We start from the raw sequence: 112,925 nt of genomic DNA, 5'->3' as shown, positions 1-112,925 counted from the left end.
ACCTGATCGAGGCCTGCCGCCGGCACCGGATGCCGCTGCTGGCCGTCCCCGACGACATCGCCTTCTCCACCCTGACCGAGTTCATCGGCCGCCAGGTCTCCGCCGACCGCGCCGCCGACCTGGCCGCCCTGGTGGACCGGCACCGGATGCTCGTCTCGGCGGCCGGCGGCGGCGGGCTGGACGCGGTGCTCGACCTGCTCGGCGGGGACCTGGACCTGGACTGCTGGGTGCTCACCCCCACCGGGCGGGTGATCGCCGGCCCGGTCGAGCACCTGAGCGCCGAGGACCGCGACCAGCTGGTCCGCGCCCACCTGGCCGCCCAGCGCCAGCGCCGCCGCCCCCCGCACCGGGCCCGGCTGGCCTCCGGCGCCTACTCGCTGCTGCCCGCCACCTCCCGCCCCGAGGAGGGCACGGCCCTGTCGGACTGGGTGCTCGCGATCGCCGGCGACGTCACCGAGTGGACCACCAAGCGCCAGCAGCTGGCCGAGAACCTGGCCCGCCTGGTCGCCGCCGAGCGCGACCGCCGCGACGAGGGCCGCCGGCTGCGCCGCCGGATCGCCGACGAGGTGCTGACGCTGCTGCAGCGCGACGCCGATCCGGGCGAGATCAGCCGCGCCCTGTACGCCTCCTCGGCGATGGCCGCCCGCTACGAGGGCGCCGAGCCGGAGCCGGTGGCGCCGGAGGGCTCCTGGCTGGTGCTCAGCGCCGAGGGGACCGGCCTGCCCGAGGGGGCGGTGCGCTCGATCCTGGAGGAGGCGCTGACCGGCACCTCGGACCGCGCGCTGGTGGCCGGCGCCGGCACCGGCGCGGTGGTGGTGCTGCCCGCGCCGGCGGCCGCGGTGCCCGCCGACGCGCTGCGCGAGCTGCTCGGCCCGCTGGAGGCCGGACTCGGCTCGGCCGGCCGGATCACCCTCGGCGTCTCGGCCCCCGCGCTGGAGGCCGGCGGCCTGCGCGGCGCGCTGGAGGAGGCCCGGCACGCGCGCCGGATCGCCGCCGCCCGGGTCGGCCGGGTCTGCGTGGCCGGCCCCGAGGAGCTCGCCTCGCACGTGCTGCTGCTGGCCGCGGTGCCCGACGAGGTGCGCCGCGCCTTCCGCAGCCGGCTGCTGGACAAGGTGATCGCCTACGACATCGAGCACCAGGCCGACCTGGTGCGCACCCTGGAGGCCTTCCTGCGCTCGGACGGCTCCTGGACCCGCTGCGCCGCCCAGCTGCACGTGCACGTGAACACACTGCGCTACCGGATCGGGCGGATCGAGGAGCTGACGGGGCGTGACCTGTCCCGGCTGGAGGACCGGGTGGACTTCTACCTGGCCCTGGAGCTGGCCTGACCGGCTGTCGGCTGCACAGTCGCCTCAGGCCCCGGACCATTCGGTCCGGGGCCTGAGCGTTCGGTGCCGTCAGCTCGTCAGCTCGTCAGGAGGCGGGCTTGGGCGCCGGGATGATCGTGGTCAGCCACTTGAAGACGTCCGGCACCATCGGGCGCCACAGCGAGGGCGTGTGCGGACCGGTGGTCAGCAGCACCTTCACCGTCGTCGGCGGCTTGGCGGCGGCGGCCAGCGCCTGCCCGTCCTCGTAGCCGTCGCCCTTGTCGCCGCTCTGGTAGAGCGCGACGTTCGGCGGGGTCGCGGCGTGCTTGAGGATGTAGAGCGGGTTGGAGATCTCGTTCAGGTGCGGGTCCTTCGCGGTGAGCGAGGAGGACAGGCTGCTCGGCTCGTTGTAGCCCGAGAGGCTGACCGCGGCGCGGTAGCGGTCGGGGTGCAGCAGCGCCATCCGGTCGGCGCAGGCCGCCCCGGCGGAGAAGCCGCCCACCGCCCAGCCGTTCGGCGAGGGGTCGGCCCGGAAGTTGTCCAGGATCATCTGCGGCACGTCGGTGGAGAGCCAGGTGTCGGCGTTGACCTTGCCCGGGACGTTGGCGCAGCCGGTGTCGACCGTGGTGCTGATCAGCTGGGTGCGCGGCGAGATCAGGATGAACGGGGTGACCTGGCCGGACTTCATCAGCGGCGCCAGCTGCTCGGAGACCTTCAGCGAGCCGAACCAGGTCTTCGAGGACCCGGGGAAGCCCGGGAACAGCTCGACCACCGGGAAGTTGGTGTTCTTGTACGCCGGGTCGTTGTACTGCGGCGGCAGCCAGACGTTGACCTCGCCGTCGACCCCGGAGACCGTGCCCTTCAGGTCGGTGGTCTGCACGTCCTTGGGCACCAGCGGGTCGTCCACCGGCTTGAACTGCTGGATCACCTTGGCGCGGGCGGGCTTGGCGGCGTCGTTGCCGGGCTGGCCGGGCTGCCCGTTCGCGCCCGCGCCGTTCGCCCCGGCCACCGCGGCCGTCGGCACGTTGGGCACCGAACTGATGTGGCCGCCGTCACCCAGCAGGTCGTCCCAGCTGCCGTAGATCATGTTGGCGTTGTTGACCATCACGAAGATCATGGCCACCGCCGTCACCTGGCAGAACAGCAGCATCACCAAGCGGGCCAGGAACTGGACCGGCTTGGGACCCCCGACCCGCCCCCAGAGCACCAGGGTCACCAGGAGTGACACCGGTACCAGGATGATCGTGAGGATCAGGAAGGGCTGGCCTGTCAGTTGCATCAATGACTCTCGTATCCGAATTACTGCGGCCACCCGGACCTGGGGATGCCCGGTGCCTAACGACGTGCGGGGGTGGACGTATACAAGAACGACGGCGTGAACGTGTGCCCGGTTTCGTGCGTAGCTGACCGGAACCTGAGAGGAAGATCACGTGCAGCTGGGCGTTCGCCGTGTTCCGGCCTCCTAGTCTGACATCTGCCTGAGCGTGGCCCGGACCCGCGTCTCACCCCGCGCCCGGATGATCGGCGCGGCGTATCGTTCCAACGTGACCCAGCCCAACGGCCGCACCGGCCAACCCGTCCTCCCCGCGCTGCTCGGCCTCGGCCAGCGGGGCCTCGGTCAGCGCCGGTTCGACCGGTACGGCGCCGACCGCCGCCGCACCCTTCCGGCCGGCGTGCTGCGGCTGCCGACCATCGGCATCGACATCGGCGGCACCAAGGTGGTGGCCGGGGTGGTGAACGGCGAGGGGAAGATCGTCGAGCAGCTGCGCACCGAGACCCCGCACAAGAGCAAGAGCCCCAAGGTGGTCGAGGACGTCATCGTCGAGCTGGTGCTGGAGCTGGCCGACCGGCACGACGTGCACGCGGTGGGCATCGGCGCGGCCGGCTGGGTGGACCACGACCGCTCCCGGGTGCTCTTCGCCCCGCACCTGAACTGGCGCGACGAGCCGCTGCGCGAGGCGCTCAGCGACCGGCTGAAGTTCCCCGTGGTGGTCGAGAACGACGCGAACGCCGCCGCCTGGGCCGAGTGGCGCTTCGGCGCGGGCCGGGGCGAGGACCTGCTGGTGATGATCACCCTGGGCACCGGGATCGGCGGCGCGGTGGTGCGCCACGGCTACGTGGACCGGGGCCGCTACGGGCTGGCCGGCGAGTTCGGCCACATGCAGGTGGTCCCCGGCGGGCACCGCTGCCCGTGCGGCAACCGGGGCTGCTGGGAGCAGTACTCCTCGGGCAACGCGCTGGTGCGCGAGGCCCGCGAACTGGCGGTGGCCGAGTCGCCGGTGGCCCAGCCGCTGCTGGCCCGGGCCGGCGGCGAGGTGACGGCGATCACCGGGCCGCTGGTCACCGAGGCCGCCCAGGCCGGCGACCCGATGGCGGTGGAGCTGCTGCACGACATCGGCACCTGGCTGGGTGTGGGCCTGGCCAACCTGGCCGCCGCGCTGGACCCGGGCCGGTTCGTGATCGGCGGCGGTGTCTCGGCCGCCGGCGACCTGCTGCTCGCCCCCGCCCAGGACGCCTTCCGCCGCACCCTGACCGGCCGCGGCTTCCGCCCCGAGGCCGAGCTCACCCGTGCCGCCCTCGGCAACGAGGCCGGCCTGATCGGCGCCGCCGACCTGGCCCGCGCCGTCGCCCGCCGCTTCCGCACCGTCAAGCGCAGCCGCGCCGAGCGCTGAGCGGGTCCGCCGGCAGGGGCGGGCTCACTCCCGCTCGCTCTCCGGTGCCCCCGGCAGCTCGATCCGGTCGCGGTAGTACCAGCGGCTGAGCGCCGCGCGCAGCCGCGGCCCCGGCCCGCGGCCGGTGGCGCGCACGGGCGCCGGGCGGTCGTACAAGGTCAGCGCATGGCGCTGCACCGGGGTCAGCGCCCGCTGCTCGCCCTCGTAGCCGCCCTCGACCAACTGGCGGACGAACCCGGTGGGCGCCGAGCCGCCGGTGAAGCGGTCGCGGTCACCCGCCTGCAGCGCCAGGCAGAGACGGCGGGTGAGCCAGAAGGCGAACACCGGGGCGACGAAGAGCGCCACCCGCAGCACCCAGTCCACCGAGTCCACCGAGAGGTGGAGGACCAGCGCCAGCACGTCCTGCCCGCCGGCCAGCAGCAGCACCGCGTACGCCGTCATCGCGGCCACCCCCACCGCGGTGCGGGCCGGGCGGTCGCGGGGGCGATCGCACAGGTGCCGCTCGCCGTGGTCGCCGGTGATCCACTGCTCCAGGAAGGGGTAGGCGTAGAGCGCCCCGAAGAGCACCAGCGGGAGGACCACCGCGGGCAGCAGCGGGTTCCACGCGATGGTGTGGCCCCACAACCGGGTCTCGGTGCCCGGCATCAGCCGCAGCGCACCCTCCAGGAAGCCCATGTACCAGTCCGGCTGGGCGTCGGTGGAGGCCTGGTCGGCCCGGTAGGGGCCGTACTTCCAGATCGGGTTGATCTGCGCCAGCGCCCCGAGCGCCGCGATCACCCCGCAGACCATCGCCAGCAGCCCGGCGGTCTGGGTGGCGAACTGCGGGAACATCGGCTTGCCGACCACGTTGCGTTCGGTGCGCCCAGGGCCCGCCCACTGGGTGTGCTTGAGGTGGTAGACCAGGATCAGATGGGCCGTCACCAGGGCGACCAGCAGGCCGGGCAGCAGCAGGATGTGCGTGGTGTACAGCCGCGAGACGATGTCGGTGCCGGGCCACTCGCCGCCGAAGGCGAAGAACGCGAGGTAGCTGCCCACCAGCGGGACGGCCAGCATGAAGCCCTGCGCGGTGCGCAGCCCGGTGCCGGAGAGCAGGTCGTCGGGCAGCGAGTAGCCGGCGAAGCCCTCCACCAGGGCGAGCTGGAAGAGCGTCAGGCCGATCAGCCAGTTGACCTCGCGCGGCCGGCGGAAGGCGCCGGTGAAGAAGATCCGCAGCAGGTGCGCGCCGATCGCGGCCACGAAGACCAGCGCGGCCCAGTGGTGGATCTGCCGCACCAGCAGCCCGCCGCGCACCTCGAAGCTGATGTCCAGGGTGCTGGCGTAGGCCTCGGTCATCCGGATCCCGCGCAGCGGCGCGTAGCTGCCGGCATAGACCACCTCGCCCATCGCGGGCTTGAAGAAGAAGGTCAGGTAGACGCCGGTGAGCAGCAGCAGGACGAAGCTGTACAGGGCCAGTTCGCCGAGCAGGAAGGACCAGTGGTCGGGGAAGACCTTGCGCAGCTGCCCCTTGGCGGCGTCCAGGAACGGCAGCCGTCCGTCCAGGGCGACGGCGCTCCGCTCGGCGGCCCGGCCCAGGTCGGGCCCGCCCTGCTCCCCCGGTCGCCGCAGCCGCATGCGATCCGCACCTCGTCTCCGCTCCGGCGGCCGTCCGGGTGGACCGGCCCTCGCACCAGCTTGTCGCGGGTGCGGCGGACCGGCCCTGCCCCGCCCGCGCGCGGCGCCGGGGTTCACCCCGTCGCGCTATCCGCGGGCGCTCGGCCCGGCGGGTGCGGGCCGGATCTCGACGGTGGGCGGTGCTGTCGGTGCCGGACGGTATCTTCGGGGGCGGGTGCCAGGCCCGGCATCCGCCGCCCGTACCTGCTGGAAGGCCTGGTCGTGACCGTCCGCATCGCCACCTGGAACATCAACTCCGTCACCGCGCGGCTGCCCAAGCTCCTGGAGTGGCTGGAGAGCGCGAAGCCCGACGTGCTCTGCCTGCAGGAGCTCAAGTGCGCCGCGGACGCGTTCCCCTACGAGGAGGTGCGCGCCCTCGGCTACGAGACCGAGGCCCACGGCACCGGGCGGTGGAACGGGGTGGCCATCGTCTCCCGGATCGGCTTCGAGGACGTGGTGCGCGACCTGCCCGAGCAGCCGGGCTACCTGGCCGACGACGCGATGCTCCCGGTGATCGAGCCGCGCGCCATCGCCGCCACCTGCGGCCCGGTGCGGGTCTGGTCGGTCTACGTGCCCAACGGCCGCGAGGTCGGCCACGCCCACTTCCGCTACAAGCTCGACTGGCTCACCACGCTGCGCGACTCGGTGCGGGCGGACGCGGCCGGCGGGCGCCCGTTCGCCGTGCTCGGCGACTTCAACGTGGCGCCGAGCGACGAGGACGTCTACGACCTCGCCGACTTCGAGGGCGCCACCCACGTCACGCCCTTGGAGCGCGCCGCGCTGGCCGAGCTGCGCGAGGCGGGCCTGGCGGACGTCATGCCCCGTCCGCTCAAGTACGACCGGCCCTACACCTACTGGGACTACCGCCAGCTGGCCTTCCCGAAGAACCGCGGCATGCGGATCGACCTGGTCTACGGCAACCCGGCCTTCGAGGCGGCGGTGACCGACGCCTACGTCGACCGCGAGGCGCGCAAGGGCAAGGGCACCTCCGACCACACGCCCGTGGTGGTGGACCTCGACCTGTAGGACGGGGCCTCAGCCCTGGGCGGACTTCAGGGCGGCGGTGGCGAGCAGGTACTGGGCCAGCAGATAGGTCGACATGATCCAGAACTCGTGTCCGGGCAGCTCGCGCCAGCCGGCCAGGCGGGTGGCGATCAGCGTGTCGGAGAGCAGGAAGAGCGCGCCGCCGAGCCCGCCGCGCCGGCCCAGGCCCGCCGAGGCCACGGCGGTGGCGGCGAGCAGCAGGCTGTAGCCCGCCACCGGCGCCTTCAGTTCCCCGAGCCCGGGCCAGAGCTGGCTGATCATCACCGCCCAGGCCAGCGCGTACCCGGCCGCCACCAGCGCGGTGCGCCGACGGTCCGTCAGCGCACCCTGCTTGGCGAACATCGTCACGTAGCAGATGTGCGCCGCGGCGAAGGCGCCCATGCCGGCCAGGAACGCCGGCTCGCTGTCCACCTGGAGCAGTGCGTCCCCGGCGGCGCTGGCCAGCAGCGCGGGGGTGAGCAGCCGGGGCGCGCGGTCCGGCGCCGCCGAGCTGACGGCGTGGGTGGCGAGCAGGGGCATCAGGGCGGGCTTGGTGACCTGCTCGACCACCTTGGCCTCCGTCAGCAGCGAGCCCAGATGCGTGGCGGCGGTCGCGGCGAAGGCGGTCAGCAGACCGCGGGTCCGGCGCGGGGCCCGGAGCGCAGGGGCCCGGCGGGCGGTTGCGGTCGTCGTCAGGTTCAGCATGTCCGGCACGATAGGCGACCGGGGCGGACACCGGAAGACCGGGTTACCCGCGCGTAACCGCGGTCATCCTAGCGGTCCCGCCTGTTCGGTATCGTGCCCGGGCTTGCCCTGCCCCGACTGCCCGCCGACTCTCCGAGGCTGCGCCGCCACCTCACTCCGGTGTCTTAGGCTGTCTCCCGACACGATCGAGCGGGACGGACGAGCCGCGCGGCACACGGCCGCGGGACAGCACGGCGGAGGGGCGCGTGGGCGGGGGCGGAGGGCTGGAGGGGACCGATCCACCCACCGGCGCTGGTGACCTGCTGACCCTCCCTTCCGACGGCACCAGGCCGCCCACCGCTGCCACGCCCCCGCCGTCCTCCGGCGGTGGCACCGAAGCGGGCCCCGGCCCGCAGCCGGCCTACGGGGGCGAGGTGACACTGACCCTGACGGACTGGCAGCCGATCGAGCCCGAGCGGCGGCGCCCGGCGGCCGGGGGCGGAGCCGACCTCACCGAGGGGCTGCGCGAGCTCGCCCGGTGCTTCGCCGCCGCCACCCCCGACCAGGCGCATGACCTGTTCGCCAACGCCTTCGGCCTCTACGGTGCCCGGCACGTCGGCACCGCCCCCGCCCCGGCCTGCGCGGACCTCGCCGAGGCCAGCTGGTGGCACGGCCCGACGGTCCGTCAGCATGCCGGAGCGACGCCGTCGGGCGGCTCGCCGGCCCGTGCCCGGCGCGGGCGCCGCCTCGCGATCGCCCCCGCACCGGCCCCCTCCGCCGCCGCCGGCCGGCACCGCAAGCCCGAGCCGCCGGCCGGCGCGGCACTCCCGCAGGGCGCCGACCGCCGCCGCGCCGACGCGCTCTCGGCCGAACGCCGGGCCGCCGCACGGATGCTGCTCGCGCACCCGCTGGTCACCGCCACCGGCCCGCACGCCCAGGCCTTCGGACTGATCCGCCGTCACGCGGCCTGGCTCACCGAGCGCTTCGCCGAGCAGCTCGGCTATCCGCTCACCGTCACCGACTCCTTCGCCCGGTTGCGCAAGGCCGAGCTCGGCACCGGCACGCTGCGCCGCCTCACCGTGCACGGCCGCCCCTGCACCCCCGAGCAGTACGCCGCGCTGGCGCTGACCCTCGCCGTGCTGCTGGACGGCCCGGCGCGCTGGCCCGCCGCGCAGCTGGCGGCCCAGGTCGCGCACCCCGGCGCCGCCGCGGTGGGGGAGAGCGGTGCCGAAGCCGTCGCCGAGCCGGGGGTGCAGCCCCTCGCCGTGGATCCGGAGGCGGTCGGCGTGGCGATCGCGCTGCTCACCGAGTGGCAGGTCCTCGCCCTCTCCATACCCTCGGCAGCCGCGGCGCCCGCCGCCGCCTGGCTGACCGTCAACCGTGAACTCGCCGCTGCCGTGGTGGCCGGCTGCCGCCCGCCGGGCCCGCAGGACCCGCCGGCGCCGCGCACCACCGTGCCGGTCGCGGTCCGCCGCCGGCTGGTCGAGACACCGGCGCTGCTGCTGGCCGACCTGACCCCGCTGGAGCGGGAGTGGCTGTGGGAGTCGCGCACCGCCGAGGCGGCGATGCTCGCGGACTTCCTCGGGCTGACCGCCGAGATCCGCTGCGAGGGGATCGCGCTGCTCGACCCGGCGGGCGAGCTGACCGACCTGCGGTTCCCCGGTCCGGGGCCGCTGGCGCACGTGGCACTGCTGCTGGTCGAACGGCTGGTGGAGGAGCTCCGTCCGCTGCCCGCCGAGGACGAGCCAGCCGCCCGTCCGCCCGCGCCCGCGACCGCGGGCGTGCCGATCGCCGAGGCGCTGATAGACGGGATCCTCGGGGACCTGGCCGACGAGTACGACTCCGAGGACCACGGGCACGACCCGCGCGCCGCCCACTGGCGCCGGGCGCACCTGGCCGACCGGGCCGCCTTCCGCCGCGACCTGCTCGACCTGCTGCACGCGATGGGACTGATCGCCCCGAGCGCGCCGAGCGTTCCGTCCGGCGGCGAGCCGTGCGCCGCCCGCGGCGGCTGGACGCTGCTCGCCCCCGCGGCCCGCTACGCCGCGCGGCTCGAACTGGGCACCGAGCCGAGCACCGGGCGCCACTCCCGTCGCTGACCCCCTGCGTCGATCCCTCCCTATCACTCCCTATGCTGCCGTGAGGTTGGACAGCATAGGGATGTTTAGGGAAGGATGGTCCCAGGAGATGGCGCCGCAGATGTACTCGGTCGACCAGGTCGCCGTCCTGCTCGGCCTGCACGTACGCACGGTCCGCGCATACATCAGGGACGGGCGGCTCAAGGCCGTCCGGATCGGCAAGCAGTACCGGATCGCGGCGCAGGACCTGGCGGAGTTCACCGGCGGGTCCACGGCGGTGGCCGAGACCGAGGGCGCGTCCGGCGGTGCGGCCGAGGTCGCGACCGGGGGGTCGGGCGTCGCCGCGGCGGCGGAGGTCGAGGTGTCGAGCATCGTCCGGATCGACGGCATCGACGCCGTCGCGATGGACCGGCTCGCCACCCTGCTGCACGCCTCCGTCGCCCACCGCCCGGACCGGGTGCCGTTGCGGGTGGAGACGGTGCGCGACGAGGCGCGCCGCACCATGAAGATCATCGTGCTGGGCGGCGCGGAGGACAGTGCCGAGATCCTGCGCCTGGTCGGCGCGGTGGCGGCGGACATCTCAAGCCCCTGACAGAGAGGTTGAGTGGGAATGACGGTCCATCGGATGAGCGGTGCTGCCGTGCTGGTCTGCGAGCCGAAGGGGGATCCCGTGTCCGGCGTCCCGGACGCGCTGCAGCTGATCGGCGACGCGGCCGGCGGCGAAGCGCAGTGGGTGGCGGTGCCGGTGGCGCGCTGGCACCAGGACTTCTTCCGGCTGCGCACCGGCGTGGCCGGCGAGCTGCTGCAGAAGTTCGCGCAGTACCGGGTCAACGTCGCCGTGGTCGGCGACATCTCCCGGTGGACCGAGGAGAGTTCGGCGCTGCGCGACTTCGTGCGCGAGTGCGACCGGGGGAGCCAGATCTGGTTCGTCACCGACCTCGCGGAGCTGGACGAGCGGCTGGCCGCCCGGGGCTGACCGCCTCCCGGCCGGCCCGTCAGCGGCTCTGGGCCGCCGCGGTCACCGCGGTGTGGTGCTGGACGGTCTCCACGGTCGCGCCCACGCCGAGCGTGCCGAGCGCGACCGAGGCGGCCACCGCGGCGCAGGCCAGGTAGCGGCGGTGGCGCTTGGGCAGCGGAAAGCGTGCGGCGTCCGGTGCGTCCGGGGAGTCCGCGGGGAGGGGCTCCACCGGGAGGCGGAGCGGCGGCAACGAGTCGTCCATGGTCCGAGCATTCCAGTCGGGTGTTAAACGATGACGACACACGGGTGAACGCCGCACCGGCGGGATGCGGCGGTTTGGCACGAAACGGCCCGCCCCCACCTGGGCAGATGCCCCGGGAGCGGGCTCCCGGCCGACCGCAGGCCGGTCGGGTCCCGCTCGGCGGGCGGTGGAGAACGGCCGCGACGGCGGCGCTACTTCACCCGGACGGGGGAGCCTGGCCGGCCGGCACCTTGTCCGGCGGGTCGCCGACCGCCACCCGCACCGCGTCGCGCAGCCCGTGCCCGGGGTGGAACCGCGGCGGCCCGGCCGACGGGTCCTGGCGCAGCTCCTTGACCAGCGCCAGGCAGAGCCCGAGCATCACCACCACGAACGGCAGCGCGACCAGGATGGTGGCGTTCTGCAGCGCCGTCAGCCCGCCGGCCAGCAGCAGCGCGGCGGCCACCCCGCCCATCAGCACGCCCCAGACCACCACCAGCCAGGTGCGCGGGTGCAGCGAGCCGCCGCTGGAGAGCGAGCCGAGCACCAGCGAGGCGGAGTCCGCGCTGGTGATGAAGTAGGTCATGACCAGGAGCACGCACACCACGCTGCTCACCGACCCCCAGGGCAGCGACTTCATCATCGCGAAGAGCGAGGCCTCCGGACCCTGCGGGATGGTGGCCACCAGGTCCGCGCGCCCGGTGGCGTCCAGCCGGATCGCGGTGCCGCCCATCACGCAGAACCAGACCACGGTGGCCCCGCTGGGCACCAGCAGCACCCCGACCAGGAACTCGCGCACCGTGCGGCCGCGCGAGATGCGCGCGATGAAGGTACCGACGAAGGGCGCCCAGGAGAGCCACCAGGCCCAGTAGAAGATGGTCCAGGACCCGAGCCACTTCTCGTCCGTGAAGGCGCCGGTCTGACTGGCCATCGTGACCAGGTCGGCGAGGTAGCCGCCGACGGTGGCCGGGATGGCGTCCAGCACGTAGACGGTCGGCCCGACCACGAAGACGAAGAGCATGATCACCGAGGCCAGCACCACGTTGGCGGTGCTCAGCCACTTGACCCCCTTGTGCACCCCGGAGAAGGCGGAGAGCACGAAGGCGGCGGTCAGCGAGCCGATGATGATCAGCTGCAGGTGCCGGGAGTTCTGCGCCGAGGAGATGTAGCCCAGGCCGTCGGCCACCTGCAGCGCGCCCAGGCCGAGGCTGGTCGCGGAGCCGAAGACGGTGGCGAAGACCGCCAGCAGGTCGATCCCCTTGCCCGCCCAGCCGTTCGCCCGGCGCTCGCCGAGCAGCGGCACGAAGGCCGCGCTGATCCGGTTGCCCCGCCCCTTGCGGAAGGTCGTGTACGCCATCGCCAGGCCGCCGACCGCGTAGATCGCCCACGGGTGCAGGGTCCAGTGGAAGAGCGAGAACTCCAGCGCGGACCGGGCGGCCGCCGGGGTCAGCGGGGTCAGCCCGGAGCCGGGCTGCGGCTGGGCGTAGAGCTGGAGCGGCTCGCCGACGCCGTAGAACATCAGGCCGATGCCCATGCCGGCGCTGAACATCATGGCGATCCAGGCCAGCGTGGAGAACTCGGGGCGCTCCTCGTCGCGGCCCAGCCTGATCCGGCCGAACCGGCTGAGCGCCAGCAGCACGGTCAGCACCAGGAAGACGTCCGCGGCGACCACGAAGAGCCAGCCGAAGTTGTGCAGCACCCAGCCGAGCGCGGTGCTGGACGCGTGGCCCAGCGACTTCTGGGCGAAGACGCCCCAGCCGACCACGCCGAGCACCACCACGGCGCTGACCCCGAAGACCACCCGGTCGGTCGGCAGCGTCTCCCGCGGGGGCGGGGCCGGCGCCGGCAGCGGCGTCAGGAGGTCCGGGCTGTCGGGGGGCTGACGGGTCATCGGTGGCCTCTCGCCGCGACGGTGCGGCGGAAAGCGCCGCATATCGCACTATCTCCGGCGAAATCTCGGCACCGGCCCCCGACGCGCCGTGTTCCCCGACGCGCCGTGCCCCCGCCCCGCGGGCGTCAGCCGCGCGGCAGCGGGCGCCGCTCGCGCACCAGGGTCTCCTGGACGGCGGAGGCCACCAGCTGCCCGTCCCGGCTGTAGAACTCACCGAGCGCCAGCCCCCGGCCGTCCGAGACGGAGGGGCTGCGCTGGGCGAAGAGCAGCCAGTCGTCCGCCCGGAACGGCCGGTGGAACCACATCGCGTGGTCCAGCGAGGCCAGCGTGACCGGTGGCGGCTCACTGCGCTGGAAGCGGTGCGGCTGGCGGTGCAGCGCGGTGGTGGCGGCCAGCGTCAGGTCCGAGAGGTAGGTCAGCGCGCACACGTGCAGCAGCCCGTCCTCGGCCGGCAGCGGCGAACCGCTGCGCAGCCAGACGAACTGCTGCGGCACGCCCTCGGCCTCCGGCGGCATGCCCGGCGCGTCCGGCGGAATGAAGCGGATGTCCAACGAGTGGAACCCGGCCGCCTGGTCGAAGTCGGCCGGGTCGGCGCGCGCCCACTCCGGGAACGGGTCGGGCAGCTCCTCGGGCCCCGGCACCGGCGGCATGACGCGCTGGCGCTCGGGGGCCTGCTCGGGCTGCTTGAAGGAGGCGGAGAGCGTGAAGATCGCCTCGCCGCGCTGGACGGCCGTCACCCGGCGGGTGGCGTAGGAGTGGCCGTCGCGGATCCGCTCCACCTGGTAGATGATCGGGCGGCCGGGGTCGCCGGGTCTCAGGAAGTAGCCGTGCAGCGAGTGCACCCCGCGCCCGGCGGGCATGGTGCGGCCACCGGCGGTGAGCGCCTGGGCGGCCACCTGGCCGCCGAAGGCGCGCAGCGGGGCACCGGCGTGGCAGTGGCCCCGGAACAGGTTCTCGTCCAGCTCCTCGATCCGCAGCAGGTCCCGGAACGAGGCCACCTGGACCCCGCTCGCGGGGGTGGGAGCCGAGTGGTCGGCCTGACCCTGACCCTCGCCGGGCCCCTGGGCCGTCCGGTGGTCGCGTGCCGGTGCGTCTGCCATCCGGTCATAGTGGCAGAACGCACCGGGCGGCACTGTGAGGTGGGTTACCCGTCGGCAACCTCCGGAGTCCCTCGTGCTGCACCTGCGCCTGATCGTCCCCGGCCCGCTGCTCCCCGCCGTGCTCGACCTGCTGGACTCCACCCTCGGCGCCACCCACGTCGTCACGCTGCCGGCCGCGGCCCGGCGCCCGCCCGGGGACGTGGTGCTGTGCGACGTGGCGCGCGAGTCGGCGGACGAGCTGCTGGCGGGACTGCGTGCACTCGGGGTGCCCGAGCAGGGGGCGATCGACGTCTCCGCGCTGGAGCTGTCCATCTCGCGGGCCGCCCGGGAGGCCGAGAGCCGGGCCCCGGGCCTGGGCTCGGACGCCCTGGTCTGGGAGTCGGTCACCGAGGTCACCCACGAGGAGTCCGCCTTCTCCTACACCTACCTGGCGTTCATCGTCACGGCCACCATGCTGGCGGCCTGCGGCGTGGTACTGGACAGCGCCGTGCTGATCGTCGGCGCGATGGTGGTGGGGCCCGAGTTCGGGCCGCTGGCCGGGCTCTGCGTCGCCCTGGTGCAGCGGCGCGCCCACCCCGCGCTGCGCTCGCTCACCGCGCTGCTGGGCGGGTTCGCGGTGGCGATCGTGCTGACCATCCTGTTCAGCTGGATGATGAACGCCTTCGGCCTCTTCACCGAGGCGGACTTCCACGGCTCGCGGCCGAACACCTCGTTCGTCTTCCAGCCGGACGCGCTCTCCCTGGTGGTGGCGTTCCTCGGCGGCGTCGCCGGGCTGCTCTCGCTGACCTCCGCGAAGTCCGGCGCGCTGGTGGGGGTGGCGATCTCGGTCACCACCGTGCCGGCGGCGGCCAACGCGGCGGTGGCGCTGGCCTACGGGGAGTTCGGGCAGGCCCGGGGGTCGACCGTGCAGCTGCTGCTGAACATGTCGGGGATCGTGATCGCCGGCGTGCTGACCCTGCTGGTGCAGCAGTCGGCCTGGCGGCAGCTGAGGAGCCGCCGCCAGGCCGCCCGGTGACGGTGCGGCGGCCGAGCGGGCGTCAGGCCGGGACCTCGTCCTCGTGCGAGTGGGCGGGCGTGGCCGCAGCGGCGGGGGCGACGGGCGTGGCGGGCGCCGCGGGCACCAGCGGCGTGCTCTCCGGCAGGCCGGCGACCGTGCGCCACCAGGCGCGCTGCACGGGCGGCTCGGCCGGCTCGAACGGCGCGCCCGGCAGCGGCACCGCCACCGCGGCGCCGAGCGTGGCCGCCGCCGCCATGGTGCGTTCGGCGGGCTCCTCCCACGGGTGCGGCGCGAGGTTGAAGGTCGCCCAGTGGATCGGCAGCAGCAGCCCGCCGCGCACGTCCTGGTGCGCCCGCACCCCTTCCTCCGGCGTCATGTGCACCTCGGGCCAGAACTGGCTGTAGGCGCCGACCTGGGTCATCGTCGCGTCGAACGGGCCCAGCAGCTCGCCGATCCGGGTGAAGCCGGGGAAGTAGCCGGTATCCCCGCTGTGGAAGACCCGGTGCTCGGGGCCGGCCACCGCCCAGGAGGCCCAGAGCATCAGCGGGTCGGTGCGCGGGCCGCGGCTGCAGTAGTGCCGGGCGGGGGTCGCGGTCAGCGTCAGACCCGCCAGCTCGGCCGACTCCCACCAGTCCAGCTCGGTGATCCGCTCGGCGGGCACCCCCCAGTGCTCCAGGTGCGCGCCGACCCCCAGCGGGGCGGCGAACCGGGCACCGCTGCCGATCAGCGCCCGGATCGTCGTCATGTCCAGGTGGTCGTAGTGGTCGTGGGAGATCACCACGACGTCCACCGGGCCGAGGTCGGCCAGCCGGATCGGCATCGGGTGCAGCCGCTTGGGCCCGATCCCGGGGAACGGCGAGCAGCGCACGCCCCAGACCGGGTCGAAGAGCACCCGGCGGCCGTCCAGCTCGGCCAGCACGGTGGCGTGGCCCAGCCAGGTCAGCCGCAGCCCCGAGGCCGGTGCCACCGCCAGCTCGGCGGAGCGCAGCCGGTGCACCGGGATCGGCCGGGCCGGCACCCGCCGGCCCCGGTTCGACGCGAGCTGGGCCCGGCTGATCTCCAGCGGCGAGCGCTCGTAGACCAGCCGGCGGGTGGGCACCGGGTTCTGGAAGGCGCCGTCCGCGAAGTTCGGGCTGCCCTGGATCCGCTCCAGGCGCGCGCCGGTGGGTACGGCGCCGAAGGCGTCCGTCCGCATCCGTCGCCAGCCGGCGGCCGACAGGCCGCGAAGATCGGTGAAGCGGGACGAGCTGGGGACCGAGCCGGGCACGGCACCTCCTAGGAAGGGACGTCAGGGGCACCACGTCGAGCGGACACCGGTGTGGTGCGGCGCCCGCTCGATACGATCAACACCTCATCGGGAGACTACCCAAAGCGACGCTGCCGGGCGCGGTGGATCGGGCGATCCACCCGCCGTTCGAGGCGTGGCGCTGCCGGTCGACGGGGCCGCTCCGGCAGGCCCGGCGGGACCGGTCCGACGGGGCGTCAGGATGCGTTCGCCGCCGGGCGGGGAGCGGGATCAGACGTAGAACCGGGTGATCGTCTCGGCGACGCAGTGCGGCTTCGGGCTGGCCTCGCTGCTGATGGTGAACCGGACCACCGCCTGCCGGCCGTCGGCCACCTCGGTCATCGAGAGCAGTTCGGCCGTCGCCCGCACCGGGGTGCCGACCGGCAGCGGAGCCGGGAAACGCACCTTCTCCGAGCCGTAGTTGACCGCCATCCGGATGCCCCCGACGCCATAGCACTCCTTGGCCAGCAGCGGGATCAGCGAGAGGGTGAGGTAGCCGTGCGCGATCGGGCCGCCGAACGGGCCGGCCTTGGCGCGCTCGGGGTCGACGTGGATCCACTGGTGGTCGCCGGTCGCCTCGGCGAACAGGTCGACCTGCTCCTGCGTCACCGTGTGCCAGGCGCTGGTGCCCAGCACGGTGCCGACCGCCTCGGTCAGCTCGTCAAGGGTGGCGAAGGTCGTCATGCTGCGCTCCTGAGGCCGGTCGGGGGCTCGGACGGGCGGACGGCCTTCCGCCCGTCCCGGGAGCGTAGCCCTACCGACCGGTCAGTTGGCGGCTGGGGCCGGACAGGGCCTGGGGGAGTGCAGCAGGCGGTGGCCGGTGACCAGCTCGGCGGTGAGGGTGACGAAGAGCGGCTCGCGTCCGGCCACCCAGGGCAGCGGGCCGCCGTGCAGCAGGGCGGCGTGCCGGGCCGGTTCGCGGACCACCTCGGCCTGGCCGTGCACCACCACGCTCCAGCCGGTCCGGGTCGCCTCGTGGAGCCGGTCGGCCTGGAAGGCGGCCACGGTGCCGTCGAGGGCCCGGGCGAGCTGGCCGTCCTGCGGCAGTCCGAGCAGCAGCCGGCCGTCCGTGTCGAGCTGGAAGGCGACCGGGAGCACCCGCAGCAGCGCGTGTTCGGTGTACACCACGCGCCCGATGGGCACGGTGCTGAGCAGCCGCAGGCACTCGGCCTCGCTCAGGTCCTCGATACGGTCGACACGGTCCATGATCCGATGGTGCGCCTGCCGGGGGCGAGGCCAGTAGGGCCCATGGTCCCGGGTCCGGCGCGGGCCCGGGGCGGGGCGCGGGAGGGGCATCGGGACGGGCGCCGAGCCGTGAGCCGTGCCGAGCGCTGGGCCGGGCCTCGCTCCGAGGTGCAGGATGGGCCTCGTCCGACACGACAGGGGCGGGCCACGGTGGGGACGGGTACGGCGAAGAGGGGTGCGGCAGTGACGGGTCTGGGTGTGGGAGCCGGCGCGGGGGCGGGCGGTCTGGGGACGGGCGCGGCCGGCGGCGTCGAGCTGGTGGTGATCGGTGCCAACGGCGGGCCGGAGCGCAGCTACGGCGGCTCGGCGCAGGCCGCGCACGGAGCCGAGGTACTGGCCAAGGCGCTGCCGCCGGTCTGCTTCGACACCGGCAACCGGGGCTGCCGGGTGACCGTCGTGCCGCCCGACGCGGATGCCAACACGATGCTGACCGCGCTGAGCGCAGCCGCCCGGCAGGAGGGGCGCTGGCTGGTGGTCTGCCTGCTCGGTCAGCTGATCGCCGACCCGCGCGGTCGGCGCCTGGCGCTGGTCACCGCGGGCAGCACGCCCGACAACGCCTACATGCGCGGGCTGGCCTGGGACTGGGTGGTGAGCACCATGGTGCACGGTGCCCAGGAGGAGGCGCTGCTGCTGGTGGACGCCGTCGCCGCCCCCGAGACCTGGGCGGCCCTCGGCGGGGTGGCCGGCGAGCAGGGGGTGGCCGAGCTGCTGGTCCACTCCCGGGTGCCGCTCTGGGGGCGGATCGGCCCCTACCCCGGGGGGCGCCGCGGGCGCTCGGCGGTGCTCCCGGGCGCGGAGGGGTCGTTCAGCTGGGCGCTCGGCCGGGTCCTGGAGCGCGGAGTTCCGGGCGCGCCCCCCGCCCTCGCGCCGGCCGAGTTCCAGCCGACGGTGGCCGCCGAGCTCGCCTGGGGTGAACTGGCGTCAGGCATCGAGGCACGGCTGCTCGTCCCCCCTTCGGGTGGCCGGTTGTTGCTGCGGAATCGGGCCGCTGTGCGAGGTGCACTGGCCGGATTGTCGGTTTCTGAAGAACTGTTGGCTGTTCTGTGGCGCGAAAGTGCTCCAACGGATCCGCCTTCCGCGTAAGGTCAGGGGCCCAAGGTGTTGCCGTACGCGGTGGGGTTGGCGAAGAATCGTGCTCCACACCGCACTTCGGCACCAGGCAGGTGTTTTCTGCCAACTTCGGCCGACGGTCGGTTAGTCGCGACTAGGTGGGGCTATGCACCGGTGCAGGGCTTTGTTACGCCTGAGGGCGGTCGGGGTCGGCGCGACGATTCTGCTCACGCTCCTCGCGGCGGGCTGCGCCGGGCGGTCGCCGGGGCAGCCGGAGCGGCTGTCAACTGCCGTGCCAGGTGCGGTGGGTGTGGCCGGTGGGGGATCGACCGGCGGGCCGGGCGCCGAACCCTCGGCCGGATCGTCGAATGCGCCGGGCGCCTCGGACGGTTCCGCGAACGGATCGGACGGATCTCCGGACGGGGGGGCTGCGACCGGCAGCCCGGCGCCGACCAGTGGGGCGCAAGGGGCGGTCGGCCGCGTCGTACTGAAGACCTATCAGGACTGGTGGGCCGCCCAGGTCTCGGCCTACTCCGGTGCTGATCCGAACGGGGCCCAAGTAAGGATCTATTCCAGCGGAACCGCGCTCGGGAACATCCTGACGAGTCTGCAATCCCTGCACGACGCCAAAATGGTGATGAACGGCAAGCCGGTGCTTTCCCCGGTGGTGCAGAGCGTCGATCTCGCCAGCAATCCGCAGCGCGCGGTGATCGAGGACTGCGTGGACGTCAGCGGCTGGCACCAGGTGGACGCCGCCGACGGCAGCAACAAGGACGCGCCGCAGCGGCTGACCCGCTATCCGGCGCAGGCGGTACTGCTGGTGAAGGGCAGTATCTGGACGGTGTTCGAGTTCAATCGCGAGACGGGCCGGACATGTTGAGGACCATGCGTCGAATCCCTGCTCTCCTCGGTCAACTCCTGCTGCTGACCGGCCTGCTGGCCGGCTCGGCGATCCCCGCGCGGGCGGCGGGGCCGTCCGGCGGCGTCAACCCCTGCGTGGTGCTCGCGGTCTGCGTGGTGCTCCAGGACCCGGGCAGCGGCGGCTCCCCCGGCGGTGCCGGCGGGACGGGCGGCGGCTCGGGGGGCGGCAGCGGCGGTGGCGGCTCGGGCGGCGCCGAGCCGACCTGCGCGTGGCACGGGGTGCAGCACCCGTGCTGGGACCCGGACCTGGGGTACTTCGACACCGCGAGCGGGTGCTACTTCACCCAGGCCGATCCGCAGCCGGCGGCCGACGACCCGTCCTGGGGCGGCAACACCTCAGCGGACGGCGCCGTCTACCTGAAGACCTGCTACGACGCGAACAACAATGCCGAAGGCGCCGCCCTGGTGTTCCTGAACAAGCCGCCGAACATCGCCGCGCCCCCGCCGACCCCCGCCACGGTGGCCCAGATGGCCGTCAAGAAGCTGCAGTTCGCCCGGCCGGTCCCGCACACCGCGCCGCCCGGTCAGGCCGTGGTGGGGTCGCCGGTCTGGTTCTGGTACGAGACCTCGGACGCCACCCACGACGAAACGGTCGGGCCGCAGAGCCAGACCGTCTCGCTCAACGGCGTCTCGGTGAGCGCCACCGCCACGCTGGTCGACGTGGTCTGGGACCTCGGCCACGTCGACCCCGCCACCGGGCAGGAAGCGACGCTGGACTGCAAGGGCAAGGGCGCCGGACACCCGTACGCGGACGGGCTGGCGCAGAACCCGCCGGCCGACGCGTGCATCGGGCAGTTCGGCCGCACCTCGCCCGCGGGGGCGGCCAAGGCGGCGACGACCAGCGGCTACGACCTGACGGTCACCCAGTACTGGACGATCACCACCACGAACCTCGCCGACGGCTCGCACCCGTGGGGGCCGGTCGACATCCAGGTCTCCAGCGATCCGCTCGCCCTCCAGGTCAACGAGCTCCAGGTGCTCAACTGACCTGCCGCCACCGCATGTCATCGCCCGTCATCGCGTCCCGTCGCATCCACCGCACGTCAGCGCTCGTCAGGAAGGCCGAAGTCCGATGGAGAACCGCACCTTCTCGTCGCCGACCCTCGGCGCACAGGGAGCCGTCGGCTACGGCCAGGACCAGGTGACCGCCGCGCCCGCGACCTCGCGCGCCGAGGCCCGCTCCGGCCCCCTCGCGCCGTCCCGCTCGCTGCGGGCGCGGCGGCGCCGGCCCGCCGTGATCGCCATGGCGGCGGCGCTGATCGCGGCCGGCGGCCTGGGCGGCGCGGTGCTCTACAACAGCTCCGGTCAGCGGATCGCGGTGCTGGCGCTGGCCCGTGACGTCCCGTACGGGCAGCCGCTGACGGCCGACGACCTGGTGGTGGCCCGGATCGCCAGCGACCCCGCGCTCGCCCCGGTGAGTGCCGCGGACCGGAATTTGGCGATCGGCCAGCGGGCCACCGGCGACCTGCACCGCGGCGCGCTGCTGCTGGCGGCTGACCTGACCCGGGCGCTGGTCGTGCAGCCCGGGATGCAGGAGGTCGGGCTGCCGGTGCACACCAGCCAACTGCCCGCCGACGGGCTCCAGGTGGGCCAGCAGATCGTGATCGTGCAGCTCGCCGACTCGAACGCCGGCTCGACGGGCGGCGGCGGGCACGGTCCGGTCACCATGAACGCGGTGGTGGCCGAGCTGGGCAAGGCGGGCAGCGACGGCAGCCAGGTGATCGACGTCGCCGTGCCGCCGAGCGACGCGACCACGCTGGCGGTCTGGGCGGCCGGTGGCAGGTTCCAGGTGATCCTGGCGCCGAAGGCGGGGGCAGGGGCGCCGTCCGCGGGGGCCTCGCCCTCGGCCGGATCCGGTGCGGCGTCCCCGGGTTCGGCGTCCGGGGCCCCGGGCTCGCCGTCGGCGCCGGCCTCCGGCGGGAGCGCGGCCTGATGGCCGTGATCGCGGTCACCGGCGGGCCGGGGGCGCCCGGGGCCACCACCACCGCGCTCGCGCTGCTGCTCTGCTGGCCGCTGGCACCGGGGCGCAAGGTCATGCTCGTCGAGTGCGACCCGGACGGCGGCGCCGCGCTGGCGGGCGCGCTGGAGGGCCGGGTCGAGGCGGTCTACGGGCTGCGCAACCTCGCCGTCGCCGACCGGCGCGGGCTGCTCGCGCAGGCCATCTGGGAGCAGCTGATCGACATCTCCCCGCAGGGCGCGGGCGAGCGGCTGCTGCTGCCCGGCCTGACCGATCCGGCGCAGGCCGCCGGGCTCGCCTACACCTGGGAGCCGCTGGTCGAGGCGCTGCGCGCGCTCGAACCGGAGGGCTACGACGTGCTGCTCGACCTCGGCCGCTCCGGCGCGCTCGGGCCCGGCGCGGTGCTGGCCCGGCGGGCGGACGCGGTGGTCGCCACCGTCCGCACCACGTTGCGCGGCCTGAGCGCCGCCCGCCCGCGGCTGGCCGCGCTGCGCGCGGACCTGGAGACGGCCGGCACCGGCACCGACGCGCTCGGCCTGCTGCTGATCACCGAGGGGCCCTACCCGGTGGCGGACATCACCCGCGAACTCGGCCTGCCGGTGCTGGGGACGCTCCCGTACGCGGTCCGGACCGCCCGGGTGCTCTCGGACGGCGGGGACAGCACCGACCGGCGGTTCGTCCGGTCGGAGCTGATGCGCACCGCCCGGACCACGGCGGACCGGATCCAGGCGCTGGTGGCGGAGCGGCGGGCCAGACTGACGGCCCCGGCCGGTGCCGCCCCGGCCGGGGCGGGTGGCGCGGCAGCCGAGGGCGGCCTCGCCTGGGGGGCCGCGCCGCAGCCGCCGTCCGCGGCGGTGGGGGAGCGGGTCCCCGAGGCCTCGCAGTACCAGGGGTTCCAGGGCTACGAGCCGGAGCAGGCCGGGCCGTCGGAGCGGCAGTACCAGCAGGCGTACGCGCCGCCGTCCGGCCAGCTCTTCGAGCCGCCGGCGGCCGAACCGGCGTACCAGCAGGCGTACCAGCCGACCCCTCAGCCGGCGTACCAGTCGACGTACCGGCCCGGTGTCGCCGAGCCGGCGTTCGGGCCGGGGCAGCCGCAGCCCGCGGAGCAGCCGGTGACGTACCAGCCGCCACCGCCCGCGCAGCCCGCACCCGCGCAGCCCGCGGCGCCAGCGGCGCCAGCGGTGCAGCCGTACCAGCAGCCGCAGCCGCAGCCGTCGGGGGTTCCGGCGGTGCGGGAGTACCCGGCACCGATGGCGGGCGGGCAGGCGTTCACCTCGTCCGCCGGGCAGGTGTACGTGCCGTCGGCCGGGCCGGTGCAGGTGCGGCCCGCCGCGCCGGGCCAGCAGCCCGCCGCGCCGCCGCCGCTGGCGGGAATAGCGCCGCACCCGGCGGCCCCCGAGCCGTTCCGGGCGCCGACCGAGGAGACCGAGACCCAGGGAGAGGTGCTCCGTGCGCGGTAGCCCCATGCGTGACCGCGCCACGGCCGTGGACGCGGATGCCCCGGCCGATCACGCGGCGCAGCCCGACGCGACCGGATGGGGAGGCCGGGTGGTGCCGACCGGGTCGCCGGCCGCCGGCCGGCCGTGGGCCGCACAGCCCGGCCCGCAGCCGCCGGCCCGGTCCTGGCCGGGCGACTGGTCGGCCACCGCCACCCACCCCCAGCCGCCCGCGCCCGCCCCCGCTGGTATGCCCGCCCCGATGCCCGCCGGCGTGCCCAGTGCCGTGCCCACCCCTGCCGCGACCGCCTCGCCCGCGGGGCTGCCCGTGCTGCCCGCCCCCGAGAAGTGGAGCGCGGGCACCGCACCCGTGGTGGACCCGAAGCTGGCCCGCGAGCTCAAGCGCCAGGTGGCCGCCGAACTGCACCAGCAGCTCTCCCGGCTGGCGCCGGGCCAGGGGCAGGAGGTGGACCGCGCCACCCGCCGCCAGCGCGGCCGCGCGCTGATCGAGGAGGCGGTGGCCCGCTGGTCCGACGGCTACGCCCAGAACCACGGCGTGCCCCCGACCCGGGAGCAGGACCGGGTGCTCGCCGAGGCCGTCTACGACCTGCTCTTCCGGGCCGGCCGGCTGCAGCCCTACCTGGACGACCCGGAGATCGAGAACATCCTGATCAACGGGTGCGACGACGTCTGGGTCTCGCGCGTCCACCAGCCGCTGCGCAAGGTGCCGCCGGTGGCCGACAGCGACGCCGAACTGATCGAGCTGCTCCAGGACCTGGCCCGCCAGCACGGCGGCGGCGAGCGCAGCCTGAGCACCGCCAACCCGACGCTGGCGCTGCGCCTGGAGGGCGGCATGCGCCTGCAGGCGATGACGGAGGTGACGCCGCGGCCCTACGTCGCGATCCGCCGCCACCGGGTCGCCTCCGCCACGCTCGCCGACATGGTGACGCTGGGCACCGTGGACTCGACGATCGCGGCCTTCCTGGCCTCGGCGATCAGGGCCCGGAAGAACGTGATGATCACCGGCACCCAGGGCGTCGGCAAGACCAGCCTGCTGCGCGCGATGGCCGCCGAGATACCGCCGGACGAGCGGATCGGCACCCTGGAGTCGGAGTTCGAGCTGTGGCTGCACACGCTCGGCCACCTGCGCCAGGTGGTGCCGATGGAGGCCCGCGAGGGCAACGGCGAGCGGATCGACGGCAAACCGGCCGGCGAGCTGACGATCGGTGAACTCATCCCGGCAGCACTGCGGATGACGCTGTCGCGGATCATCGTCGGCGAGGTCCGCTCGGGCGAGGTGGTCCCGATGCTGCGGGTGATGACCAACGGCGAGGGCGGGTCGATGTGCACGCTGCACGCGCGCGGTCCGCACATGGTGGTGGACCGGATCGCCGAACTCTGCCTGGAGTACGGCTCGCACATGACCGACGCGCTCGCCTACCGGCTGACCGCCAACGCGATCGACCTGATCGTGCACGTCTCGATGGTCGACGAGACGCCGGTGGGCGGCCGGCGCCACCGGTTCGTCTCGCACGTGCTGGAGGTCACCGGGCTCGGCGAGCACGGCCGCCCGGCGCTGAACACCGTCTTCGGCCCGCGCCCCGAGCTCGGAGAGCCGCGGGCCGTGCCGCACACGCCGCCGAACTGCCTGGACGACCTGCGCCGCGCGGGTTTCGACGCCGGGCTGCTGCAGTCCGCCTACGGCAGCTGGAGCGCGCCGCTCTCGCTGCGGATCGGGGGCCTGCGATGAGAGCGGCGCGACCGGGCCGTCCCGCCCGCCCCACCCGAGAGGGTTTCTGATGCTGCTCTTCGTCCTCTGCGGGGTCCTGCTCGTCGGCGGGCTGGTGGTGCTGGCCGCCGGGTTCGCCGGGATCGGGATCGGCGGCGCGGAGCGGGCCGCGCCCGGACCGCTCGCCACCCGCGCGCACGTCTTCTGGTACGGCGCACCCGGCGTACCGGATCCGCGCACCCTGCGCACCCGCCGGATCCAGCTCGCGATCTCGCTGGTCGCCACGCCGGTGGTCTGGCTCTTCAGCGGCATCGTGCTCAGCGTCCTGCTGGTCCCGCTGGTGGTCTTCGGCTTCCCCTGGCTCTACGCGGCCACCCGTTCGGACACCCGCCACATCGTGCGGCTGGAGGCGCTCGCCGACTGGACCCAGCGGCTCTCCGACGTGCTGCTGCTCGGCACCGGCCTCAACCAGGCGCTGCTCACCAGCGTGCGCACCGCGCCCGCCGCGCTGCGCACCGAGATCGAGGAGCTGGCCACCCGGCTGCAGGCCCGGTGGAGCGCCGAGGACGCGTTGCGGGCGTTCGCCGACGGCCTGGCCGACGCCACTGCGGACAAGGTGCTCGCCGCCCTGCTGCTGCGGGCCGGCGACAGCGGTCCCGGGCTCAGCCGGGCGCTGTCCGACCTGGCGGAGTCGGTGCGCGAGGAGGTCCGCCAGCGCCGCGCGATCGAGGCCGACCGGTCCAAGCACCGCACCACCATCCGGTGGCTGGTCACGATCATCTTCGGGGTGATCGTGGTGGGCTCCTTCAACGACCGCTACACCGCCCCCTACGGCACGGTGCAGGGGCAGTTGGTGCTGGCCGCGCTGGCCGGGCTGTTCGTCGCGGTGATCGCCTGGATGCGCTCGCTGGCCGCCCACAAGCCGCTGCCCCGGCTGCTGGAGCCCGATCGCCGCAGCCGGGTCGGGGCGCTGCCGGCGCCGGAGGACGAATCGCGGGCCGCCGGGGCGCCGTCCGCCGCAGCCCCGCGGCGCGCGGCGTCCGACGGTGCCGAGCCGCCGCTGCTCAAGGAGTCGCGATGATCTCCCCGTGGGCCGTGCTCGCCGGCTGCGTGGCGGCGGCCGGCCTCGCCCTGCTGATCGCCGAACTCCGCCCGGCCCCACCGGACCTGGGCCAGGCGCTGGAGCGCCTGCACCGCGCCCCGGCCCAGCACCGGGAGAGTGCGGCACAGGCCGGGGCCGCCTGGTACGACCGGCTCGGCGACCGCTCGCTGGCGCTGGCCGGCTCCCGGGTGCCGCTGCAGTCCCTGGCGCTGATCGGACGCACCCCGGCCCGGTTCATGGCGCACAAGCTGCTCTTCGCGCTGATCGGCCTGGTGCTGCCGGGCTACCTCTCGGCGATGGCGGTGTTCACCGGCTTCGCGCCGCCCGTCGCGCTGCCCGCGCTGGTCAGCCTGGCGCTGGCGGCGGGCGGCTGGCTGGTGCCGGACGCGATCGTGCAGGGCGAGGCCAAGGAGGCCCGGACCGAGTACCTGCACGGCATCGCCGCCTACCTCGAACTCGTCGCGCTGGAACGGGCGTCCGACCACGGGCCGGCCGAGGCGATGCGCCGCGCGGCGGCGGTGGGGCGGGGCACCGTCTTCCGCCGGATCCAGGACGCCCTGGAACGGGCCGCCACCGACCGCCTGCCCCCGTGGGACGGTCTGGACGCGCTCGCCGCCGAACTCGGCCTGACCCCGCTGCAGGACGTCGCCGACATCATGCGGATCTCCGGCACCGACGGCGCCGCGGTCTACGACACCCTGCGGGCCCGGGCCAAGGGCCTGCGCAACGAACTGCTGGCGGCGGAGCTGGCCGAGGCCGGCGCCGCCAGCGAGCAGATGGTCGCGCCGGGCGCGGCCCTCACCCTGCTGATGACCGTCCTGATCGTCTACCCCGCGCTCTACCAGATGCTCCATGCGTTCTGACATCCCGTCCGGCCCACCGGACTCCCGTCCCCCGAGGAGAGCGAACCATGAAGACCCTGCGCATCCTGGCGCAGCAGTTCCTGCTGCCCCTGCTGCTGCCCGTGACCTTCGGCGCGGCGCTGCTGCGGATCCACGGCGGGCGGGCCAAGGCCGCCCGGGCCGAGGGCGACCGCGGTGCGCTCAGCATCGAGATGGCGCTGATCGTGATCGTCGTGGTGGCGATCGCGGGCGCCGTGCTGGCGGCCGTGAGCAGCTTCGGCAACACCGTGAAGAAGACCGTGCCCACCACGCTCCCCACCGGGATCCCGACGCAGTGACGGCGGATCGTCGGGAACGCGACCGGGGCGCGCTCACCCTCAGCTTCGCGCTCGTCTTCCCGATGATCCTGCTCCTGGTGATGCTCGTGGTGCAGACCGCGCTGCTCTGGTACTCGCAGAGCGTGGCGCTGGCCGCGGCGCGCGAGGGGACGGATGCGGGACGGGTGCTGGGCGGCACCGACCAGGCGGCCACCGACCGTGCCACGGCCTTCCTGGACGGATTCCGCGGCCTGCTCGGCACCCCCACCGTGGACCGTCCGGTCCGCACCGCGGACACCATCACCGTCACCGTGCACATCCACCCGCTCTTCCTGCTGCCCGGGTTCGACGGTCTGACGGTCTCCCAGCGCGCGCAGGCGCCGATCGAACGGTATGTCGGGCCATGACGGCGCGACGGGAGGGGAGGGGGTGCGCGGTGGCGGGTGCGACGAGTGGCGCGGACGGCGTGCGCGGCGCGGACGGGGGCGCGCGGCCCGCCGGGGCGGCCGACCGGGGCAGCCTCGCGATCGAGGCCGCGATCCTGGTCCCCGCCATCGCGCTGCTCTTCAGTCTGGCGATCATCATCGGCCGGCTGGAGACGGTGTCGGGCACCGTCGACGAGGCCGCCCGGGTCGGTGCGCGGACGGCCTCGCTGGACCGGTCGGGGCAGTCCCCGCAGACGGTGGCCGAAGCGGCGGTCAGGCAGGCGCTCGCCGACAACGGCGTCAGCTGCCGCCCCAGGGTGACGGTGAACGCCTCGGTGGTGCCGCTCGACGCCGGGCCGGTGCCGCTGAACGGCGTGCGGGTCGACGTCAGTTGTCCGGTCCAGGTGAATGATCTGTTCGTGGTGTGGGTACCGGGCGAGGTGACGTTGACCGGCTCCTTCACATCGGTCATCGACCGCTTCCGTTCGCAGTGACAGCGGGACGGGCAGTGAGGTCGGGACAGCACGACGGCGCCGTGGCAGCACGGCCGGACGAAAGCCCTGGGGAGGGGACGTGAGGGTCCGTCGGGGTGGCCGCGACCGCGGCACCATCTCGATCTTCGTGGCGCTCAGTGCCACCACACTGATGCTGTTCCTGGGCATCGTGCTGGACTGCGGCGGCCGCCTGCGCGCCATCGAGCGGACCGACGCGCTGGCGGCGGAGGCGGCCCGGGTCGGCGGTCAGCAGATCGACCAGGCCGCGCTGCTGGGCGGCGAGGGACCGAGGATCGACACGGCCGCCGCCTACGCCGCCGCCAACGCCTACCTGAAGCCGTACGGCCTGTCGGCCGAGCCGCCGGATCCGGCGAACCCGCCGCCGGCCACGGCCACCAGCATCACCGTCGTGATCAACACGACGTACCGGACCGCCCTGCTGGGGCTGTTCGACACACCGACCCTGACTGTCCATGGATCCGGCTCCGCCACGGTGGTGGACGGCCGCGAGAACACGGGAGGCGCCTGATGGCCGCACCACGAGCCAAGGTCCGTGCCCGAACGGGGAGTTCCCCGGACGCGGGCCACCCTGCCGACGGCCGGACCACGGCCGGCCCTACGGCCCGCGGTCGGACCGCTGCCGGCCGGGGGAGCGCCGGCCGTGGCGGGGCGCGTCGTCCGCAGCCGCGCCGTCGCAGCGCCCTGCGCGCCGTGCCGGCCGCGCTCGGGGCGCTGCTGGTGCTCGCGCTGCTGCTGGTCGGGGTGCCCGCGCTGCTGCTGTACGGCACCCAGGCGGTGGCCGCGATGGGCGGGGAGGGCCACACCGGCCTGCGCGAGGTGCTGACCACGCCGGACGACGGGCGGCTCTTCCTCTGGGCGCTGGTCGGCATCGGCTGGCTCGGCTGGGCCTGCTTCGCCTGCTCCGTCCTGCTGGAGATCCCGGCTCAGCTGCGCGGCCGGGTGGCCCGCCGGATCCCCTCCTTCGGCTGGAGCCAGCGGATGGCGGCCGGCCTGGTCGGCGCGGTGATCGCGCTGCTGCCGGTGGCCGGTGCCTCCTTCGCGGCCGGTGTACCCGGGCAGTTGGCCGCCGCGGCGGCACCCGCCCAGCTGGTGGCCGCGCCGCAGTACGCCGCCCTGGCGGCGGCACCGGCCACCGCGGACCACCTCGCGCTGCCGGCCGCCGACCCGCAGCCCCAGCAGCCGACCTACACCGTGCGGGACAGCCGCCCGGCCGACAGCCTGTGGTCGATCGCCGAGCACCAACTGGGTTCGGGCGACCGGTGGCAGGAGATCGCCACGCTCAACGCCGGCCGGGTGATGGACGGTTCCGGCGAGCGCTTCGACGCCGACCGGCCGATCCAGCCGGGCTGGCAGCTGCTGATGCCCGCCGACGCCAAGCCGGCCGGTGCCGCGGGCGGCGGCCCGAGCGGGCCGGCCGCGCCGGAGTCGACCGGCCAGCAGGGCGGCCAGGCCCAGCCGGGCGGCCAGTCGGGGGAGCGGCACGCCACCGCGACCGTCCAGCAGGGTGACACGCTCTCCGCCATCGCCCAGCGCGAGCTCGGCAGTTCGGACGCCTGGCCGCAGCTGTTCGACGCCAACAAGGGGGTGCGGGCGCCGGACGGCGAGACACTGGACGATCCGAACATGGTGGTCCCGGGCATGGTCCTGAACATCCCGGGCGCGCCCGCCGCCCCCGCGCCACCGGCGGCCCCGGCGCAGTCGGCGCCTGCGCCGCAGTCCGCACCGGCGCCCGCCGCCCCGGCACCCGCCGCGCCGCGCTCCACCGCGCCGTCCGCCAAGCCGTCGGCCGAACCGTCCGTCAAGCCGTCCGTCAAGCCGTCCGTCAAGCCGTCCGTCAAGCCGTCCGTGAAGGAGACCGCGCACCAGGGCTCCGGGGGCGACGATTCGCTCAGCGACTACACCGCCGCGCTGACCGCCTCCGGCATCGGCGTGCTGCTGGCCGCCGTCCTGGTCGGCGCCGTGGCGCACCGGCGCGGCGCGCAGCAGCGGGCCCGCCGCCCCCGGCACCGGATCCCGATGCCCACCCCGCCCGCCGCCGCCTTCGAGGCCGAGCTGCGGACCCGCCAGAACAGCACCGGCCTCGACCTGCTCAACCGCTCGCTGCGCACCATGGCCCGCAACGTCAGCCGCACCGGCAAGCGGCTGCCCGCGCTGGCCGCCGTCCGGGTCACCACCGGCGGCACCGTCGAGCTGCACCTGGCGGCCCCGGCCGTCCCGGTCGCGCCGTTCCGGGCCGCGCACGCCGCCAACGTCTGGTGGTGCTCGGCCGACTCCACCGACCTGCTCTCCACCGTGCAGGCCGCCAAGGTGCCCGCGCCCTACCCGGCCCTGGTCGCGCTCGGCACGGCCCCCGACGGTGCGACGGTCCTCGCCGACCTGGAGACGGTGCGGCTGATGCACCTGGCCGGCCACCCGGACGACGCACGCGGCGTGCTGCGCGCCCTCGCGCTGGAACTCGCCCACAGCCGGCTCGCCGACAAGCTGAGCCTGCACCTGGTCGGCTTCGCCGAGGACCTGCCGGTCTCCGACACCGTCGCCGACCGGGTGCACCGCTACCCGACCCTGGAAGCCGCCCTCGTCGCGCTGGAGACCCGCACCGCCCGGGCCCGCTCCTCGCTGGTCGCGGTCGGCGCCGCGCATCCGCGTGACGCGCGCAGCCGGGGCCACGCCGACGACGCCTGGGTGCCGGAGATCGTGCTCTCCGCCCAGGCGCCGATGGGTGACGTTCCGTCGGAGCTCGGCCGGCTGCTGGACGGCCGGCCGCGTACCTGCCTGGCGGTGATCGCCCGGGCGCCCGAGCGCGGCGCCGGTCCGGTGGCCCGCTGGACCCTGCCGAGCAGCGGCCAGGCCGTCCTGCCCGGTCTGCACCTCGGCGTGCAGCTCCAGCGGTTGACCGACGAGCAGTACGGGCACTGGACCGAGGTGCTGGAGACCGCCGCCTCCACCGCCCAGCACCCGGCCCCCGCCTGGACGGTCGACGGCGCGGAGCTGGAGCCCGCCGATCTCCCCAGGCCCGTGCCGGTGCTGGCGGGCGTGGGGGCGGGCGCCGCCCCGTTCATCGGCGGCTCGCTGCCGGACGGGCCGCCGGAGTCCGGGCCGCGGCTGATCGCCCGGGTGATCGGCACCGGCGCCAGCCCGTTCGCCACCGTCGACCCGGCGGCCTCGCCCGGGGGTGGCACGCCGCCGGTCTCGGTGGTGCGTCCGGTGCCGCTCCCGGCGCCGACCGCGAGCGCGCTGCCCGCCGTCGGCGCCGGGAGCGGCGGGATGGCAGGTCCGGTCGGTCCGGTCGGTCCGGTCGGGCCCCGGCACGGTGTCAACGGGCGGGGCCTGCGGGTGAGCAGCGGCCAGTCGGTGCCGCCCGCTCCGGTCGCGCTGCCCGGTCTGTCGCCGTTCGCCGGTCGACTGCCCTCCGGTGAAGCCGGGTCGCCCGTCGACGCCACCGTCGAGCCAGTGGTCGAGGCCGAGGTGGTGGCCGAGGCGGAGTCGATCCCCGAGTCGATCCCCGAGTCGATGCCCGAGTCCGCGTCCGAGGCCGAGAGCACCGCCGAGCTCCCCGTTGTCGAACCGTCCACCGGGGCCCCGGACCTCGCCCCGGACCTCGCTCCCGACGCCGACCCCGAGCCCGCGCCCGACGCCGAGCCCGCCCCCACGCACGAGCCCGCCCCCGCGCCGAGCGGCGTCGACCCGCGGGTCCCGTTCCGGCCCGAGCCGGTCCCCGCCACCCCGGCGGGCGGAACTCCCGTGCCCGGCACGGTGATCGCCCGCACCGACGCCGACGACCTGCTCGCCATCCTCCGCTCCCCGGAGGCGCACGCGATCCGCACCACCCCCCGGGTGCGCCTGCTCGGCCCGGTCGACGTGCTCGGCCCCACGGGCGCGGCCGAACCCACGGCCGTCCCCGCGCTCACCGAACTCGCCGCCTACCTCGCCCTGCACCCGGGCACCGACCCCGCGGCCGTCGACCGCGCCCTGCACCCGGGCGACCACGCCCGCCCGGACCAGGCCCCGCCGGCCACCCTCGCCGCCCTGGCCGACTGGATCGGCAGCGACCCGGACGGCCGCGCCTTCCTGCGCCAGGACTCCCAGGACGCCAGCACCTGCTACGCCTTCGCCCCCACCGTGACCTGCGACTGGGACGAGTTCCGCAGCCTCTACCGCCGCGGCATGCGCAGCACCAGCACCACCGCCGACGCCGCGCTCGCCCACGCGCTCGCCCTGGTCCGGGGTGCCCCGTTCGCCGAGACCCCGACCGTCGGCTACGGCTGGGCCGAGACGGCGCGCCAGGACATGCTCGCCGCCGTGGTCGACACCGCCCACGAACTCGCCGCCCGCCGCCTGCAGTACGGCGACCACCGCAGCGCCGAGGCCGCGGTCTTCCGCGGCCTGGCCGTCGCCCCGGACGTCGAACTGCTGCACCGCGACCTGTTCTACGCCTACGCCTCCGCCGGCGCCCGCGATCAGCTCCTCAAAGCCGTCAACCGATTGGACGCCCTCAGCCGCCGCACCGGCCGCAGCCTCGACCCCGACACCGTCGCCCTCCTGCGCGACCTCCTCTCCAGCCCGTGACCTCAAGTCCCTGAACGACGACGACGGGCGGCACCAGGCCGGCTACGAGAGCCGCCTGGTGCCGCCCGCCGCCCGCCGCCCGCCGCCCGCCGCCCGCCGCCCGCCGCCGTCGATCCGTCGGTGGCGGCGCGGTGGTTCGGACGGTGCGGTTCGGACTACTTCGGGCAGGTTACGGCGCCCATGACGATGCCGCTGAAGGCGCCGGTCATCATGCCGATGGCCACTCCGGGGGGACCGCCCAGGAGGCCCATGACACCTGAGCTGACGATGCTGGTGCCGATCTTCGCGGCCATGCACTTGTCGTGGGCGTCGCTGCTCTGGGAGGCGGGAGCGGCCTTGTAGGACGCCACTGCCACCATACGGACGCTCTTCTCGGTGGCGGCGGAAGCGATGGGGTTGCCGTCGCCCAGGGAGAAGGTCGGGGGCGCGATGGTGCCGGTGACGGTGTCGCCGGTGACGCCCTCGATGGTCTGGGTGACGGTAGCGCCGTTGACCGTGAGATCTGCCTTGTGGGTGACACCGCTGGCGTCAGTGACGGTGCCGGGCATGACCGTCGCAATCGTGGCGCCGTCGGCGTCGCTGACCTTGACGCCGCCCTTGACGGCGGTCAGCTTGCCGCCCTTGGGCACGTCCATGACGGCCGATGCGGTCGTCGCGATGGCGGTGGGCTTGACGTCAGCGCCGGTGGTGCCGCTATCGGGAGGGGTCTCACCGGTGTGGGCGACATACATCGTCGAGCCGGCCGTCGAGTTGATGACCGGGACCGTGACGGTCGCGTCGGTCGTCCACGGCTGGTTGTCGGTGTCGAACGTCCAGGTGCCGGTGACCTTCTTGCCTACGGCCGCGAAGTCGACCCAGGCATAGTTCTTGGAAGGGACGTCCACGGCGATGCCGTTGATCGTCGACTCGTCCGAGGTGTACGTCTGCGTCGCGGTCAGCTGGCTGCTGATCATCGCCTGGACCGGGGTGGAGACGCCGACGGAGGTGGACACGCCCGCGGAGTACGACTGTGCCCAGCCGGAGTGGTAGATCGTGGTGAAGATCTGCTTCATCGTGGCGCTGGTGTCGTTGTACCAGACCGAGGAGGCGGGCTGGCGGGGCAGGGCCTCGGGCTGCCCTTCGGACTTCTCCGTCCACGAGCAGGTGGAGGTCTTCTTGGAGCACAGGTCGCTGTAGTAGTCGAGCGCCAGGCTCCTGGCCTCGGCCGCGTTCGCGGCGGGTATCGTCCACTCCTGGCTGGTGCTGCCGTTGCAGGCGTTGGGCTGGGCGAGGATGCCCCACAGGTGGAGGCCGCCCCGGTTGTCCATGCAGTACTCGGTGCCGGTGGTGTCGTCGCGGCGGATGATGCCGAAGGTGTTGGGCTTGCCGTCGACGGGGCGGAAGTGCCACTCCTCGCCGGTCTTCCCGCAGGACTGCTGGATGGCGGGCTGTGAGGCGTAGAGGCACTTGCCGGAGGAGGTGTTGGCGATGTCGAACGTGCCGGGGTCGCCGAGCTTGATCAGTCGCCAGTTCGTGTAGTTGGTGCCGTCGGGGGTGACGGAGATCTGGTTTCCGTCGTTGTTGCCGGTCGCGTTGAGGGTGCCGTACGGGCTGGTGAAGGTGTAGGCGTCGGTCGTCGCGGCGCTGGCCGGGGTGGCGCTGGCCGGGGCGGCGGCGAGAACGGGCGCCAGGAGGGTCAGGGCAACGGTCGGCGCGGTGAGGAGTTGCGCGGCCTTCTTCAGGGTCCTATTCATGATCACTTCCTGTGGTGGCGTGCGCGGTTCCTGGGGGCAGGGCGCACTGATGGCACCGATTGTGGTGTCGCCGCAGCCCGGCCGACAGGACAGCGCACCGGCCATATATGACCGGCCGTCAAGGCCCACTGACCTCGGCATTTCCCCAGGAACCACTGCTCACGAAGTCGCTCCCCCTGTACGGGTCAGGGGATCACCACCCGGCGCCCGCGCGTGTGGCCGGCCCGGCTGTCGACGTGCGCCGCCGCGGCCTCGGCGAGCGGGTACGACCGCTCGACCGGGATGTGGAGCCTTCCCCGCGCGATGAGGCCGACGGCCTCGGCGAGCGCCGCCGGCACGCTCCCGGCCGTGCCGGAGAAGCGGACGCCGAGCTCCGGGGCGGCGAGATCGGCGATGGAGACGACCGTCCGCGGATCCCCGGTCAGCTCGACGAGTTCGCGGATCACCCCCGAGCCGGCCAGGTCGAGGGCGGCGTCGACCCGGCCCGTCGCCCGACGCGCCAGCTGCCGCACCCGCTCGACCCAGCCCTCGCCGTACGTCGTGGCGAGGGCGCCCAGGCCGCGCAGGTAGTCCTGGTTCGCGGCCCCGGCCGTGCCGATCACCGTGATGCCGCGCTCGCGGGCGATCTGCAGCACCGCCGATCCGACACCCCCGGACGCGCCGCTGACCAGCAGCGTCTGCCCGGACCGCACGCCGACCTGGCCGATGATGCGCAGCGCCGTCTCCACCACGGAGGGGTACCCGGCCGCCTCCTCGAACGTCAGGCCCTCGGGCATCCGGGCCCAGGCCGACAGCACGGCGAACTCGGCGTAGGTGTCCGCGCCTTCGCCGAACACGTGGTCGCCGACCGCGACCCCGTCGACGCCCTCGCCCACCTCGTCCACCACCCCGGCGGCGTCCAGCCCGACCCCGGCCGGCAACGTGATCGGGTGGGCACCGAGGATCTGGCCTTCGCGGATCCTCCAGTCGACGGGGTTCACGCCTGCTGCCCGCACCGCGATGCGTATCCGCCCCGGGCCCGCGTGGGGCTCCTCGGCATCCACGAGCTGGAGAACGTCCGGACCGCCGAACTCGGCGAAGCTCACTTTCTTCATGCCGTGGACCGTAGCACTAACGGTTAGTGTTTTGGAACGGTTATTGATTCGTATCTGCTAGTGTCCTGGCATGACCGAGCCGCCCGGACGCCGCGAGCGCAAGAAGGCGGCGACCCGCCAGAAGATCGCGGACACCGCCCTGCGGCTCTTCCTGGACCGCGGGTACGACGCGGTGGGCATCCGTGACGTGGCCGCCGAGGCCGACGTCGCCGTCACCACGCTCTTCGCGCACTTCCCCTCGAAAGAGGCCCTGGTCTTCGAGCGCGACGACGACTTCGAGCAGCGCCTCACCCGAGCGGTCACCGACCGCCCGCCGCACGAGCCGCTCATCCCCGCGCTGCGCTGCGAGATCCACGCCCTGGTCCGCCACTGCACGGCGGACAGCGCCGCCCCGGTCTGGCGCATGATCGACGAATCACCCGCCCTGCGCGCGTACGAGGAGTCGATGCGACTGCGCCACGCCGACTCCCTGGCCACCACTCTGGCCGCCGCCCCCGACCTCCCCCTCACCACGACCGCCGCCCGCACCCTCGCGAGGTTCGTGATCGACGCCTACTCCCTGGCCCGCGAGGCCGCCGAGCCGGCGGCCGCGGTGGACGAGATCTTCGAGATGATCGACGCGGCCTGGAAGGTCGCCGCGCCGCCCGCCACCGCACCGCCCGCCGCGGTCTGAGCCCGCCCCCGCCTCGCCCGGCGCCGCTACCCGAGCCCCGGCGCCGTCAGCTCCGCCACCGTGGCGGCGACCGTCCCGAACAGGTCACCGATCGTGGTCAGCGCTGCTGCCTGCAGCGTTGCCGCGGGCAGTACGGTGCCGTCGGGGCCGGCCAGCGGGCGGGTGGCGGTGGCCTCGGCGACGACGGTGGGGCGGTAGCCGAGGGTGAACGCCCCCTGGGCGGTGAAGGCGACGCACATGTGCGTCATGAAGCCGGCCAGCACCAGCTCCGTCCCGGCTCCCAGCTCGCGCAGCACCTTCTCCAGGTCGGTGGCGTGGAAGGCGTTGGGGAACTGCTTGACCACGACGCGCTCCCCGTCGACGGGCGCGACCTCGGCGCAGATCGCGCCGATCTCCGCCCGGATGTCGTACGGGGTGCCCTCGCCGCCGTCGTTCACGACGTGGACCACGGGGATGCCCGCGGCGCGGGCCGCCGCCAGCAGCCGGGCACCGGCCGCCAAGGCCTCCCGGGCACCCTCCAGCGCCATCACCCCGGTGGTGTAGGTGTTCTGGAAGTCGATCAGGACGAGTGTCGTGTCGGCGAGCCGCGGCAGCCGGCCGTCCAGGCCGATCACCTCGCGCAGCGTCGCGGAAGGGGTCACAGGGGTCAGGGGAGCAGTCATCGCAGGATTCCTTTCGGAGAGGGCAGGCATGACGACAGAGGGGCACGGCGTGCGCGTGTGCCCGGAGACGAACGGAGGAGGGCTCAACCAGTGGTGCGGAAGCGGCGGCGGTAGGCCGCGGGTGTGGTGTCGATCTGCTTGCGCAGCGCCCGGTGCAGGGTCTCCACGGAGCCGAACCCGCTGGCGGCGGCGACCTGGTCCAGCGGCTGGTCGGTGCTCTCCAGCAGGCGGCGGGCCGCCTCCACCCGGACGGCCTCGACGTAGCCGGCCGGACTGCTGCCGGTCTCCTGGCGGAAGACCCGCGCGAAGTGCCGTTCGCTCAGCGACATCCGCCGGGCCAGCGCCGCCGCGGACAGGTCGTCGTCCAGGTGCTCGGCGATGTGGGTGCGCAGCTCCTCGATGTCCCGCCGGGAGGCGGCGGGCCGGCTCAGCGGCACCGAGAACTGGCTCTGCCCGCTCTGCCGCTTGAGGTACATCACCAGCTGCCGGGCCACCGCGAGCGCGACCTGCTCGCCCAGGTCCTCGGCCACCAGGGCCAGCGTCAGGTCCATGCACGCGCTGATCCCCGCGCCGGTCCACACCCGCCCGGACCGGACGAAGATCGGGTCCGCGTCCACCGTCACCGCCGGGTGCTCGGCCGCCAGTTGGGCGGCGGTCGACCAGTGGGTGGTGGCCCGCTTCCCGTCCAGCAGCCCGGCCGCGGCCAGCAGGTGCGCGCCCACGCAGACCGACGCCACCCGCCGTGCTCCCGGCGCGACCGCCTTCAGCCAGGCCACGACGGAGTCGTCGATCCGGGCCACCGGCCCCTGGGGGCGCAGCTCCACCGCGCCGGGCACCAACAGGGTGTCGAGCGCCCCGCCGGCCTCGGCGACCTCCGTGACCTCGGCGAACGACAGGTCGGCCAGCAGCCGCACCCCGGCCGCCGTGACGACCTCGCCGCGCGAGGGCCCCGCCAGCTGCACCCGATAGCCCGCGCGGCCACCGGTCTCCCGGTTGGCCAGCGCGAACACCTCGGCCGGTCCGGTCACGTCGAGCAGGTCGACGTCCGGGAAGACCGCGATGACGATACGGCGGGGTGGTGGGCATGCCCCCATCGTTGCCGCCGTCCGGCGCCTGCGCAATGACGCCCTTCTGTCACATCCGGACACCGGGCGCCCGCAGCCAGGCGTCGAGGGTGGCGAAGTCGGTGTCGTCAGGCCCCAGCTCGGGTCGACCCAGGCAAAGGCGCGCCCGGCGGCCCAGTCGACCAGGGCGCGGGTCTTCCAGTGCAGGCCGCTCCACAGGTCCTCGGCGGTGGGCTCCGGCCAGACCGCCACGAAATACGATGTCAGCAGGGGCCGCTACCGGGTCATCCGGGCCCTGGGCGGCAGCCGCCACCGGCCGCTCGGGTTACTCGCCCCCAGGCCGCCGACCCAGCCGGCCATCCTGAACCCGGTGCGGGCGTCCGTCCGCTCGCTGGACCCAACGTTTCTGAAGACAACGCCCGACCTCGCGGCGGCGCTTGCCGTGGCGGATGACGACGGGCGAGACGTGTTCGAGCGCATCCCTTGTGAGTGGAAGGCAGTACGAGAATGGGCGAGTTCACTCCCGATGCCGCTGAGGCCCTGAAGGCCGCGGAGGCCGTCTGTGGGCCGGTCGAGCTGGAGGAGATCAGCGACCGGCGCGGCTCGGCTGTTTGGAAGGCGACCGGTCCGCTCGCCACGGTCAGTATCAAGATCGGCACCGGGGAGGCCAGCGAGACCACGGCCCGCGAAGCCGCCGTACTCGACCGGCTCACCGGCTACACCGTGGCCGCCGGCCGGTTCGGCGAGGGCGTCTGGTACGTCACCCCGTGGTTGTCCGGACCGAGCACCTGGCGAGTCTTCCGACCGCTCCGGAAGGACCGCGAAGCCGACCGTACAGAAGCCAAGGTCGGGGCCGTCGCCCTGGCGCTCGCGGTGGCCGACCTCCACGCGGACGGGTGGGTGCACGGGGACATCCAACCGGCGCACGGCATCCACACCGAGAGCGGCGACGTCCGGCTCATCGACTTCGCGTGGTCCCGCAAGCTCGGGACCCCACCGCCGTGGACGGCCTTCGACGGAACCATGGTCCACCTGACCGCCCCCGAACTGGCCGCCCGGGTCTCCACCGGCCCGCAGCCCGTGGAGACCACGCAGGCCGCCGACGTGTACGCCCTGGCCGGAACGCTCTGGGCCTGCACCACGGGGAACTGGCATCTCGACTACGAGGCCGCCGCGATCGACCGGCGGATCGTCGGCCCCGCAGGGCTGCGCGACGCCATCGCCGCCCGCCGTGTCCCGCTGGCTGCGGTGACCCGGTGGCCGGACTTGCAGGCCATCCTGCGTGAAGTCCTGCTCTCCGAGCCGGATAGCCGACCCAGCGCCAGCGAACTCGCCGCCCTGATCGGCACGCTGGACACGTGATCGAACTGCGTGAGCTGACCCCCGAGGATGCCGAAGCGCTCCAGCAGATCTACAGCTCCGAATCGACCGTCTTCCTCGGGCGCGGACCGATGGACGAAGCCGAAGCGCTGCGCTACCTGGCTGCCGCGATGGCCGCCGCAGCGCAGAGGCCGCGCATGCGGTACATCCTTGGCATCGCCGTGCGCGCCGAACTCCTCGGCGTCATCAAGCTCAACCTGGACGGCCCTGGAGCCTCGGTCAGCTACATCCTGCGCGTGGATGCCTGGGGCCAGGGCTACGCCACCGAAGGGGTCCGCAAGATCCTCGCCCTGGCCTTCGGCTCCCTCGGTCTGCCGGAGGTCCGCGCCAAGCACCACCCGGACAACGCGGCCTCGGGGCGCGTCCTCACGAAGTCCGGCTTCACCCCTGCCGGCACGGTCGGCGGGTTCGAGATCTACGTCATCCGGCCGAGTGCGCCCCTGCCTTTCCGGCCGGCTTGAGGCCAGCCCCCGAGAAGTGAGAACACCATGGAACAGCTCTCCTCGGCGCGGCGGTGATCGCCGTCGCGGCCAGCGGCATTCGATTCAGGCGTACGGACTCGGCTCGTCCGCGCAAGCACCCGCCGATTGGAGATCAGCCTGACGATACGGCGGGGTGGTGGGCATGCCCCCATCGTTGCCGCCGTCCGGCGCCTGCGCAATGACGCCCTTCTGTCACATCCGGACACCGGGCGCCCGCAGCCAGGCGTCGAGGGTGGCGAAGTCGGTGTCGGTCAGGCCCAAGCTCGGATCGACCCGGTGCAGCAGGGCAGGGCCGGGGTGGTGGGCGGCCACCCAGGCGCGGTCGTTGTCGGTGATCTCGTCGTCCACCCAGGCGAAGGCGCGCCCGGCGGCCCAGTCGACCAGGGCGCGGGTCTTCCAGTGCAGGCCGCTCCACAGGTCCTCGGCGGTGGGCTCCGGCCAGTCCACCACGGGCAGCTGTGGCAGGCCGAGTCGCGGGGCGAGGTACTCGTTCGCATCGGTCGTCCAGGCCGTTGCCCAGACCAGGTCACACGGCAGGGCCAGCAGCCGGGGGCCGTGCGCGGGGTCGAGCCGGTCCAGGTACGGGTCGGGGGCCGGGTCGTCCCGCAGCGGATCGGCCGGCGCGCCGCCGCTGGGAAACCGCGGTGGCGCCGCTCCGTAGGGCAGCAGGGGGCCGTCGACGTCGAGGAAGAGGATGGGGGAGCGCGGCATGGCCGCACCCTAGCGAACGCGGACGGCTCCCGCCTCAACCCCGGAGGCGGGAGCCGTCGTTGCGCTTCGTCAGCCGACTACTGGACGTTGATCGCCGTGTCGTCGAGCACGAAGGAGGTCTGGTACTCGTTGTCCTCGGTGCCGGTGAACTTCAGCGTGACGTTCTGCCCGGCGTAGGCGGACAGGTCGAACGTGTGCTGCGCGTAACCGGTGTTGTGGTCCAGGTTCGAGTAGCTGTGCAGCGTCGAGAGCACCGTGCCGGCGCTGTTCAGCACCTGGACGGAGAGCGTGTCATAGGCCTTGGTGGTGCTGGTCTCGGCCGTGTCGACGTGCAGCCAGAAGCTCAGCTGGTAGCTGGAGCAGCCGGTCGGGAGCGTGACGGACTGGGCAAGCGTGTCGGTGTGCGTGCTGCCGTAGCCGTCCAGCCAGGCGTCCCAGCTGCCGCTGTGCGGCGGCTCGGAGCTGCTGTTGCTGACCACGCCGGAGGAGGTGCTCCACGGGGAGGCGCTGCCGGTCTCGAAGCCGGGGTTGCCGAGCAGCTGGGCCGCCGTGCAGCTGCCGCCGCCGGCGGGGTTGACGGTCCAGCTGAAGGTGGTGCTGCCGCTGGCGTTGGTGCCGTCCGTGGCGGTGACCGAGACGGTGCTGCTGCCGGCGGTGGTCGGGGTGCCGGAGATCAGGCCGGTCGAGGCGTTGATCGACAGGCCCGCGGGCAGCCCGGTGGCGGCGTAGGAGAGGGTCTGGCCGGAGGCCGAGTCGCTCGCGCTGACCTGCAGGTCGGCGGCGGTGCCGACGGTGCCGGTCTGGTTGCCCGGGTTGGCCACGGTCACGGTGTTGCTGCCGCCGCCGCCCGGGTCGACCGTCCAGCTGAACGAGGTGGAGCCGGAGGGGCCGGTGGAGTCGGTGGCGGTGACCGAGACGGAGCTGGTGCCGGCGGTGGTGGGGGTGCCGGAGATCAGGCCGGTCGAGGCGTTGATCGACAGGCCCGCGGGCAGCCCGGTGGCGGCGTAGGAGAGGGTGCCGCCCGCCGTGTCGGTGGCGCTGACCTGCAGACCGGCGGCGGTGCCGACGGTGCCGGTCTGGGTGCCCGGGTTGGCCACGGTCACGCCGGCGCTGCTGACCTGGTTGAAGTCGGCGGTGAAGGTCGCCTCGATGCCGTTGAGCACGCCCGGGTCGCTGACGATCAGGCCCAGCTCGCGGTTGTGGTTCAGCGAGTTGTCGGAGAAGTTCTCCGAGCCGGCGAAGACCTTGGCGCTCGACGTGCCGTAGTCGGCGACGATCGCCTTGGCGTGGACGTAGAAGCCGGTCGAGCTGGTGTAGGTGGTCACCTTGCCGCCGGCGGCGGTGACCTGGTTGAGCTCGCTGGTGTAGGTGCTGTTCTCGTTCTCCGCCACCACCCGGACGGTGACGCCGCGCTGCTCGTCCGCGACGATCGCGTTGACCAGCGCGGTGTCGCCGAACTCCTCCTCCTGGACGTCCAGGCTGTGCTGGGCGCCGTTGACCAGGGCCAGCAGCTGGGTCTGCGAGTCGGTGGGCGACCAGACCAGGTCGTCGCCGTCGGAGGGGGTGATCGAGGTCTTCGCGTAGTCGGCGTTGAAGACCTGCTCGATCGCCGCGACGTCCTTGGCGTCGGTGTCGAAGACCCCGTAGTCGCGCGAGGTGGCGTAGTACGTGGTGTCGAAGTTGCCCGTGCTGATGTAGGACTTGGCGCCGTCGACGGTGATCGTCTTCTGGTGGGTGTAGACGAAGCTCGACGAGGAGTAGGTGACCCCGACCCCGGCGGCGGACAGCGCGCTGTAGGCGGCGCTGTTCACCGAGGTCTGCTTGGAGTCCAGGATGACGCGCACCGGTATACCGGCCTTCTCCTTGGCCACCAGGTCGTTGACCAGGGTGGTGTCGCGCAGCTCGTAGATCGTCACGTCGATCGACTTGGTCGCCGAGTTGACGAAGTTGTAGATCGCGCTCTCGCCCTGGTCCGGGAGGATGACCAGGGAGTACGTGCCGGTGGCGGCGTGGGCGCCGGCCACCGGCAGCAGGGCGCTGGCCGCGGCGGTCGCACCGGCCGCGAGGGTGAGCAGAGCACGACGCGTGTGTCTCATTCGGGTCTCCGGACGTAGTCGACGGGGAGTTCCACGCGCGTAGCTCTTGGGGCGCAACGCGCGTAGCACTCAAGTAAGACACAGGCCTGATGGCGCGTGAAGTGTGCGCGCATGACAAGTAATTGAACAGCGGGACGACGGGAGACGGCGGTGGCCGATAATCGGTTTTCATGTTTGCTGGGGGCTGCGAACCTCCCGTGTGGACTGTGCCGTTGAGGCGAAGGAGAGGTGGGATCCTTGCTGCTCCGCGACGTTGAACCGGGTGATCTGGACGCCTATGTCCGGATGCGCTGCGATCCGGCGATGATGACCGAACTCGGGGGCCCGCTACGGCGCGAGGCGATGCCGGACAAGGTGCGCCGGGACGTGGCACGGGTGCTGGCGGACCGTCAGTGGATCAAGATGATCGTCCCCGACGAGTCCCGGCCGACGGTGGTCGCCGGAACGGTGACGCTCTGGGCGCACGCCGGCGGTGCGGACCGTGGTGCGGACGGTGGTGCGGAGGCGCGCGAGGGCGTGGCGGCGCACACGGCGGCGCGCTCGGAGATCGGGTGGATGGTCCTGCCGGAGTTCCAACGGCAGGGGCTGGGCAAGCGCGCGGTGCGCGAGCTGCTCGCCCGCGCCCGTGCCGACGGCCGGTGGGGGACGGTCAGCGCGTTCCCGGCCCGCGGCAACGCCGCGTCGAACGCCATCTGTCGCGCCCTGGGCTTCCACCTGGTCGGCGAGGAGCGCAGCGACTTCGCCGGCCGCGTCCTGCTGACCAACCACTGGACGATCGCGACCTGACCACGGGCGGGGCTCAGTGCATGGTCGGGGCGAGCGTCCAGTCGATCGCGGAGAGGGTGAGCATCGACAGCAGCGTCGACCAGAGCACCGAGTTGCGCGGCAGCGCGGTGTTCAGGCCGTACTCGCGGGCGTAGATGAAGACGTTCTGCGCGGTCGGCAGCGCCGAGCAGATCACCACGGCGAGCAGTTGGTGCGGGGTCAGGTGCAGCAGCAGGCTGCCGACGGCGAACGCGACCAGCGGCTGCACCAGGTTCTTGGTGACCACCGAGAGGCCCACCTCGGCGCGCAGCGAGCCGTCCGCCGAGGCCGGGCGGGCGTGCAGCGACATGCCGAGCGTGACCAGCGCGGTCGGTACCGCCGCGCCGCCGAGCAGGTCGCAGGAGTGGCCCAGCGCGCCGGGCAGGTGCAGGCCGGTGGCGGAGCTGAGCACCCCGAGCGCGGAGGCCAGGATGATCGGGTTGCGCAGCGGCAGCCGCAGCAGCCGGCCCAGCCGTTCGGCCCGGGTGCCCTCGGTGCTGGTCCCGGCGTCCAGCGCGCCCAGGATGATCGGCGTCACCAGCAGGACCTGGAAGAGCAGCACCGGGCCGACGAACGATGCGTCACCGAGCACCTGGACCGCCACCGGGATGCCCAGGTTGGCCGAGTTGACGTAGCCGGCCGCCATGCCGCTGATCGCCTGCTCGGCGGGACGGCGGCCGAACAGGAAGCGCGCGCCGGCCCAGCCGAGCAGCGAGGCGACCAGCGTGCCGGCCGCGAAGGCGAGCATCGAGGCGTTGGCGAAGGTGCGCAGCGGCGCCTTGGCGAGCATGGTGAACAGGGCGGCGGGCATCGCGACATGGAAGACGAACCGGCCGAGCACCGCCTCGGCCTGTTCGCCGAGCAGACCGGTGCGGCTGACCAGGTAGCCGACGGCGGTCAGCGTCCAGATCGGCACGAAGCTGGCGAGCAGGGGTTGCAGGGTGTGCATGGCTCGCTCCTCGGCTGGCGGCATGGCTGGCGGCGCGGCCGGCGGACTGGCTGGCGGCTTGGCACCGCACAGTCAACCAGGCCACCGGAAGCGGCCGTTCCGTGCCCCCGTCCCCGCGCCCGCGCCCGCGTACCGACCGGTAGGTACCACCGGGTCGGCCCGGCACCCGGGCGCGGCACCCGGTGCCTCCGGTGCCAGGGCCTGTCCGGCGACGCACCCGGCCTGGAATGCGAGGTCGCAGACCCCGTATGGTGGCGCGAAAGGGGGAGCGGTGTGCCAGCCGCGACCCGTGGACCGAGATCGCCCAGGGTGGCGGGCGGGTGGTGACCGGCGGTGGCGGACAGTGCATCGATCCCCGGAGCTGCGGTGCCGCCGCCCGACCGGCCGGCGGGCGGGTGGCCCGGCGCCGTCGGCCAGCGGCCCGCCGGCGGGTACGACCCGGAGCGCACCGCGCCGATCCCCGCGCCGGTGATCGAGGACGCGGTCCCCTCGCCGTACCGGACCCCGCCCGGTGCCCCGGCCAGCGCCCACGCCGACATCTGGTCCGGCGTCGCCCCCGCGCCGGTCGACCTGGCCCCGACCGCCGTCCTGCCGCCGATCGAGGACGCCGCGGCGTCCTCGTACCGCCGGGGCGGGTCGGAAGGCACGGCCGTGCTGCGCGCGGTGGTGCCGAGCCCGGCCACGGCGGTGCTGCGCGCGGTGGTGCCGCCCGCCGCCCAGAGCGGTGACGCCCAGGCGCCCGCCGAGTCCGCGCCCGCCCCCGCCGCCGCGCCGGACCTCGCTGACGAGCCGCCGGCCTCCTCCGGCTGGACCGGTACCTTCACGCTGCCGCCGCAGGGCGCCGCAGCCCCCGGCGCGGGTCCGGGCTCCTGGGTCGGCGGCGGCCTGCGGGGCCGCATCCTCGCGGTCGAGGGCGGTTACGGCAGCGCGGGCCGGCGCGGCTGGGGGCGCGGTGGCGCGGGAGCGTCGCAGGTGCTCTCCGCGATGCTCGCGGCCGTCGCCCCGCAGACCCTGCTCGCGGCCGAGTCGGTCGACGCCGTCCACCTGCCCGCCGCCAGCGACCCGCAGACCGTCCTCGCCCACCTGCGCGCCGCCTCCCGGCACCCGGGACCGCTGCTGGTCCACCTCGGCGGCCACCTGGTGGCGGACAAGCGCGGCGCCGGGCTGTACCTGACGCTGCGTGACTCGAAGACCGGCACGATCCGCCAGGACGGGCTGGCCTGGTCGGCGATCGCCAGTGAGCTGCGGGCCCGGCCCGCCGAGTGGGACACGCTGGTGCTCGCGGACCTGAGCGCCGAGCAGAGCGCCTGGCCGCTGCTCCAGGGCGGCAGCACGGGACCGGTCACCGAGGGGCTGCCGCTGTGGGCGGTGGTCGGGCCGGACCCGGAGCAGATCGGCACCTTCACCCGCGCGCTGATCGAGGCGCTGCACGGTGGCCGCCCGGGAGCCGGACCGCTGCTCACGCCGGAGCAACTGCGGGCCCAGGTGCACTCGGTGCTCCGCCCGGACGTGCTGATCTTCGCCTCGTACGGCCAGGAGCGCCCGGTCTTCCGGAACACCGCGCGTCAACTCGCCGGCGAGGCCCAGCCGCAGGCCGCCCCGGCGGTCGGCGGACCTGCCGTCGCCGCCGTCGCCGCGACGGTGCCGCTGCCGCGTCCCGCCGCGAACCGCGGACCGGTCTCGCTGGCCAAGCCGGGCGTGCCGCCGACGGTGCGGCCGATCCACCTGGTCACGCTGCTCAAGGCCGATGCGTGGACGGCCCCCGAGGCGGCGGTGGCCGAGCCCGCGCAGGCGCCGGTGGCGCCCGACCCGGCCGAGGCCGTGACCGAGCCACTGCCGCGCCCGTCGGCGGCCGGCGCCCCCGACGCACAGCCGGACGCAGCCGCACCCGTACCCGCGCCCGCAGCCGCCCCCGTCGAGGCGACCCCCGTCGCCCCGGCCCCCACCGAGGCCGTACCCGAACCTGCGGCCGCCGCCCCCGCCGCCGCGCCGGAACCCGCCCCCGCCACCGCGCCGGAACCCGTGCCGCCGCCGGACGACTACCGCGAGGCGATCGGCCTGATCGTCCGCACCGCCGACGCCGGCGAGCACGAGCGGGCCGCCGACCTCGCCCTGACCCTGGAGGGGCAGGCGGTCACCGCCCACGGCGCGATCTCCGCACCGGTGCTGATGGTGCGTCAGGTCAGGGCGCACGTCGCCAGGCTGTCGGGCGACCCGGCGACGGCCTCGGAGCTCTACCGGCAGGTGGCGCTGGTGCTGCTGGCCGCCGAGGGGCCGCAGGATCCGGAGGCCCAGCGCGTGGCGACCAACGCCGAGGCCTGCTGGCGGGCCGTCCAGGACCCGCGGCGGGCGGTGCAACTCGGCCCGCTCATGCTGGAGTTGCGGGCCCAGCTGCCCGGCGAGGACGGCCGCAAGCTGCGCTCCTCGGAGCGCTACCTGGCGAAGCTCGAAGCAGCGGCCCGGGCGATGACGGGTCCGAGCTGACGCACGCACGACCACAAGCACCCGGGTGGGGCACTCACGAACGAGTGCCCCACCCGGGTGCGTTGCGGCGTGCCGCGGATCGGCGTCAGCCCGGTGCTCAGTGCCCCGCGAGCGTGCGCACGAAGCGGTTGGCGTCGATCGTGCCGAGGCCGGAGGCCAGGTCGTAGCCCTGGGTGGCCTGGTAGCCCGTCACGTTGTTCCAGCCGTTGTCACCGGTGGTGACGTCCTGGAGGCCGCTCCACTGCGAGGGCAGCAGCGACATGCCGTACAGGCGCCAGTTGATCTGGCCCAGGCGGTAGCCGGCGCGCTGGTCGGCGAGCGCGACGATGCCGGAGAAGATCGGCGAGGCCTCGCTGGTGCCACCGGTGAGGTGCCAGCCGACCGCCTTCGGGTCGTAGGACTCGTAGGTCCAGGCCGAGCCGTCGACGGCGGCGCTCATGCTGATGTCGGGGGTGCCGCGGTGGTCGCCGACCACGTTGGCCACGCCCGCCTGGTACCACGGGCGGTCGAAGACGGCGGAGGTGCCGCCGCCGCCCGCACCGTACGCGTCGTGCCAGACCTTGTCCGGCGCGGTGCGGTTGCCGTTGTTGTCCAGGGTCAGCTCGGTGCCGCCGACCGAGGTCACCAGCGGGTCCGAGGACGGCCAGGAGTTGACCTTGTGGGTGTAGAGGTTGTTGTTCAGGTCGTCGTCGGTGACCCCGTTGTCGCCGGAGGAGGCGAGCACGGTGACGTTGTGCGCGGCCGCCTCCTTGAAGGCGTAGCGCAGGTCGGTGAGCGACTTGTAGTCACCCTTGTCGAAGCCGGGGAAGGTGTCCTCGGTCGCGCCGAAGCTCTGTGTGATGACGTCGCCCTTGCCCTGCTTGATCAGCGACTGCTCGGCGGACATCATCTCGGGCAGACCGGTGACGCCCTCGGTCTCCGAGACACCGGTCTCGACCAGCACGATGTGCGCCCCGGGGGCGATCGCGTGGGCGTACTCGACGTCCAGCGTGGTCTCGCCGGCCCAGCTGGTGTGGTCCGGGTTGTTCGCGTCGAAGGGCGGCACGTTGCCCCACTTGACGACCTCGACGTTGGTGTCGGGGATGCCCCACTGCTTGTCGAAGGTCTCCAGGTCGTGCTGGATGGTCGGCGAGCCGAAGGAGTCCACGATGACGATCGTGCGGCCCTTGCCGGTGGTGCCGTCGGCGTACAGCGGGTTGAGGTCGTACGCGGCGCGGTACTGCAGCGGCGAGTAGCAGTGGATGCCGATCTGCGTGACGCAGTCACTGGTGCTCAGCGGCGCGGTGCGGGCCTTCGAGTCCTGGTGGCCCTCGGACGCGGGGTGCAGCTTGAACGCGACCTTGGCGGGGGCGTCGGCTGCGAGGGCCGTGCCGCTCTGCACGGTGACCATGCCGGTCGTCAGGGCGGTGGCCCCGACGGCGAGCAGCGCGAGGGCGCGGGTGGTCGTGGAGCGTCGGGGGCCCGCGGTGGCGGGGGAGGTGCCCATGGGACTCCTTGGGATGGGGAGGGGAGTTGCCGAGACGCGGGCTCGGCCCGGACATCCCATCGTGTGGAGAGCTGATGAATCTATAGTCATTTTGGACTCTTGACATTCATCGTGAACATGCCGAACAGTTCCGCGAATAACCGCGGGATTAGCCCGATCGGCGCAGGCCAGGGCGGTGGCCCGCGCTCGGACGGTTCGTCAAGTGCCGGTCAAGAGAAGACGATGACGGTGGACCGGCGGCTCAGCTCCAGAGCGCGCGCACCGCTCGACATGTCGCGCTCCCCTCGTCCGGCCCGCGGTGGGCCGCGGTGGTGACAAGCGGTCCGGCCGCGTGATCATTCCCGCGGCCGGACCCGGCTCCGATCAGCCCTACCGTGCCCCGACCGCCCTACCGCGCCCCGCCGTTGACGTACAGCGTCTGCCCGCTGACGTAGGAGGCCTCCTCGCTGGCCAGGAACGCGACCACCGCGGCGATCTCCTCCGGCCGCCCCGGCCGGCGCAGCGGGGTGCGCGCCGACACCTCGGCCTGGTGCTCCTCGGGGCTGGCGCCGACCCGCTCGGCGGTCGCCTCCGTCATCGCGGTCACGACGTAGCCGGGGGCGACCGCGTTGACGTTGATGTTGAACGGGCCCAGCTCGATGGCCAGCGTGGCGGTCAGGCCCTGGATGCCCGCCTTGGCGGCGGCGTAGTTGGCCTGGCCCCGGTTGCCGAGCGCGGAGCGGGAGCTGAGCGAGACGATCTTGCCGTACTTCTGCGCCACCAGGTACTTCTGCGCGACGTGGCTGCAGTTGTAGGCGCTGGTCAGGTTGACCGTCAGCACCGCGTCCCAGTCGGCCTTGGGCATCTTGAAGAAGAGGTTGTCCCGGGTGATCCCGGCGTTGTTGACCAGGATGTGCAGGCCGCCCAGCTCCTCGACGACGCGGGCGAAGGTGTGCTCCACCGCGTCGTAGTCGCTGACGTCGCAGCCGTACGCGTGCGCCGTGCCGCCCTTGGCGGTGATCGCGTCCGCGGTCTGCCGGGCGCGCTCGGCGGTCAGGTCGACCACCGCGACCGTGGCGCCCTCCTCGGCCAGCAACTGGGCGGTGGCGGCGCCGATCCCCTGGGCGGCGCCGGTGACCACGGCGACCTTGCCGGTGAAACGTGACATCTGTGCAGGCTCCTTCAGTTCTTCTCGATCAGGACGGCGGTGCCCTGGCCCACGCCGACGCACATGGTGGCCAGGCCCCGCCGGGCGCCGGTGCGGCGCATCCGGTGCAGCAGGGTGGTCAGGATCCGGGCGCCCGAGCCGCCCAGCGGGTGGCCGAGCGCGATCGCGCCGCCGGTGGGGTTGACCAGCTCCGGGTCCAGTCCCAACTGGTCGACGCAGGCCAGCGCCTGGGCGGCGAAGGCCTCGTTCAGCTCGGCCTCCTCCAGGTCCCCGACGCGCCAGCCGAGCCGGTCGAGCGCCTTGCGGGTGGCCGGCACCGGGCCGATGCCCATCACGTCCGGGCCCACCCCGGCCGAGGCCCCGGCGGCGTAGCGGCCCAGCGGCTCCAGGTCGAGCTCGCCCAGCGCCTGCTCGCTCACCAGCAGCAGCGCCGCCGCACCGTCGTTCATCGGGGAGGCGTTGCCGGCGGTCACCGTGCCGCCGGGGCGGAAGGCGGGCTTGAGCTTGGCCAGCCGCTCCAGGCTGGTGTCCTCCCGGATGCCCTCGTCCTGGGTGACCGTCACCCCGTCCGGGCGCAGCACCGGCAGCAGCTCGGCGTCGAAGTGGCCGTCCTTGCGGGCGGCCGCGGCGCGCTGGTGGCTGCGCAGCGCGAAGGCGTCCTGCCGCTCGCGCCCGATGCCGTACCGGCTTGCCACCTCCTCGGCCGTCTCGCCCATGCCGAGCACCCCGTGCAGTTCGTGCATCAGCGGGTTGGTCAGTCGCCAGCCGAGCCGGGTGTCGAAGGTCTGCATGCTGTGCGGCAGCGCCTCGTCGGGGCGGGGCAGCACGAACGGCGCCCGGCTCATCGACTCGCAGCCGCCGGCCACCACGACGTCCGCCTCGCCCGCGGCGATCGTGCGGGCCGCCATGGTGACCGCCTCCAGGCCGGAGGCGCACAGTCGGTTGACGGTGGCGCCGGGCACGCTGTCGGGCAGCCCGGCGAGCAGCACGGCCATCCGGGCCGCGTTGCGGTTGTCCTCGCCGGCCTGGTTGGCGGCGCCCCAGTAGACGTCGTCGATCCGGGCCGGGTCGAGCGCGGGGACGTCGGCCAGCAGGCCGCGCAGCACGGCGGCCGACAGGTCGTCCGGACGGACGGTGGACAGGGCGCCGCGCAGCCGGCCGATCGGGCTGCGGCGGGCGGCGGCGAAGTAGACGGGACGCACCTCGGTGGGCTCCTCTCCTGATCAGAACGCGTTGACGCCGGTCAGCGACCGGCCGATGAGCAGCTTGTGGATCTGGCTGGTGCCCTCGTAGAGGGTCATCACGCGCGCGTCGCGCACCAGCTTGCCGACCGGGTACTCGTCGATGAAGCCGTAACCGCCGAAGACCTGCAGCGCGTTGTTGGCGGCGCGCACCGCGGCCTCACTGGCGAAGAGCTTGGCGACCGAGGACTCGGTGGCGAACGGCAGCCCGCGTTCGATGTGGTCGGCGACCCGCCAGGTGAGGAGGCGGGCGGCGTCCAGGTCGACCGAGATGTCCGAGATCAGCTCCTGGACCAGCTGGTAGGAGGCGATCGGCTTGCCGAACTGCTCGCGCTCCGTCGCGTAGCGCACGGCGGCGTCCAGGGCGGCCTGGATGATGCCGACGCAGCCGGCCGCCACCGACATCCGGCCCTTGGCGAGCGCGGCCATCGCGACCGTGAAGCCCTTGCCCTCGGGGCCGAGCCGGGCGCTGTCGGGCACCCGGACCCCGTCGAAGGAGAGCTCGGCGGTGGCCTGGCCGCGCAGGCCGAGCTTGCCGTGGATCTCCCGGCGGGTGAGACCGGGGGTGTCGGTGGGGACCAGGAAGGCGCTGATGCCCTGGTGGCCCGGTCCGCCGGTGCGGGCGAAGACGAGCGCGACCTCGGCCCAGCTGCCGTTGGTGATGAACATCTTGGCGCCGCTGATCAGCCAGTCACCGCCCTCGCGCACCGCCTTGGTGGTGAGGTTGGCGGCGTCCGAGCCGGTGCCGGGCTCGGTGAGTGCGAAGCAGCCCAGCGCCTCGCCGGAGCAGAGCCGCGGCAGCCAGTGGCGCTTCTGCTCCTCGGAGCCGTAGCTGTTGATCGACTTGGCGACCAGGCCGAGCGAGACCGAGACGGTCCCGCGCACCGCGGAGTCGCCGCGCCCCAGCTCCTCCAGCACCAGGCAGTACGCCAGGTGGTCGCCGCCGCTGCCGCCGTGGCTCTCGGGGATGGTCAGGCCGAGGAAGCCGAGCTTGCCCAGCTTGCCGACGATCGCGCGGTCGACCGACTCGGCGCGGTCCCAGTCCGCGCAGTACGGGGCGATCTCGCGCTCGGTGAACTCGGCGGCGAGCGCGCGGACCGCGGCCTGTTCCTCGGAGAGTTCCAGGTTCACTGTGGCCCGTCCTCGTAAACTAGCGCTGCAAGTTTTTTCGAACTCTAGCCCGCCCGGCCCCGGTCTGGGAAGGGTGCCCTGCGAGAATGGCCCGACCCGCCGCCCGCCCTGCCCCGTTCGGAGGACATCCGCCCATGGCCCGGCCCCGCACCCCGCTGCTCAGTCGCGGGCGGATCGTGGCGGCCGCGCTCGCCGTGGTGGACGCCGACGGCCTGGAGGCGCTCTCCACCCGCCGGCTGGCCACCGAGCTGTCGGTCAGCGGTCCCTCGCTCTACAACCACTTCGCCACCAAGGACGAGCTGCTCGACGCTGTGGTGGACAGCGTGATGGGCGAGGTGGACCTGGGCATGTTCGCCACCGGCGCCGACTGGCGCACCGCGCTGCGCGACTGGGCCCGCTCCTACCGGGCCGCGCTCGCCGCCCACCCGCACGTGGTCCCGGTGCTCGCCCAGGGGCCGGGGCGGCGGCCGAACGCGCTGCGGCTGGCCGACGCGGTCTTCGGCTGCCTGGTGGAGGCGGGCTGGCCGCGCGGCCAGGCCACCCGGATCGGCGCGCTGATGCGCTACTTCATCACCGGCTCGGCACTCGGCTCCTTCGCGGCCGGGTTCCCCGAGGACGAGCGGCTCTACGCGGACGACTACCCGCACCTGGGCGAGGCGCACCGGCTGGCCGAGCACCGGCGCGCGGTGGACGAAGGGGCCTTCGAGACGGGGCTCGCGGCGCTGCTGGACGGGCTGGCGCTGCGGTTCGACGAGCTGGAGCGGTGAGCCGACCGGCACTCACCGGTCGGCTCACCGGGGATCAGGCCCGGCCCACCGGGATCAGGCCCGGCCCACCGGGATCAGGCCCGGCTCACCAGGGATCAGGCCCGGCTCACCAGGGCTCGCGGGCCACGAACGCGGGCCGGGTGGCCGGGTCCACCGCGTCGTAGTAGCGGTGGTAGACCGGAGTCAGCCCGCCCGACACCGGCGGCACGATCCAGCTCCAGTCCGTCGGCGTCTCGCGCCCCAGCCGCTTCTCCTGCGCGATGTGCGTCAGGAACCGCTCCGACTCGGTGTGGTGGTCCGTCATCGTCACCCCCGCCTCCTGGTAGGAGTGCAGCACCGCCCGGTTGAGCTCGATCAGCGCCCGGTCCTTCCAGAGCGTGCGGGCGCTGGAGGTGTCCAGGCGCAGCCGCTCGGCGATCTCGGCGAGCATGTCGTAGCGATCGGCGTCGGCGAGGTTGCGGGCGCCTATCTCGGTACCCATGTACCAGCCGTTGAAGGGCGCGGCGGGGTAGCGGATGCCGCCGATCTCCAGGGTCTGGTCACTGATGGCGGGGACGGCGTACCAGCGCAGGCCGAGCTCGGCGAACCACGGGTGGTCGGGGTGGCTCAGCGGCACCTCCAGGGTGCTGTCGTCCGGCAGTTCGTACCACTGCGGCCGTTCGCCGGCCCGCTCCTGCACCAGCAGCGGCAGGATGTCGAACCGGCCCTCGCCCGGCTTCCAGCCCAGGTCGGCGGCCCTGGCCGCGAGCTGTCCGCCCGCCGGGTCCCCGGTCCAGCCGCCGTCACCGTCCGGGTAGCCGGCGTAGCGCACCAGCTGGGAGTTGACGATCCGGGCCGCCGGACGCCCGGGGCGGTCCGGCGCGAAGACGCTGATCACCGGGCGGACCCGGCCGCCGTTGGTGGCCACCCGCAGGTGCTCGAAGCACTCCTGGGCCAGCTCGTCGGCCGAGGAGACCTCGCGCAGGTCGCGCACCACCAGGCTGCGCCAGTAGAGCCGGCCGATGCAGCGCGCGGAGTTGCGCCAGGCCACCTTGGCGCCGAAGGCCAGCTCCTCGGGGGTGTGCCGGTAGGTGCCGGTGCGGGCGATCTCGTCCAGCACCTCGCGCTCCCGCTGCACCGGGCTGCCCGCGCCCGGCTGCTCGGCGTGGAACTGGCGCACGAACGCGGCGGCCTGGTCGGGGTCGGTGAAGGCGGGGGTGAACAGGCTCGGCGGCATCCGCCGGGCCTGCCCGGGGACGGTCTGCCCGGGGACGGTCTGTCCCGGGACGGTCCGGCCGGGGACGGCCTGCCCGGCGGCCGGTCCGCCCTGGCCCATGGGGCAGCCCGGCGCGAAAGCGGCCACCGGGTCGGTGTCGGGCTTACGGGTGCGTATCCGGCTGAAGATCACAGATGGCGTCCTTTCCGCCCTTATGGATAGCGGAAGGGGCAGCTCGGCGGTCGGTTGTGACCGAATCCCGCACAGATTCCTCCCGGGACACGCTAGGCTTCCTCCTCCTCGTGTGGATCTTGTGGAGGCCGACCGGCGCGCCGGTCGGCGGCCATGGCACGGCTTCTCCACAAGGTGTTTGCCCTGACGTCGATATGACGGAGTGTCAGCTCCGTTTGTGCGACTCCCGGCCCGCGCCGGGCGGTCCGGCGAAGACCTGCGCGATCGGGACCCACGCGGTCGCCACCGGTCCGGAGACCCGCAGCGCCAGATCGTCCGGGTGGCGCCGCTGGGTCACCAGCAGGCAGAAGTCCAGCGCCGGGCCGGCGATCCGGTCCGCCGCCTCGGCCGGGCCCCAGGACCACTCCTCGCCGCCCGGTCCGGTCAGCTCCACCCGCACCGGCTCGGTCGGCACCGCCAGCCCGTGCGCGGAGAAGGCGAAGCCCAGCGTGCGGACGCCCAGGTGCGCGATGTGCCGCAGCCGGGCGGTGGGCTTGCGCTCGGCACCCAGCGCCTGGGCCACGTCGTCACCGTGCGCCCAGGTCTCCATGATCCGCGCGGTGGCCATCGAGGGGGCCTTCATCGGCGGGCCGAACCAGGGCAGGCGGGTCTCCGGGGGCACCCCGGCCAGCGCCGCCAGCACCTCGCCGCGACCCTGCCGCCAGCGGTCCAGCAGCTCGGCCGGCGGCAGCGCGGCACCGGCGGCCGCGGCGTCGTCGACGATGCCCTCGAACTCCGAGGCCCCGGAGAGGAGTTCGGTGGCCGCCGGGTGGAAGGTGGCCGGGTCGCGCACCGAGCGCAGGCTCCAGTCGTCGGTCCAGGCCAGGTGGGCGATCTGATGGGCCACCGTCCAGCCCGGCGCGGGCGTCGGGGTGGACCACCGGTCGGCGGGCAGCCGGGCGACGAGCGCGTCCAGCTCCGCGCCCTCGTCCCGTAGGTCCGCCAACAGTGCGGCGACGTCCGTCATCTGCTCTCTCCCTCTCTCTCGATCCGTACCGGGGTGTCAGTTGACCGCATGCTCGCGCCCGGCCCAGTACGGCTCGCGCAGCACGAACTTCTGCAGCTTTCCGGTGCTGGTCCGCGGCAGGGTGTCGCGGAACTCCACCCGGGTCGGCGCCTTGTAGCCGGCCGCCCGGGCCTTGCAGTGCGCGATCAGGGTGGCCTGGTCGGCGGTCCGGCCCGGCTTCAGGACGACCAGCGCCAGGATCGTCTCGCCCCACTTCTCGTCCGGTATCCCGATCACCGCCACCTCGGCCACCGCGGGGTGGTCGTAGAGCACGTCCTCCACCTCGATCGAGCTGACGTTCTCGCCACCGGTGATGATCACGTCCTTCTTCCGGTCGGAGATGGTCAGGTAGCCGTCCCGCAGGGTGCCGCCGTCGCCGGTGTGGAACCAGTCGTCCCGCAGCGCGGCGGCGGTCTCGTCCGGGCGCTCCCAGTAGGAGTCGAGCACGGGGCTGGAACGCACCAGCACCTCGCCCTCCTCGTCCACCCGCACCCGGGTGCCGAGCGCCGGCGCACCGGCCCGGACCAGCTTCTCGGCCCGTTCGCCGGGCGGCAGCTCGTCCCACTCGGCGCGCGAGCGGTTCACCGTGATGAGCGGGGAGGTCTCGGTCAGGCCGTAGATCTGCATGAACTCCCAGCCCAGCTCGCTCTCCACGCGCTGCACCACCGAGGTCGGCGGGGGAGCACCGGCCACGACCATCCGCACCCGGTCCCGGCCCGGCACCGGCCCGTCCCACGCTGCCGCGGCATCCAGCACCGCGGCCACCACGGCGGGCGCCCCACTCAGGAGGGTCACGCCGTGCCGTGCCACCCGGCGCAGGATCTCGGCGCCGTCCACCTTGCGCAGCACGATGTGCCGGCCGCCGAGGCCGGTGACGCCGTAGGGCATGCCCCAGCCGTTCGCGTGGAACATGGGCAGGGTATGGAGGTACACGTCACGATCTGACACGCCGAAGTGCAGGGCCATCAGCGTGGCGTTCAGCCAGTTGTTCCGGTGGGTGAGCCGCACGCCCTTGGGCCGTGCGGTGGTTCCGCTGGTGAAGTTGATCGTCGCGGTGTCGTTCTCGTCGACGGCGTGGCGCACCGGCTCCTGGTCGAAGGCGTACAGCTCGGCATCGGTGGCGGCACCGATCACCCGGCGGTGGGCACACTTCACCCCGGCCAGCGCCCCCTCCAGCTCCGGGTCCACCAGCAGCAGGCTCGCACCGCTCTGCTGGACGATGTAGTCGACCTCCTCCGCCTTCAGCCGGAAGTTGACCGGCACCAGGATCCGGCCGTAGCCGCTCACCCCGAAGAAGGAGGTGAGCAGCCGGGCCGAGTTCTGCGAGACGATCGCCACCCGCTCGCCCGGCCCGATCCCCAGCCGGTCCAGGCCGGCCGCCTGCGCCCGGGCCAGCTCGGCCATCCGGCGGTAGGTCACCTCGCCCCAGGACGCGGCGGGCTGGTCGGGCTCGTCGACGATGCCGACCCGGTCGCCGTACACCAGCGCGGCCCGGTCGAGGAAGTCCATGACGGACAGTGCGGTCTGCATGACGCAACTGTGGCGTGAGTGATCGGTTGTGCGCCAGACCCAGTGGTCGGCAGTGTCAGCCTCGTGCGGCCACCTCCCGTTCCGCGGCGGCGCGCAGCACGGCCCACTGGGGGCGCCGGGCCTTGGGTCGCGCCTGGCGCCGGGCGTGGTGCCGGGCCTCCCAGCGCTCGCCCGCGGCGGCCACCCGGGTCTCGCGGGCGAGCGCGGCGTCGTCCAAGGTGGTGACCTGGCGGGCCCGCCGCTTGATCCGGGCGCCGACGGCCTGCTCGAACCACGTGCGGGCCTGGTCCTGCTGGTGGTTGGTGAGCCGGTACTCCAGGCCCATGGTGGGGAACCGCCGGATGGGGTGGTTCAGCGCGGTCACCCGGGAGGCGCGCAGCCTGCCCCGTGGGCCGCACCAGTAGAGCGTGCCGAGCTCGACGCCCACCACGTCGGCGAGTGCTATTCGCCGGGTGCGGAGGGTGTTGCGGAGCAGGATGGCCTCCTCGTCCGCGAACAGGTGCGCCTGTTCCATGCGCAGCGCCAGGGTGACCCCGGCGGCGAGCGTGCAGACGCCGCCGATCACCGCGACGAGCACGCTGTCGGGGCCCGCCACCAGGACCGCGGCAGGAGCGATGCCGAGCAGGAGGACGGCGCTCAGCGCGGCACCGTGCCGGGGCCCGGGCGACTGCTGGAGGTAGAGGGGCTCCATGTCAGGAGGTGCGGTCGGCGGCGTAGCTGGACCGCTGCCCTGCGAATTGGCTCATGCCCATCCTCAACTGTCTTTCATGATGGAGTGAATGAAGCCTTGTGAGTCGTGCTCCGGCAGAGCAACCGACTCGATTCGCTCCAGGATCGCTCGACAGCTTGCCAGGTGGGCCGGGGAGTCGAAGAGGTGGGAGCCGAGAGACGAGTCGGCTTGGACGGTGTCCAGCTCCGGCACTGCCCCCTCCACGCAGGCCAGGCGGTGGCGGTCATCGCCCGGCTACTGCTGGATCTGGCGGCAGAACTCACCGAGCGCACCGCCAGGGTGATCACGGCCGCTCGGGCGGTCAGGGCGGCGTGGCGCGCTCCGGCTGACAGTCGCAGAGATCCTGTCCAGCCTCCCGAGCAACCGAATCGGGGGCACCAGCCCGGAGACGGCCGACCAGCTCCTTCGCAGCAGACCCCTAGCAGGTCGGCCCGGAGTGGTAGCCGGACCACCAGTTGACGATCTGATTGTTGTTCTGGTCGAACTCGATGACCAGCTCGTCGACGCAGGTGCCGGTCCCGTTGATGCGCACCGGGCCGGCGTAGGTGGTGTAGTTCCCCTCGTCGAACCCGCCGTGGACTCCGCCCTGCGTGGTGATCGAGATCTCGGTGAGCGTCTTGACCCCCGCGTACTCCGACTTCACGAAGACCGAGCAGTTGTTGCTGCCGTCCCAGTAGTCGTAGACCCAGCCCGCCGCGTGGCCGCTCATGTCGGTCACCTCGTGGGACCAGACGAGGTTGCCCGCGCAGCCGTAGCTGTCGGCGGAGGCGCTCGGGGCCGCGATGACACCGCCCAGCATCGTGAGGCCGAGGACGGAGAGACCGGATATGAACCTGCGTGCGCGCATGGCGGGTCCTTGCGATGAAGAGGGCCTGACGCGACATCAGGCGAGGGCGTCGGTGATCTTAGTGATGCCGGGACGTGTTGATCAACAAACCGCGGACGGCGGATCACTCGCCGGGCTTCGCCATCCCGCCCGAGGGAGTTCGGCGTGGCGACACCTTGCGACGGCTCATCCTCCAGCCGTCAGCGGTGCGCACGACGGTGTCGTCGTAGGCGACGGAACCGCAGGAACCGTCCCCGTCATACCCGCAGGGCCTGGACGAGCCAGGAGTACACCGGGATCAGGCCCGGCACCGCCTGCCAGCTGTTGACGATCCAGACCAGCCGCCAGTACCGGTCCACCGCGGGATCGTGCGCCTCCTCGAACCGCGTGGCCAGCCGGTCCCGGAACTCCTTGTCGGGCATCCGGGCGAGCACCGTGCCGAAGCCCCGGACAAGGTCGTCGACGACGGGTGCGGCCCGGTCGCTGAGCGGGTCGATGCCGGACTCCACGGCGTCGGCCACCTGCTGACGGGCGAAGGCAGTCAGCTCCTCGCCGACCTCGCTCTCGATGGCGGGCGGCTGACCGGCAGCCTGGCGCAGGGCCGCTCGGCGCATCCGGCCCCGGAACCCGTCGTCGCCGACCAGTTCGGCGAGCTCCACCCAGGCGGCGACCTGCTCGCTGGACGGGTCGTCGGGGAGATGGGCAGTGGCAGGAGTTCCAGGCGAAGCAGTGCGTCGAGGTCGTAGCGCCGGTGCCCGGCGGGACTTCGGGTGGTCGGCGCGACCACCCCCGAATCGGAGAGAACCGGATGGTCCGCACGGACAGGCCGGTCCGCCGGGACAGCTCCCCGATCGAGTAGAGGTCGTCGCGTCCATGGCCCCCACGCTGCGGCCTCCACTCACTGGAGATTCAAGTCGGCGCCGCAGCTGGGCCCCAGAAGCCGGGCGCGAGCGGCGGCGGGCGAAGGGGCGGGCCTGCGCCGCCCCGCGCGGACGCGGTGGCGGCGCAGGCTGCTCGACCTGACCGCGCTCAGCTCTCGGCGGAGGAGGAGCGGCGGCGTCCGGCGCGGGTCAGGGCCGCACCGGCGCCCAGGGTGACGACGGCACCGCCGACCAGCCAGGGGAGTTCGGCGCCGCCACCGGTGTAGGCGAGCCGCGCGTGACCGGCGACCGTGACCGGGGCGTCGTAGCCGTTCCCGGACGTGCCGGCGGCGGCCGTCGGCGTGGCGCCCACCGACTGGACGGCCTGCGGGCTCGTCGCCGCCACCGGCTTGACGCCGGTGTTCCCGGCAGGCGGCATCGTGCTCGGGTCGGCCGGCGTCGGCCGAACGACCGGGCCGCCGCCCGTGCTCGGGGACGGCGTGTTCTTGGCCGCGTCCTTGGCAGCAGCGTCCTTGGCGGCCGCGTCCTTCGCTGCGGCCTCCTTCGCCGCCGCGTCCTTGGCAGCAGCGTCCTTGGCCGCGGCATCCTGCTCGGCCACGTCCTTCGCGCGGGCCTCGAACTGACCCACCTCCAGGAACTGCTTGATGTCCTCGGCGCTGCCGTCGATCGCGGCCCTGGCAGCCGCCTTCACGTTGGGCCCGCCGGCGCTGTAGATCTGGCTCACGCGGACCTGGTCGTCGATCAGGCGGGCCTTGAACTGGCCGACCTCGAGGAACTGCTTCACTGCCTCGGGCCCGCCGTCGAGCGCCGCCCGCCCCGCCTTCTGCACGCTGGGGCCGCCGACGCTGATGATCTGTGCGACGTGCACCCGGTCGTCCTCGCGACGGGCCTCGAACTGACCCACCTCCAGGAACCGCTTCACTGCCTCGGGCCCGCCGCGCAGCGCTTCCTTGGCCGCGTCCTTCACCACGGGGCCGCCGACCGCGAGGATCTGAACCACGCGCACGCGGTCGTCGATGTACCGGGCGTCGTACTGGCCGACCTCCAGGAACTGCTTGACGGTCTCGCGACCGCCGAGCAGCGCCTTCTTGGCCGCCTCCTGCACGCTGGGGCCGCCGACCGCGAGGATCTGGACCACGCGCACGCGGTCGTCGATGTACCGGGCGTCGTACTGGCCGACCTCCAGGAAGCGCCGCACGTCCTGCGGCGTCCCGTCCATGGCCTTCTGTGCGGCCTCCCGGAGGCTCACGCCCGTGCTCTTGTCGGCCAGGATCCGCATGACCGCGACCCTGTCGTCGTCCTCGGCGGTCTTGTCCTTGGCGGCCTTGTCCTGGCCACCCTGCGCCGGGTCCGCGTCGGGCACCGAGGCGCCCGGTGCCTTGCCGCTGCCGGCGTCCGCGGCGCTCGCGTACGACGGGAGGAGGACGGCCGGCGCTATCGCGACGGAGGCGATGACCGCCGACACACGGGCCAACTTCATCAGATCAACCTGCTTCCTTGCCAATCCAAAATCGTCCTCCGATGATAAGTGACTCTTGATCTGTTCTTTACCGCAGCTTGGCGCCTGGCAGAACCTCGCCCGCAGGCTCGTCGCCAGCCCCGCTCCGGACTCGTTCGTAGGCATTCCATAACCAGTGAAAAGCGGACATACCGAGCCGCCGGAAAGCTCCGGCACCGGCTCAGGCGGTGCCGAGCGGATTGAGCAGCGTGAAGCGCCAGCCGCCGTCGCCGGCCCGGCGGGCGATGTTGGCGGTGGTGCCGGTCGGGGCGATCCGCTCGCCGTCGGGGCCGTCGATCTCCATGGTCCAGTCGGTGACCAGCAGGGCGGTGTCCGCGCCGACCAGCGCATGCCGCGGGACGTTCGTCAGCCGGCCGCGCGCGGCGACGGTTCCGCCGATCTCCGCCCGCAGCGCCTCGGCGCCGGTGATGTGCTCGCCGGTGACCGTGCGCATGCCCGCGCCGGGAGCGAACAGCGCGAGCACGCCCTCGATGTCGCCGGCATTCAGGGCGTCCTGGAAAAGGGCCGGCAGCTTCGCGGGGTCGGTGACGACAGTGGGCATGGGGGAGTCCTTACTCGCGATCAACGGGAATGCGGGAATGCGGGAGTGACGGCCGGTCAGTCCGGCGCCCCGACAAGGCGCCTGTGCTCCGGCCGTGACTCCACGATGCCCCGCGACCGCCCTCCGGACGAGGTGCGGCCGGGACTCGGAATGATCGAAAGTGGACAGCCTCACCCGCGCCGGGGCACGAACGGGAAGGTCTCGTCCTTCCCGTCCTCGATGATGCTGTAGCTGCTCTCGTCCACCGGTTGCCACTCCTCGGGCAGATCGGTGAGCGGCTCCGAGACCACCACGCGGGTCCGGTCGGAGACCAGGCGCAGGTTCGCGTTCTCGGGGTGCAGGGACTGCAGCGCCTCCATGCTCGTGCTGTAGAAGAGCGAAGGCGCGGGCGGCCTGCTGGCGTAGCGGAAGGCCCAGATCCGGACCCCGTCCGAGACGGCCACCGTCATCTGCACGGGATCGGGCACCCCGTGCTGCTCGGCGGTGGCCTCGACCAGCCCGACCATGCGTTCCACCGAGCCGGGCACGTCCTGCACCAGGCCGAAGGTGAGGGCGAGGTGGAACATGGTCTCGGTGTCGGTGGTGCCTTCGACCAGCGGGAAGAGCGCGGGGTCGATCGCGAGCATGAGGTCCCGCCGCAGCTCCGGGAACCGGCTGATCCCGCCGTTGTGCATCCACAGCCACCGGCCGTGCCGGAACGGGTGACAGTTGGTCTCCTGCACCGCGGCGCCCGGACTGCTCGCGCGGATGTGGGCGAAGAAGAGGCCGGAGCGGACGTGGGCGGACAGGTCCCGCAGGTTCCGGTCGCCCCAGGCCGGTTCGACGCCGCGGAACAGCGCAGGGGTCTCGTCGGCGTCGAGCGGGTCGTCGCTCGGCTCGGTGTACCAGCCGGTTCCGAAGCCGTCGCCGTTGGTCGTGCCGGCGTCGCCCCGCAGGCGGGAGTGCTGGCTCTGGTCGATCAGCGAGTGGGCGGGCTTGTAGAGGAGCTCTTCGAGCAGGATGGGTGTCCCGGTGTAGGCCAGCCATCGGCACATGGGTTCGTCACCACCTTGCCGGTGCGCAGCGCGCCCGGCGTCGACGCATGCCGTCCTCTCCACCGTAGGGCGGTTCCCCCGAGGAGGCGCGTCCGGCGGCCCGACTTTCGCGCCGAGACCGGGCCGAGCGCCACCGAGCCGGCCCCGGCGGCCAGTTGGGAGGCGCTCGGCCCACAGCCTGATGCAGCACAATTCGAACCAGAACGACTTCAGACCAGTTCGAGCTGCCGCTCCGACCGCTGCGCCGGAACGGTCGCCTTCGGCTCCCAGCCCTTGGTGGTCCGGATGTAGCCGTAGATCATCGAGGTCATGGCCAGAATGAGGAGTGGTCCGAACACCCACGGATTTTCGGCCATTGTCATCGACAGGTAGCGGTACGCCAGCAGCAGCGCGACGAAGACCGTTGCACCGTACGCGACCAGCCGCGTCGCCGACCGGTCCCAGCCCCGGGCGAGCGCCCGCAGTGCCCCCTCGACCGTGAGGGCGAACACCACGCCGGCCACGATGTCCGTGCCGTAGTGGTAGCCGAATCCCAGCGTCGCGGCGAGCGTGGCGAGCAGCCAGAACGCGCCCGCGTACCGTAGGACGCGCGGGCCCTTGCGGGAGTGGACGAAGATCGTGGTCGCCCAGGCGATGTGCAGGCTGGGCATGCAGTTGCGCGGGGTGAGCCCGTCGAACAGCATGTGGTGCGGGGCCTGGATCGGCGGCGGGGTGTGCGGCCACAGGTTGGCCAGCGCCCACTGCCCACCGTCGGCGCCGTAGACGAAGATCGGGCCGACCACCGGGAAGAGCATGTAGATGCCGGGTCCGAGCAGGCCTATCACCAGGAAGGTCCGCACCAGGTGGTGGCCCGGGAAGCGGCGCTCGACGGCGACGTTGCGCAACTGGTAGAGCGCGACCAGCCCGGCGGCCACCGGCAATTGGATGTAGACGTAGTTGAGGATGTCGCTGCCGATCGGGCCGGTGGCGTTGACGAGCCGGCCCATCAGCCACGACGGGCAACCGAGCGCGTGGTCGGCGAGGGCCACGTACTGGTCGAGCACCATCGGGCGGGTCTTCGCCGTGATGAGCAGCCAGGTGTCGCCGGTCTTCCGGCCGGCCACCAGCAGCAGGCCCAGCCCGACGCCCTTGAGCAGCAGGAGCCGTTCCCGGCCGGTGCGGCGCGTGAGGGCGATGACCGCGTAACCCAGCAGCACCCACAGCGCGCCGTTGCCGAAGTTCATCCTGGCGCCGGCCATCAGCCGCACCAGGCAGAAGACGACGTCGATGCCGACCGCGGCACCGAGTGCGACGAACCGTTGCCGCCAGGTGAGCACCACCATCATCAGCCCCAGGCTGGTGTACAGCAGCGGCCCCGACTTGGGGGCGAAGACGACCTCGCGCGCCTGGTTGGTGATCGGCCCCGGGACCCCGTAGTGGCGCGCGGTGATCTCCAGCGCGACGAGGAAGGCGAGGGTCACCACACCCGCCGTGGTCCACAACATCGCCCGTGGTTGGCGCCACGCGGCGGACAGAGCTCTGTAGTTGATCCGCGAAAACACTCGCGACGCTATAGATATCAATTTTGGCCGATTTGGTAGGTTGTCTTTAGATGGGTCACGATTCATACCGGGCGGCATGATCTTCCGGCGAGGGACGGGCGATTGGGGCGATCGGGGGCGGGGTGCCGGGATTTCTATCATGCTAACGGAGCGGTACCGAGGGGTTTCGCGCGCATGTCCTCAAGGCCCTCTCGCCAGGCGCCTCTCCTGCGGACCAGTGACCTAAGGCCCGTGGATACGTGACCTGAGGCCCATGAACCAAGCCCCACGATCTCCGGGCCCGTGATCAGCAAGATCCGGGGTCCTAGGACGGTCCAGGACCCTAGGGCCATCGAACGACCCTCGCCGAGCCCCGGGCCCGATCCGCGCCCGGGGTCGGCGGCGGGACAGTTCAGGCATGGACACCACCGAGCACACCGCCCTCCCGCAGACCACCCACGCCGCCGACGCCACGCACGCCACCGGCCCCACCCGCCACGGCACCCCCGCGCAGCCCCCGGTCGCCGTCGTCACCGGTGCCTCCCGCGGGCTCGGCCTGGAACTCGCCCGCGCCCTGGCCGCCGACGGCTGGCACCTGGTGATCACCGCCCGCACCGCCGCCGACCTGGCCGCCGCCGAGGCCGAACTCGCCGCCCGCACCACCGTGATCGCGCTGTCCGGCACCGTGGTGGACGACGACCACCGCGCCGACCTGGCCGCCGCCGCCGACCGGCTCGGCGGCGCGAGCCTGCTGATCAACAACGCCTCCACCCTCAACGGCGCCGCCGACGAGTCGGCCCCGCCGCTCCCGCCGCTCGCCGTGGTCCCGCTGCCCGACCTGCTGGAGACCTTCGAGGTCAACGCCCTGGCGCCGATCGCCCTCACCCAGCTGCTGCTGCCGCAACTGCGCGGGCGCACCGGCGCGGTGCTCAACATCAGTTCGGACGCGGCGGTCGAGGCCTACCCGGGCTGGGGCGGCTACGGCGCCGCCAAGGCCGCGCTCGACCACGCCTCGGCGGTGCTCGCCGAGGAGGAGCCCGGGCTGCGGGTCTGGGCCGTCGACCCGGGCGACCTGCGGACCCGGCTGCACCAGCAGGCCTTCCCCGGCGCCGACCTGTCCGAACTGCCGCCGCCGAGCAGCGTGGTGCCCGCCTTCCGCACCCTGTGGCGTGAGCGCCCGGCCTCCGGCCGCTACCGCGCCGCGGACCTCGCGGCCCGAGCCGACCTCGTGACCGCTCCCGCAGGAGTCTGACGCGATGCCTTCACCACGCCCGGCCGCCGACACCCCCACCTCCGCCGACACCCCCACCTCCGCCGACACCCTCACCTCCGCCGACACCCTCACCTCCGACGAAAGTCTCGACTTCACCGTCCCGCCCGACCTCTCCGCCCCCGCCCCCGCCGAGGCCCGCGGCCTGCGCCGCGACGGCGTCCGCCTGCTGGTCGGCCGCGGTGGGCGCGCCGGCACCCTCCCCACCGCCGAGCACCACCGCTTCACCGACCTCCCCGAGGTGCTGCGGCCCGGCGATCTGCTGGTGGTCAACAACTCGGCCACCCTGCCGGCCGCTCTGCCCGCCCGGCTCCCGGACGGTGAGCCGCTCGCGCTGCACCTCTCCTCCGCCCACCCCGACCCGCGCGGCGGCCACCTGGTCGAGCTGCGCCGCCCCGCCCGCGCGGGGACCGGTGCGGCGCGGTACCTGCCGCCCGCCGAGAACCCCGCCCACCCCGGCCTGCGGCTCACCCTGCCCGGCGGTGGCCGGGCCGTGCTCACCGCCGCCTGCACCGCGCGGCTCTGGTACGCCCGGCTGACTCTGCCGGCGCCGCTGCCCGAGTACCTCGCGGTCCACGGCAAGGCGATCCGCTACGGCTACGTCGACCGGGACTGGCCGCTCGGCGACTACCAGACGGTCTTCGCCACCGAGCCCGGCAGCAGCGAGATGCCCAGCGCCGCCCGCCCGTTCACCGCGGAGCTGGTCAGCACGCTGGTGGCGCGCGGCGTGCTGATCGCGCCGATCACGTTGCACACCGGCGTCGCCTCGCCCGAGCTGCACGAGGCGCCCTACCCGGAGCGCTACCGGGTGCCCGCGGCCACCGCCGCCCTGGTCGCCCACGTCCGGGCCACCGGCGGCCGGGTGGTCGCGGTCGGCACCACCGCCGTCCGCGCCCTGGAGTCCGCCACCGCACCGGACGGCCGCACCCGCCCCGCCGACGGCTGGACCGACCTGGTGATCACCCCGGACCGCGGCGTGCGCGCGGTGGACGGCCTGCTGACCGGCTGGCACGAACCGCGCGCCTCGCACCTGCTGATGCTCGAAGCCGTCGCAGGCCGCCCCCTGCTCGCCCACTGCTACCGCGAGGCGCTGGCCGCCGGCTACCTCTGGCACGAGTTCGGCGACGTCAACCTGCTCCTGCCGGACGCCGGTTGAGGACGTCCGGCGCCGGGGGAGCAGCGGGGTTCTCGTCGTGGGTCCATGGGTCAAGTCCACCGCCTGACACCGGGTGAGGCGCAACCGCTGCGGCAACTCCGGTACGACTAATGCCCGGTGAGGCGTGGCGGGCTGCGGCCCTTCGCCGACGTACGGTCGAATGTGGCTCGCTCGTACCCCTTCGCAAGGAGTCAGCCCGATGCCACGATCGTCCTCCCTCCTCCGCGCCCTGCGGCTCTCCGCCACCGTCCTGCCGGTGCTGCTCGCCGCGGGGCTGGCCGCGCCCGCCCCGGCCGCCGCGACCGGCCCGGCCGTCCGCCACTGCGCCACCGTGGTCAGCCCGACCCGGACCCTCGGGCAGGCCTGTTCCGACCGCTCCACCGCGGACGCGCTCAGCCGGATCGCCGCCGAGCCGGGCCAGCCGGTCGACCGGACCCTGCTGCTGGAGGAGTACAAGGACATCGACTACGGCGGCGGCATCCTCTACTCCTTCTACGGCGACGCCGGCGGCTGCGACGGGACCGGCTACCACCTGGTCAACTACATCGACGTGGCGCTCAACGTCTCCTCGATGAAGGGGTACCACGACTGCAACGCCGTCCACCTGTGGTCCACCCTGAGCGTGGAGAAGACGATGGACCTGCCGGCTCCCCAGCTGGGCGGGAACTTCAACGACTCGGTGCGCGAGCTCCAGGTCTTCCACCGCTGACGGCACCAGGGCGAGACCGGGGTGGAACGCGGAGGCCGCCTTCTGCTCCGGCGTCAGCCGGTCGCTGCTCAGCAGCTCGACCGAGGCGCGCGAGAGCAGCCGCTCTCCGGCGCACCGCCCGCCGTGCCCGCCCGCCGCCGGTGCCGCTGCGCCAGGGGCGGCGCCGAGCGGTTAGCCTGGGCGCACAATGAACCGTTTCACCACGTCATCGGGCGACTTCCAGCTCACCCGCTTCCCCGAGGACCCGCGCGAGCAGCTGCGCGCCTGGGACGCCGCCGACGAGTACCTGCTGCGCCACCTGCACGGCGACCGGCCGCAGCCGGACGAGGGGGCCGAAGCCGCCCCCGTCGAGCTGCGCGGCACCGTGGTGGTCCTCGGCGACCGCTGGGGCGCGCTGAGCACCGTGCTGGCCGCGAGCCGCCCCGAGGCCGAGCTGGTCCAGCTCGGCGACTCCTACCTCGCGCAGCAGGCCACCCGCGCCAACCTCGCCCGCGCGGGCCTCGCCCCCGACGCCGTCCGGCTGCTGGCCGGCACCGAGACGCCCCCGGCGCGCATCGACGTGCTGCTGGTCCGGGTCCCCAAGAGCCTGGCCCTGCTGGAGGACCAGCTGCACCGGCTGGCCCCCGCCGTGCACCCGGGGACGCTGGTGGTCGGCACCGGCATGGTGACCGAGATCCACACCTCCACCCTGCAGCTCTTCGAGCGGATCCTCGGCCCCACCCGCACCTCCCTCGCGGTGAAGAAGGCGCGGCTGATCTTCTGCACCCCGGATCCGGCCCTGGTCCGCCCGGCGAACCCCTGGCCGCTGAGCTACGCGCTGCCCGGCGACCTCGGGCCGGCCTCGGGGCGCACGGTGGTCAACCACGGCGGCATCTTCTGCGCCGAGCGCCTCGACATCGGCACCCGCTTCCTCCTCCAGCACCTGCCGGCCCGCCGCGGCCACGAGCAGGTCGTCGACCTCGGCTGCGGCAACGGCATCGTGGGGACGGCGGCGGCGCTGGCCAACCCCGAGGCCGAAGTCACCTTCATCGACGAGTCGTTCGCCGCCGTCGCCTCGGCGGAGGCGACCTTCCGGGCGAACACCCCGGCCGGTGCGCCCGCCCGCTTCCAGGCCGGTGACGCGCTGGCCGCCGTCCCGGCCGGCTCGGTCGACCTGGTGCTCAACAACCCGCCCTTCCACTCGCACCAGGCCACCACCGACGCCACCGCCTGGCGGATGTTCACCGGTGCCCGCCGCGCCCTGCGCCCTGGCGGCGAGCTCTGGGTGGTGGGCAACCGGCACCTCGGCTACCACGTCAAGCTCCGCCGGCTCTTCGGCAACTGCCGGACGGTGGCGGGCAATCCGAAGTTCGTGATCCTCTGCGCGGTCAAGCGGTCCGAATGAATCCTGCCGAACCGGCAACCCGGGCCGCCACCCTCCACCCGGCCCCCACCGACCGCGCCGCCCTCGCCGCCCTCCACGCCGCCGCCCTCCACTGGTTCAGCGTCTGACCACGCCGGCGGTGGTCCGTCACCGTCTGGCCCCCGTCGTGGCGTACAGCACGGTGCCGCTCGCCAGCAGGGCCCACGCGGTCCAGCTGGACGCCGACGTGCCGGGGGGAGAGATCATCCAGCTGGCCACCTGTCCCGCGGTGCCGCCCAGCGGAGGGGCGAGGAGGGTGTACCCGAGCCAGCCGGTCGGCAGGGCCCAGGCGAACGGCGCCCCGCAGAGCACCGCCCCGAGCGCGGCCAGGCCGACCAGGCCCGCGCTGTCCCGGACGACGAGCGCGGTCGGGGCCAGTTCCGGCCCCGCCGCCTGGACCGCCAGCAGCGCCAAGGCGGCGACCGCGCCGATCAGCAGCACGTGCACCGCCCGCCGGGGCAGCCACCGGATCGCGGCCGTCCGGTCCAGCGCGGCATCCTGCCAGCCGAGCCCGACGGAGGAGGCCGCCACGTTCGCGGTGAGAACCAGGGCCGCGGTCCCCAGGCTCGCCGAGTGCTTGCCGCTGCCCCGGTCGAGGGCCCACAGCGCCAGGGCGACGAGCATGACCGCGGCGGCCGAGGTGGGCACCTGCCGTGAACGCGCGTGCAGCAGCAGCCATCTCATGAGGAAGCCTCCCCGGTGAGAGCCGCGAGTTCGTTCGTGCAGGAGAGCGCGGCGGCATGCAGCCGGGCGATCCGCGAGCGCTGCTCGGCCGGCGGCAGGGCCGTCAGCTTCTGCCAGGCGGCGTCGGCCTGCGCCCAGGTGCGCTGCGCGTACACGTCGTTGTCCGGCTTCTGCAGCGGTTCGAGCTGGTGGTCGCCGAGGGCCCAGCTCGCGGCGATGCTCTGCGCGGGGACGTCGACCAGCCCCCCGCCCTCCCCCGGGCCGCGCGGTTCGCAGTTGGGCGCCAGGCCCTGGGCGACCAGGAAGCGGGTCAGGTCCGCCCCCGACGCACGGGCGATCAGCGGGTCGTCCAAGTCGACCAGCACCACGTCGGCGGAGAGTTGGCGTTGGTCGCCGAGCGCGCGCAGCGCGGTCTCCTCCCGCACCGAGGCCGGCGCCTGGTCGCCCAGGGCGTCGTGCAGCACGCGCAGCGCCTCCTTGCCGCGCGGCGCGAGTGCGGGCAGGTGCGAGCTGTTGGCCTGCGTCACGCACACCGGGCCGTCGCAGACCAGGGCCGCGGCGGCCTTGTCGACGACGTAGGTGCCGCGCGGAGCGGCCGGGAGGATCAGCAGGGCCAGGGCCGCGCCGGCCAGCACGGGAGCCACCGCGAGCAGCCGGGCCCGGCGAGTCGTGGCCAGCAGCAGGGCGAAGCCGGTGGCGAGCAGGCCGAGCAGCCAGAGCGTCTGGCCCAGGTGCACGGAACCGGAGAGGGTCAGCAGCATCTCCCGCGGCTGTGCGGTCGCCGGCGACAGCAGGACGAGCCGGTTCGGCGCGAGGCCCGCCGGCAGTGTCCCCTCATTGCTCGGCCGCAGGAACATGCCCGTCATGAGGAGGAACACCACCAGGGCCGGCGGGGTGAGTGCGGAGGGCACGGCCCGTGCGACGCCCATGCCGAACACGGCCCCCGCGACCAGGGCCAGCACCGCGACCAGCGAGATCGGCAGCCACCCCAGGGGCAGGTAGCTGGTGGCGCCGAGGGCCACCTGGACGCCGCCCACCAGGACGAGCAGGCCGAAGCCCGACGCCAGCGCGAGCGCCGTCGCACCCGCGGGCAGCGCCGCCCGGCGCCAGGCCGGCAGCGGCGTGGTCGCCAGCAGTTCGGTCATCCGCGCGCGGGAGTCGCGCAGCCCGTACACCGCCCCCATGCCCACCACCAGCGGCCACCAGAAGGTCAGCAGGGACCGGGTCCACAGGGCCATCGAGGTCCACTGGGCCGTCCACCCGCTGGTGCCCTGCCACCAGAGCCCGTTGAACAGACAGAACACCGCCAGGCTGCCGCCGAGGACGACGACGCCGCTCCACGGGGCGATCGAGCGCTTCAGCTCGGTGCGCAGCACCCGCCCGTTCACCAGGTACCCCGCTGCGGCTCGGAGTTCTCCAGCAGCGCCGAGTAGCCGCGCTCCAGCGGGCTGTCGCCCGGGTACTCGGCGCTGCCCGCCGCGGCCAGGACCTCCGGCGGGCCCTGGAAGACGAGGCGGCCCTGGTCGAAGAGGACCACGTCGGTGCAGGCGGCGGCGACGTCCTCGACCAGGTGGGTGGAGACCACCACGCAGGCGTCGCGGCCCAGTTCCTGCAGCAGCTCGCGAAAGCGCAGCCGCTGCGCCGGGTCCAGGCCGACGGTCGGCTCGTCCAGCAGCAGCACGGTCGGCTCGTTGACGATGGCCTGCGCGATGCCGGCCCGGCGCACCATGCCGCCGGAGAGGGTCTTCATCCGCTGGTCGGCCTGGTCGGCCAGGCCCACCCGCTCCACCGCGCGCTGGACGGCGGCGGGGATCTCCGCCTTGGGGACCTCCTTCAGCCAGGCCATGTACTCGACGAACTCGCGCACCGTGAAGCGCTTGTAGTAGCCGAACTCCTGGGGCAGGTAGCCGATCCGGCGACGCAGCGCCCGCAGGTCGCCCAGCCCGCCCAGGGAGGTGCCGCACAGCCGCAGCTCGCCCTCGGTGGGGCGCAGCACGGTGGCCAGCGCCCGGATCAGGGTGGTCTTGCCCGCTCCGTTGGGCCCCAGCAGGCCGTGGGTGCCGGTGCCGAGCGAGAGGTCGAGCCCGTCGACGGCCATCTTCTTGCGGCCGACCCGTACTTTCAGCCCGGTGGCCTGGATCTCCCAGGCGTAGGTCTTCGGCGCGGTGTCTGCCGCGCTCGTTGCGGACGTCATGCGGTGGTCCCTTCCGGTCGCCAGCGTGATCTCACACCAGCCAGACGGCGGCTGCGGCGCGCAGGTTCTGCCGCTGCTGTGAGCTGCGTCACAGCAGCGCGGCGGGAGGCCCACGTCTACTCCTTGCATGAATGTTCCGCAGTGCGTATATTCATGCCAAGTCCCGAGGAGGAGTGGTCATGACGTTGCGAGTCGCCGTTGCCGGAGCCAGCGGGTATGCGGGCGGCGAGGTGCTGCGTCTGCTGCTCTCGCATCCGGAGGTGGAGATCGGGGCGCTGACCGGCGGGTCCAACGCCGGTACGCGGCTGGGGGAGTTGCAGCCGCACCTGCTGCCGCTGGCCGAGCGCGTGCTGGAGCCGACCACGCCCGAGGTGCTCGCGGGCCACGACATCGTCTTCCTCGGGCTGCCGCACGGGCAGTCCGCCGCCGTGGCCGAGGCGCTCGGCGAGGACGTGCTGGTGATCGACTGCGGGGCGGACTTCCGGCTCAAGGCGGCGGCGGACTGGGAGCGGTTCTACGGCTCCGCGCACGCCGGGACCTGGCCCTACGGGCTGCCCGAGCTGCCGGGGCACCGCGAGGCGCTGAAGGGGACGAAGCGGATCGCCGTGCCCGGGTGCTACCCGACGGCCGTCTCGCTCGCGCTCTTCCCCGCCTATGCGGCCAGGCTGGCCGAGCCGGAGGCCGTGATCGTGGCGGCCAGCGGCACCTCGGGCGCCGGCAAGGCGGTCAAGACGCACCTGCTGGGCAGCGAGGTGATGGGCTCGGTCAGCCCGTACGGGGTCGGCGGGGTGCACCGGCACACGCCGGAGATGTCGCAGAACCTCGGCGCGGTGGCGGGGGAGCCGGTGAACATCTCCTTCACTCCGACCCTGGTGCCGATGTCCCGCGGCATCCTGGCCACCTGCACGGTCAAGGCCAGGCCCGGCGTGACCAGCGGCGACGTGCGCGCCGCCTACGCCACCGCCTACGCCGACGAGCCGTTCGTGCACCTGCTGCCCGAGCTGCAGTGGCCGCAGACCAAGTCGGTGCACGGCGCCAACTCCGCCCTCGTCCAGGTCACGCTGGACGAGCACGCCGGGCGGATCATCGCGATCAGTGCGATCGACAACCTGGTCAAGGGCACCGCCGGCGGCGCGGTACAGAGCATGAACATCGCGCTCGGCCTGCCCGAGACGCTCGGCCTTCCTGTGAACGGAGTCGCACCGTGACCACCCATCAGAACACCGTCGGCGTCACCGCCGCCAAGGGCTTCCGGGCGGCCGGGGTGACGGCCGGCCTCAAGGCCTCCGGGGCCCCGGACCTGGCCCTGGTGGTCAACGAGGGCCCGTCCTACGCCGCGGCGGGGGTCTTCACCAGCAACCGGGTCAAGGCGGCTCCGGTGCTCTGGTCCCAACAGGTGCTGAAGGGCGGCCGGTTGGCCGCCGTGGTGCTCAACTCCGGTGGCGCCAACGCCTGCACCGGTCCCGAGGGCTTCCAGGACACGCACGCCACCGCCGAGCGGGTCGGCACCGACCTGGGTGTCAGTGCCGGCGAGGTGGCGGTCTGCTCGACCGGACTGATCGGCGAGCGCCTCCCGATGGACCTGCTGCTGCCCGGTGTCACTCTCGCCGTCAAGGAGTTGGCGGCGGACGGGGGCGAGGCGGCGGCGATCGCCATCAAGACCACCGACACCGTGCACAAGACCGCCCAGGTGACCGGAGAGGGCTGGACGGTCGGCGGAATGGCCAAGGGCGCCGGCATGCTCGCCCCGGGCCTGGCCACCATGCTGGTCGTGCTCACCACCGACGCTGCCCTTGAGGCCGGCCAGTTGGACGCCGCGCTGCGCGGCGCCACCCGCACCACCTTCGACCGGGTGGACTCCGACGGCTGCATGTCGACCAACGACACGGTGCTGCTGCTCGCCTCCGGCGCCTCCCGGGTCACCCCGGGCGAGGCGGAGTTCGCGGCGGCGGTCGAGCAGGTCTGCGCCGACCTCGCCCGGCAGCTGATCGGCGACGCCGAGGGTGCCAGCAAGGACATCCGGATCGACGTCACCGGTGCCGCCACCGAGGACGAGGCCGTCACGGTCGCCCGCACCATCGCCCGCAACAACCTGCTCAAGTGCGCCCTGCACGGCGAGGACCCCAACTGGGGCCGGGTGCTGGCCGCGATCGGCACCACCGCGGCCGCCTTCGACCCCGACCAGCTGGACGTGGCGATCAACGGCGTCTGGGTCTGCCGCGGCGGCGCCGTCGGCGAGGACCGCTCGCTGGTCGACATGACGGGCCGTCAGGTGGTCATCACCGCCGACCTGCACGCCGGCCAGGCCCAGGCCACGGTGTGGACCAACGACCTCACCGCCGACTACGTGCACGAGAACAGCGCCTACTCCACCTGATCCCCGGCACCACCCCACCATTCGGCGACTGACACCTCAACCGGGACTGACACCGTGCAGATCGCACCCAAGGGCGAACAGGCCCGCAACAACACCGCGTTGCCCAAGGCGCTGACCCTCATCGAGGCGCTGCCCTGGCTGGAGCGGTTCCACGGCAAGACCGTGGTGATCAAGTTCGGCGGCAACGCCATGGTCGACGAGTCGCTCAAGACGGCCTTCGCCCAGGACGTGGTCTTCCTGCGGTACGCCGGCCTGCACCCGGTCGTCGTGCACGGCGGCGGTCCGCAGATCAGCGCGCAGCTGGAGAAGCTGGGGCTGGAGTCCTCGTTCACCAACGGTCTGCGGGTCACCACCCCCGAGACCATGGACGTGGTCCGGATGGTGCTGGCCGGACAGGTCCAGCGCGAACTGGTCGGGCTGCTCAACGAGCACGGGCCGTTCGCGGTCGGCATGACCGGCGAGGACGCGCACACCATGACCGCCGTCAAGCGGTACGCGGTGGTGGACGGCGAGCAGGTGGACATCGGCCTGGTCGGCGACATCGTCAACATCGAGTCCGGCGCGGTCAAGGCGCTGATCGCCGACGGCCGGATCCCGGTGATCTCCAGCATCGCGCGCGGCACCGACGGCCACGTCTACAACATCAACGCGGACACCGCCGCCTCGGCCCTCGCGGCCGCGCTGGGCGCCGAGATGCTCGTGGTGCTCACCGACGTCGAGGGGCTCTACGCGGACTGGCCGAACTCCGACGACGTGATCAGCCAGCTCACCGCGACCGAGCTGGAGGCCATACTGCCCACGCTGAGCAGCGGCATGGTGCCCAAGATGGAGGGCTGCCTGCGCGCGGTGCGCTCCGGGGTGGGCACCGCCCGCGTGCTGGACGGGCGGGTCCAGCACAGCCTGCTGCTGGAGATCTTCACCGACGAGGGGATCGGCACCATGGTGGTGCCGGACGACGAGAGCGCGGTCCTGGGGGGCCTGGCATGAACGACACCGAGAACACCCACCTGGCAAGCGGCAACGACGAGTTGACCAAGCGCTACCAGGACGCCTTCACCGACAACTACGGCACCCCCCGCCTCCCGCTGGTCCGCGGCGAGGGCGCGCTCCTCTGGGACGCCGACGGCAACGAGTACCTGGACCTGCTCGGCGGCATCGCGGTCAACGCGCTCGGCACCGCGCACCCGGCGCTGGTCGCCGCGGTGACCGGGCAGATCGGGCGGCTCGGCCACGTCTCCAACCTCTTCACCGCCGAGCCCACCATCGCGCTGGCCGAGCGGCTGCTCGCGCTGGACGACCGTCCGGGCCGGGTCTTCTTCTGCAACTCGGGCGCCGAGGCCAACGAGGCCGCCTTCAAGATCAGCCGGCTGACCGGGCGCACCCACCTGGTGGCCCTGGAGGGCGCCTTCCACGGCCGCACCATGGGCTCGCTCGCCCTCACCGGCCAGCCCGCCAAGCAGGAGCCGTTCCGGCCGCTGCCGGGCGACGTGACGCACGTCCCGTTCGGCGACATCGAGGCGCTGCGCGCGGCGGTGACCACCGCGACCGCGGCCGTGGTGCTGGAGCCGATCCAGGGCGAGAACGGCGCGATCCCGCTGCCGCCCGGCTACCTGCGGGCGGCCCGCGAGATCACCCGGGCGACCGGCTCCCTGCTGATCCTGGACGAGGTGCAGACCGGCATCGGCCGCACCGGCCACTGGTTCGCCCACCAGGCCGAGGAGGGCGTCGAGCCGGACGTCGTCACCCTGGCCAAGGGCCTGGGCGGCGGCCTGCCGATCGGCGCGGCGATCGCCTACGGCGCGGCGGGGGACCTGCTCCGGCCGGGGCAGCACGGCACCACCTTCGGCGGCAACCCGGTGGTCGCCGCCGGCGCGCTCGCGGTGCTCGACACCATCGAGAGCCAGGGCCTGCTGGCCCAGGTGCGCACCGTCGGTGACCAGCTGCGGCACGGCGTCGAGGCGCTCGGCGACCCGCTGATCTCGCACGTGCGGGGCGCGGGCCTGCTGCTCGGCATCGTGCTCACCGAGCCGGTGGCGGCGGCCGTCCAGGCGGCGGCCCAGCGGGCCGGCTTCCTGGTGAACGCGGCCGTGGCCGACGCGGTGCGGCTGGTTCCGCCGCTGATCCTCACCGAGGCACAGGCCGGCGCCTTCCTGGCCGCACTGCCCGCGATCCTGGACAGCGTCCGCGCCGAGGCGGCCGCGGCGGACCGCCCGGGCACCGCACCGGCGGCCACCGCGGCCCGGCCGGGCGACCCGGCCGAGCAGTCGCGCGGGTAGTCCGGGAGAATCATCATCATGAGCGTGCCCCCATCCGACCAGACCCCCGCCGGCCCGACGTCGCAGGTCCCGCAGACCCGCACCGCGCGCCACCGGCGGATCGTGGACCTGCTGACCCGTCAACCGGTCCGCTCCCAGAGCCAGTTGGCCAAACTGCTGGCCGACGACGGGCTGGTGGTCACCCAGGCCACGCTCTCCCGGGACCTGGACGAACTGGGCGCGGTCAAGATCCGCAACCGGGACGGCGCGCTGATCTACGCCGTCCCGGCCGAGGGCGGCGACCCCACGCCGCGCGCCCCGATGGGGGAGTCGGCGAGCGAGGGGCGGATGGCCCGGCTGGCCGGCGAGCTGATGGTCTCGGCCACCGCCTCCGGCAACCTGGTGGTGCTGCGCACCCCGCCGGGCGCCGCGCAGTTCCTCGCCTCGGCGATCGACACGGCCGGGGTGCACGAGATCATCGGCACCATCGCGGGCGACGACACGGTGCTGCTGATCAGCCGGGATCCGGCCGGCGGCCAGGCCCTCGCCGACCACCTGATGCAGCTGGCCCAGGCCCGAACGGACCGTGCGTAGCGCGGCCAGCGCGGCCAGCGCGGCCAGCGCGGCCGGTGGGGCGGCGAAGGGGCGGAAACCGGCCATTCTCGGACCGCCTCGGCGCCGCCCTCGCACGGACACCACAACGGCGGGCTAGGTTGAGGCCAAGGACTGCCGGTCGCCGCGGGCAGCCGGTCCCCTTCGCGCCCAACGAGGTCCGCCATGCACGTGACTGTCGATCAGGATCGCTGCTGCAGCTCAGGCCAGTGCGTCCTGACCGCCCCCGAGGTCTTCGACCAGAACGAGCAGGACGGGCTGGTGCGGCTGCTCCAGGACCGTCCGGCCCTGGCCCTGCTGCCCGCCCTGCGCACCGCCGCCGCCCTCTGCCCGGGCGGCGCCATCACCGTGACCGCCCCGGCCGCCGGCGGGGAGAGCGGCGCATGAGCATCGTCGACGAGCTCGCCTTCCCGGCCCCGCGCCCGTCGGGCTGCCCCTTCGACCCGCCGCCCGCCTACCGCCGCCCCGCCGCCCGGCTGACCCTGTGGGACGGCAACCCCTGCTGGCTGCTGACCGACTACCAGGACGTCCGCACCGTGCTGAGCGACCGCCGCTTCAGCGCCGACGGGCGCAACCCGGGCTTCCCGATCCTCACCCGGAGCCAGCAGGAGCTGCGCAACGAGACCCCGAGCTTCCTGCGCCTGGACGACCCGGAGCACGCCCGGCTGCGCCGGATGCTCACCACCGAGTTCCTGATCAAGCGGGTGGAGGCGATGCGCCCGGGGATCCAGCGCATCGTGGACGAGGCCCTGGACGCCATGGTCGGGCACGGCCCGCCGGCCGACCTGGTCGCCGAATTCGCCCTGCCCGTGCCCTCGTTGGTGATCTGCGAGCTGCTCGGTGTGCCCTACGGGGACCACGCGTTCTTCCAGCGCGAGAGCTTCCGGCTGCTGGACACCACCGCGCCCGCCGCGACCACCCGCAGCGCCTTCGAGGCGCTCACCGCCTACCTCACCGAGCTGGCGGCGAGCCGGCGGGGCCGCGAGGACGGCATCCTCGCCAGGCTGGCCGCGCGCACCGACCTGACGCTCCCGGAGGTCGCGGTCACCGGCCTGCTCCTGCTGGTCGCCGGCCATGAGACCACCGCCAACATGACCTCGCTCTCCGCCCTGGCGCTGCTGCAGCACCCGGCCCAGGCCGATCTGCTGCGCGAGCGGCCCGAGTTGATTCCGGGTGCGGTCGAGGAGTTCCTGCGCTACCTGACCATCATCGGCTCCGGGCTGCCCCGGGTGGCCCTGGCGGACGTCGAGCTGCCCGGCGGCACCCTGGTGCGGGCCGGCGAGGGCGTGCTGGCCGTGCTCTCCACCGCCAACCGGGACGAGGGGCTCTTCCCCGGCGGCGAGGAGCTGGACGTCACCCGGGACGCCCGCCGCCACCTGGCCTTCGGCTTCGGCGTGCACCAGTGCCTGGGCCAGCCGCTGGCCCGGGCCGAGCTGCAGATCGCACTCTCGACGCTGCTGCGCCGGCTGCCCGCGCTGCGGCTGGCCGTGCCGTTCGACGAGGTCCCGTTCCGCAACGAGACGGTCATCTACGGGCTGCGCGCGCTCCCGGTCGCCTGGTAGCCCGGCCCGGCCGCTTCGTCCACCGCCTCCAGGGCTTTGAGTTTCATGCAGGGTCGTGCATACTTATGCCCATCACCGCATGAGACACCGAAGAAGGAGAAAGCCGTGACCGAGCGCGTCGTACTCGCCTACTCGGGCGGTCTGGACACGTCCGTCTGCATCGGATGGATCGCCGAGGAGACCGGCGCCGAGGTCATCGCCGTCGCCGTCGACGTCGGCCAGGGCGGCGAGGACCTCGACGTGATCCGCCAGCGCGCCCTGGACTGCGGCGCGGTCGAGGCCGAGGTGGCCGACGCCCGCGACGAGTTCGCCAACGAGTACTGCCTGCCGGCGATCAAGGCGAACGCGCTCTACCAGGGCCAGTACCCGCTGGTCTCGGCGCTCTCCCGCCCGGTGATCGTCAAGCACCTGGCCGCGGCTGCCCAGAAGCACGGCGCCACCACCGTCGCGCACGGCTGCACCGGCAAGGGCAACGACCAGGTCCGCTTCGAGGTCGGCATCAACTCCCTCGCCCCGGGCCTGAAGTGCATCGCCCCGGTGCGCGACTACGCGATGACCCGGGACAAGGCGATCGCCTTCGCCGAGGCCAAGGGCCTGCCGATCGCCACCACCAAGAAGTCCCCGTACTCGATCGACCAGAACGTCTTCGGCCGGGCCGTCGAGACCGGCTTCCTGGAGGACATCTGGAACGCCCCGATCGAGGACGTCTACGAGTACACCCAGAACCCGGCCACCGCGCGGGAGGCCGACGAGGTCGTCGTCACCTTCGAGGCCGGCGTCCCGGTCGCGATCGACGGCCGCAAGGTGAGCGTCCTGCAGGCGATCGAGGAGCTCAACCAGCGGGCCGGCGCCCAGGGCATCGGCCGGCTCGACATGGTCGAGGACCGGCTGGTCGGCATCAAGTCCCGGGAGATCTACGAGGCCCCCGGTGCGATCGCGCTGATCACCGCCCACCAGGCGCTGGAGAACGTCACCGTCGAGCGCGAACTGGCCCGCTACAAGCGGCAGGTCGAGCAGCGCTGGGCCGAGCTGGTCTACGACGGCCTGTGGTTCTCCCCGCTCAAGCGCGCGCTGGACGGCTTCGTCGACGAGGCCAACCAGTCGGTCTCCGGCGAGATCCGGATGGTGCTGCACGGCGGGCGGGCGGTGGTCAACGGCCGCAAGTCCGACCAGTCGCTGTACGACTTCAACCTCGCCACCTACGACACCGGCGACACCTTCGACCAGTCGATGTCCAAGGGCTTCATCGAGATCTTCGGGATGTCGTCGAAGATCGCCGCCCGCCGCGACCTGGCCTGAGCCCCCCGGACCACCCCCTCCCGAGCCCCGGCCGCGTTCCCCCCGCGGCCGGGGCTCACCCCCACCGTCCGACCACCCAGCAAGGAGCCCACGCGATGCCGTCCGACCATCCCGCCGACGTCCGCCTCTGGGGCGCGCGCTTCGCCGACGGCCCCTCCGAGGCGCTGGCCAAGCTCTCCGCCTCGGTCCACTTCGACTGGCGGCTCGCCCCGTACGACATCGCCGGCTCCAAGGCGCACGCCCGGGTGCTGCACGCCGCCGGGCTCCTGACGGACGACGAGCTCGCCGCCATGCTCGCGGGCCTGGACCAGCTGCTGGCCGACGTCGAGTCCGGCGCCTTCACCGGCACCATCGCCGACGAGGACGTGCACACCGCGCTGGAGCGCGGTCTGCTGGAGCGGCTCGGCCCGGACCTTGGCGGCAAGCTGCGGGCCGGGCGGTCCCGCAACGACCAGATCGCCACCCTGTTCCGGATGTACCTGCGGGACCACGCCCGGATCATCGGCGGCCTGGTCCTGGACCTCCAGGAGGCACTGGTGGGCCTGGCCGAGGTGCACCCGGACACCGCGATGCCCGGCCGCACCCACCTGCAGCACGCCCAGCCGGTGCTCTTCGCCCACCACGTCCTCGCGCACGTGCAGGCCCTCGGCCGGGATGCCGAGCGGCTGCGCCAGTGGGACGTCCGCACCGCCGTCTCGCCCTACGGCTCCGGCGCCCTGGCCGGTTCCTCGCTGGGGCTCGACCCGCAGGCGGTCGCCGCCGAACTCGGCTTCGAGCGCGGCTCGGTGGGCAACTCGATCGACGGCACGGCCTCGCGCGACTTCGTCGCCGAGTTCGCCTTCGTCACCGCGATGATCGGGATCAACCTCTCCCGGATCGCCGAGGAGGTGATCATCTGGAACACCAAGGAGTTCGGCTTCATCACGCTGCACGACGCCTTCTCCACCGGTTCCTCGATCATGCCGCAGAAGAAGAACCCGGACATCGCCGAGCTGGCCCGCGGCAAGTCGGGCCGGCTGATCGGCAACCTGACCGGGCTGCTGGCCACCCTCAAGGCGCTGCCGCTGGCCTACAACCGGGACCTGCAGGAGGACAAGGAGCCGGTCTTCGACTCCTGTGACACCCTCGAGGTCCTGCTGCCGGCCTTCACCGGCATGATGGCCACCCTCACGGTCCACCGCGAGCGGCTGGAGGAGCTGGCCCCGGCCGGCTTCTCGCTGGCCACCGACATCGCCGAGTGGCTGGTCAAGCGCGGTGTGCCGTTCCGGGTGGCGCACGAGGTGGCCGGCGCCTGCGTCAAGGTCTGCGAGGCGCAGGGCATCGAGCTCTGGGACCTGACGGACGGGCAGTTCGCCGAGATCTCCGAGCACCTGACGCCGGAGGTCCGGGACGTGCTCAGCGTGCACGGCGCGATCGGTGCCCGGGACGGGCGCGGCGGCACGGCGCCCGGCGCGGTGGCCGTCCAGCTGGCGGAGGTCAAGGCGGACCTGGCCGTCCAGCGCGAGTGGAGCGGCCACTGACCACCGTCGGTCACCGGCCGCCGGTCCATCGTCGGCGGCCGGCACCGGCCACTCATCCGTCCGTGGCCGCCACGCCGTGACGTTCGAGTGATTTCCGCCACCAGAGACCGCCGGCTGGTTGAGAACAGCTGAAGGCTGGGTAGAGCGCTGGCGAACGTATCGCCGATTTCGGCTGATACGGTCATGCGCTGTTCCCGGTCAGGGCCGATCCCCGGCCGGGCGACCTCCGGCAGGCCATCCGGTGCGAAACCCTCACCCTGCGCGCCGGGCATTGACGATGGGAGGCCCCCGCACATGGGCATGAGCGTGATCATCTCGGTGGCGACCGAGCAGGACACCGAACAGATCCTCAAACTCCAGTACCTCGGCTACCAGAGCGAGGCCGAGCTCTACGGCGACTGGTCGATCGAGCCGCTCACCCAGAGCCTGACGAGCCTGCGCGAGGAGTTGGCGGACCGTCACGTCCTGGTCGCCCGGCTCGGCGGCGAGGTGGTCGGCTCGGTGCGCGGCTGGGTCGAGGAGGACGGCGTCGGCCGGATAAGCCGCCTGGTCGTGCACCCGCGGATGCAGCGGCACGGCCTCGGCGGCCGGCTGCTGCGCGCCGTCGAGGAGCGGCTGCTGGCCGGCGAGCGCCCGGTGCGGGCCTTCCGCCTGAACACCGGCCACCGCAGCCTCGGCAACCTGCGCCTGTACGCGCGCCAGGGCTACCGGCAGGTCGGCACCCGCCAGGTGACCAGCGAGCTGAGCTTCGTGGACCTGGAGAAGCCCGTCGAGATCCCGCTGGCCGCCGCGGTCTGACCCCGTCGCCGCATCTGGTCTGTACCACTCAACGCCGAACGGCCCCGCCTCACGAGGCGGGGCCGTTCGGCGTTCCGCCGTGCCGCGCCCGGGTCGTGTCCGCAATGCGGACGTCACATCCTGTTCATTGGGACGCAGCGTTCTCATCTGTTTTACTGGTTTCATGACTGCGACGACGAAGACCACCGCCACCGGCACCATGCCGGCAGGTGTGCGTGGCATGTGTTGTCGAATGTGTCACTGCTGATCGGGCCTCTCGCCCCGCGGGCCGCTGCCCGCCCTCCCGCTCGATCTGCCGCCTCCCGCTGAGCCTTCACGGGACTCCGGCAGTCTCCGATCGAGCCAGACCCTCCTGAGTCACATCCCCCGCCCCCGGCGACGGCGTCACCACGCCCGCGTCCGGGCCGGCTGTGTACGACCCACCGACCCCGACCATCGGAAAGCAGCTGTGATCACCACCAAGGACCTCACCAAGGTCTACACCTCACGCGGCCGGCAGGTCAGCGCCCTGCGCGGCGTCGACCTGCACGTACGCGAAGGCGAGGTGTACGGCGTCGTCGGCACCTCCGGCGCGGGCAAGAGCACGCTGATCCGCTGCGTCAACATGCTGGAGCGCCCCAGCTCCGGCACGGTCACCGTGGACGGGGTCGAGCTGACCGCCCTGCGCGGCAGCGAGCACCGTGCCGGCCGCGAGCTGCGCGCCGCCCGCAGCCGGATCGGCATGGTCTTCCAGCACTTCAACCTGCTCTCCTCGCGCACCGTGCAGCAGAACGTCGAGCTGCCGCTGGAGCTCACCGGACTGGACCGCACCGCGCGCCGCCGCAAGGCCGCCGAGCTGCTGGACCTGGTCGGCCTCGGCGACAAGGCGCGCACCTACCCGAGCCAGCTCTCCGGCGGCCAGAAGCAGCGCGTGGGCATCGCCCGGGCGCTGGCCGGCGACCCCAAGGTGCTGCTCTCCGACGAGGCCACCTCCGCGCTCGACCCGGAGACCACCCGCTCGATCCTCAAGCTGCTGCGCGACCTCAACCAGCAGCTCGGCCTGACCGTGCTGCTGATCACCCACGAGATGGACGTCATCAAGTCGGTCTGCGACTCCGCCGCGCTGATGCGCGACGGGCGGATCACCGAGGCCGGCACGCTCGCCGACCTGGTCGCCACCGACAGCTCCGAGCTCGCCCGCGAGCTCTTCCCGCTCAGCGAGTTCGGCACCGGGCGCCCGGACGGCACGGTGCTGGAGATCACCTTCCAGGGCGACACCTCCGGCCGGCCCTTCGTCTCCCTGCTCGCCCGGACCTACCAGGTCGACGTCAACATCCTGGGCGCCGCGGTGGAGACCATCGGGGGCCGCCAGGTCGGCCGGATGCGGGTCGAGCTGCCCGGCAGCCACCAGGACAACGTGGTGCCGATCGGCTTCCTGCGCGAGCAGGGCCTTCAGGTGGACGTCATCAGCGCGATCGGAGCTCTGGCATGAACTGGGACGACATGCAGCCCCTGCTGCACGACGCGACCATCGAGACCCTGCAGATGGTCGGCATCGCCACCCTGATCACGCTGCTGGTGGGCCTGCCGCTGGGCGTGCTGCTGGTGCTCACCGACAAGGGCGGGCTGCTGCGCAACGTCGCGGTGAACAAGGTGATCGGCGCGGTGGTCAACGTCGGCCGCTCGCTGCCCTTCGTGATCCTGCTGGTCGCACTGATCCCCTTCACCCGCTGGGTGGTGGGCACCACGATCGGCTGGCAGGCGGCCACCGTGCCGCTGGCCGTGGGCGCCATCCCGTTCTTCGCCCGGCTGGTGGAGAGCGCGGTGCGCGGCGTGGACGGCGGGCTGGTCGAGGCCGTCCAGTCGATGGGCGGCGGCACCTGGGCGGTGGTCCGCAAGGCGCTGCTGCCCGAGGCCCTGCCCGCCCTGGTCTCCGGCCTCACCACCACGGTGATCGCGCTGGTCGGCTACTCGGCGATGGCCGGCACGGTCGGCGGCGGCGGCCTGGGCAACCTGGCGATCACCTACGGCTACATGCGCTTCGAGACCAACTTCATGATCGTCATCGTGATCGAGCTGGTGATCCTGGTCACCCTGGTCCAGCTGCTCGGCGACTTCGCCGGGCGCCGCCTGGCCCACCGCGGCTCCGCCGCCGGCCTGCTGGCCAAGCTGCGCCGCCCGGCCGCCTGACCGCCCCGGCCGCACCGGCGCGCAACAAGACCTCCGCCCCCGGACCCCCGGGTGCGCGGCCCCTGGTAACAACGGAGAAAGGCACTTTTCGTGCGTACCGTCCTGAAGTACACCGCAGTCCTCGCCACCGCCGGCCTCACGCTCTCCGTGGCGGCCTGCTCGTCCGGCTCCTCCAGCTCCTCGAACAGCGCCGACAAGCCGCTCGTCGTGGTCGCCAGCCCCACCCCGCACGCCCAGATCCTGGACTACATCCGGGACAACCTGGCGGCCAAGGCGGGCCTGAAGCTGACGGTCAAGGAGGTCTCGGACTACACCCAGCAGAACCCCGCCGTGCAGGACGGCTCCGCCGATGCCAACTTCTTCCAGCACGTCCCCTACCTGACCGACTTCAACAAGACCCACGGCACCGACATCGTGCCCGTGGAGAACGTCCACCTGGAGCCGCTGGGCGTCTACTCGAAGAAGGTCAAGAAGGTCGCGGACCTGGCCGACGGCGCCTCGGTGGCCGTCCCCAACGACGCCACCAACGAGGGCCGCGCGCTCAAGCTGCTGGCCGACAACCAGGTGATCACCCTCAAGGACGGCGTCGGCACCGGCGCCACCATCCGCGACATCACCGGCAACCCGAAGCACCTCAAGTTCAAGGAGCTGGACGCCGCCCAGCTGCCGCGCGCCCTGGACGACGTCGACGCCTCGGTGATCAACGGCAACAACGCGCTGGGCGCCGGCCTCAAGCCGGCCACCGACGCGATCCTGCTGGAGAAGGCCCAGGGCAACCCCTACGCCAACGTGCTCGCGGTCAAGAAGGGCCACGAGAACGACCCGCGCGTGCAGAAGCTGGCCCAGCTGCTGCACTCCGACGAGGTGAAGAAGTACATCGACGACACCTTCCAGGGCTCGGTCATCCCGGCCTTCTAGAGCCGCACCCGCGCACCGGACCGGGCCCCGCCGCACCCCGCGGCGGGGCCCGGCGCGCGTGTCGCGGGCGGTCGGATCTGACGCCCCGTCGACCCGCGGCGGAACCCGGCGCGCGCGGGGGCGTACGGTGGGTGCACCACCCGGCGAGGAGAGACGGTATGCCAGCGAGTTTCCCCGAGACCGCGATCAGCACCGAACGGCTGCTGCTGCGCCCTCTGGAGGAGGGCGACGTGCCGGAGCTGGTCGCCATGATGGCCGACGACCTGGTGCTCAGCTGGACCGACGTCCCCCAGCCCTACACCCGCGAGTACGCGCTGCACTGGGTGCGCCGGCAGGTGCCCGCACTGCGCGCGGAGGGGCGCGGGATCGCCTTCGCCGTCACCGAGCACCTGACCCAGCGTCTGGTGGGCACCGTCGAGCTGCGCAACACCGACTGGCGCCTGCTGAGCACCGAGGCCGCCTACGTCACCGCTCCCTGGGCCCGCGGCGAGGGCTACGCGGTCGAGTCGCTGCTCGGGGTGGCCCAGTGGCTCTTCGAGGACCGCGGCTTCCTCCGTCTCGAACTGCGCACCGCGGCCGGCAACACCGCCGCCCAGCAGGTCGCCCAGAAGATCGGCTGCATCAGCGAGGGCGTGCTGCGCAGCGCCTGGATAGTGCGCACCGGCGAGGTGGGCTCGGCGGGGGAGGAGAGCCGCAGCGACCTGATCGTCTGGAGCCTGCTGCCGGAGGACCTCGAACCGCTGGAGCCCGCCCACCCCTCCTTCGCCGGACTCCACCGGGAGTAGAACCCTCCTGGCGGCCGGGAGGGGCACGAGCCGCGCGGCCACCGCACCCGCCCACCAGGTAACCTCCTCTGCGGGACGGATGACCTTGCGGCGGGGGTGGGTACACCTCGCGTCCGCGGTCCCGGACCAGCCCGGAGCCCGCCGCGCGACCGCCGTGCGCCGTGGCCAGTCGTGTGGCGGGAATCGAGGGAGAACAGCCGCGATGGCGGACCGGATCACGGTCATCGGGTGGGACGGCACGCCGCTGACCGAGGCGGCCGCTGCCGCACTCGCCGCGGCCACCCTGGTGGCGGGGGCGCCCTACCAGCTCAACGCACTGCCGGTGCCGGCCGCTGCCGAACGGATCGCGCTCGGCAGCGTCGAACTGGCGGCCCGTCGGATCGCCGAGCACCGCGGGGCGGTGGTGGTGGTCGCCGAGGGGGATCCCGGCTTCTTCGGCGTGGTGCGCACCCTGCGCCGGCCCGAGTACGGCCTGGAGCTGGAGGTGCTGCCGGCCGTCTCCTCGGTCGCCGCCGCCTTCGCCCGCGCCGGCATGCCCTGGGAGGACGCCCAGGTGGTCAGCACGCACGGCGGACGGCTGCGCCGGGCGGCCAACGTCTGCCGCGCCCACTCCAAGGTCGCGGTGCTGACCAGCCCCGACGCCGGGCCCAGCGAGCTGGCCCTGATGCTGCGTGGGGTGCACCGCACCTTCGTGGTCTGCGAGGCGCTCGGCACCGAGGACGAGGACGTCACCGTGCTCACCTCCGACCGGGTGCCCGACCACGACTGGCGCGAGCCCAACGTGGTGCTGGTGATCGGCGGCAACGCGCAAACCCAGGCCGTGGACGCGCCCTCCGGCTGGCTGGCCGGGCGGCCGGTCGGCTACCCGGCCGCCGAGCGCGGCTGGGCGCTGCCCGGCGACGCGTACGACGGCGAGAGCGCGCAGATCCTCTCCCCGCAGGCGCGCGCGGTGATCCTGGCCCGGCTCGGCCCCGGGCCGGGCGACCTGGTCTGGAACGTGGGCGCCGGCAGCGGCGCACTCGCCGTCGAGACGGCGCGGTTCGGCGCGGCCGTGGTCGCGGTGGAGGCGGACGCGGCCACCTGCGCGCGGATCGCGGTCAACGCGCGCCGGTACGGGGTCGAGGTGGAGACGGCCGCCGGCCAGCCGCCCGAGGTGCTCGGCGGGCTGCCGGAGCCGGACGCGGTGGTGGTGGAGCACGGCGGTGCCGAGGCGGTCGCCGCGGTGCTGACCCGCCGTCCGGGCCGACTGGTGGCACTGGCCCGCACGCTCGGCGAGGCCGAGGCGATCCGGGGGGTGGTCGCGGCCGCGGGCTACCAGGTCGAGGGCGCGCTCCTGCAGTCCGCCCCGCTCACCGCCGACGGCGGGCTGAGCATCGGCCCGGGGGAGAGCAGCGTGCTCCTGTGGGCCGAGGCCACCGCCTGACGGGAACCTCCCAGGCCTCGAAGCCCTGGGAGCCGCGTCCCACCTGCTGGGAAGTCGGTTCCTGACGAACTGACAATCGAGGACGAATCGGACACCGTACCGCTGAGCGGTCAGTTGAGGCCGGTAGTCTGACGATCCGACCGCCGCTCGGGATCTTCGTACGGCGGTCGGCACCGACGTGGTGCAACCCACACGCGGATCGGTGTGTGGGCATTCGACTGACACCAGCCCGACCGGGAGAATGTCCCGGGGCCCGGGCCGGTCGTGCCGGTTGCCCCGGGCTGTCGTTAGTTCAGGTGACGGTGAACGGTGACCGGCTACCCCGATCGGGGCCGGTCAGCGCCGCCGGACACCGGGACCACCGGGCGGCCCACGGCTGTCGCGCACCACGTGCGACGGCCGGCAGGTTGGACTGTGGGTGGGCCGGCACGCGGCTTGGACCCGAAGCGGGCGGTGCGCCTTGGTCGGCGACCGGGCCGCCAAGGACGCGGAAGCGGCCTGGAAGGAGTGTTGACATGACCGACGGCGGTCACGTCCCCAACGAGGGACGGCCGGAGCACCTGCTCCCCGGGACCGGGACTGATCCGGCACAGGGAGGTGGCGGGTGGGGCACCGACCTCGTCGGCCAGGCCGTACCGGCAGCAGTGTCGGGTGCGGGCTACACCTTCATCGACCAGCCCGACCGGGTGGACCAGCTCGACGACGAGGACGACGTCCTGCTGATGCCGGGTCCGCAGGGCTCCTGGAGCGACGCGTCCACCGCGCCGGTGGTCTCGCTCGGTGAGGCCCTCGCGCCGCAGGGCGGCCTGCCGGGCACGGGCTACCCGGTGTACACCGCGGACGGGGTGGCCTTCCCGTCCGCCACCGTTCCGGTGCCCACCCCGATCGCCCCGGCCGGCGCCGCCTCCGCGCTGGCCGCGCCGGCTTCGCCCGCCCCGCAGCCCCTGGCACCCCAGCCCGTCGCTCCCCAACCCGTCGCTCCGCAGCCGGTGGCCCCGCAGGTCGTCCCGCCGCAGCCGGTGGCCGCTCCGGAGCCGGCCCCCGGGCTCGTCTCGGTCGCCCCGGTCTTCCTGGAGCCGATCGCGCCCGTCGCGCCCGTCGCGCCGGTCCAGCCTGACGCCGGGTCGGCCACCGCGGTCGCGCCGGTGGAGCAGCCCGCCGAGCAGCCGCCGGCCGGTACCCCGGTCGAGCCCTCCTGGCCGCCGGTGGACCCGCCCGGCCTGGTCGCCGAGGCCGTCGCCCCGGTCGAGCCGGATCTGCAGACCGTCGTCCTCACCGCGCCCGCCGTGCCCGTCGCCGTGCCGCAGGCCGCCGCGCCGGCGGAGTCCGTCGCCGCGCCCGCCCGCCGCCCGCTGCACGCCGGTCCGCCGATTCCGGACCCCTCGCTGATGACCGGTCAGGTGCCGGTCCGTTCGCTGGCCGACCGCGGTCCGTCCGCGCCGGGCACCACGCCGCCGCACGGCATCCCGGTCGTCACGCCCGCGGCCCCGGTGGCCGTGGCCGCCCCGGAGCCGGCCGAGCCGCCTGCCGATGCGGTGGTGATCCCGGCTCAGGCCACCTCGAGCGAGTCACCGTCGGTGCCCGCCGTCCCGGTCGGGGAAGCCGCTCCGGCTGCGGAAGCCGCTCCGCTCGCGGAGCCCGCCCCGGTGGCGGAGCCCGTCGTGGCGGCCCCGGTGGCCGAGCCGACCGCCGCCGAGGGCGCCGAGGCCGCGGCGGCCCAGAACGCCGCCCCGGCCGAGCCGGTTGCCGAGCCCGCCATCGCCCCGGAGGCTGCGCCCACCGAGGCCGCCGCCGAGGTGGTGACCCCCGAGGCCGTGACCCCGGACGCCGCTGACCCCACCGTGCTGCAGGCCGCCGCACCGGCCGAACCGGCCGCCGGGACCACGCCCGCGGAGCCCGCCGCAGCGCAGCCGACCGAACAGGCCCAGCAGGCCCAGCAGGCCCAGCAGGACGAGTCGGCCGAGACTCCCGTTGACGCACCGTCGGCGGAAGCCGCCCCGGTCGCCGCCCCGGCCCCGGAGACCAACCAGGCTGAGGAGCCGACCCTGACTTCGACGCCCGCTCCGGTCCCCTCCGCGACCCCGGCCGAGGCCGCCTCCGTGGCGCCGGCTGCCGAGCCCGTCACGGAGCCCGCTGTCGCCGCGCCCGCCGCCGAGGCCGTGCCGCCGCAGCCCACCGAGCCCGCCGCCGAGGCGGCTCCCGAGGCCGCCCCGGCCCCGGAGGTCCCGGCCCAGGCCGCCCCGCCGCGTCGGATCGCCGCCTTCCTGGCCGCGCCCGCCCCGCTCGGCCTGGTCGTGGAGCCGACCGCCACCGAGCCGCAGCCCGAGGTCGCGCCGGCGGAGCAGCCCGCCCCGGCGGAGCAGCCCCAGGCCCAGGCCGCCGGCGCCCCGGTCGCCGACCCCGCTCCCGGGATAGCGCCCGCCGCGGAGCCCGCTGCCGAGGCGGTCGCCGAGCCCGCCGTGGCACCCGCGGCCGAGCCCGCCACCGAGCCGGCGGCCGAGCCGGCCCCGGAGCCCGCGGCCGAGCCCGCCGCCGAAGCCGCCCCCCAGGCCGCCGCCGCCGAGCCCAGCGAGGCGCCCGCCGCCACCGAGACCCCCGGCGCCCCGGCCGCCGAGGCGTCCGCGGCCCCCGAGGCAGCAACCGCTCCCGAGGCCGCAACTTCCCCCGAGGCCCCGGAAGCAGCCGAGGCCCCCGAGGCCGCCGCCGCTCCCGGGACCGCGGAGCCGACGGAGGCCACCGAGGCCACCGAGTCCGCCGAGCCCACGGAGCCCGCCGAACCCCGCGCCCCGGCCGCCCCCGGCTACGACGACCCGATGCGCGAGGCCGTCCACCAGGTGATGCGCGAGCGCCGCGACATCCGCAACGGCTTCCGCCCCGACCCCGTCCCGCACGAGGTGCTGCTGCGCGTCCTGGAGGCGGCCCACACCGCCCCCAGCGTCGGCTACTCGCAGCCCTGGGACTTCGTGGTGATCCGCTCCTCCGAGACCCGGCAGCGGATGCACGAGCTGGCCGTCCGTCAGCGCGAGGCCTACGCGGACTCGCTGCCCAAGGGCCGCGCCAAGCAGTTCAAGGAAATCAAGATCGAGGCCATCCTCGAGACCCCGGTGAACATCGTGGTCACCGCCGACCGCACCCGTGGCGGCCGGCACACCCTGGGCCGGCACACCCAGCCCCAGATGGCCCCCTACTCCGCCGCGCTGGCGGTGGAGAACCTCTGGCTGGCCGCCCGCGCCGAGGGCCTGGGCGTCGGCTGGGTGAGCTTCTTCGACGAGGAGGAGATGGTCCGCGAGCTCGGCCTGCCCGAGCACCTGGAGGTCGTCGCCTACCTCTGCGTCGGCTACGTGGACGCCTTCCCGGACGAGCCCGAGCTGCAGCAGCAGGGCTGGGCCAAGAAGCGCCCGCTCTCCTGGGTGGTCCACGAGGAGCAGTACGGCAACCGGGCACTGCCCGGCGAGGAGCCGCGCGGCGTGCTCGCCGAGGCCCTGCGCACCATCCGCCCGCTGGACGCCAAGGCGCTCGGCGAGGCCTGGGACCGGCAGAAGCGGATGACCAAGCCGGCCGGCTCGCTCGGCATGCTGGAGATCATCTCCGCCCAGCTGTGCGGCCTGTCCCGCAAGTGCCCGCCGCCGATCCCCGAGCCCGCCTGCGTCGCGGTCTTCGCGGCCGACCACGGCGTGCACGCCCAGGGCGTCACCCCCTGGCCCCAGGAGGTCACCGCTCAGATGGTGGCCAACTTCCTGGCCGGCGGCGCGGTGGTGAACGCCTTCGCGAACCAGATCGGCGCCGAGGTCTGCGTGGTGGACGTGGGCGTGGCCACCGAGCTGCCGGCCGCCGTCCAGCAGGGCCGCACCACCGGGCTGCTGCCGCGCAAGGTCAAGCCGGGCACCGACGACATGACCCAGGGCCCGGCGATGACCCGGGAGGAGGCGCTCAAGGCGCTGGAGATCGGCATCGAGACCGCCCGCGACCTGGTCGCGGCCGGCAACCGGGTGCTGATCACCGGCGACATGGGCATCGCCAACACCACCGCCTCGGCGGCCCTGATCGCGGTCTTCACCGGCACCGACCCGGCCGAGGTCACCGGGCGCGGCACCGGCATCGACGACGAGACGCACGCCCGCAAGGTCGAGGTGATCCGCCGCGCCCTGGAGCTGCACCACCCGGACCCGACCGACCCGCTCGGCGTGCTGGCCGCGGTCGGCGGGCTGGAGCACGCCGCGATCGCCGGCTTCCTGCTCGGCGCGGCCAGCCTGCGCACGCCGGTGATCCTGGACGGGGTGATCGCCGGTTCGGCGGCCCTGGCCGCCAAGGCCATCGCCCCCGAGGTGCTGGCCGCCTGCATCGCGGGCCACCGCTCGGCCGAGCCCGGTCACCAGGCCGCGCTGGCCAAGCTCGGCCTGCGCCCGCTGATCGACCTCGACCTGCGGCTCGGCGAGGGGACCGGTGCTCTGCTGGCCCTCCCGCTGGTGCAGAGCGCGGCGCGGGCGATGCACGATGTAGCCACCTTCGACTCCGCCGGCGTCACCGAGAAGCACTGAGTTCCCACCTCCCGACCCCGTACCGGCCCGAGGGCGTGCCGGTACGGGGCCGTGTTGCCGCACCCCGCCGCGACACACCCTGCGACCGACCCCTCACCAGCTCAGGAGTAGCCAGATGACCGCGCCGAACCCGCACCCGAGCACCGAGGGGCGCACCCCCTACCCCGTGGGGCTGCTGCTGACCGGCCGACGGGTCGTGGTGGTCGGCGGCGGCCAGGTGGCCCAGCGCCGGCTGCCCGCGCTGATCGCAGCCGGGGCCCGGGTCGAGCTGATCTCCCCGACCACCACCCCCGCCGTCCAGGCGATGGCGGACGCCGGCGAGATCGACTGGCAGCAGCGCGGCTACGCGGACGGCGACCTGGCCGAGGCCTGGTACGTGCTGGTCGCCACCGACGACCACGCCGTCAACGAGGCGGTCAGCGCCGAGGCCGAACGCCGCCGGGTCTTCTGCGCCCGCAGCGACGACGCGGCGGTGGCCACCGCCTGGACCCCCGCCACCGGCCACGACGAGGGCACCACCGTCGCCGTGCTGACCGGCGACCCGCGCCACTCGGCCGCGCTGCGCACCACCATCGTCGAGGGCCTGCGGGACGGCAGCCTCAGCGCCCGCCAGTACCGGCAGCGCACGGCCGGTGTGGCGCTGGTCGGCGGCGGCCCCGGTGACCCGGACCTGATCACGGTGCGGGGCCGCCGGCTGCTCGCCGACGCCGACGTGGTGGTCGCCGACCGGCTGGCCCCGCGCGAGCTGCTCGCCGAACTCCCGCCGCACGTCGAGGTGGTCGACGCCTCCAAGATCCCCTACGGCCGCGCGATGGCCCAGGAGGCGATCAACCGGACGCTGATCGAGCACGCCAAGGCCGGCCGGTTCGTGGTCCGGCTCAAGGGCGGCGACCCCTATGTCTACGGCCGCGGCGGCGAGGAGCTGCTGGCCTGCGCCGAAGCCGGCATACCAGTGACGGTGGTGCCCGGCATCTCCAGCTCGATCAGCGTGCCGGCCGCCGCCGGCATCCCGGTCACCCACCGCGGCATGACCCACGAGTTCACCGTGGTCTCCGGCCACGTCGCGCCGGAGGACCCGCGTTCGCTGGTCAACTGGGAGGCGCTGGCGGGGATGACCGGCACGCTCGTGCTGCTGATGGCGGTCGAGCGGATCGGCGCCATCGCCGCCCGGCTGATCGCCGGCGGCCGCGCGGCGAGCACGCCGGTCGCGGTGGTCCAGGAGGGCACCACGGCCACCCAGCGCCGGCTCGACACGACCCTCGGCACGGTGGCCGACACCGTCGCCGCCCAGGGCGTGCGCCCGCCGGCGGTCATCGTGGTCGGCGACGTGGTGCACGTCCTCGACCCCGCCACCCGCACGGCCTGATCCGCCGCCAGACACCCCGCCGACACAGCCCCCCGAGAGCAGCATGACCGAGCCGCAGACCATCACCGATCCCGCCGACCCCCGGCTGGCCGACTACACCGACCTGACCGACGTCGAACTGCGCCGTCGCCGCGAACCGGCCGAGGGGCTGTTCATCGCCGAGGGCGAGAAGGTGATCCGCCGGGCGCTCGCCGCCGGGTACGAGATGCGCTCGATGCTGCTGACCGCCAAGTGGCTGGAGGTGATGGCCGACGTGATCGCCGAGGCCGACGCCCCGGTGCACCTGGTCGAACCCGGGCTCGCCGAGCAGGTGACCGGCTACCACGTGCACCGCGGCGCGCTCGCCTCGATGGCCCGCAAGCCGCTGCCCGACGTGCTGGAGGTGCTGACCGGCGCGGGCCGGATCGCCGTGCTCGAAGGGCTGGTGGACCACACCAACCTCGGCGCGATCTTCCGCAGCGCCGCTGCCCTCGGCATGGACGCGGTGCTGCTCTCCCCGGACTGCGCTGACCCGCTCTACCGGCGGGCGGTCAAGACCTCGATGGGCGCCGTCTTCTCCGTCCCCTACGCCCGGCTCGACCCGTGGCCCGGCTCGCTGGCCACCCTGCGCGACGCGGGCTTCCACCTGCTCGCCCTCACCCCCGCCGAGGGCTCGGTCGAGCTCGCCGCTGCCGCCCCGCACCGCCTGCCCAAGGCCGCGCTGATGCTCGGCGCCGAGGGCGACGGGCTGACGGACCAGGCGCTGGCCGCCGCCGACCAGCGCGTGCGGATCCCGATGGCGCACGGCATCGACTCGCTCAACGTCGGCGCGGCGGCGGCCGTCGCCTTCTACGCCGTCAACGCAGGCTGACGGCTGGTCAGTTGCCCCGCTCGGCCGCCCACTCCACCCAGGCCTGCACCCAGTGGGCCAGCAACTGCGCCGAGTTCTCGTCCGTCGCCCGCTGCTGGGCCGCCCAGTACCGCTCCCAGCGCAGCTGCGCGGTCTCGCTGGCCACCGGCTGGCGCAGCCCGACGTACCGCAGCAGCTCCTCCAGGGCCGCTGCCCGCGGTCCGTCCCGCTCGGTGAACCAGGGCACCTTCAGGCGCAGTTGGGAGAGCTGGTTGACCATCGAGTAGAGCTGGTCCTCGGCCTGCTCGGAATCGCACTCCAGTACCTTGGCCAGCTCCGCCACCGCACGGCGGGCCAGCGCCCGGTAGGCCGCGCCGGCGTCCGGGCCGCCCGGCACGAAGGTCTCCAGGAAGGCCCGCACCGCCGCCACCCCCGAGGCCGGCGGCAACTGCGGCTCGGGCAGCGTACGCTGCCCGGCCGCGAGACGGGCGATCTGCACGTTGCGCTCCAGCACGTAGGGCAGCAGGTCCGCCACCGGGCCGAGTTCGACGTCCTCGGGGGAGGGGCCGTGCCCGAGCACCGTCACCGCCTGATCGCCGACCGCCGTGCGCAGCGCCCAACTGCCGCCCAGCAGGCACAGCTCGCCCTGCGGTGACGTCCGGCGTATCGGCTCCGCCCGGGTGTGCGGCAGCCGGCCGTTGCGGATCTCGCGCAGCAGGGCCTTGAGCAGATCGGCCGGCTGCCCGGCACTGCCCGGCGGCTCGGTGGTCACGGTGAGATAGGGGCCGTCGGTCTCCCGCCAGTCGCCGTAGGCCAGGGTGGCGGCGACCGTCACCTCGTCCTCGGTCTCCCAGCCGGCCAGGACGGCGGGCACCACGACCGGCCGCCGCAGCCCGTGCACCGGATACGGCGGTCTCGCGGCGAACTCTCGCAGCCGCTGCTGGTACTGCTCCAGACGGTCGGGATCGGGCGGCATCCGTTTCATGCCGCAGAGTCTCGCATCCATCACCGACAGTCAGAACCCCGGCGCCCGTGGCAAACCCCGACCACGCCCCCTGCGCTCCAACGCGCCCCTCGGCCCAGGCCCGCGCCGTCAGCCCGCGCTGGCAGCCGCCGCGGCGCGCGGCCCGGTTCCGGTGCCGCCGCTGATGCCCGCGCCCGGCCAGGACTCGTCCAGCGTGCCGTCCGCCCGCACGGTGTAGCGGGTGCTGGCCGTGGCACCGGTCTGGGTCACCCGCTCCTCCCGCACCAGGGCACCCTCCTCCAGGTGCCAGCTGGCGGTGGAGAGCGGGTCGGCGGCGGAGCTGCGGGCGGTCAGCGGAACGGGGGTGTCGCCGTTGAAGCCGAAGAGCTCCACCAGGTCCACGGGGACCGAGCCCTCGGTGCGCCGCAGCACCACCACGGCGGCGGGGGTGCCGTGGTAGCGGGCGGGCAGCACGCCGGCCAGGGTGACCACCGGCGCGCCGGGCGCCGGATCGGCCGAACGGCCGCCGCGCAGCGCGATCGCCGGGCCGCCGGCGGGGTCGGCGTAGCTGCGGTCGGGCCAGTCCACGGCCGGCCCCGCGGCGGTGGCCGGCCCGAACCCGGCCGCGCCCGAGGGCACCGGGCTGCCGGTGCCACCGCTGGTGCGGGCCGCCGGGGCCACCGGCGGCGAGGGCTGGACGCCGTCCGCCGACAGCCCGATCGCCGGCCCGGGAGCAGCCGCCTCGACCCCGCCCGGGCCGGACGCCGCGTTCGCCCCGGCGCCGCCCGCCGGGTCCGAGGCGCTGTTCGCGCCGCTCGGGTCGCCGCCGGTCGGCGTGCTGGCCGCCGCCGTGCTCGGCGCGACGGCCGGCGGCGGCAGACCCTGCGAATGCCGGTTCTCACAGCCCTGCGCGGCGGCGATGGCCAGCGCCACCCCGATCGTCACGGTGATGAAGACCACCACGCGCTGCCGCAGCAGCCGCTGCCGCGGGTTCAACGGCCGACCGGGCGGCGGGGTGTGCTGGCGGTCGCGCGGCTGCGGACGCCCGCCGCCGGCCGGCCGAACCGGCCGCCCGCCGGGCGGTGTGGCCACCACGGGGCGTCCGCCCTGGTGCTCGCCCGGCCCGGGCGTGCGCACCGGCTGGGCGGCTCTGGCCGCGGCGGGGCCGGCCGCTCCCTGGCCGGTGCTCCCGGCACCGTGCGGCGTCGGGTAGGGCTGCGAGCGCGCGAACCGAGGCCGGCCCTGGGCGCGCGCCTCGTCGGCCTCCCGGGCCACCCGCTCGGCCCGCTCGGCCTCCCGCACGGCCGCCTCCCGCCCGGCGCCCTCCCGCGCCGGTCCGCCGTGCTCGTGCTCACGCGTCGGGACGGCCGCCGCGGGAGCCGGTGCCGCGGTGCCGCTCGCGCCGGTTCGCACCCGCCCGCCGCCCGCCGCCCGGGCGGCCAACTCGCTGAGCCGCTCGTGCAGGTGGGCGGCGCCGGGGCGGTCCAGCGGCTCCTTGGCCAGGCAGGCCCCGACCAGCGGCGCGAGCGGTGCGGGCACCTCGGAGAGATCCGGCTCCTCGTGCACCACGCGGTAGAGCATCACCTCCGAGGAGGCGCCGGAGCCGAACGGCGTGTCACCGGTGAGCGCGTACGCCAGGGTGGCCCCGAACGCGAAGACGTCGGTGGCCGGCGTCACGGCCACCCCGCGCACCTGCTCGGGGGCCAGGAAGCCGGGCGAGCCGACCGCGGTGCCGACGTGCGTCAGGGTGCTGGCACCGCGCGACCACGCGATGCCGAAGTCGATGATCCGCGGTCCCTTGGGGGAGAGCAGGATGTTCGAGGGCTTGAGGTCGCGGTGCACCACACCCGCCTCGTGGACCTTCACCAGCCCGTCCGCGAGCGCCGCGCCGATCCGGGCCACCTCGGGCCAGGGCAGCGGCCCCTCGTCCCCGACCCGCTTGTACAGCGAGGGCCCGGGCACGTAGGCCGTGGCCAGCCAGGGACGGTCCGCCTCCAGGTCGGAGCCGACCACCCGGGCGGTGCAGCCCGCCCTGATCCGGGAGGCGGCGGCGACCTCGCGGGCGAACCGGGTGCGGAACTCCGCGTCCTCGGCCAGCTCGGCCCTGATCAGCTTCAGTGCGACCCGCTGGCCCTTGCGGTCGGAGCCCAGGTAGACCACGCCCATCCCGCCGGCACCGAGTCGCCGGTGCAACCGGTACGGGCCGACGATGCGGGGGTCCTCACGCCTCAGCCGCATCATCGCCATGTCGTCCCCGTCAGCCCGTGAGGTGGGCAACCCGTGAGGTGGGCCCCGCAGACTGGGGCATCGTCAGTTGCTGTCGGGGCACAGCTTACGGACTGTCGGCTGCGGTGTGCTGATACGCAACACGCGAACCGCCGGTGGGATTGTCCGATGTCCGTGACGAGCTGTCACCGGACGGTCGCAGCGCCCTGCCGGAGCGGGCCCTCAGGGCTGTCTCTCAGGGTTCCCTCGGGGGTTGACAGCCCGCTTCCTCCCTCTGCGGTAGTACGTCCGACGACCCGTCGTCATCCTCCCGGACCGCTGGCGAACGATACGCGGGCATGACGCCACGACCCTTGCCCCCGCCTAGTGTTGATCTCAGCGGTGGACGGAGTGCTCGTCCCCCGAGGTTTCCGTCCACCGCTCCTTTGACCGACCCACCCACGACATCCAGACGACGCGCACCGGGGCAGGAGCAGGATCATGGCAACGCAGTTCACCGGCGCCCGCGAGCACCGGCGACCGGTCGCCGACCGCATCCAGTGGCTGCAGCGCACGCGGAGCGGCTCCAGCCGCGAGCAGCGCCACCCGGCCGTCGCGCTGGCGATCGCGCTGCCCTGTGCGATCGCGCTGATGATGCTCTTCGGCGGGTGGGAGCAGATGGTCACCCAGACCAGGGCGGTGGCCCAACTGATCGGGCGCTGATCCCAGGGGACAGGGATCGGACGCCGGCCGGCGGTGCGCCTTCGCGGGGACACGCGGACGGGCGACAAGCGAAGGAGCGCGCCGGCCAACCAACGAGTGCCGTGGCCGGACGTCGGTGAGGGCGTCGGGCCACGGCACTCGTCCGTGCGTAGCCGGTCGGGTACGGGTGAGGCCGCCCCAACGCCCAAGGGCCGGACCCTCGATGAGGATCCGGCCCTTGAACTCTCCGGTGCGCGATACTGGGATCGAACCAGTGACCCCTACCGTGTCAAGGTAGTGCTCTCCCGCTGAGCTAATCGCGCCGGTCCGCCGACGTTGCCGACAGCGTTCTGGCTGGTGACCACGGTGCGACCGTGATCGGAGGCCCCGAGGGGCCTGCGTGCGCGATACTGGGATCGAACCAGTGACCCCTACCGTGTCAAGGTAGTGCTCTCCCGCTGAGCTAATCGCGCCTGCTCACCGACGTCTCCGACGGTGTTCCGGCTGGTGGCCACGGTGCGAGCCGTGACCTGCGGTCCTGAGGGACCAGGGCCCCGAAGGGCCTGTGTGCGCGATACTGGGATCGAACCAGTGACCCCTACCGTGTCAAGGTAGTGCTCTCCCGCTGAGCTAATCGCGCGGGAAGACCCCCGGCAGGCCGGGGGACCTCTGGAGGTGGAGACGGGATTTGAACCCGTGTAGACGGCTTTGCAGGCCGTTGCCTCGCCTCTCGGCCACTCCACCAGGCAACTTCGGTTGAACCATATCAGGAAGAACGATCATGCTGTCCTTCACCGAGCGGACGACGAGATTCGAACTCGCGACCCTCACCTTGGCAAGGTGATGCTCTACCAACTGAGCCACGTCCGCCTGTCTTCCGGTCACTTCCCCGCTTTTGGCGGCTCCGTTTCCCGGCGACGTGTTGAACTTTAGCGGAAACCTGGGCCAGCTCAAATTCCGTATCCGGAGTGCGCCGCCGAGCACCCTGTGCGCCCCGCCGATCACGGCCCCGCCAGGGGCCCCGGCGTCCCCGCAGGTCAGCCGGTGAACCGGGCTCCCGCACGGGCCGCCGCCTAGACTTCGACCCACCGCGCCCCACCCGCAGGAGAACCGTGTCCAGCGCCAGCCCCGCCCCGCGTCCCGACCAGCCGATCGCCCGTTTCGGCGGCCGGCTCGCCACCGGACTGCTCGACGTCACCGACGATCCCGCCGCACTGGAGAGCACGGGCTGGTGGGCGGTCGCCTACGACTTCGAAGGCCGCCTGACCTGCGCCCGGTTCGCCGAGGTCCACTCCGACCCGACACCCGCCCCGGTCGCCGACCGGTGGCGCGGCCCGCGGTCCGGCGACTGGCACAGCTCGCTCGACCGCGCCGCCTACCTCGCGGGCGTGCAGCGGATCCGCGAACACATCGCGGCCGGCGAGGTCTACCAGGCCAACCTCTGCCGGGTGCTGACCGCGCCGCTGCCCGACCCCGACCCGGCCCACAGCGACATCGACGCCCTGACCGGTCTGCTGGCCCACGGCAACCCCGCGCCCTACGCCGGCACCGTCCGGCTGCCCCGGCACGGCGTGGAGATCGCCACCGCCTCTCCGGAGCTCTACCTGAGCCGCCGTGGCCGCACCGTCGCCTCCGGGCCGATCAAGGGCACCGGCCGCACCGAGCACGACCTGCTGGAGAAGGACCACGCCGAGAACGTGATGATCGTCGATCTGGTCCGCAACGACCTCGGCCAGGCCTGCGCGGCCGGCAGCATCACCGTCCCCGACCTGTGCGTGGTCGAGAAGCACCCCGGCCTGGTCCACCTCGTCTCCACCGTCGAGGGCACGCTGCGGGCCGACGCCGGCTGGCCCGAGCTGCTCGCCGCCACCTTCCCGCCCGGCTCGGTCACCGGCGCACCCAAGTCCAGCGCGCTGCACATCATCGACGCCCTGGAACGCGCCCCCCGCGGTCCCTACTGCGGTGCCGTCGGCTGGGTCGACGCCGACCGCGGCGAGGCCGAACTCGCGGTCGGCATAAGGACGTTCTGGATCGACCGGAGCGATCCCGGCACCCCGCTGCTGCACTTCGGCACCGGCGCCGGCATCACCTGGGGCTCCGACCCCGAGGGCGAATGGGCCGAGACCGAGCTCAAGGCCGCCCGGCTGGTCGCGATAGCGTCGGGCGACCACCCGGAGTAGAGCCCTCCACTCCGGGCTCCCACCCGTGGAGGTAGTGCGATGATCTGGCTCAACGGCGCGCTGATCGAGGAGTCCGCCGCCGAGGTCTCCGTCTTCGACCATGGACTGACCGTCGGCGACGGCGTCTTCGAGACGGTCAAGGCCGTGCACGGACAGACCTTCGCCCTCACCCGCCACCTCGACCGGCTGGCCCGCTCGGCCGCCGGCCTCGGCCTGCCCGCCCCCGACCTCGAAGAGGTCCGCAAGGGCTGCCAGGCCGTGCTCGCCGCCACCCCGATGCCGCTGGGCCGCCTGCGGATCACCTACACCGGGGGAGTGGCCCCGCTCGGCTCCGACCGCGGTGACGCCCCGCCCACCCTGGCCATCGCGCTCGGCGCGGCAACCGCCCGCCCCGACACCACCGCCGTGGCCACCGTCCCGTGGACCCGCAACGAGCACAGCGCGGTGGCCGGCCTGAAGACCACCTCCTACGCCGAGAACGTGGTCGCGCTCGCCCACGCGCACCGCCAGGGCGCCAGCGAGGCCCTCTTCGCCAACACCGCGGGAGCGCTCTGCGAGGGCACCGGATCGAACGTCTTCGTGGTCCTCGGCGGCAGACTGCTCACCCCGCCGGTGGCCGCCGGCTGCCTGGCCGGGGTGACCCGCGCGCTGGTCGTCGACTGGTGCGAGGCCGAGGAGGCGGACCTGCCGTACCAGGTCCTGCGCGAGGCCGAGGAGGTCTTCCTGACCTCCACCCTGCGCGACGTCCAGGCCGTCGCCCGGGTCGACGACCACCAGCTGCCCGCCCCGGGCCCGGTCACCGCCCGCGCGATGGCCGCCTTCGCCGCCCGCGCGGCCGACGACCTGGACCCGTGAGCCGACCGGCGCCAGGGTGGGCCGGATCCCTCGTTACGCGGCCGCCCGCCCAGGGAAGAGAGCAGCCATGACCACCACCCTGCGCCCGGCCGGGCCCGAAACGGCGACCCCGGACGGCGGAGCCGATCGCCGCTGGCTGATCTGCGCCAACGGCCGCCCGGTCGGCACCGTGCGCACCGTAGCCCGCCGCTACGGCTCCTACCGGGTCGGCCGGATCGAGGAGTTGGCGGTCACCGACGGCCCGCGTCGCGGTCGCGGCACGGTCGCCGTGCTCGCCGCCGAGGAGGTGCTGCGGGCCTGGGGGTGTCACCGCGCCGAGGTCTCCGTCCCGGTCGAGGCCCGGCCCGCGCACGCCCTGGCGCTCGCCCTCGGCTACGTCGAGACCAACCTGCACCTGCTCAAGCGGATCGGCCGACCGGCGCCGCTGCGAAGCGGCCTGACGATCCGTCCGATCGGCCCGGCCGAGTACCCCGACTGGCTCGCGGCCACCCAGGCCGAGTTCCAGGCCCAGCTGCGGGGCGCCGGCTTCAGCGCTGACCAGGCCGTGCAGCGCTGCGCCGCCGAACACACCCGCCTGCTGCTCCAGGGCCACGCGACCCCCGGGGTGGCCCTGCGCCGGCTGCTGCTCGACGAGCGGCCGCTCGGCAGCCTCTGGCTCGCGCTGGACAACGGCCGGCTGTCCGACGGCAGCCCGCTGGCCTGGGTGATGACCATCGAGGTGGCCCCCGAAGAACGAGGAAAAGGCTACGGCCGCGAGCTGCTGCTCGCGGCCGAACGTGAATGCCTCGCGGCCGGGGTGCGCGACCTCGGCCTGAATGTCTACGCCGACAACACCGTCGCGCTCGGCCTCTACGCCTCGCTGGGTTACCGGACCGCCGGCCGGGTGCTGACGAAAACGCTGCTGTGAATTCCGTGCTCAGGCTTCCAGCAGGTCGATGATCCGCTCCCGCAGACCCTCCTGGCTCTGTCCGCCGTCCAGCCGCTGCCCGGCCACCAGGTAGGTCGGCGTGCCGGTCACGCCGATCGCCTTGCCCTCGGCCTGGTCGGCGTCCACCACCAGCGTGTGCCGGCCGTCGATCAGCGCCAGCTCGACCTCCTCGGCGTCCAGGCCGACCGCCGCGGCCACCTCCAGCAGCAACTGCTGCCCGCGCTTCTCCAGCTCGTCCACCCGGGCCAGCACGGCCTCGACGAACGGCCACCCCAGCCCCTGCGAGAACGCCTCCTCGGCCGCCTCGGCGGCCGCGTACGCGTGCTTGTGCTTCTCGAGCGGGAAGTGCCGCAACGAGACGGTCAGCGCGTCGCCGTACCGCTCACGCAGCGCGCGGACGTCGTCGAGCGCGGTGCGGCAGTCCGGGCACTGCAGCTCGCACCAGAACTCCAACTGGGGCAGGGAACCATCGGTCATGCGCCCAGTGTTCCACTAGCAGAGACCTGCACCGACCAGGACGGAGAGCCATGCGCACCAGCGACTCGACCCGGCGCCCGAGATCAGGCCCGGCGCGTCCATCGGCGCGCCCCGCCGCTCCGGCCCGCCGCACGACCCGGGCCCGGCCATGCTGACCGGCGCCATCTGTTACGCCCTGACTGTCGCCGGCCTGGCGCTGGCCGCCACCCACGGCCTGCGCCGCCGCTGGCGCACCGCCACCCGCTGGGCGGGCCTGGCGCTGCTGCCGGCCGGCGTCTACCTGACCGGCCTGGTCCCGGTCGGTACCGCGATCGGCCGCGCGGTCGGCCACTGGGCCACCAGGCTGGTCTTCGATCCCCGGGTCTGGACGGGCGTCGGCCTGCTCGGCCTCGCCGTCCTGCTGCTGGTGCTCAGCCGCCTGGGCGCCGCGGGCGGCTCGGGCCGCACCGAGGCCCCGGCCGACGCGGTCGGCCGCGGCGAGTCCCGCTCCCGCGAGGGACGGGCCGCTCCGGCCGCCGCCGCCCCGCCCGCCGTGGACCCGGCCCCCAAGGGCAAGAAGAGCGCTGCCGACGAGCTCGGCGACTTCTCCGACATCGAGGAGATCCTGCGCAAGCGCGGCATCTGAGGCGGCGCGGCGGGTGGCCGCGCCGGGGGCGGGTCAGCCCACGCCGACCGTGACGTCGTCCGCCGCCCCGGCCGAGCGCTGGCGTGCCCGGTAGGCGGCGACGTGCATCCGGTTCCCGCAGGTGCGGCTGTCGCAGTAGCGGCGCGAGCGGTTGCGCGACAGGTCCACGAAGACGCGTGCGCAGTCCGGCGCCTCGCAGCGCCGCAGCCGCTCGCGCTCGCCGGCCATCAGGATCAGGCCCAGCGCCATCCCCAGCTCGGCCGCCAGGTGGTCGGCCAGCGCCGCGTGCGGGGCGAAGTAGTGCATGTGCCAGCCGTGGCCGTCGTGGTCGGTCAGCCGGGGCGTCGCGTTCACGGCCGCCACCAGCGCGTTCACCAGCTCGGCGGCGATCCGGGTGGAGGGTGCGGTGAAGACGTCCCGCAGCTGCCCGCGCAGCCGGTGCACGGCAGCCAGGTCCACCGCCGTGACGGAGTCCACCTCGCTGATGTCGCCGCGCACCACGAAGGCGTCCAAGGCGGCCACATCCGGCAGCTGCTCGGTGCCCGCCACTTCCGGGGCGGTGTTGAGCAGCTCGACCAGAAGGCCCAGGGCGCACTCGGTGTCATGGGTGATCAGCACGTGGGAACTCCTCGCGTGCGCCGGGGGGCGGTCGGTGCCGCCCGCTTCTCAACACCGGCGAACTCTACCGGCCCGTGCCTGCGAGCGTGCCGAAGGCGTCCGGTGCCACGGCGCCCGGCCCGCTGCAGCGGGCCGGGCGCCGTGGCACCGGACGCCTTCAGTGGGGCCGGCGCGCCGCTCACGCGTCAACCCCTTGGACGACCGGCCCCGAGACCGCGAAGCGCGGTTGAATCGGTGGCCGTGCCCCCGAGTAGGACAGCCACCTGAGAGGTCGACGACCGTCGACCGGACGACCGGGGGAGCACCCCCGGCCCTTCAGCTCTCGGCAAGGATGTGCGACAGCTCCCGATCCAGATCGAAGTGGCGATGCTCGGTGCCGGGCGGCACGGCGGCGTCGGTCCGCTTGAGGAAGGACTCAAGCGCCCGGGCCGGTGCTTCCAGCAGGGCTTCCCCCTCGGGGGAAGACAGCGCGATGCAGACGACTCCCTGTCCGTGACTGCGTGACGGCCACACCCGGACGTCTCCGGTCCCGGTGGGTCGGTGCAGCCCCTCCGCGAGCAGGTCGCGGGCGAACACCCACTCCACGGTCTCGTCCGCACCGGTGTGGAAGGTCGCGTGCACGGCATAGGGGTCGGCGGTGTCGTAGCGCAGGCCCGCGGGGACGGGCAGTGAAGACTCGCTCGACACGATGAGGCGCAGGTGCAGCTCGCAGCTGACCGTGGTGTTCATAAGCGCCAGGGCCTTTCGCTCAGTGTGCGCTCGGGGAATCGCACGTCGGCGAACGGACCATCCCACCCCCGGCGGCGATGTAAACCCCTCTGTCCCGATTCGGGGCCCCGCGGTAACCCTTCCGGCGCATTGCGCAATCGCCCGGAAGCGGTGCGGAACCGGGCCGGATGCGGATATCGGGTTCGAGCGGCGAGAGGCGGGGTGAGAGGTCGGGCGGGAGTCCGCGCGGGGCTTCGGCGGGACCTCGGGTGAATCGTGAGGAATGGTGACGGATCGTGACGGAGGGCGACTGTCGGGCTGGTGGGACTTGGTCCGGGGCGGTTCGGGCGGCGATCGACGGTGACGGGGTGGGGGTGGTGCGGAGCACCCCTCGGGATGCGGTAATGTTTTCCCTGCAGCCGGGCGATTAGCTCAGCGGGAGAGCACTTCGTTCACACCGAAGGGGTCACTGGTTCGATCCCAGTATCGCCCACCGGATTGCAAGTAAGGCGTAGGACCCCGGTTATTTATTGACCGGGGTCCTACGCCTTTCTGTTGTTTCGCGGTGGATTGCCGACTCTCCCGGATCCGTCTTGCCGGAGCTGTTCGGAACTGAGGACTCGTCATCAGGCCTTTCCCCGCTGCCTGCTGTCGCCGCGTCGGGTGGCCACCGGTGGGCCGCCGCCCGGACCGAGTTGTACGGCACCCCCCAGGCGGTGCTATTGTTCTTCTCGTTGCCCGGGCGATTAGCTCAGCGGGAGAGCACTTCGTTCACACCGAAGGGGTCACTGGTTCGATCCCAGTATCGCCCACCGGACAACATCGGGCCCCAACTGCCAAGGCAGTTGGGGCCCGATGCATGTTCCGGGTCAGGCAGCGCTCTCGCAGCTGTGCCCGACGCCCGGCAGAGCGCCGCAGACGCAGCGGGCCGGGCGAAGCGGCCAGGACCGGTCCACCTGCTCCGGGGTGCCGGACCGGTCGAACCAGTCCTGCAGGCCCCGCGCTTGGGCCGCGTGCCAGCGGGCCTGGCGCAGGTGCAGCTCGGCCGTGGAGAACTCGCCCAGTGCGGTGCTGTAGCGCCGGCCCACCGCGCGGACCAGCTGCAGGGAGGCCCAGGCGTCGGCGCTCGCGTCGTGTGCGTCGGCGAGCGCTATGCCGTAGTGCGCGCACAGGTCGGTGAGGGTGCGCCGGCCCTTGCGGTAGCGGTCCACGTGCTTGTCCAGCACCCGCGGATCGACCACCAGCAGCTCGGCGTCGGCGAGCACGGCGGCCAGCGAGCTCTGCCGGTGACGGCGCAACTCCCGGTCCAGCAGGGTCAGATCGTAGGGCGCGTTCATCACCACCAGCGGGACGCCGGCCCTGGCCTGCTCGGCCAGCGCCCGGGCGATCTCGGCGGTCACCACGACCGGCGAGCGGCCGTGGGCGCGGACCTGCTCGTCGGTGATGCCGTGCACCGCGCGGGCCCCTTCGGGGATCGGGACCCCCGGGTCGACCAGCCAAGTCAGCCGCTCCACCGGCGCGTCGGGCGCGGCCTGCAGGACCAGGGCGGCGGAGACCACCCGGTCCTGTTCCACGTCCACGCCGGTGGTCTCGGTGTCGAAGGAGGCGAGTGGGCCTTCGTACCAGTGGAGGTTCCGCATCGTGACCACCCCTCAACTCCCCTGACGTGCCCCCGGACCCGGCCTGGTGCACCGTCGAGGACTGACGGTGCACCGGCGCACGGTGCGGTTCCGAGCAGGTGATACCCCGTGGCGCCACCGCTTCAATCCCGCGCGGCCCGGGCGGATGGCACGGCCCCCGGACGGGAGATCGCCGAGCCGCTGCCGACCCGCTGCCGGACCGGCGACCGGGCCGGTGGACGCAGGTGTACGGCGAGCACGGTGGGCTCGGTACCATCGGGGAGCGCAGTACCAGCTGCGTCCCCCATCACAGCCAGCACGTCAGGAGAGACCGGTGACGGACGTCCGGGTAATCATCAACCGCGAACCCGATCGGGAAGAGCGCGTGGTGACCACGGGCACTACCGCCGCCGAGCTGTTCGCCGACGACCGCGGCGTGATCGCGGCCCGGGTCGCGGGTGCCCTGAAGGACCTCGCGTACCAGCTGCAGGACGGCGACGAGGTCGAGCCGGTCGAGCTCACCAGCCCCGACGGCCTGAACATCCTGCGCCACTCCACCGCCCACGTGATGGCGCAGGCCGTGCAGGAGATCTTCCCCGAGGCCAAGCTGGGCATCGGTCCGCCGATCAAGGACGGCTTCTACTACGACTTCGACGTCGAGAAGCCGTTCCATCCCGATGACCTCAAGGCCATCGAGAAGAAGATGCAGGAGATCATCAAGAAGGGCCAGAAGTTCTCCCGCCGCGTGGTCACCGACGAGGCGGCCCGCGAGGAGCTGGCCGGCGAGCCGTACAAGCTGGAGCTGATCGGGCTCAAGGGCTCGGCTGCCACGGCCGGTGAGGGCGCGGACGTCGAGGTGGGCGGCGGCGAGCTGACCATCTACGACAACCTGGACCCGAAGAGCGGCGAGCTGTGCTGGGGCGACCTGTGCCGCGGCCCGCACCTGCCGAGCACCCGGATGATCCCGGCCTTCAAGATCATGCGCTCGGCCGCCGCCTACTGGCGGGGCAGCGAGAAGAACAAGCAGCTGCAGCGCCTCTACGGGACCGCCTGGCCGACCAAGGACGAGCTGAAGGCCCACCTGGACTTCCTGACCGAGGCGGCCAAGCGCGACCACCGCAAGCTCGGCAGCGAGCTGGACCTCTTCTCCATCCCCGAGGAGATCGGCTCGGGCCTCGCGGTCTTCCACCCCAAGGGCGGCGTGATGCGCCGGGCCATGGAGGACTACTCGCGCAAGCGGCACGAGGAGGCGGGCTACGAGTTCGTCTACACCCCGCACGCCACCAAGGGCACGCTGTTCGAGCTCTCCGGTCACCTGGACTGGTACGCCGACGGCATGTACCCCCCCATGCAGCTCGACGGCGAGAACGACTACTACCTCAAGCCGATGAACTGCCCGATGCACAACCTGATCTACCGCTCGCGCGGTCGGTCCTACCGTGAACTGCCGCTGCGGCTCTTCGAGTTCGGCACGGTGTACCGGTACGAGAAGTCGGGCGTGGTGCACGGCCTGACCCGCGCCCGCGGCTTCACCCAGGACGACGCGCACATCTACTGCACCAAGGAGCAGATGGCCGGCGAGCTCGACTCGCTGCTCACCTTCGTGCTGGACCTGCTGCGCGACTACGGCCTGACCGACTTCTACCTGGAGCTCTCCACCCGGGACCCGGAGAAGTCGATCGGCTCGGACGAGGACTGGGAGGAGGCCACCGAGACGCTGCGCGCGGCGGCCGAGAAGCAGAACCTCGAACTGGTCCTCGACCCCGAGGGTGCGGCTTTCTACGGCCCGAAGATCTCGGTCCAGGCGCGGGACGCGATCGGGCGCACCTGGCAGATGTCGACCATCCAGGTCGACTTCCAGCTGCCGAACCGTTTCGAGCTGGAGTTCCAGGGTGCGGACGGCAACCGGCAGCGGCCGGTGATGATCCACCGGGCGCTGTTCGGCAGCATCGAGCGCTTCTTCGCGGTGCTGCTGGAGCACTACGCCGGTGCGATGCCGCCGTGGCTGGCGCCGGTCACCGTGGTCGGCATCCCGATCACCGAGGAGCACGTGCCGTACCTCCAGGAGGTGGCGGCCGAGCTGAAGAAGCGCGGGATCCGGGTCGAGGTGGACGCCTCGGACGAGCGGATGCAGAAGAAGATCAGGACCGCTCAGAAGAGCAAGATTCCGTTCATGCTGATCGCGGGCAACGACGACGTCGAGGCCGGCGCGGTGAGCTTCCGCTACCGCAGCGGCGAGCAGAAGAACGCCGTCCCGGTCGCCGAGGCCGTGGCCGAGATCGTGGACGCGGTGGAGCGCCGGATCCAGGTGTGACCTGAGTGACGGGTGTGGGGCGGACTCCTTGCGAGGAGTCCGCCCCACACTGGTTTGGCGGGGGGTCCGGCCGAATATGCTGATCGACATGACGAGTGAGCCGGAACTGCAGCAGGGTGTCGGGGAGCCGGACGGCTTCCGGCGCCTGTGGACGCCCCATCGGATGGCCTACATCCAGGGTGAGAACAAGCCCACCGGGCCTGCCCCCGATGACGGTTGCCCGTTCTGCTCGATTCCGTCGCTCAGCGACGAGGACGGGCTGATCATCAAGCGCGGGCTGCACGCCTTCGCGGTGCTCAACCTGTACCCCTACAACGGCGGTCACCTGATGCTGGTCCCGTACCGGCACGTGGCCGACTACACGGAGCTGACCGAGGAGGAGACCGTCGAGGTCGCGCTGCTGACCAAGCAGGCGATGACCGCGCTGCGGGCGGCCTCGGGGGCGCACGGCTTCAACATCGGGATGAACCAGGGTGCGGCCGCCGGAGCCGGGATCGCGGCGCACCTGCACCAGCACGTGGTGCCGCGCTGGGGCGGGGACACCAACTTCATGCCGGTGGTGGGGCACACCAAGGTGCTGCCGCAGCTGCTGGCCGACACCCGCAAGATGCTGGCCGACGCCTGGCCGCAGCCGTAGGCGGCGCCGTAAAGCCGCGGGGCCCGGTGCGAACACCGGGCCCCGCAGCGTTTTGGCCTCTGGTCACCAGGCGTCGTAGACGTCCGACTTGAAGGGCCGGACGCCCTGCAGCTCGGAGCGCATGATCAGGCCGCGGTTGGTGAACCGGTCGGTGTTGATGTCGTGGTCGGCGAGGAAATCGATGGTGGCGGCGAGCACCGCGCTGACCACCGGGGTGACGATCCGCATGGAGTCGTCGGCCATGAAGCGGCTGTTCCAGGGCCCGGTGGCCCAGGCGGTGCGCAGGCCGAAGGGCTCCGGGAGCTTCATCGTGCCGCCGAGCCAGGCGAGCAGCCCGGGGGCCCGCAGGAACGGGGCGCGCAGCGCCTGGCGGACCACCTCGTCGTTGTCGATCAGCGGCAGTTGGATGGTCCGTTCCTCCCAGAACTTGCCCGTCTTGGCCTGGGTCATCTCCTTGGGCTTGGGCTTGTCGTGGAAGACGCCGGCCACCGGCCCCAGGGTGTGGCCGTTGACCGAGACCCGCAGGGTGTTGCCGAGCACGGTGACGGTGACCAGCACGCTGACGACCAGTCGGCCCTTGTTGAGGACGAACTGGGTGCCGAGGTAGTGCCGGGGGCCGTCGAGGCCGAAGCCCTGGCGGTTGGCGATGTTGACCACGGCGTGGTCGCGCATCCGCGGGCCGTCCATGTCGGGGCCGCCGGGGCGTCCGATCTCGTCGGCCCCGGCGCCGACCTCCATGATCACCCACTGCTCGACGGAGGAGTGCGGCACGCCGCCGTTGCCGACGTCGCTGCGGCCCAGCCCGTTGAGCCGGTCGGTGATCTTCTTGACCAGGTCCCAGGTGTGGAAGGTGCGGAAGTCCTCGTGGCCCTCGGCCGGCCGCAGGTCCTCCACCAGCTCCCAGGAGCCCCAGCGCTTGCCGAGGCCGAGTATCCCGTTGACGCCCGCGTAGTGCAGGACGTTGGTGTCCTGCTCCAGGGAGAGCTCGGTGAGCTTGACCTTGAGCTGGGCGGCGCGCTCGTCCTGGTCGTGGCGCGGCACGGCCTGTGGCACGACGGCGACCGCGTTGCCGTCGATCACCTCGGTCCACCGGGCCCGCAGCTCCTTGAGGGTGCTCAGGCAGATCCGCTTGGCGAGGAACCAGCCGAGGACCGGGACGAGCATGATCACTCGGAGGTAGAGGCCGAGCGGCCCGCCGACCGGTGGCCGCCAGGCGAGGAGACCGGCCAGCACCAGCAGCACGGTCACCACGATCGGACCGAAGACCCCCTCGCGGCGCGACGGCCCTGCGCGCAGCCAGATCCGCAGCCGGAAGCCGATCAGCCAGAGCAGCGTGCCGGGCAGGAAGAGGACACCGGTGAGCAGCGTCACCAGCATCAGCCTGCGGTCGCGGGTGGCCCGCACCTCCTCGGCGGCGAGGCAGTGCTCGACCACCATCCGGGGCTCGGTGCCGAAGGAGGGCACGATCGGCTTGCGCCCGGCCCCCAGCGTGCGGGCGATCACGGCCTTGCTGTAGGCCTCGCCGAGGTTGGGGCGCAGCAGCTTGAACCGGCCAGGCTTTCCGTTGACGCCCGGCTGGACGGCCTCGACGAAGCCGTCCACCTCGCCGTCGCGGTAGGCGACCGACGCGAGTGCCTGGGTGACCGCGGTCTGCGGTGCGGCATCCGTGCGGGGTATCTGCGCACCCGGGGTCATGTCGAGCTTGCTCATGGCTGCGGCCTCCCCTCCTCCCCTGTCAGCGGCAGGGTATCGCGCCGCCGACCTGTCGCGTCGATGATCGTCTGAAGAGCCGTCACCCGATCGGTGTGGCACGAGTCTTCCCCGTCTGCGGCACTTCGATCCGGATGGTGCAGGATCGGTGTCATGGTTACTGAGGAAGCTCTGATCCGGGCCCCTGATCCGGTGCTGGTCTTCGACGGGGACTGCGCGTTCTGCACCTCCTGCGTCCGGCTGGCCGAGCGGTACCTGCGCCAGACGCTGGCCTCGGGGGGCTGGACGGCCCGGCCGTTCCAGTTCGCCGACCTCGCGGCGCTGGGGGTGAGCAAGGAGCGTGCACAGCGGGAGGTGCTCTGGGTGACGCCCCCGGGGGAGGTCTTCGGCGGGGCGCAGGCGGTGGCGAAGCTGCTGCTGCGGTCGGGGAACGCCTGGGCGTACCTGGGCGCGGTGTTGACGCTGGCGCCGGTGCGGCCGCTCGCGTCGGGCCTCTACCGGGTGGTGGCACGCCATCGGCACCGGCTGCCGGGTGGCACCGCGGCCTGTGCGCTGCCGCGCCGGGCGTAGCGGGTCCGACGGCCTGGATACCATGGGTCACGCCGGGTGGGCTGATCCACTCGGCCGCCCGGTGCTGCCGCAGCTGATGGCCGCCGGTGAACTCCCCGAAGTGAGATCGGAGCGGTCGGGAAGGCCATGCTCAACAAATACGCGCGTGCCTTCTTCACACGTGTCCTGACCCCGTTCGCCGCCCTGCTGCTGCGCTGGGGGGTGAGTCCCGACGCGGTGACGCTGGTCGGTACGGCGGGTTCGGTGGCCGGTGCGCTGGTCTTCTTCCCGCGGGGCGAGTTCTTCTGGGGAACGATCACCATCACCCTGTTCATCTTCTCGGACCTGGTGGACGGGAACATGGCCCGCCAGGCGGGCACCTCCAACAAGTGGGGGGCGTTCCTGGACTCCACGCTGGACCGGGTGGCGGATGCGGCGATCTTCGGCGGCCTGGCGCTCTGGTACGCGGGCAGCGGGAACAACGACCTGCTCTGCGCGATGGCGGTGCTCTGCCTGGCGAGCGGCCAGGTGGTGTCGTACACGAAGGCGCGGGCCGAGAGCCTGGGCCTGCCCTGTGACGTCTCCGGGCTCGTCGAGCGGGCCGAGCGGCTGGTGATCACGCTGGTCGCGGCCGGAGTGGCGGGGCTGCACACCTTCGGGGTGCCGTACGTGGAGTGGCTGCTGCCGGTGGCGCTCTGGGTGGTGGGCGTGGGAAGTCTGGTCACGGTGCTGCAGCGGATGCTGACGGTGCGCCGGGAGGCCTTCGAGGCCGCGGCCCTGGCCGCGCGGGACACCGACGGCGCACGGAAGAGCTGAGGCGGGCGAATGCGCGAGAAGCTGGTCGACTCCGGGTACGCCGCAGGCTGGGCGGTACTGAAGCTGCTGCCCGAGCCGGTGGTGCGGGTGCTGGGCGACCAGCTCGCCGACTTCACCTGGCGGCGGCGCGGGCGCGGGGTGAGCAGGCTGGAGGCGAACCTGGCCCGGGTACGGCCCACCGCCTCGCCGGCCGAGTTGCGCGAGCTCTCCCGGGCCGGGATGCGCTCGTACCTGCGGTACTGGATGGAGTCGTTCCGGCTGCCGACCTGGGACGACCGCAAGATCGCCGACCGGATGCAGGTCGAGGGCATCGAGCACCTGGTGACGGCGATGGAGTCGGGCCGGGGCGCGGTCATAGCGCTGCCGCACATGGCGAACTGGGACCTGGCGGGCGCCTGGGTGGTGCGGCACCTGGGATTCAACTTCACCACGGTGGCCGAGCGGCTCAAGCCGGAGTCGCTCTTCGACCGGTTCGTGGCCTACCGCGAGGGCCTGGGCATGGAGGTGCTGGCGCTGACCGGCAGCGACGTCTCGGTGATCGGCACGCTGGCCCGGCGGCTGCGCGCGGGCAAGCTGGTCTGCCTGGTGGGGGACCGGGACCTGTCGGCCGCCGGCCTGCCGGTGGAGTTCTTCGGTGAGACGACCCGGATGCCCGCGGGGCCGGCGGCGCTGGCCCAGCGGACCGGTGCGGCGCTGCTGCCGGTGACCCTCTGGTACGACGGGCCGGTGATGCGGGCCCGGATCCATCCGCCGATCGAGGCGCCGGAGGGGCCGGACCGGCAGGTGGCCAAGGCGGCGATGACGCAGGCGATGGCCGACCTGTGGGCGGCGGGGATCGCCGAGCACCCGCAGGACTGGCACATGCTGCAGCGGTTCTGGGTGGCGGATCTGCCGTCCGAGGGGGCTGCGCGGCCACAGGACGCGCAGCAGGAGCAGGGGACGTCGGCCGAGCCGACGACGCATGCCTAGTCGCGGGGGAGCGCCCATGAAGATCGGTATCGTCTGCCCGTACGACTGGGACGTCCCGGGCGGGGTGCAGTTCCACATCCGGGACCTGGCCGAGCAGCTGATCGCCCTGGGCCACAAGGTCTCTGTGCTGACCCCGGCCGAGGACGAGTCGGCGCTGCCGTCGTACGTGGTCTCGGCCGGGCGGGCGGTGGCCGTGCCCTACAACGGGTCGGTGGCGCGGCTCAGTTTCGGGATCCTGTCGGCCACCCGGGTGCGGCGCTGGCTGCGCGACGGGGAGTTCGACATCCTGCACGTGCACGAGCCGACCGCGCCGAGCCTGTCGATACTGGCCGCCTGGGCGGCCACCGGGCCGATGGTGGCCACCTTCCACACCGCCAACCCGCGCTCGCGGGTGATGGTGGCGGCCTCGCCGATCCTGCAGCCGGCGCTGGAGAAGATCAGCGGCCGGATCGCGGTGAGCGAGTACGCCCGCCGAACCCTGGTCGAGCACCTGGGCGGCGACGCGGTGGTGATCCCCAACGGCGTGGACGTCTCCTTCTTCGCCGAGGCGGGGCGGGACGAGCGCTGGACGGGCGCGACGATCGGCTTCGTCGGGCGGATGAACGAGCCGCGCAAGGGACTGCCGACCCTGCTCGCCGCGCTCCCGGCGATCCTGGCCGCCCACCCCGAGGTGCGCCTGCTGGTGGCGGGCAAGGGCGACGAGGCGGAGGCCGCGGCCGGCCTCGCGCCCGAGGTCCGGGCCCGGGTGGAGTTCCTGGGCATGATCAGCGACGTGGAGAAGGCGCGGCTGCTGCGCAGCGTCGACCTGTACGTGGCGCCCAACACCGGCGGGGAGAGCTTCGGGATCATCCTGGTGGAGGCGATGGCGGCGGGGGCGGCGGTGCTGGCCAGCGACCTGGACGCGTTCGCCCAGGTGCTGGACGGCGGTCGGGCCGGCGAGCTGTTCCCGGTGGAGGACGCCGAGGCGCTGGCGGCGACCGCGGTGCGGCTGCTGGACGATCCGGCGCGGCTGGCCGAGCTGCGGGCGGCCGCGACCGAGCACGTGCGGCGCTTCGACTGGTCGACGGTCGGCGCGGACATCCTCTCGGTGTACGAGACGGTGACCGACGGGATGGGCAGTGCGCCCAAGGTGCGCGAGGACGAACGCAGCGGCTGGCGCGAGCGGCTGGGGCTGACGCGGGACTAGGGCATGGGAGCGGGACCGGTAGGGGGCGGGCCGGGGGCGCCGTCCGGGGCCGGTAGCGTTACGCCTCGTGACTACCTGGATCTGGGCCGCGG

100 protein-coding genes and 7 tRNA genes (2 of these 107 running past the window's edge) are annotated in these 112,925 nt (G+C 73.6%); 62 read left to right on the top strand and 45 right to left on the bottom strand.

The genetic code is table 11. The features are described 5' to 3' along the window. Positions 1-1,328 carry the 3' portion of a PucR family transcriptional regulator gene (locus OG500_RS08575; RefSeq protein ID WP_327065829.1) on the top strand. Its footprint begins 265 nt before the window's first position, so only the last 1,328 of its 1,593 coding nucleotides appear in the window; its start codon lies off the left edge, out of view; its stop codon occupies positions 1,326-1,328. 85 nt (positions 1,329-1,413) lie between these two features. Here OG500_RS08575 and OG500_RS08570 read toward each other — a convergent pair whose 3' ends face one another. Then, positions 1,414-2,586 carry an alpha/beta hydrolase gene (locus tag OG500_RS08570; protein ID WP_327065828.1) on the bottom strand — a complete coding sequence of 391 codons (1,173 nt, stop codon included), beginning with the start codon at positions 2,584-2,586 and terminating at the stop codon, positions 1,414-1,416. Positions 2,587-2,896: 310 nt separating this feature from the next. Between OG500_RS08570 and OG500_RS08565 the strand changes: the two genes are divergently transcribed. After that, on the top strand, positions 2,897-3,979 hold the full coding sequence (locus OG500_RS08565) for an ROK family glucokinase (protein WP_442789319.1): 1,083 nt from the start codon (positions 2,897-2,899) through the stop codon (positions 3,977-3,979). Between the two features lie 24 nt (positions 3,980-4,003). Here OG500_RS08565 and qcrB read toward each other — a convergent pair whose 3' ends face one another. Further along, complete coding sequence (gene qcrB / locus OG500_RS08560) at positions 4,004-5,590, bottom strand: cytochrome bc1 complex cytochrome b subunit (protein WP_329578291.1); 1,587 nt, start codon at positions 5,588-5,590, stop codon at positions 4,004-4,006. Positions 5,591-5,851: 261 nt separating this feature from the next. On the opposite strand from qcrB, the gene OG500_RS08555 reads away from it, so the two are divergent. After that, positions 5,852-6,655, top strand: coding sequence for an exodeoxyribonuclease III (locus tag OG500_RS08555; RefSeq protein ID WP_327065825.1), 804 nt, complete (start codon positions 5,852-5,854; stop codon positions 6,653-6,655). Positions 6,656-6,664: 9 nt separating this feature from the next. Here the strand turns inward: OG500_RS08555 and OG500_RS08550 are convergent, their stop codons facing one another. Beyond that, positions 6,665-7,357, bottom strand: coding sequence for a lysoplasmalogenase (locus tag OG500_RS08550; RefSeq protein ID WP_329578288.1), 693 nt, complete (start codon positions 7,355-7,357; stop codon positions 6,665-6,667). 413 nt (positions 7,358-7,770) lie between these two features. Here OG500_RS08550 and OG500_RS08545 point away from each other — a divergent pair, with 413 nt between their 5' ends. The 3 genes from OG500_RS08545 to OG500_RS08535 all read left to right on the top strand — a co-directional run bounded on the left by OG500_RS08545 (position 7,771) and on the right by OG500_RS08535 (position 10,390). Beyond that, a complete protein-coding gene (locus tag OG500_RS08545; protein WP_329578285.1) occupies positions 7,771-9,435 on the top strand; it encodes a DUF2398 family protein in 1,665 nt (554 codons plus the stop codon). A gap of 88 nt (positions 9,436-9,523) precedes the next feature. Next, on the top strand, positions 9,524-10,006 hold the full coding sequence (locus OG500_RS08540; protein WP_327065822.1) for a helix-turn-helix domain-containing protein: 483 nt from the start codon (positions 9,524-9,526) through the stop codon (positions 10,004-10,006). A 33-nt stretch (positions 10,007-10,039) separates the two neighbouring features. Further along, complete coding sequence (locus OG500_RS08535) at positions 10,040-10,390, top strand: DUF4180 domain-containing protein (protein ID WP_327065821.1); 351 nt, start codon at positions 10,040-10,042, stop codon at positions 10,388-10,390. Between the two features lie 19 nt (positions 10,391-10,409). Here the strand turns inward: OG500_RS08535 and OG500_RS08530 are convergent, their stop codons facing one another. The 3 genes from OG500_RS08530 to OG500_RS08520 all read right to left on the bottom strand — a co-directional run bounded on the left by OG500_RS08530 (position 10,410) and on the right by OG500_RS08520 (position 13,601). Then, positions 10,410-10,634 carry a hypothetical protein gene (locus OG500_RS08530; protein WP_327065820.1) on the bottom strand — a complete coding sequence of 75 codons (225 nt, stop codon included), beginning with the start codon at positions 10,632-10,634 and terminating at the stop codon, positions 10,410-10,412. A 196-nt stretch (positions 10,635-10,830) separates the two neighbouring features. After that, positions 10,831-12,501 carry a BCCT family transporter gene (locus OG500_RS08525; protein ID WP_327065819.1) on the bottom strand — a complete coding sequence of 557 codons (1,671 nt, stop codon included), beginning with the start codon at positions 12,499-12,501 and terminating at the stop codon, positions 10,831-10,833. Between the two features lie 125 nt (positions 12,502-12,626). After that, positions 12,627-13,601, bottom strand: coding sequence for an acyl-CoA thioesterase (locus tag OG500_RS08520; protein WP_327065818.1), 975 nt, complete (start codon positions 13,599-13,601; stop codon positions 12,627-12,629). Positions 13,602-13,674: 73 nt separating this feature from the next. Between OG500_RS08520 and OG500_RS08515 the strand changes: the two genes are divergently transcribed. Beyond that, a complete protein-coding gene (locus OG500_RS08515; RefSeq protein ID WP_329578277.1) occupies positions 13,675-14,616 on the top strand; it encodes a DUF389 domain-containing protein in 942 nt (313 codons plus the stop codon). A 22-nt stretch (positions 14,617-14,638) separates the two neighbouring features. Here OG500_RS08515 and OG500_RS08510 read toward each other — a convergent pair whose 3' ends face one another. The 3 genes from OG500_RS08510 to OG500_RS08500 form a co-directional block, all read right to left on the bottom strand. Continuing rightward, positions 14,639-15,865, bottom strand: coding sequence for an MBL fold metallo-hydrolase (locus tag OG500_RS08510; protein ID WP_442789124.1), 1,227 nt, complete (start codon positions 15,863-15,865; stop codon positions 14,639-14,641). Between the two features lie 249 nt (positions 15,866-16,114). Continuing rightward, complete coding sequence (locus tag OG500_RS08505; protein ID WP_327065816.1) at positions 16,115-16,567, bottom strand: MaoC family dehydratase; 453 nt, start codon at positions 16,565-16,567, stop codon at positions 16,115-16,117. A gap of 81 nt (positions 16,568-16,648) precedes the next feature. Next, the gene (locus OG500_RS08500) at positions 16,649-17,089 is read right to left on the bottom strand and encodes a pyridoxamine 5'-phosphate oxidase family protein (RefSeq protein WP_329578274.1); all 441 of its coding nucleotides are present in this window, start codon (positions 17,087-17,089) and stop codon (positions 16,649-16,651) included. Between the two features lie 222 nt (positions 17,090-17,311). On the opposite strand from OG500_RS08500, the gene OG500_RS08495 reads away from it, so the two are divergent. The 13 genes from OG500_RS08495 (at position 17,312) to OG500_RS08435 (ending at position 31,988) form a co-directional block, all read left to right on the top strand. After that, positions 17,312-18,211, top strand: coding sequence for a hypothetical protein (locus OG500_RS08495; RefSeq protein WP_327065814.1), 900 nt, complete (start codon positions 17,312-17,314; stop codon positions 18,209-18,211). A gap of 277 nt (positions 18,212-18,488) precedes the next feature. Continuing rightward, positions 18,489-19,058 (top strand): hypothetical protein, encoded by a 570-nt coding sequence (locus OG500_RS08490; protein WP_327065813.1) that lies wholly within the window; start codon positions 18,489-18,491, stop codon positions 19,056-19,058. A gap of 5 nt (positions 19,059-19,063) precedes the next feature. Beyond that, on the top strand, positions 19,064-20,086 hold the full coding sequence (locus tag OG500_RS08485; protein WP_329578269.1) for a hypothetical protein: 1,023 nt from the start codon (positions 19,064-19,066) through the stop codon (positions 20,084-20,086). An 85-nt stretch (positions 20,087-20,171) separates the two neighbouring features. Further along, a complete protein-coding gene (locus tag OG500_RS08480; protein ID WP_327065811.1) occupies positions 20,172-21,032 on the top strand; it encodes an SAF domain-containing protein in 861 nt (286 codons plus the stop codon). Next, positions 21,032-22,516 (top strand): hypothetical protein, encoded by a 1,485-nt coding sequence (locus OG500_RS08475; RefSeq protein ID WP_327065810.1) that lies wholly within the window; start codon positions 21,032-21,034, stop codon positions 22,514-22,516. The genes OG500_RS08480 and OG500_RS08475 overlap by 1 nt, the downstream gene beginning before the upstream one ends. Before the next feature lie 4 nt (positions 22,517-22,520). After that, positions 22,521-24,242 carry a CpaF family protein gene (locus OG500_RS08470; protein WP_327065809.1) on the top strand — a complete coding sequence of 574 codons (1,722 nt, stop codon included), beginning with the start codon at positions 22,521-22,523 and terminating at the stop codon, positions 24,240-24,242. A gap of 49 nt (positions 24,243-24,291) precedes the next feature. Further along, positions 24,292-25,302 carry a type II secretion system F family protein gene (locus OG500_RS08465; protein WP_327065808.1) on the top strand — a complete coding sequence of 337 codons (1,011 nt, stop codon included), beginning with the start codon at positions 24,292-24,294 and terminating at the stop codon, positions 25,300-25,302. Beyond that, a complete protein-coding gene (locus tag OG500_RS08460) occupies positions 25,299-26,186 on the top strand; it encodes a type II secretion system F family protein (RefSeq protein WP_327065807.1) in 888 nt (295 codons plus the stop codon). The genes OG500_RS08465 and OG500_RS08460 overlap by 4 nt, the downstream gene beginning before the upstream one ends. 47 nt (positions 26,187-26,233) lie before the next feature. Continuing rightward, positions 26,234-26,503, top strand: a complete 270-nt coding sequence (locus tag OG500_RS08455) for a hypothetical protein (RefSeq protein WP_327065806.1) — start codon at positions 26,234-26,236, stop codon at positions 26,501-26,503. Further along, positions 26,500-26,889 (top strand): TadE/TadG family type IV pilus assembly protein, encoded by a 390-nt coding sequence (locus tag OG500_RS08450; protein WP_327065805.1) that lies wholly within the window; start codon positions 26,500-26,502, stop codon positions 26,887-26,889. The genes OG500_RS08455 and OG500_RS08450 overlap by 4 nt, the downstream gene beginning before the upstream one ends. 29 nt (positions 26,890-26,918) lie before the next feature. Further along, the gene (locus OG500_RS08445; RefSeq protein WP_329578262.1) at positions 26,919-27,401 is read left to right on the top strand and encodes a TadE/TadG family type IV pilus assembly protein; all 483 of its coding nucleotides are present in this window, start codon (positions 26,919-26,921) and stop codon (positions 27,399-27,401) included. A gap of 79 nt (positions 27,402-27,480) precedes the next feature. Further along, complete coding sequence (locus OG500_RS08440; protein WP_329578259.1) at positions 27,481-27,930, top strand: hypothetical protein; 450 nt, start codon at positions 27,481-27,483, stop codon at positions 27,928-27,930. Positions 27,931-28,112: 182 nt separating this feature from the next. Beyond that, positions 28,113-31,988, top strand: coding sequence for a LysM peptidoglycan-binding domain-containing protein (locus OG500_RS08435; protein WP_329578256.1), 3,876 nt, complete (start codon positions 28,113-28,115; stop codon positions 31,986-31,988). 155 nt (positions 31,989-32,143) lie between these two features. Here OG500_RS08435 and OG500_RS08430 read toward each other — a convergent pair whose 3' ends face one another. Then, positions 32,144-33,721, bottom strand: coding sequence for a hypothetical protein (locus OG500_RS08430; RefSeq protein WP_329578250.1), 1,578 nt, complete (start codon positions 33,719-33,721; stop codon positions 32,144-32,146). A gap of 185 nt (positions 33,722-33,906) precedes the next feature. Next, entirely contained in the window at positions 33,907-34,815 is a 909-nt protein-coding gene (locus OG500_RS08425; protein ID WP_329578247.1) for an NADP-dependent oxidoreductase, read from the bottom strand. Between the two features lie 70 nt (positions 34,816-34,885). Between OG500_RS08425 and OG500_RS08420 the strand changes: the two genes are divergently transcribed. Beyond that, positions 34,886-35,488 (top strand): TetR/AcrR family transcriptional regulator, encoded by a 603-nt coding sequence (locus tag OG500_RS08420; RefSeq protein ID WP_329578244.1) that lies wholly within the window; start codon positions 34,886-34,888, stop codon positions 35,486-35,488. Positions 35,489-35,514: 26 nt separating this feature from the next. On the opposite strand, the gene OG500_RS08415 is transcribed toward OG500_RS08420, so the two are convergent. Together OG500_RS08415 and OG500_RS08410 are read right to left on the bottom strand one after the other, a co-directional pair. Then, the gene (locus tag OG500_RS08415) at positions 35,515-36,150 is read right to left on the bottom strand and encodes an isochorismatase family protein (RefSeq protein ID WP_329578242.1); all 636 of its coding nucleotides are present in this window, start codon (positions 36,148-36,150) and stop codon (positions 35,515-35,517) included. Positions 36,151-36,233: 83 nt separating this feature from the next. Then, positions 36,234-37,244, bottom strand: a complete 1,011-nt coding sequence (locus tag OG500_RS08410) for a GlxA family transcriptional regulator (RefSeq protein WP_329578239.1) — start codon at positions 37,242-37,244, stop codon at positions 36,234-36,236. A gap of 477 nt (positions 37,245-37,721) precedes the next feature. Here OG500_RS08410 and OG500_RS08405 point away from each other — a divergent pair, with 477 nt between their 5' ends. Together OG500_RS08405 and OG500_RS08400 are read left to right on the top strand one after the other, a co-directional pair. Then, positions 37,722-38,576, top strand: coding sequence for a protein kinase domain-containing protein (locus OG500_RS08405; RefSeq protein WP_327065786.1), 855 nt, complete (start codon positions 37,722-37,724; stop codon positions 38,574-38,576). After that, the gene (locus OG500_RS08400; protein WP_329578234.1) at positions 38,573-39,055 is read left to right on the top strand and encodes a GNAT family N-acetyltransferase; all 483 of its coding nucleotides are present in this window, start codon (positions 38,573-38,575) and stop codon (positions 39,053-39,055) included. The genes OG500_RS08405 and OG500_RS08400 overlap by 4 nt, the downstream gene beginning before the upstream one ends. A gap of 213 nt (positions 39,056-39,268) precedes the next feature. Here the strand turns inward: OG500_RS08400 and OG500_RS08395 are convergent, their stop codons facing one another. After that, positions 39,269-39,787: an HAD domain-containing protein gene (locus OG500_RS08395; protein ID WP_329578231.1), complete on the bottom strand. Its 519-nt coding sequence runs from the start codon at positions 39,785-39,787 to the stop codon at positions 39,269-39,271. 77 nt (positions 39,788-39,864) lie between these two features. Further along, the gene (locus tag OG500_RS08390; RefSeq protein WP_329578228.1) at positions 39,865-41,883 is read right to left on the bottom strand and encodes a putative Ig domain-containing protein; all 2,019 of its coding nucleotides are present in this window, start codon (positions 41,881-41,883) and stop codon (positions 39,865-39,867) included. Between the two features lie 237 nt (positions 41,884-42,120). On the opposite strand from OG500_RS08390, the gene OG500_RS08385 reads away from it, so the two are divergent. Continuing rightward, on the top strand, positions 42,121-42,669 hold the full coding sequence (locus tag OG500_RS08385) for a GNAT family N-acetyltransferase (protein ID WP_329578225.1): 549 nt from the start codon (positions 42,121-42,123) through the stop codon (positions 42,667-42,669). 13 nt (positions 42,670-42,682) lie between these two features. On the opposite strand, the gene OG500_RS08380 is transcribed toward OG500_RS08385, so the two are convergent. After that, complete coding sequence (locus OG500_RS08380) at positions 42,683-43,636, bottom strand: AEC family transporter (protein WP_327065781.1); 954 nt, start codon at positions 43,634-43,636, stop codon at positions 42,683-42,685. Between the two features lie 333 nt (positions 43,637-43,969). On the opposite strand from OG500_RS08380, the gene OG500_RS08375 reads away from it, so the two are divergent. After that, positions 43,970-46,120 (top strand): hypothetical protein, encoded by a 2,151-nt coding sequence (locus OG500_RS08375; RefSeq protein WP_329578221.1) that lies wholly within the window; start codon positions 43,970-43,972, stop codon positions 46,118-46,120. Positions 46,121-46,217: 97 nt separating this feature from the next. On the opposite strand, the gene OG500_RS08370 is transcribed toward OG500_RS08375, so the two are convergent. The 4 genes from OG500_RS08370 to OG500_RS08355 form a co-directional block, all read right to left on the bottom strand. After that, positions 46,218-47,606, bottom strand: a complete 1,389-nt coding sequence (locus OG500_RS08370; RefSeq protein ID WP_327065779.1) for a S53 family peptidase — start codon at positions 47,604-47,606, stop codon at positions 46,218-46,220. Between the two features lie 388 nt (positions 47,607-47,994). Then, entirely contained in the window at positions 47,995-48,753 is a 759-nt protein-coding gene (fabG, locus tag OG500_RS08365) for a 3-oxoacyl-ACP reductase FabG (RefSeq protein ID WP_327065778.1), read from the bottom strand. Between the two features lie 14 nt (positions 48,754-48,767). After that, positions 48,768-49,955: a thiolase family protein gene (locus OG500_RS08360; RefSeq protein WP_329578217.1), complete on the bottom strand. Its 1,188-nt coding sequence runs from the start codon at positions 49,953-49,955 to the stop codon at positions 48,768-48,770. Between the two features lie 21 nt (positions 49,956-49,976). Beyond that, a complete protein-coding gene (locus OG500_RS08355) occupies positions 49,977-51,125 on the bottom strand; it encodes an acyl-CoA dehydrogenase family protein (RefSeq protein ID WP_329578214.1) in 1,149 nt (382 codons plus the stop codon). A 134-nt stretch (positions 51,126-51,259) separates the two neighbouring features. Between OG500_RS08355 and OG500_RS08350 the strand changes: the two genes are divergently transcribed. After that, on the top strand, positions 51,260-51,892 hold the full coding sequence (locus tag OG500_RS08350; protein ID WP_327065775.1) for a TetR/AcrR family transcriptional regulator: 633 nt from the start codon (positions 51,260-51,262) through the stop codon (positions 51,890-51,892). Positions 51,893-51,998: 106 nt separating this feature from the next. On the opposite strand, the gene OG500_RS08345 is transcribed toward OG500_RS08350, so the two are convergent. The 10 genes from OG500_RS08345 to OG500_RS08300 all read right to left on the bottom strand — a co-directional run bounded on the left by OG500_RS08345 (position 51,999) and on the right by OG500_RS08300 (position 62,869). Next, positions 51,999-53,108: a nitric oxide synthase oxygenase gene (locus OG500_RS08345; RefSeq protein WP_327071474.1), complete on the bottom strand. Its 1,110-nt coding sequence runs from the start codon at positions 53,106-53,108 to the stop codon at positions 51,999-52,001. A gap of 376 nt (positions 53,109-53,484) precedes the next feature. Continuing rightward, the gene (locus OG500_RS08340; protein ID WP_329578209.1) at positions 53,485-54,285 is read right to left on the bottom strand and encodes a TIGR03084 family metal-binding protein; all 801 of its coding nucleotides are present in this window, start codon (positions 54,283-54,285) and stop codon (positions 53,485-53,487) included. 36 nt (positions 54,286-54,321) lie between these two features. Then, positions 54,322-55,854, bottom strand: a complete 1,533-nt coding sequence (locus OG500_RS08335; protein WP_329578205.1) for an AMP-binding protein — start codon at positions 55,852-55,854, stop codon at positions 54,322-54,324. A 55-nt stretch (positions 55,855-55,909) separates the two neighbouring features. Beyond that, entirely contained in the window at positions 55,910-56,545 is a 636-nt protein-coding gene (locus OG500_RS08330) for a hypothetical protein (RefSeq protein WP_329578202.1), read from the bottom strand. 457 nt (positions 56,546-57,002) lie between these two features. Beyond that, positions 57,003-57,431: a hypothetical protein gene (locus tag OG500_RS08325; protein WP_327065772.1), complete on the bottom strand. Its 429-nt coding sequence runs from the start codon at positions 57,429-57,431 to the stop codon at positions 57,003-57,005. Between the two features lie 236 nt (positions 57,432-57,667). Next, positions 57,668-58,069: a hypothetical protein gene (locus OG500_RS08320; RefSeq protein WP_329578199.1), complete on the bottom strand. Its 402-nt coding sequence runs from the start codon at positions 58,067-58,069 to the stop codon at positions 57,668-57,670. A 370-nt stretch (positions 58,070-58,439) separates the two neighbouring features. Next, the gene (locus OG500_RS08315) at positions 58,440-59,771 is read right to left on the bottom strand and encodes a hypothetical protein (RefSeq protein ID WP_329578196.1); all 1,332 of its coding nucleotides are present in this window, start codon (positions 59,769-59,771) and stop codon (positions 58,440-58,442) included. A 199-nt stretch (positions 59,772-59,970) separates the two neighbouring features. Continuing rightward, entirely contained in the window at positions 59,971-60,351 is a 381-nt protein-coding gene (locus tag OG500_RS08310; protein ID WP_329578193.1) for a YybH family protein, read from the bottom strand. Between the two features lie 170 nt (positions 60,352-60,521). Further along, positions 60,522-61,385, bottom strand: a complete 864-nt coding sequence (locus tag OG500_RS08305) for a class II glutamine amidotransferase (protein ID WP_329578191.1) — start codon at positions 61,383-61,385, stop codon at positions 60,522-60,524. Positions 61,386-61,594: 209 nt separating this feature from the next. Further along, positions 61,595-62,869, bottom strand: a complete 1,275-nt coding sequence (locus OG500_RS08300; RefSeq protein WP_329578186.1) for a phosphatase PAP2 family protein — start codon at positions 62,867-62,869, stop codon at positions 61,595-61,597. A 454-nt stretch (positions 62,870-63,323) separates the two neighbouring features. Here OG500_RS08300 and OG500_RS08295 point away from each other — a divergent pair, with 454 nt between their 5' ends. The 4 genes from OG500_RS08295 to OG500_RS08280 all read left to right on the top strand — a co-directional run bounded on the left by OG500_RS08295 (position 63,324) and on the right by OG500_RS08280 (position 67,424). Further along, the gene (locus tag OG500_RS08295) at positions 63,324-64,157 is read left to right on the top strand and encodes an SDR family oxidoreductase (protein ID WP_329578184.1); all 834 of its coding nucleotides are present in this window, start codon (positions 63,324-63,326) and stop codon (positions 64,155-64,157) included. A gap of 4 nt (positions 64,158-64,161) precedes the next feature. Then, positions 64,162-65,331 carry an S-adenosylmethionine:tRNA ribosyltransferase-isomerase gene (locus tag OG500_RS08290; protein WP_329578181.1) on the top strand — a complete coding sequence of 390 codons (1,170 nt, stop codon included), beginning with the start codon at positions 64,162-64,164 and terminating at the stop codon, positions 65,329-65,331. A gap of 199 nt (positions 65,332-65,530) precedes the next feature. After that, on the top strand, positions 65,531-66,040 hold the full coding sequence (locus OG500_RS08285) for a hypothetical protein (protein WP_327065764.1): 510 nt from the start codon (positions 65,531-65,533) through the stop codon (positions 66,038-66,040). Positions 66,041-66,227: 187 nt separating this feature from the next. Next, positions 66,228-67,424, top strand: coding sequence for a methyltransferase (locus OG500_RS08280; RefSeq protein ID WP_327065763.1), 1,197 nt, complete (start codon positions 66,228-66,230; stop codon positions 67,422-67,424). Between the two features lie 126 nt (positions 67,425-67,550). Here OG500_RS08280 and OG500_RS08275 read toward each other — a convergent pair whose 3' ends face one another. Genes OG500_RS08275 through OG500_RS08265 form a run of 3 tightly spaced genes read right to left on the bottom strand, consistent with a single transcriptional unit; the run spans position 67,551 to position 70,320 of the window. Next, positions 67,551-68,126 carry a hypothetical protein gene (locus OG500_RS08275; RefSeq protein WP_327065762.1) on the bottom strand — a complete coding sequence of 192 codons (576 nt, stop codon included), beginning with the start codon at positions 68,124-68,126 and terminating at the stop codon, positions 67,551-67,553. Next, positions 68,123-69,514: a hypothetical protein gene (locus OG500_RS08270; RefSeq protein WP_329578174.1), complete on the bottom strand. Its 1,392-nt coding sequence runs from the start codon at positions 69,512-69,514 to the stop codon at positions 68,123-68,125. The genes OG500_RS08275 and OG500_RS08270 overlap by 4 nt, the downstream gene beginning before the upstream one ends. Beyond that, positions 69,511-70,320 carry an ABC transporter ATP-binding protein gene (locus OG500_RS08265; protein ID WP_329578170.1) on the bottom strand — a complete coding sequence of 270 codons (810 nt, stop codon included), beginning with the start codon at positions 70,318-70,320 and terminating at the stop codon, positions 69,511-69,513. The genes OG500_RS08270 and OG500_RS08265 overlap by 4 nt, the downstream gene beginning before the upstream one ends. A 179-nt stretch (positions 70,321-70,499) precedes the next feature. Here OG500_RS08265 and argC point away from each other — a divergent pair, with 179 nt between their 5' ends. From argC to OG500_RS08175, 18 genes are all read left to right on the top strand, one after another. After that, a complete protein-coding gene (gene argC / locus OG500_RS08260; RefSeq protein ID WP_327065759.1) occupies positions 70,500-71,528 on the top strand; it encodes an N-acetyl-gamma-glutamyl-phosphate reductase in 1,029 nt (342 codons plus the stop codon). Continuing rightward, on the top strand, positions 71,525-72,697 hold the full coding sequence (gene argJ / locus OG500_RS08255; protein ID WP_327065758.1) for a bifunctional glutamate N-acetyltransferase/amino-acid acetyltransferase ArgJ: 1,173 nt from the start codon (positions 71,525-71,527) through the stop codon (positions 72,695-72,697). Before argC ends, argJ begins: the two co-directional genes overlap by 4 nt. 54 nt (positions 72,698-72,751) lie before the next feature. Further along, entirely contained in the window at positions 72,752-73,684 is a 933-nt protein-coding gene (gene argB, locus OG500_RS08250) for an acetylglutamate kinase (RefSeq protein WP_327065757.1), read from the top strand. Next, a complete protein-coding gene (locus OG500_RS08245) occupies positions 73,681-74,973 on the top strand; it encodes an acetylornithine transaminase (protein ID WP_329578164.1) in 1,293 nt (430 codons plus the stop codon). The genes argB and OG500_RS08245 overlap by 4 nt, the downstream gene beginning before the upstream one ends. An 18-nt stretch (positions 74,974-74,991) precedes the next feature. After that, positions 74,992-75,546, top strand: coding sequence for an arginine repressor (locus OG500_RS08240; protein WP_327065755.1), 555 nt, complete (start codon positions 74,992-74,994; stop codon positions 75,544-75,546). A gap of 183 nt (positions 75,547-75,729) precedes the next feature. Further along, complete coding sequence (locus OG500_RS08235; RefSeq protein WP_329578161.1) at positions 75,730-75,951, top strand: ferredoxin; 222 nt, start codon at positions 75,730-75,732, stop codon at positions 75,949-75,951. Beyond that, positions 75,948-77,126, top strand: coding sequence for a cytochrome P450 (locus OG500_RS08230; RefSeq protein WP_329578158.1), 1,179 nt, complete (start codon positions 75,948-75,950; stop codon positions 77,124-77,126). Before OG500_RS08235 ends, OG500_RS08230 begins: the two co-directional genes overlap by 4 nt. 105 nt (positions 77,127-77,231) lie before the next feature. Then, a complete protein-coding gene (locus OG500_RS08225; RefSeq protein ID WP_327065752.1) occupies positions 77,232-78,425 on the top strand; it encodes an argininosuccinate synthase in 1,194 nt (397 codons plus the stop codon). 95 nt (positions 78,426-78,520) lie between these two features. Beyond that, positions 78,521-79,945, top strand: a complete 1,425-nt coding sequence (argH, locus tag OG500_RS08220) for an argininosuccinate lyase (RefSeq protein ID WP_329578155.1) — start codon at positions 78,521-78,523, stop codon at positions 79,943-79,945. 294 nt (positions 79,946-80,239) lie between these two features. After that, positions 80,240-80,743 carry a GNAT family N-acetyltransferase gene (locus OG500_RS08215; RefSeq protein ID WP_327065750.1) on the top strand — a complete coding sequence of 168 codons (504 nt, stop codon included), beginning with the start codon at positions 80,240-80,242 and terminating at the stop codon, positions 80,741-80,743. 448 nt (positions 80,744-81,191) lie between these two features. Continuing rightward, the gene (locus OG500_RS08210) at positions 81,192-82,214 is read left to right on the top strand and encodes a methionine ABC transporter ATP-binding protein (protein ID WP_329578152.1); all 1,023 of its coding nucleotides are present in this window, start codon (positions 81,192-81,194) and stop codon (positions 82,212-82,214) included. Beyond that, complete coding sequence (locus OG500_RS08205) at positions 82,211-82,912, top strand: methionine ABC transporter permease (RefSeq protein ID WP_327065748.1); 702 nt, start codon at positions 82,211-82,213, stop codon at positions 82,910-82,912. Before OG500_RS08210 ends, OG500_RS08205 begins: the two co-directional genes overlap by 4 nt. Before the next feature lie 90 nt (positions 82,913-83,002). Then, positions 83,003-83,830 (top strand): MetQ/NlpA family ABC transporter substrate-binding protein, encoded by an 828-nt coding sequence (locus OG500_RS08200; RefSeq protein ID WP_327065747.1) that lies wholly within the window; start codon positions 83,003-83,005, stop codon positions 83,828-83,830. Positions 83,831-83,988: 158 nt separating this feature from the next. Next, positions 83,989-84,615, top strand: a complete 627-nt coding sequence (locus OG500_RS08195) for a GNAT family N-acetyltransferase (protein WP_327065746.1) — start codon at positions 83,989-83,991, stop codon at positions 84,613-84,615. Between the two features lie 202 nt (positions 84,616-84,817). Continuing rightward, on the top strand, positions 84,818-86,038 hold the full coding sequence (gene cbiE / locus OG500_RS08190; RefSeq protein WP_327065745.1) for a precorrin-6y C5,15-methyltransferase (decarboxylating) subunit CbiE: 1,221 nt from the start codon (positions 84,818-84,820) through the stop codon (positions 86,036-86,038). 515 nt (positions 86,039-86,553) lie between these two features. Further along, positions 86,554-90,576 (top strand): nicotinate-nucleotide--dimethylbenzimidazole phosphoribosyltransferase, encoded by a 4,023-nt coding sequence (gene cobT, locus OG500_RS08185; RefSeq protein ID WP_329578146.1) that lies wholly within the window; start codon positions 86,554-86,556, stop codon positions 90,574-90,576. Positions 90,577-90,691: 115 nt separating this feature from the next. Next, entirely contained in the window at positions 90,692-91,942 is a 1,251-nt protein-coding gene (gene cobA, locus OG500_RS08180) for a uroporphyrinogen-III C-methyltransferase (RefSeq protein WP_329578143.1), read from the top strand. Positions 91,943-91,985: 43 nt separating this feature from the next. Next, entirely contained in the window at positions 91,986-92,792 is an 807-nt protein-coding gene (locus OG500_RS08175; protein WP_327065742.1) for a TrmH family RNA methyltransferase, read from the top strand. A gap of 7 nt (positions 92,793-92,799) precedes the next feature. On the opposite strand, the gene OG500_RS08170 is transcribed toward OG500_RS08175, so the two are convergent. Together OG500_RS08170 and OG500_RS38145 are read right to left on the bottom strand one after the other, a co-directional pair. After that, positions 92,800-93,756, bottom strand: coding sequence for a hypothetical protein (locus OG500_RS08170; protein ID WP_329578140.1), 957 nt, complete (start codon positions 93,754-93,756; stop codon positions 92,800-92,802). A 108-nt stretch (positions 93,757-93,864) separates the two neighbouring features. After that, on the bottom strand, positions 93,865-95,982 hold the full coding sequence (locus OG500_RS38145) for a protein kinase domain-containing protein (RefSeq protein WP_442789121.1): 2,118 nt from the start codon (positions 95,980-95,982) through the stop codon (positions 93,865-93,867). 459 nt (positions 95,983-96,441) lie between these two features. On the opposite strand from OG500_RS38145, the gene OG500_RS08160 reads away from it, so the two are divergent. Then, positions 96,442-96,663 carry a hypothetical protein gene (locus OG500_RS08160; RefSeq protein WP_327065740.1) on the top strand — a complete coding sequence of 74 codons (222 nt, stop codon included), beginning with the start codon at positions 96,442-96,444 and terminating at the stop codon, positions 96,661-96,663. A gap of 230 nt (positions 96,664-96,893) precedes the next feature. Here the strand turns inward: OG500_RS08160 and OG500_RS08155 are convergent. The 5 genes from OG500_RS08155 to OG500_RS08135 all read right to left on the bottom strand — a co-directional run bounded on the left by OG500_RS08155 (position 96,894) and on the right by OG500_RS08135 (position 97,512). Continuing rightward, positions 96,894-96,965, bottom strand: a tRNA-Val gene (locus OG500_RS08155). A 78-nt stretch (positions 96,966-97,043) separates the two neighbouring features. Beyond that, a tRNA-Val gene (locus tag OG500_RS08150) sits at positions 97,044-97,115 on the bottom strand. Positions 97,116-97,210: 95 nt separating this feature from the next. Further along, positions 97,211-97,282, bottom strand: a tRNA-Val gene (locus OG500_RS08145). 30 nt (positions 97,283-97,312) lie between these two features. Next, positions 97,313-97,386, bottom strand: a tRNA-Cys gene (locus tag OG500_RS08140). A gap of 53 nt (positions 97,387-97,439) precedes the next feature. Then, positions 97,440-97,512 (bottom strand) — tRNA-Gly (locus tag OG500_RS08135). A gap of 242 nt (positions 97,513-97,754) precedes the next feature. Between OG500_RS08135 and OG500_RS08130 the strand changes: the two genes are divergently transcribed. The 3 genes from OG500_RS08130 (at position 97,755) to OG500_RS08120 (ending at position 100,584) form a co-directional block, all read left to right on the top strand. Next, positions 97,755-98,822, top strand: a complete 1,068-nt coding sequence (locus tag OG500_RS08130; protein WP_327065739.1) for a chorismate-binding protein — start codon at positions 97,755-97,757, stop codon at positions 98,820-98,822. 39 nt (positions 98,823-98,861) lie between these two features. Further along, positions 98,862-99,677, top strand: a complete 816-nt coding sequence (locus OG500_RS08125) for an aminotransferase class IV (RefSeq protein WP_329578134.1) — start codon at positions 98,862-98,864, stop codon at positions 99,675-99,677. Between the two features lie 67 nt (positions 99,678-99,744). Next, positions 99,745-100,584, top strand: coding sequence for a GNAT family N-acetyltransferase (locus OG500_RS08120; RefSeq protein WP_329578131.1), 840 nt, complete (start codon positions 99,745-99,747; stop codon positions 100,582-100,584). Between the two features lie 9 nt (positions 100,585-100,593). Here the strand turns inward: OG500_RS08120 and OG500_RS08115 are convergent, their stop codons facing one another. Further along, a complete protein-coding gene (locus tag OG500_RS08115) occupies positions 100,594-101,082 on the bottom strand; it encodes a DsbA family protein (RefSeq protein WP_327065736.1) in 489 nt (162 codons plus the stop codon). A 148-nt stretch (positions 101,083-101,230) separates the two neighbouring features. Here OG500_RS08115 and OG500_RS08110 point away from each other — a divergent pair, with 148 nt between their 5' ends. Then, positions 101,231-101,707 carry a hypothetical protein gene (locus OG500_RS08110; protein ID WP_327065735.1) on the top strand — a complete coding sequence of 159 codons (477 nt, stop codon included), beginning with the start codon at positions 101,231-101,233 and terminating at the stop codon, positions 101,705-101,707. Between the two features lie 33 nt (positions 101,708-101,740). On the opposite strand, the gene OG500_RS08105 is transcribed toward OG500_RS08110, so the two are convergent. Both OG500_RS08105 and OG500_RS08100 read right to left on the bottom strand, forming a co-directional pair. Further along, a complete protein-coding gene (locus tag OG500_RS08105) occupies positions 101,741-102,325 on the bottom strand; it encodes a CGNR zinc finger domain-containing protein (protein WP_327065734.1) in 585 nt (194 codons plus the stop codon). 315 nt (positions 102,326-102,640) lie between these two features. Further along, positions 102,641-103,054, bottom strand: coding sequence for an SsgA family sporulation/cell division regulator (locus OG500_RS08100; RefSeq protein WP_030056266.1), 414 nt, complete (start codon positions 103,052-103,054; stop codon positions 102,641-102,643). Between the two features lie 400 nt (positions 103,055-103,454). Between OG500_RS08100 and OG500_RS08095 the strand changes: the two genes are divergently transcribed. Together OG500_RS08095 and OG500_RS08090 are read left to right on the top strand one after the other, a co-directional pair. After that, a tRNA-Val gene (locus OG500_RS08095) sits at positions 103,455-103,526 on the top strand. Positions 103,527-103,773: 247 nt separating this feature from the next. After that, positions 103,774-103,845: transfer RNA gene (locus OG500_RS08090), tRNA-Val, on the top strand. A gap of 57 nt (positions 103,846-103,902) precedes the next feature. On the opposite strand, the gene OG500_RS08085 is transcribed toward OG500_RS08090, so the two are convergent. Continuing rightward, positions 103,903-104,673, bottom strand: coding sequence for an exonuclease domain-containing protein (locus tag OG500_RS08085; protein WP_327065733.1), 771 nt, complete (start codon positions 104,671-104,673; stop codon positions 103,903-103,905). A 313-nt stretch (positions 104,674-104,986) separates the two neighbouring features. Here OG500_RS08085 and thrS point away from each other — a divergent pair, with 313 nt between their 5' ends. Both thrS and OG500_RS08075 read left to right on the top strand, forming a co-directional pair. Further along, positions 104,987-106,966 carry a threonine--tRNA ligase gene (gene thrS, locus OG500_RS08080; RefSeq protein ID WP_327065732.1) on the top strand — a complete coding sequence of 660 codons (1,980 nt, stop codon included), beginning with the start codon at positions 104,987-104,989 and terminating at the stop codon, positions 106,964-106,966. Between the two features lie 76 nt (positions 106,967-107,042). Continuing rightward, positions 107,043-107,603 carry an HIT family protein gene (locus OG500_RS08075; RefSeq protein WP_327065731.1) on the top strand — a complete coding sequence of 187 codons (561 nt, stop codon included), beginning with the start codon at positions 107,043-107,045 and terminating at the stop codon, positions 107,601-107,603. Between the two features lie 63 nt (positions 107,604-107,666). Here OG500_RS08075 and OG500_RS08070 read toward each other — a convergent pair whose 3' ends face one another. Further along, positions 107,667-109,313 (bottom strand): hypothetical protein, encoded by a 1,647-nt coding sequence (locus tag OG500_RS08070; protein WP_327065730.1) that lies wholly within the window; start codon positions 109,311-109,313, stop codon positions 107,667-107,669. A 153-nt stretch (positions 109,314-109,466) separates the two neighbouring features. Between OG500_RS08070 and OG500_RS08065 the strand changes: the two genes are divergently transcribed. The 5 genes from OG500_RS08065 to OG500_RS08045 form a co-directional block, all read left to right on the top strand. After that, positions 109,467-109,883: a thiol-disulfide oxidoreductase DCC family protein gene (locus tag OG500_RS08065; RefSeq protein ID WP_327065729.1), complete on the top strand. Its 417-nt coding sequence runs from the start codon at positions 109,467-109,469 to the stop codon at positions 109,881-109,883. Between the two features lie 126 nt (positions 109,884-110,009). After that, positions 110,010-110,678 (top strand): phosphatidylinositol phosphate synthase, encoded by a 669-nt coding sequence (gene pgsA / locus OG500_RS08060; protein ID WP_329578121.1) that lies wholly within the window; start codon positions 110,010-110,012, stop codon positions 110,676-110,678. A gap of 9 nt (positions 110,679-110,687) precedes the next feature. Then, positions 110,688-111,647 (top strand): phosphatidylinositol mannoside acyltransferase, encoded by a 960-nt coding sequence (locus OG500_RS08055; protein ID WP_327065727.1) that lies wholly within the window; start codon positions 110,688-110,690, stop codon positions 111,645-111,647. Between the two features lie 16 nt (positions 111,648-111,663). Next, the gene (locus OG500_RS08050) at positions 111,664-112,833 is read left to right on the top strand and encodes a glycosyltransferase family 4 protein (RefSeq protein WP_327065726.1); all 1,170 of its coding nucleotides are present in this window, start codon (positions 111,664-111,666) and stop codon (positions 112,831-112,833) included. Positions 112,834-112,900: 67 nt separating this feature from the next. Continuing rightward, a protein-coding gene (locus tag OG500_RS08045; RefSeq protein ID WP_327065724.1) for a hypothetical protein crosses the window boundary here: on the top strand, positions 112,901-112,925 show its start. Its footprint extends 521 nt past the window's final position; the window shows 25 of its 546 coding nt (coding positions 1-25); it begins with the start codon at positions 112,901-112,903; the stop codon falls past the right edge of the window.

The organism is Kitasatospora sp. NBC_01250 (assembly GCF_036226465.1).
In the GTDB taxonomy this organism is placed as follows: domain Bacteria; phylum Actinomycetota; class Actinomycetes; order Streptomycetales; family Streptomycetaceae; genus Kitasatospora.
This window is presented reverse-complemented; position numbering and strand designations above follow the sequence as displayed.

Coding starts and splice junctions, on each gene's coding strand:
- OG500_RS08570 (WP_327065828.1), bottom strand. CDS start 2,586: ATGCAACTGACAGGCCAGCCCTTCCTGATCCTCACGATCATCCTGGTA.
- qcrB (WP_329578291.1), bottom strand. CDS start 5,590: ATGCGGCTGCGGCGACCGGGGGAGCAGGGCGGGCCCGACCTGGGCCGG.
- OG500_RS08550 (WP_329578288.1), bottom strand. CDS start 7,357: ATGCTGAACCTGACGACGACCGCAACCGCCCGCCGGGCCCCTGCGCTC.
- OG500_RS08540 (WP_327065822.1), top strand. CDS start 9,524: ATGGCGCCGCAGATGTACTCGGTCGACCAGGTCGCCGTCCTGCTCGGC.
- OG500_RS08535 (WP_327065821.1), top strand. CDS start 10,040: ATGAGCGGTGCTGCCGTGCTGGTCTGCGAGCCGAAGGGGGATCCCGTG.
- OG500_RS08530 (WP_327065820.1), bottom strand. CDS start 10,634: ATGGACGACTCGTTGCCGCCGCTCCGCCTCCCGGTGGAGCCCCTCCCC.
- OG500_RS08525 (WP_327065819.1), bottom strand. CDS start 12,501: ATGACCCGTCAGCCCCCCGACAGCCCGGACCTCCTGACGCCGCTGCCG.
- OG500_RS08520 (WP_327065818.1), bottom strand. CDS start 13,601: ATGGCAGACGCACCGGCACGCGACCACCGGACGGCCCAGGGGCCCGGC.
- OG500_RS08505 (WP_327065816.1), bottom strand. CDS start 16,567: ATGACGACCTTCGCCACCCTTGACGAGCTGACCGAGGCGGTCGGCACC.
- OG500_RS08500 (WP_329578274.1), bottom strand. CDS start 17,089: ATGGACCGTGTCGACCGTATCGAGGACCTGAGCGAGGCCGAGTGCCTG.
- OG500_RS08485 (WP_329578269.1), top strand. CDS start 19,064: ATGCGTCGAATCCCTGCTCTCCTCGGTCAACTCCTGCTGCTGACCGGC.
- OG500_RS08480 (WP_327065811.1), top strand. CDS start 20,172: ATGGAGAACCGCACCTTCTCGTCGCCGACCCTCGGCGCACAGGGAGCC.
- OG500_RS08475 (WP_327065810.1), top strand. CDS start 21,032: ATGGCCGTGATCGCGGTCACCGGCGGGCCGGGGGCGCCCGGGGCCACC.
- OG500_RS08470 (WP_327065809.1), top strand. CDS start 22,521: ATGCGTGACCGCGCCACGGCCGTGGACGCGGATGCCCCGGCCGATCAC.
- OG500_RS08465 (WP_327065808.1), top strand. CDS start 24,292: ATGCTGCTCTTCGTCCTCTGCGGGGTCCTGCTCGTCGGCGGGCTGGTG.
- OG500_RS08460 (WP_327065807.1), top strand. CDS start 25,299: ATGATCTCCCCGTGGGCCGTGCTCGCCGGCTGCGTGGCGGCGGCCGGC.
- OG500_RS08455 (WP_327065806.1), top strand. CDS start 26,234: ATGAAGACCCTGCGCATCCTGGCGCAGCAGTTCCTGCTGCCCCTGCTG.
- OG500_RS08430 (WP_329578250.1), bottom strand. CDS start 33,721: ATGAATAGGACCCTGAAGAAGGCCGCGCAACTCCTCACCGCGCCGACC.
- OG500_RS08425 (WP_329578247.1), bottom strand. CDS start 34,815: ATGAAGAAAGTGAGCTTCGCCGAGTTCGGCGGTCCGGACGTTCTCCAG.
- OG500_RS08420 (WP_329578244.1), top strand. CDS start 34,886: ATGACCGAGCCGCCCGGACGCCGCGAGCGCAAGAAGGCGGCGACCCGC.
- OG500_RS08415 (WP_329578242.1), bottom strand. CDS start 36,150: ATGACTGCTCCCCTGACCCCTGTGACCCCTTCCGCGACGCTGCGCGAG.
- OG500_RS08410 (WP_329578239.1), bottom strand. CDS start 37,244: ATGGGGGCATGCCCACCACCCCGCCGTATCGTCATCGCGGTCTTCCCG.
- OG500_RS08405 (WP_327065786.1), top strand. CDS start 37,722: ATGGGCGAGTTCACTCCCGATGCCGCTGAGGCCCTGAAGGCCGCGGAG.
- OG500_RS08395 (WP_329578231.1), bottom strand. CDS start 39,787: ATGCCGCGCTCCCCCATCCTCTTCCTCGACGTCGACGGCCCCCTGCTG.
- OG500_RS08390 (WP_329578228.1), bottom strand. CDS start 41,883: ATGAGACACACGCGTCGTGCTCTGCTCACCCTCGCGGCCGGTGCGACC.
- OG500_RS08380 (WP_327065781.1), bottom strand. CDS start 43,636: ATGCACACCCTGCAACCCCTGCTCGCCAGCTTCGTGCCGATCTGGACG.
- OG500_RS08370 (WP_327065779.1), bottom strand. CDS start 47,606: ATGGGCACCTCCCCCGCCACCGCGGGCCCCCGACGCTCCACGACCACC.
- fabG (WP_327065778.1), bottom strand. CDS start 48,753: ATGTCACGTTTCACCGGCAAGGTCGCCGTGGTCACCGGCGCCGCCCAG.
- OG500_RS08350 (WP_327065775.1), top strand. CDS start 51,260: ATGGCCCGGCCCCGCACCCCGCTGCTCAGTCGCGGGCGGATCGTGGCG.
- OG500_RS08345 (WP_327071474.1), bottom strand. CDS start 53,108: ATGCCGCCGAGCCTGTTCACCCCCGCCTTCACCGACCCCGACCAGGCC.
- OG500_RS08340 (WP_329578209.1), bottom strand. CDS start 54,285: ATGACGGACGTCGCCGCACTGTTGGCGGACCTACGGGACGAGGGCGCG.
- OG500_RS08335 (WP_329578205.1), bottom strand. CDS start 55,854: ATGCAGACCGCACTGTCCGTCATGGACTTCCTCGACCGGGCCGCGCTG.
- OG500_RS08330 (WP_329578202.1), bottom strand. CDS start 56,545: ATGGAGCCCCTCTACCTCCAGCAGTCGCCCGGGCCCCGGCACGGTGCC.
- OG500_RS08325 (WP_327065772.1), bottom strand. CDS start 57,431: ATGCGCGCACGCAGGTTCATATCCGGTCTCTCCGTCCTCGGCCTCACG.
- OG500_RS08315 (WP_329578196.1), bottom strand. CDS start 59,771: ATGAAGTTGGCCCGTGTGTCGGCGGTCATCGCCTCCGTCGCGATAGCG.
- OG500_RS08310 (WP_329578193.1), bottom strand. CDS start 60,351: ATGCCCACTGTCGTCACCGACCCCGCGAAGCTGCCGGCCCTTTTCCAG.
- OG500_RS08305 (WP_329578191.1), bottom strand. CDS start 61,385: ATGTGCCGATGGCTGGCCTACACCGGGACACCCATCCTGCTCGAAGAG.
- OG500_RS08300 (WP_329578186.1), bottom strand. CDS start 62,869: ATGTTGTGGACCACGGCGGGTGTGGTGACCCTCGCCTTCCTCGTCGCG.
- OG500_RS08295 (WP_329578184.1), top strand. CDS start 63,324: ATGGACACCACCGAGCACACCGCCCTCCCGCAGACCACCCACGCCGCC.
- OG500_RS08290 (WP_329578181.1), top strand. CDS start 64,162: ATGCCTTCACCACGCCCGGCCGCCGACACCCCCACCTCCGCCGACACC.
- OG500_RS08285 (WP_327065764.1), top strand. CDS start 65,531: ATGCCACGATCGTCCTCCCTCCTCCGCGCCCTGCGGCTCTCCGCCACC.
- OG500_RS08280 (WP_327065763.1), top strand. CDS start 66,228: ATGAACCGTTTCACCACGTCATCGGGCGACTTCCAGCTCACCCGCTTC.
- OG500_RS08275 (WP_327065762.1), bottom strand. CDS start 68,126: ATGAGATGGCTGCTGCTGCACGCGCGTTCACGGCAGGTGCCCACCTCG.
- OG500_RS08265 (WP_329578170.1), bottom strand. CDS start 70,320: ATGACGTCCGCAACGAGCGCGGCAGACACCGCGCCGAAGACCTACGCC.
- argC (WP_327065759.1), top strand. CDS start 70,500: ATGACGTTGCGAGTCGCCGTTGCCGGAGCCAGCGGGTATGCGGGCGGC.
- OG500_RS08245 (WP_329578164.1), top strand. CDS start 73,681: ATGAACGACACCGAGAACACCCACCTGGCAAGCGGCAACGACGAGTTG.
- OG500_RS08240 (WP_327065755.1), top strand. CDS start 74,992: ATGAGCGTGCCCCCATCCGACCAGACCCCCGCCGGCCCGACGTCGCAG.
- OG500_RS08235 (WP_329578161.1), top strand. CDS start 75,730: ATGCACGTGACTGTCGATCAGGATCGCTGCTGCAGCTCAGGCCAGTGC.
- OG500_RS08230 (WP_329578158.1), top strand. CDS start 75,948: ATGAGCATCGTCGACGAGCTCGCCTTCCCGGCCCCGCGCCCGTCGGGC.
- argH (WP_329578155.1), top strand. CDS start 78,521: ATGCCGTCCGACCATCCCGCCGACGTCCGCCTCTGGGGCGCGCGCTTC.
- OG500_RS08215 (WP_327065750.1), top strand. CDS start 80,240: ATGGGCATGAGCGTGATCATCTCGGTGGCGACCGAGCAGGACACCGAA.
- OG500_RS08205 (WP_327065748.1), top strand. CDS start 82,211: ATGAACTGGGACGACATGCAGCCCCTGCTGCACGACGCGACCATCGAG.
- OG500_RS08195 (WP_327065746.1), top strand. CDS start 83,989: ATGCCAGCGAGTTTCCCCGAGACCGCGATCAGCACCGAACGGCTGCTG.
- cbiE (WP_327065745.1), top strand. CDS start 84,818: ATGGCGGACCGGATCACGGTCATCGGGTGGGACGGCACGCCGCTGACC.
- cobT (WP_329578146.1), top strand. CDS start 86,554: ATGACCGACGGCGGTCACGTCCCCAACGAGGGACGGCCGGAGCACCTG.
- cobA (WP_329578143.1), top strand. CDS start 90,692: ATGACCGCGCCGAACCCGCACCCGAGCACCGAGGGGCGCACCCCCTAC.
- OG500_RS08175 (WP_327065742.1), top strand. CDS start 91,986: ATGACCGAGCCGCAGACCATCACCGATCCCGCCGACCCCCGGCTGGCC.
- OG500_RS08170 (WP_329578140.1), bottom strand. CDS start 93,756: ATGAAACGGATGCCGCCCGATCCCGACCGTCTGGAGCAGTACCAGCAG.
- OG500_RS38145 (WP_442789121.1), bottom strand. CDS start 95,982: ATGGCGATGATGCGGCTGAGGCGTGAGGACCCCCGCATCGTCGGCCCG.
- OG500_RS08160 (WP_327065740.1), top strand. CDS start 96,442: ATGGCAACGCAGTTCACCGGCGCCCGCGAGCACCGGCGACCGGTCGCC.
- OG500_RS08125 (WP_329578134.1), top strand. CDS start 98,862: ATGATCTGGCTCAACGGCGCGCTGATCGAGGAGTCCGCCGCCGAGGTC.
- OG500_RS08120 (WP_329578131.1), top strand. CDS start 99,745: ATGACCACCACCCTGCGCCCGGCCGGGCCCGAAACGGCGACCCCGGAC.
- OG500_RS08115 (WP_327065736.1), bottom strand. CDS start 101,082: ATGACCGATGGTTCCCTGCCCCAGTTGGAGTTCTGGTGCGAGCTGCAG.
- OG500_RS08110 (WP_327065735.1), top strand. CDS start 101,231: ATGCTGACCGGCGCCATCTGTTACGCCCTGACTGTCGCCGGCCTGGCG.
- OG500_RS08100 (WP_030056266.1), bottom strand. CDS start 103,054: ATGAACACCACGGTCAGCTGCGAGCTGCACCTGCGCCTCATCGTGTCG.
- OG500_RS08085 (WP_327065733.1), bottom strand. CDS start 104,673: ATGCGGAACCTCCACTGGTACGAAGGCCCACTCGCCTCCTTCGACACC.
- OG500_RS08075 (WP_327065731.1), top strand. CDS start 107,043: ATGCTGATCGACATGACGAGTGAGCCGGAACTGCAGCAGGGTGTCGGG.
- OG500_RS08070 (WP_327065730.1), bottom strand. CDS start 109,313: ATGAGCAAGCTCGACATGACCCCGGGTGCGCAGATACCCCGCACGGAT.
- OG500_RS08065 (WP_327065729.1), top strand. CDS start 109,467: ATGGTTACTGAGGAAGCTCTGATCCGGGCCCCTGATCCGGTGCTGGTC.
- pgsA (WP_329578121.1), top strand. CDS start 110,010: ATGCTCAACAAATACGCGCGTGCCTTCTTCACACGTGTCCTGACCCCG.
- OG500_RS08055 (WP_327065727.1), top strand. CDS start 110,688: ATGCGCGAGAAGCTGGTCGACTCCGGGTACGCCGCAGGCTGGGCGGTA.
- OG500_RS08050 (WP_327065726.1), top strand. CDS start 111,664: ATGAAGATCGGTATCGTCTGCCCGTACGACTGGGACGTCCCGGGCGGG.